The following is a 113691-nucleotide window of genomic DNA, read 5'->3' as shown; positions in this document are numbered from 1 at the left end:
GCGCTGTCGTAGTCCAGCCCGTAGCGGGCCAGCGAGCCGGACCGGAAGTTCTCCACCAGGACGTCGGCGCGGCGGATCAGCTCGCGGGCGGACTCCTGGTCCTGCGGGTCGCCGAGGTCGAGGGTGATGCTGCGCTTGCCGCGGTTGACCGACTCGAAGTAGGAGGAGCTGTGCTCGGTCCACGGTGGCCCCCAGGAACGCGTGTCGTCCCCGCCACCGGGCCGCTCCACCTTGATCACGGTCGCGCCGAGATCGGCCAACAGCATGGTCGCGTAGGGGCCCGCCAGGACCCGGCTGAAGTCCGCGACGACCACGCCATCCATCGGCAGCGTCTGCATGCACCCACCTTCCTGCCCGGCGAGTCGGGGCAGCTGAGCAACGTCCCGATCTACCAGTGGCTTGCATCACGGTGATTTTGGATCCAATATACAGTGGTGCGACCAAGGGTCAAGACGCTGGGGAGCCGTAGATGCGACGACCACCCACCACCCAGGAGTTCGTCCTCGACGAACTCCGCAAGTCCATCGTGTCCGGCGAACTGGCACCGGGTCAGCCGATCCGGCAGGACACCATCGCCCAACGCCTGGGCGTGAGCCGGGTTCCGCTGCGCGAGGCGCTGAAGACGCTGGAGGCCGAGGGGCAGGTGATCTACCAGCCGCACCGGGGCTACTCGGTGGCCGAGCTGTCGCTGAGCGATCTGCTGGAGGTCTACCGGATGCGCGAACTGCTGGAGTCGGAGGCCGCCAGGGTGGCCAACGAGCGGTTCACCGATGCCGACCTGACGAGGATCACCGACGCCCAGCTGGACGTCGAAAAGGCCGCCGACAGCGGCGATCTGGTCGCCATGATCGCGGCCAACCGGCGCTTCCACTTCGCACTGCTGGAGCCGTCCGGGATGCCGCGCCTGCTGCGCGTCGTGCGCACTCTCTGGGATGCCACCGACGCCTACCGCGCGGTCTACTACAACTCCGACGCCAACCGCGAGCGCGTCCGCCACGAACACGACTCGATCGTCGCCGCAGCCGCGGATCGCCGGGCCGACGAATTGGTCCGACTGCTCGACGAGCACCGGCAGCACGCGGTGCAGGCACTGCGCGGCACCATCGTGTCCGAAGTGGACTGATCAGGCTCGGAGCAGGATGGCCGCAGCCTTGCGCGCCTGCCGCACCGCACCGCTGATGTCGGCTGACGCCGCCACCGTCGCACCCTCGTAGAGCAGCAGGGCGCTGTCCGCGAAGTCCTCGGGGTTGGCGATCTCCGCTGCTGCGGCGAGCTTTTCGAAGTACTCGCGCATCCACCGCTTCTGCCCGATGATCACGTCGCGGGCGGGGTGCGTCGGTTCCGGTATCTCCGCCAGCGCGTTGACGAATCCGCAGCCCCGGAAGTCCTCGCGCGCCATCCACGCTTCGAGCGCGTCGAAGACCGCCAGCAGTTCCTCGCGCGGCGCGGTCGCGTGCTCGGCGACCCACCGCTTCAGCCACGCCCGCCAGCGCTGGTCCCGTTCGACCAGGTACGCCGTGACGAGCTGGTCCTTCGAACCGAAGCACGCGTACAAGGTCTTCTTGGTGACCCCGGCTTCGGCGGCGATCGCCTCGACCCCGACGGCGTGGATGCCCTGTCGGTAGAACAGGTCGGCCGCCACGTCGAGCACCCGCCGCCCAGCAGGCGTCAGCTTCTCCAGCAACTCCCCGGCTTGTGCCACGCCGTGAGTATACCGACCGGTGGGTTGACCTGAGGCCGACCTAGTGGTTCAGTTGTAACCACACCGGTCGGTATACCTCACAGGACCACGGCCGACCTCAGAACGGAGGGTTCCCAAATGCGCGCTGTGCTGCTCACCGGCTTCGGCGGACCGGAGAAGCTGGAGTACCGGGAAGACGTGCCCGAGCCGCAGGCCGGACCGGGCGAAGTCCGCATCCGGATCGCCGCGACGGCGATCAACAACACCGACATCTGGACGCGCGAGGGTGCCTACGGCTCGCCCGAGGACCCGACGGCGAGCGCGGGTTGGCGTCGGGAGCCGCTGGAGTTCCCACGCATCCAGGGCGCCGACGTGGTCGGCCGCATCGACCGGGTCGGCGCGGACGTGCCCGAATCGCGGCTGGGTGAGCGGGTGATAGTCGACCCGATGCTCTACTCCGGCGGCGAACGCGAACTGGTCGACACGGCATACCTGGGTAGCGAGCGGGACGGCGGCTTCGCCGAGTTCACGACCGTGCCCGCGCAGAACGCCCACCCGATCGACAGCGCGCTGACCGACGCGGAGCTGGCCACCTTCCCCACCGCCTACACGACCGCCATGCGCATGCTGAACCGAGCGGGGGTCCGCGATGGCGAGACAGTCGTGGTCACCGGCGCATCCGGCGGAGTCGGTTCCGCGCTGATCCAGCTCGCGACGCTGCGCGGAGCCCGCGCGGTAGCGGTCACGGCCGGGGCGAAGCGGGAGCGAGCGCTGGAACTGGGTGCGTACGCGACGGTGGATCGCAGCTCGGATGACTTGAACTCGGCGGTGCGGGCGACGGTCGGCGCCGTCGATGTCGTCGCCGATGTGGTGGCCGGTCCGAACTTCCCCGCGCTGCTGCGGATGGTGGGCCCACTCGGTCGTTACGTCGTCGCGGGTGGCATCGCCGGTCCGCTGGTGGAGACGGATCTGCGCACGGTCTACCTCCGACAGCTGCAGCTGATCGGTTCGTCGTTCGGCACCCACGAGGACTTCGCCCTGCTCCGGCAGCACATCGCGCGCGGCGAGCTGACACCGCTGCTGGCCGAGACGTATCCGCTGCACGAGCTTCCCGAAGCCCAGAAAGCCTTCGGCGCCAAGGACTTCTTCGGCAAGATCGTCATCACCCTGGCGGACCGGGCATGATCCTGGACCGACACATGATCGTCGACGCGGTCCGGCTGGCCTACCGGCACACCACCGGACGCACCGGCGAAATGCTGGTGTTCCTGCACGGCACGCCGTCGCATTCCTACATCTGGCGCGAGGTGATCGGCGCTGTCGAAGCCGCGGGCCACGGCGTGCTCGCCTACGACCTGCTCGGCTACGGCGCCTCCGAACGCCCGCCGAACCGCGACACCTCGGTCACCGCCCAAGCCGATCTGCTGGGAGAAGTGCTGGCACAGCGGGAGATCTCGCACTGCACGCTGATCGCGCACGACATCGGCGGGGCGGTGGCGCAGATCTTCGCCACCCGACACCCGGAGCGGATCGACCGCCTGATGCTGATCGACTCGGTCAGCTACGACTCCTGGCCCTCGGCCACCTGGCAGCAGATCATCCGGGACCACCTCGACGCCTACAACGCCACGCCGCAACGCGATTTCGAGGCCATGCTGACCCGCCAGCTCACCATGACGGTCGCGGATCCGACCCGGATGTCCGGCGGAACCCTCGAAGCCTACCTAGCGCCGCACCGAACGCCCCTGGGCCGAGCATCGTTCTTCGAACACCAGGTCCGCCACTACAACTCGACCCCGACGCAACGAACGGCGCCGTTGCTGAAAACCCTGACGATGCCAACCCGAATCGTCTGGGGAGCCGAAGACCGCTGGCAACCGGTCAGCTACGCGAAACGCCTGGCCGAGGACATCCCGAACGCGGAGCTGTCGATCATCCCCGATGCGGGCCACTTCCCCATGGAGGACAACCCAACCCGAGTCATCGCCGAGATCCAGACCCTGATCGGATGAAAGGTGAAGGGCACCTTTCACCAAGTAAGTTGGTAAAAGGTGCCCTTCACCCAACGCTCGAACGGGTGCGGAGCGATCAGCTGTAGGTGAAGAAGCCCTTGCCGGACTTCTTGCCCTTCTGGCCCGCTTCAAGCATTCGTTGCAGCAGTGGCGGGGCTGCGTAGGTTGGTTCCGCGTACTCCGCGTACATCGAGTCCGCGATCGCTTTCAGGGTATCCAGGCCGACCAGGTCGGCCAGGCGCAGCGGCCCCATCGGGTGGGCGCAGCCCAGGACCATGCCCTTGTCGATGTCCTCGGCGGTGGCGAAGCCGCTCTCCAGCATCCGGATCGCCGACAGCAAGTACGGCACCAGCAGCGCGTTGACCACGAAGCCCGAGCGGTCCTTGGCCAGGATGGTCTCCTTGCCCAGCTGCTCGGTTGCGAACTCCGCGGCCCGCTGCACCGTTTCTTCGGCGGTCAGCAGCGACGGCACCAGTTCGACGAGCTTGAGCACCGGGACCGGGTTGAAGAAGTGCACGCCGAGCACCTGCTTCGGGCGTTTGGTGGCAGCGGCGATCTTGGCGATCGGGATGGACGAGGTGTTCGACGCCAGGATCGCCGCCGGGTCGACCAGCTTGTCCAGCTCGGCGAACAGCTTGAGCTTCTGCTCCTCGTTCTCGGCGATCGCCTCGACGACCATTTCCCGGTCGTCGAGGTCGGCGAGCGTCGTGGTGAAGTGCAACCGGGACTGCGCCTCGTCGCGTTCGGCCTCGTTGATCTTGCCGTTCTGCACCGCGCGGTTGAGCGACTTCCACAGCTTGTTGCGACCGGCGCGGGCGACCGCGTCGTTGACCTCGCACACGATCACGTCAATACCGGCTCTGGCGCTGACTTCAGCGATGCCGCCGCCCATCTGCCCGCCACCGACGACTCCCAGGCGTTCGATCTTCGTCACCGCACCGATCCTTCCGCTCCCGGCTGCGCCACCACGCGATCATCGTCGGCCAGATCATGCCAGGGACCGCGGTTGCCGACCGGTGAACAGTGCCCCAGGACACGTCGATCACACGGCCGGGCGCGAGCGGGGCGCCGCGGCGGGGGGCCGGACTACATGCCCCCGGCCCGGCCCCGCCCGGCCGGATCCCCCGATCCGGCCCTGACCCCCGAAGCTCGTTCAGGTTACCGCACGATCCGTGCACGACCGCATGCGCTCCGCAGTCAGCCCGGCTGGCAGGTCGGGCACCACAGCGTGCTGCGCCCGCCGACGCGGGCCCGGCGCAGCGCCGTCGAGCACCGCGGGCACCGCCGGTCCGGCTCGTCGCGGTGCCCGGTCAGCCACGACGCCCCGTCCGGAATCCGGCCCGCGCGCACCGACTCCCGCAGCATCGTGCGCATTTCCCGGTGCAGCTGATCGAGTTCGTCGGCAGTCAGCTCCGTTGTGCTCCGGTGCGGTGGGATTCGCGCCCGCCAGAGGATTTCGTCGGCGCTGAGGTTGCCGAGTCCGGCGAGGACGGACTGGTCCATCAGGGCTGGTTTGAGGCGGCGGCGGGTGCGGGTGAGCCGCTTGCCGAATTCGGCCGCCTCGATCTGCTGCGCGTCCGGGCCGAGTTCGGCGAGCAGGTCATCTACCTCCTCCTGCTCCCGGGCGAGGTGGATACCGGTCAGCTTCCGCATGTCCCGGTAGCGGAGTTCGCCGGTGGCGAAGTCGAACACGACCCGGTCGTGCTGGTGCAGCTCGGCGTCGTGCGGACACCACTGGAGGCTGCCGGTCATCCCGAAGTGCAACAGCACGACCGGCAGCGCCGCCGCGGCGTTCGCAGCGCCCGTGGTCGGCATCAGCAACCACTTGCCGTGCCGTTGCGGTTCGGCGAAGTACCGGCGCCGCACCGCGCGTTGGAACGAGTCGCTGCTAATACCGCGCAACACTTGCTCGTCGTGCACGCGCACGTCGCGCACCTGGTGGTTGGTCGCCTGCCGCGCGACTCGGCGGAATCCTTCGACATCCGGTAGTTCGGGCATGTCTTCCGGCTACCCGCCGACGCCGCCGGCACTCCCCCAGCGCGGCAGGTCCCGCCTGGCTCGCCGACAATGAGCGACCATGAGCGAGATCGTTCCGCCCCTGCGCCGCCGGATGGTCGCGCGCGACCCGGCCGAGGCACACCGGGTGGCCACGCCGTTGGAGCTGCTGTTCGACCTGTGCTTCGTCGCCGCCGTCGGGCAGGCCGCGGTGCAGTTGCACCACGGGGTCTCCGAAGGGCACATCGGCGCCACCAGCATCGGTTACCTCATGGTGTTCTTCGCGATCTGGTGGGCGTGGATGAACTTCACCTGGTTCGCCTCCGCTTACGACACCGACGACGTGGCCTACCGCGCGTTGGCCTTGTTGCAGATGGCCGGGGTACTGGTGCTCGCTTCTGGGGTGCCCAGCGCGTTCCACGACTACGACTTCACCATCGTGACCGTCGGCTACGTGGTGATGCGGGTGGCGATGATCGCCCAATGGCTGCGGGCCTCGCGCGAGCACCCCGAGGGGCGGGCTCCCGCGCTGCGCTACGCGGGCGCTATCGCGGTGGTGCAGGTCGGCTGGGTGGCCCGGCTGGCGCTGCCCCATCCCTGGGCGGAGTTCGGGTTCGTGGTGCTGGTGGTGGCCGAGCTCGCGGTCCCGGCGTTCGCCGAATCCCACCGGCAGACGACCTGGCATCCGCACCACATCGCCGAGCGCTACGGGTTGTTCACGATCATCGTGCTGGGCGAGGTGGTGCTCGCGGCGACCGCCGCGATCCAGGAGGACGTCGCAGATGGCGGCGGCTGGTCGGCGCAGCTGCTGGAACTCAGCATCGGTGGATTGTTGATGATCTTCTCGATGTGGTGGCTGTACTTCAAGCACTCGGCAGTTGAGCTCCTACGCGACCTGCGCCTCCCGTTGGTTTGGGGTTACGGCCACTACCTGGTGTTCGCCGGGGTCGCGGCCGTCGGTGCGGGACTGGAAGTCGCAATCGACAGCAACGCGCACAAGGCGCACCTGGGCACCGTCGGAGCGGCCCTCGCCGTCGCGATTCCGCTGGTCGTCTACCTGTTGACGACCGGCCTCCTGCACTCCCGGATGGCCGATGCGGGCGTCGGGACCACGATGGCGACGGTCGCGGGCTCCGTGCTGCTGGTACTGACCGCGCTGCTGGCGGATCTGCTCACCATCTCCTTCACCGTGCTGGTGATGGGAATTCTGATGGCACTGCTGCTGACCACCGGACTCGTCATCCAGCACGCAGGCCGCCGACCCGCCGAGCACTTGCCGTCCTGATGTCCGGATTTCCCCCTGCTGGCGGGGAATCCGGATCAGTGCACCGGTGTGAGAGCCGACTGCGCGGCGTCGGTGAGCTCCTGCCGAGCCTTGGCGTAGCCGAGGGAACTGGGTTGGCTGGAAAGCAGCGCCATCACGAAGCGCTGCGCCTGCTGGTCCGTGATCCCCGCGCTGTGCAACGTGATTTTGCCCTGCTGGCAGCACATCCAGCCGGACTTCACCGCACCGGACGGAAAAACCCGCAGCCCGAACGCCTGGTCGAAACCGTCGGTCGCCCGAGCCGGTGCGGCGGCGAGGCTCGCCACGATGAAATCCCGGTCCTCCGCGGACAACTCCGTCAGCACGTAGTCGTAGAGCCGGACGATGTCGCGTGCGGACACCAGGGTTTCGCCCCACCGCGAGGAGTTCCGCGGCGTGCGGGTGTCCTCAAGTCCGACCACCCTCGCGACCCTGGTCACCGCGCCCGGACCGTCGAACATGCTCCACAGCGCGTTCATCGCCTCGTCGTCGCTCGGTCCGAGCGCCCGCCGGAGCCAGCCCCGGACCTGGTCGTTCACCCGGAGTCCGGTGTGCGCCCGCTGCAACACGTCCACCGCGACGATGAGCTTGGAAAGCGAGGCGGAGTACAGCGGCTTCGACGCCTCCCGACCGAGGGAGAGCTCCCCGGTAGCCCGGTCGAGCACAGCGACACCGATCGTCGTTCCACTGTGGTCATCCGCCCATTGCTCGACCGCGGAAACCATCGCCGCCGCCTGTCCGGTCGGCTCCGGCTTCGGAACCGGTGCCGCGGCCGCGGTCGCGGTCGGCAACGGCGCCGCCATCGTCGAATCGGTTCGCACTGTCACGACGTCTGGTTGCGTACAACCGGCCACCACCAGCGCCAGGGCGATGACCAGCAGCGCTAATCGTCCAGCCGCCACGTGCCGACGTGGCGGGCTCGACTCCGCCTTCCGGTCGGACACCTCTACCCCGATCGCCGTGCCCGTCGACGGACTGCCCTCAGCTACCCGTGAGCGGTTGTGGTCAAACCGGTATCGGACGGCGCGGTGGTGTGCATACCCTTTGGGCCCCGAGTCCTTGGAGGAGCCAGCATGCGAGAAGGCGACACGGTGGCGGACTTCGTGCTGCCCGACCAGCACGGCACCGAACGCAAGCTGTCCGACCTGCTGTCCGACGGCCCGGTGGTGCTGTTCTTCTACCCGGCGGCGATGTCCAGCGGCTGCACCGCGGAAGCCTGCCACTTCCGCGACCTGTCCGCCGAGTTCGCCGAGCTCGGCGCCCAGCCGGTCGGCATCAGCGCGGACCCGGTGGCCAAGCAGGGGAAGTTCGCCGGATCGCACGACTTCTCCTTCCCTCTGCTGTCCGACTTCGAAGGCATGGTCGCACGCCAGTTCGGTGTCAAACGGCGTTTTGGTCCGATTCCGGTGAAACGACACACGTTCGTCATCGACCAGCAGTGCCGAGTGCTCGCGGTGATCCGCAACGAGTTCCGGATGGCAGTACACGCCGACACCGCGTTGAGCGTGCTCAGAGAACGCGCGGACTGACTTGCGCTGCGGTGCGGTGGAGTCAGCAGGTGGCCGGGTGCACGAGCTCAAAGACGAGCTCATAAGAGGGCACGCGAATTGGGCAGCCAGGGTGGTCGTCAGGCAAGCGGCGTGAGCCGCTTCCTCCCACCCTCGCAGCTGGCACCGCCGCGGGTTCTCAGGGGCTTTCTCGCGGAAGACAGCCCCGACGTGGTCGGACATACATGATGTCGGGGATCCTGGAGACGAGAAAGCCTCTGAGGTTCCGCCACGCAAGACGAGCCGCGCACCCTCTAAGCAGAACTCATAGCGCGACTCCCCCACGAGCCAGCGGGGCCCGCCAGCCGTAGCGCAGGGCTAGCAGCCGGACGACGATCGCGAGCAGTGCCGCGAGCGCGCTCGTGATCGGCGTCAGCACGCCCGCCACCGCCATGATCGAGACCAGCGCGCTGCCGAGCAGCGCGGGCACCGCGTAGATCTCGCTCTTCGGGTGCAGCAGCGCCGGGATCTCACCGGCCAGCAAGTCCCGGATCGCGCCACCGCCGATCGCGGTCGCCGCACCGAGCGCCACGGCCGGTAGCGGGTGCATCCCGAAGTTGAGCGCCTTGATGCTGCCCGCCACGCAGAACACGCCCAGCCCGACCGCGTCGAAGACCAGCACGAACCGCCGGATGCGGGCCAGCCGGGGATGCCAGAAGAACACCACCGCCGCGGCGATGAGCGGGGTGATGAAGTACGCGATGTTGGTGAACGCCACCGGCGGCACCGCGCCGATCACCAGGTCCCGGAACAGCCCACCGCCCAGCGCGGTCGCCTCGGCCAGCACGGCGATGCCGACCGCGTCGAAGCGCTTGCGAACGGCGAGCAGCGCACCGGAGAGCGCGAAGGCGAAGATCCCGATGAGATCCAGGACCTCCTGCACGAGCGGATTCACGATTGCGGTTACCACCGCTGCATTCTCGTGAGTGCACGACCGGGCTCCAACCCGGCTACGCACTCACCACCCCATTCAGGTGAGAGGTGAGGGGCACCCTTAACCAAGTAACTTGGTTAAGGGTGCCCCTCACTCCATTCCTCCGCGGGTCAGGCGGGTGGGTTTTCGCAGCTTGGGTTGAGCAGCTTCTGCACCTCGGGGCTGTCCACGTTGTCCCTGGTGATCAGCAGTGAGCCGGTGTCCGGGTTGGGCATCGGTTCGTTCGAACCGCGGATCTTGGTCACCGCCGCGTTGACCGCGGCGAAGCCCATCTTGAACGGGTTCTGCGCGATCAACCCCGTGATCACCCCGTCGCGCAGCCCCTGGATCTCGCCGTCCGAGGTGTCCCAGCCGATGATCTTCACCTGACCGGCCTTGCCAGCCTGCCGCACCGCCTCGGCCGCGCCGAGCACGCTCGGCTCGTTGGCCGCGTAGATGCCGTTGAGGTCCGGGTTGGCGGTCAGGATGTCCTGGGTGACCTGCAGGGCCCGGTTGTAGTCGCTGTTGCTGGACTGCTGCGCGACGAGCTGCAGTCCGGGGTGCTTGGCCATGCCCCGTTTGAAGCCCTCCGCGCGGGTCTCGTTGGTGCTGGTGCCCGGCTGGAACTCGATGAACGCCACCTTGCCCTGGCCGCCGAGCTGCTGTGCGAGCGCGTCGGTGGCCTGTTCGGCGGCGGCGACGTTGTTCGTCGCGAACACCGGCACGTCCGGCGGCTGCGGGTTGGTGCCGGAGTCCATGTTGACCACCGTGGTGCCCTGGGCTTGGGCCGACTTGGTGATGTCGGCCAGCGCCCTGGCATCCGTCGCGGCGTACACCAGACCGCCGATGTCCCCCTGCGACAGCAGGTTCTGCAACAGGCTCTGCTGACCGCTGACATCGCTTTCGGCGGTCACCCCGTCCCAGTGGATGGTCACGCCCTGCTGCTTGGAACCGGCGCATTCGGCGCCGACCCGCACCTGCTCCCAGAAGTCGAACCCGATCGCCTTCGGCACCACGGCGAGCCTGATCGGCCCACCCTGCTGGCCACCGCCGCCGGTCTGTTCGCGCACCCCGACACTGCACCCGGCAGCGACCACCGAAAGCAGCACGCAGGTAGCGGTAAGTACCCTCTTCATCGCCGAGCTCCCTTGCTCATCGCGGGTTTGCTATCCGGCGTCGCCGCCGAGCTTGCGCCGTTGGTAGCGGTCCCACCAGACCGCCAACCAGATGATCACGCCGATCAGCACGTTCTGGTAGAAGTCGTTGATGTTGAGCTGCACGGCGCCGTTGCGGATGACCGCGACCAGGAAGGCTCCGATCAGCGAACCCCACACGGTGCCGCGACCGCCGAACAGGCTCGCGCCGCCGATGACCACCGCGGCGATCACGTCCAGTTCCAGCCCCTCGCCGAAGTTGGGCTGCCCGGAGTAGATCCGGGACGACGCGATCATGCCGCCGAGCCCGGCCAGGGCGCCGGAGAGCACGTAGACCGCCGTGGTGTAGCGCCGAACCGGCACACCGGAGAGCCGAGCGGCCTCCATGTTGGACCCCATCACGTACGCGTAGCGGCCGAGCCGGGTCCGGGTGAGCACCACGTGCCCGGCCACCGCGACGACGGCGATCAGCAGCACCGGGATCGGGATCGCCCCGATGACGCCCTGGCCGAGCAGTCGGAACGACTCGGGTGCGCCGAACACCGCGACCGCGCCGGTGACGATCAGCACCAGGCCCCTGGCGACGCTGAGCATGCCGAGGGTGGCGATGAACGGCGGTAGTCCGACCACCGACACCAGCAGCCCGTTGACCAGCCCGGCCACCGCGCCGATCACGATGCCGCCGAGGATGCCGACCAGCGGGTTGAAGCCGTACTGGGCCATCAGGATCACGCCGAGCACCCCGGAGAGCGCTGCCACCGAACCGACCGACAGGTCGATGCCGCCGGTGATGATCACCAGCGTCACGCCGACCGCCATCACCGCGTTCACCGAGGTCTGCGAGCCCAGGTTGAACAGGTTGTCCGCGGTGAGGAACGACGGCGCGACGATCGACAGCACGATGAAGACCACGATCAGCGCACCGGCCGCGGCGACCTGCGAGATCGCGCCGGACAGCCGGTCCCCCAACCTGCCCAGCAGGCCGCGGTCCCCATTGGACGGTGCCTTGAGCTGTTCAGCCATTGTTGCCCTTCGCTCCGGTCGCGAGCGCGACGACGCGTTCCTCGGAGAAGTCCGCGCGCTGGACCTCGCCGGTGATCCGGCCGCCGCGCATGACCAGGATCCGATCGCACATGTTCAGCAGTTCCGGCAGGTAGCTGGAGATGAGCACCACGGCTTTGCCCTGCGCGGCCAGGGAATCCATCTGCTGGAACATCTCCGACTTGGCCCCGACGTCCATGCCGCGGCCGGGTTCGTCGAAGAACAGGACCTCCGCGCCGGTCTCCAGCCACCGCGCCAGGATCACCTTCTGCTGGTTGCCGCCGGAGAGCATGCGCACCGGCCGCCCCACCCACGGCACCCGGATCCGCAGGCTGTCGCGCTCCCGTTCGGCAACCCGCCGCTCGGTGACCAGGTCGATCAGCCCGGCGCGCATCGGCAGCTTGGCGAGCGTGATGTTCTTGTCCACCCCCAGTGGCAGGGCAAGACCATCGGTTTTCCGGCTCTCGGTCAGGTATCCGATGCCAGCCGCGATCGCATCGGCGGGGCTGCGGATGCGCAACCGCTTGCCGTCCAAGGTGATCGTGCCCGCATCGGGCAGCTCCGCGCCGAACACCGCGCGCGCCAGCTCGGTGCGCCCGGCCCCCACCAGTCCGGCCAGCCCGACGATTTCCCCCGCGCGGACCTCGAAGGACACGTCGCGCACCGCGTCGCCGCGGCTGATCCCCTCGATCCGCAACCGCACCGCACCGGGCTCGCTGTGGGTGCGCGGATAGAGGTTGGCCACGTCGCGGCCGACCATGAGCTGCACCAGCTGCGCCTCGTCGAGCTCGGTCACCGGCCGGGTGGCGACCACGGCGCCGTCGCGCATCACGGTCACCCGGTCGCCGATCTCGAAGATCTCGTCCAACCGGTGCGAGATGTAGAGCACCGCGATGCCCTTGCCGGTCAGCTCGCGGACGATGCCGAACAGCTCCTGGGCCTCCCGCTCGGTCAGGCTTGCCGTGGGCTCGTCCAGGATGAGCACTTTCGCCCGCACCGCCAGTGCTTTCGCCAGCTCAACGCGCTGCTGCTCCGCAGTGGACAGCAGCGCAACCCGCCGCCCCGGATCGATGTCCAGGCCGACGTTGCCGAGCAGCTCCCGCGCGGCGCGGCGCTCCTCGGCTCGGGAGATCCACCCGCCGCGGCCGGGTTCGTGCCCGATGAACAGGTTCTCGGCCACCGAGAGGTCCGGTGCCAGCGCGAACTCCTGGTGCACCATCGAAACGCCGAGCCGACGGGCCGCGCCCGGACCCTGGTAGCTGACCGGGACGCCGTCCAGCTCGACGGTTCCGCTGCTGACCTGCTCGATCTGCGCGATCAGCTTCATCAGCGTCGATTTGCCCGCGCCGTTCTCCCCGGCGAACACGTGCACCTCGCCGGGCGGGATGGCCAGCGTGACGTCGGAGACCGCGACGACGCCCGGAAACCGCTTGCCGACGCCGTGCAGCGCCACTGCGGGATGGGTCTGGTCGGTGGACGTCACGCAGTGCCTCCCCTCCAGTGATCGCTCCTCCGGCTGGCAGTGCGCCGGATCATACCCACTACACCCATCCCGAGAAAGGGTTGGAACGAAGCCAAGTATTCGATTACCAGCGGCTGGCACCCCGCAGTAGGACGAGGTGACCGCTCGCGGTGCGGGACAGCCGAACCCCGAGGTCCTCGCCCGGACCTGGCGGGGCGGCGGCGTCGAGGGTTCCGTGACCCGAACCACTGCCTGAAAATGTCCCCGCGCCGCTGGTCGGCTGCGGAGAACCGGCACGCGCCGGGCGGCAGGTACGTAAGCTCGGTGGGGATCACGACCGCGATCTCCAGGAGGCTGAGGCTCCGTGCAGCCGTTGTTGGGCAGCGACCCGCACCGGGTCGGCGACTACCGGTTGCTCGCCCGGCTGGGCCGTGGCGCGATGGGCGGCGTCTACCTCGGTCGCTCGCGCGGTGGGCGGGTGGTGGCGGTCAAGGTCATCCGGCCCGACCTCGCCGAGGATCCGGAGTTCCGGGAGCGGTTCCGCCGCGAAGCGCTGGCGGCCCGATCGGTGGGCGGGTTCTGGACCGCGGCGGTGGTGCACGCGGACCCGGATGCCGAACAACCCTGGCTCGCGACCGAATACGTGCCCGGCCCGACGCTGCACCAGGCGGTGGTGGACTACGGCCCGCTGCCGGAGGCCACGGTGCGCAGCCTGGCCGCCGGACTTGCGGAGGCGCTGGGCGCGATCCACCGCGCCAACCTGGTGCACCGCGATCTGAAACCGGCCAACGTGCTGCTCGGCCCGGACGGTCCGCGGGTCATCGACTTCGGCATCTCGCGCGCGATGACCGGCAAGTCCCTGACCGCGACCGGCATGTTCCTGGGCACGCCCGGCTTCTTCTCCCCCGAGCAGACCCTCGGCGGCGAGATCGGTCCGCCCAGCGACGTCTTCTCGCTCGGCGCGGTGCTGGTCTTCGCGGCGACCGGGTGCGGGCCGTTCGGCGAGGAGAGCACGGCCGCCCTGCTCTACCGGGTGGCGCACGCCGAGCCCGATCTGTCCCGAGTGCCCGCCGGGTTGCAGCCGTTGCTGGCGGCCTGCCTGGCGAAGGACCCGGCCACCCGGCCCACCACCAGCGCGATGCTGGACCAGCTCGGCGAATCCAGCCCGCAGGGCAACCAGTGGCTGCCGCCAGCCATCACCGACGTGATCGCCCAGCACGCCACGCAGTTGCAGCAGACGGCGAACGCACCGCTGCCCGACACCCCGCCGCCGCAACCGGTGGCGGCGCAGCCGAAGCCGGTGACCCGCGCCTACACCCAGGCGCAGCCCGCGCCGCCTGCGCCGCCCGCACCCGCCGCGCCGACCCGCGACAAGATCGTCCCCGCGCGTCCGAAGCAGACCGCGCAGCAGCAGATGGCCCTGGCGCGGGTGCGCAAGGACGGTCCTGGCCCGGTGTTCGCCACCGGTGGGCGGACCCGGGCCGCGCTGTCGGCGATCATCTGCCTGCTGATCGTCTTCGGCGCCAACCGGTTGTACGAGACCCAGGGCCTCGGCGGTCGCGTGTCGGCGGACATGATCGCCATCTTCCGACTGGGCCTGCTGCTGTTGACCATCAGCGCGATCTGGTCGGCTGGGAAGGCGTTGTTGCCGAGCCTACGGTTGAAGATCAACAGTGATGGACTGCTGGTGTCGCGGATGGGGCTGACCCACGAGATCCCGTGGAGCCAGATCCAACGGGTCGGCGTGGTCGGCAGCGGCAAGCGCACCTCGGTGGCGGTGTGGCTCGCCGACGGCAGCGCGCCCAACTCCCGGCTCTGGCACCGAGCCCGCCGCTACCACGGCGGAGCCCGGATCTTCCCGATCGGTGCGACCGGCGGCTGGCTCACCCGCCGCCAAGAAACCAGACGCGTCAGAACGGCCCTCGCCCAGTACTCCACCGGCCGCTACGACGCCCGCATCCTGTGAACCCGAGCTCCCGAATTTCCCCAAATTAGAGGGTGCGCGGATTGGGCGTGGCGTGGGCTCGTCAAGCAAGCGGCGGTAGCCGCTTCCGGTGGTAGACCGCCGCCGCGACACCCAACGGACGCACGCACCTGGGCCGTCGCAAGCGGCGAAGCCGCTTAGCCCACCCATGCAACTTGCACCGCCGCGGGCAAGACGAGCCGCACACTCTCTTATTTGGGGATCACACCGCGGGGAGGATGCAGACCGGGGTTGGCGTTGGGACCGGGTCGCGCAGCGGGGTCAGGGCTCCGTTGTCGGCGATGTCGAAGGACTGCACGTCGTTGCTGCGCTGACCAGCCGCGAACAGCACCCGACCGTCCGGCGACAGCGCGATGTGGCGGGGTTCGGCCACCAGCGCCGGGCGGATGTCGACCAGCCGGAACTCGCCGTCGCTGAAATCGGCCCGGAACACGGCGATGCTGTCGTGCCCCCGGTTCGAGCCGAACACGAACCGGCCGTCCGGCGTCACCACGATCTCGGCCGCCAGGTTCGGTTGCCCGTAGTCCGGCGGCAGCGTGGAAAGGGTGCGCCCCGGCTCCAGCACCCCGGATTCCGGGTCGTAGCCGAACTCGGTGATCGAGGACGCCAGTTCGTTGATCAGGTAGGCCCGTTCGCCGTCCGGGTGGAACGCCAGGTGCCGCGGCCCGGCACCGGCGCGCAGCGGAACTTCGTGCTTGAGCATCAGATGACCGCTGTCCGCATCGAAGTCGTAGACGTACACCGAGTCGGTCCCCAGATCCACCGCGAGCACGTACCGGCCGGACGGGTCGGGCAGCACCTGGTGCGCGTGCGGCCCCTCCTGGCGTTGCGGGTTCGGGCCGTTGCCGCTGTGCTGCACCACGTGGCACGGCTCGCGGAGCACACCGCCGACGTCGATCGGGTGCACCACCACGTTCCCGGACCCGTAGTTCGCGGTCAGCAGGTACTTCCCGGACTGGTGCACGCTGAGGTGGCACGGCGCCGAACCCAGCGTCGGTTGCGAATTGATCTCCTTGAGCGTGCCGTCCGCATGCACCGCGAAGGCGATGACCCGGCCCTGCCGCAGCTCGCTGACCGCGAACAGCGTCGCCCCATCGGGTGCTATCGCGAGGAAAGAAGGATCGAATGCCTCGGCAACGCTTTCGGTGCACCGCAGCGCCCCGTGGGCGTCGACGATGGCGAGCCGGATCCCGTCGGCCGCCGATTCCGTTCCCGTGTACGCGCCCAGGTACACCCGGTACGCACCGTTGTCCGGCATCCCTGCCTCGCCCTCCCAGTCCGCGCAGCTCTTACCCGATACATGATGTCAAGAGGCGGCCAATCTTCCCCGATGAGACAACGAAGCTCCAAGACCGCTGGTCAGCACGCAATGAATCGACACTGCAAGCAACAGCTCGCGGCTGAAATCTACGCAGCAGGCGACATAACCTTATGCCCATGACTGTCGTCCCGTCGCACCTCGAAGCCTCCTCGCGAGCCGCCTCCTACCGCGCGCTCGACGAGCAGTACAGCGCGCACAACTACCACCCGCTGCCGGTCGTGATCGCCGAGGCGTCCGGTTCCTGGATGACCGATGTGGACGGACGGCACTACCTGGATTTCTTGGCCGGGTATTCGGCGCTGAACTTCGGCCACCGCCACCCGGACCTGGTCGCCGCGGCCACCGAACAGCTCGGCCGCGTCACGCTCACCAGCAGGGCGTTCCACCACGACCAGTTCGGCCCGTTCTGCCGCGAACTGGCCGAACTCACCGGCACCGACCGGGTGCTGCTGATGAACTCCGGGGCGGAAGCCGTCGAGTCCGCCATCAAGATCGCCCGCAAGTGGGCGTACCAGGTCAAGGGCGTGCCGGAGAACCGGGCCGAGATCATCGTGGCCGGGTCCAACTTCCACGGCCGCACGACGACCATCGTGTCGTTCTCCACCGATCCGCTCGCGCACGATGAATTCGGTCCGTACACGCCGGGCTTCGTCATCACCGAATACGGCGACGCCGCCGCGGTCGAGGCCGCGATCAACGAACGCACCGCAGCGGTCCTGGTCGAACCCATCCAGGGCGAAGCGGGCGTCATCGTGCCGCCCGCCGACTACCTGCCCCGGCTGCGTCAGCTCTGCGACGACCACGGCGCGCTGCTGATCGCCGACGAGATCCAGTCCGGGCTCGCCCGCACCGGCGAGCTGCTGGCCAGCGCGCACGACGGCGTCCGAGCCGACCTCTACACGCTCGGCAAGGCGCTGGGTGGCGGGATCCTGCCGGTATCCGCAGTGGTCGGTCGCGACGACGTCATCGGCGTGCTGCGCCCCGGCCAGCACGGCTCGACCTTCGGCGGGAACCCGTTGGCGTGCACGGTGGGACGAGCCGTGGTGCGCCTGTTGCGCACCGGCGAGTTCCAGGAGCGCTCCCGCGAGTTGGGAGCGCACCTGCACGCGCGACTCCGCGAGCTCGTCGGCCGCGGAGCGGTCGAGGTGCGCGGGCGCGGCCTGTGGGCCGGGGTGGAGCTCGCCGCAGGCGGGCTGACCGGCCGCCAGGCCAGCGAGGCGCTAGCCGAGCGTGGCGTGCTGTGCAAGGAAACGCAGGACACGACGTTGCGCGTCGCGCCGCCGCTGGTGATCACCCGCGACGAGCTCGACACCGGACTCGACGCCATCGCCGAAGTGCTCACCCGGTGACGTTCAGGACTTGGCGAGGTCTCGGGACAGCGCCGTGAGGCGGCTGATCGCGCGCAGGTACTTCTTGCGGTAGCCGCCGCCCAGCATCTCGTCGGTGAACATCGCCGCCAACGGTTCGCCGGAGGCCCGCACCGGGATCGCCCGGTCGTAGAGCCGGTCGGCCAGCGCGACCAGTCGCAGCGCGACGTCCTGGTCCGGCGCCGCGTGCACGCCGCTGAGGTGCACCGCGCTGATCCCGTCGACCAGGCGGCCGTACTTCGACGCGTGCAGCCCGGCCAGGAACTCGCACAACTCGTCGAAGTCGTCGAGCGTCGCGCCGTCCGTGGCCTCCGCGAGCCGGGTCAGCTCGTCGTCGGCCATCGGCGGCGGTGCGTCCGGCAGGCCGCGGTGCCGGTAGTCCGGGCCGTCGACCCGCACCACGCTGAACCGCGCGGACATCGCGTGGATCTCGCGGAGGAAGTCCGCCGCCGCGAAGCGGCCCTCGCCCAGCTTGTCGGGCAGCGTGTTGGAAGTGGCCGCGATGTGCACGCCCGCGTCGGTGAGCTTCGCGATCAGCTGGGTGACCAGCATCGTGTCGCCGGGATCGTCCAGTTCGAACTCGTCGATCGCCAGCAGCCGCTGCTCGGAGAGGCGCTGGACCGTCTCCGCGAAGCCGAGTGCCCCCACCAGATTGGTCACCTCGACGAACGTGCCGTAGGACTTCGGCCCGTTCGTGGCGTGCCACATCGACGCGAGCAGGTGCGTTTTGCCGACCCCGAAGCCGCCGTCGAGGTAGAGGCCCCGCTTGCCGTCGCCGGACTTCTTGCGGCCGAACACCCCGCGCAGCCACGACCCGCTCCCGCCATCGGCGTTGATCCGCTCGGTGAACGCCGAGCAGTCCCGCACCGCCTGCGCCTGGCTGGGCTCTTCCGGATTGGGGAGGTAGGTGTCGAAACGCACCGCGTCGAACCGGGGTGGCGGCGTCATCGCCTCGACCAGCTCGTCCGGAGTGATCTCGGGATGGCGGCCGACCAGACGGGGCGAATTCATGCGCCGACTCTATAACCGGACATAGTCCCTCCGGCCGTGCTGTCGCGTGCTCCTGCTCACCCGGGTGCGCGCGTGGTGGGATTGGCGCGTGGTGGACAGGCTTTGGCCGGTGGACGGCGCGGAACAGGTGGACGACCGGCTGGAGGAGTACTACGCCTACCCGGAGGCGCCGCAACGGCCGTGGGTGCGCGTGAACTTCATCTCCAGCCTCGATGGCGCGGTGACCGTCGAAGGCAGTTCGCGCGGCCTTTCCGCACCGATCGACCAGCGGGTCCTCGGGTTGATCCGGGACCTCTCCGACGTCGTGCTGGTCGGGGTCCGCACCGCGGTGGTCGAGGGCTACCGGGGGGTCAAGCGCACCGAGGTCCGCGCCGCGCGGCGGCAACGGCTGGGCCGCTCCGAGGTGCCGCCGATCGCGCTGGTCACCGCCAGGGCGTCACTACCACTGGACTCGCCGCTGCTCACCGACACCCTGGTGCCGCCGATCGTGTTCACCGCCGAAGCGGCGCCAAAGCAGCGTCGCGCCGCGCTCGCCGATGCGGGCGCCGATGTCGTGGTCGCCGGTGACGAAACAGTGGATCTGCGAACGGCGTTGCGCGAGCTGGCGGCGCGAGGGCTGCGCCGCATCGGTTGCGAAGGCGGTCCGACGCTGTTCGGTCACCTCGTCGACGCCGATCTCGTCGACGAACTGTGCCTGACCCTGTCACCGATGCTGACCAGCGGAAACGCCGGTCGGATCGGGGCCGGGGCCGGTGGTGTGCCGCCTCGGCGCATGCGGTTGCAGTCGGTACTGCACGCGGAATCGCTGCTCCTGCTGCGTTACGCGAGAATGCGCGAGTGACGGTTGGGGCCGCTGGGAATTCGACGGCGTGAGCGCCTTGGCGAGGCATGGTGCGGCGTCAGGGCACCGCGCCCCGGATGGCGTCACAATGAGTGATGTGGCACACAGCGACGCCGAGCCCTAGCGGCATCGGCGGTACCGGGAAGGAGCTGGAGTTGATGGCCCAGAACAGCGGGGCCCAAGGCAGCGGGACGCAGGCCGGTGGGACGCCGCAGAACGCACGAACGACTGCCGATCGCAACGCGGAGCACCGGCGCATCCCGGAAAGCCGCGCCGAGAGCGCACCGACTCGGCTGGCCGACGAGACGTCCCTGGGCAAGACGACCATCGCCGCGTCCGTGGTGCAGAAGATCGCGGGCATCGCTGCCCGCGAGATTGCCGGGGTGTACGCGATGGGCGGCGGTGTCTCCCGCGCCTTCGGCGCGATCCGGGACCGGATTCCGGGCGGTGGCGGCACTTCCTCCACCTCCGGGGTGCAAGTGGAGGTCGGCGAGAAGCAGGCCGCGGTGGACCTGGACATCGTCGTCGAGTACGGCGCGTCCATCGTGGACCTCGCGCGGGCGGTGCGGCGCAACGTGATCACCGCGGTCGAGCGGATGACCGGACTGGAGGTCATCGAGGTCAACATCGCGGTCAACGACATCCACCTGCCCAGCGATGACGAGGAAACCGGGCCGCCCGCCACATCCCGCGTCGAATGACCCAGCGCAGCTTGGAGGACGACCCCGACATGCCGGAGCACGTTTCCGCCAGCGAGCTGGCCGACCGGGTGCTCGCCCACCCCTCGGTGATGCGGCTGCACGGCGGGCAGTTCGGCGAGATCGCCTCGTACCTGCCCGGCCGCAAGGTCGTCGGAGTGCGGTTGCCCGACGAGGGCGCCGTGGAGGTCGCGGTGGTGCTGCGGCTGGACCGGCCGCTGCCGGACGTCGTCGCCGAACTCCGCAGCCGACTCGCCGAGCTGCTCGGCGACGCCCCGGTGGACATCACCGTCGCCGACGTGATCACCGCCGACGAGTCGGCGGAAAGCGCATGATGGCTGGCGTGCAGCACGATCCGGCCGCCACGCGCGCTGCGATCCGCGCGTTCGTCCGGGCCAACCATCCGGATGTCGGAGGTGACCCGGCGGTCTTCGCCGCCGGGCTCGCCGCGCTGCGAGCGGCGCAGCGCGGCGAACCCCGGCCGCGGGACCGCTACGACGCACCGATCGAGGTGGTGGATCGGCCACGCGGGGTCCGCGGACTGCTGCACCGCGTCCGCGCTTGGCGGGCGCGGCGCAACCGCTGCCCGCGCGTCCGGTGAGAATCCGAGATGATCCGCACGGTCCGCCCGAGTTCCCTGGCAGGAGGGTTTGCCCCATGAATGCGACACAGACCGGTTTGCTCGCCGGACTCATCCTCGGCACCGCTGGCGCGGTCGGCGGCTTCACCGGTTTCCTGATCGCGCTGCTGGTCGGCGCGGTGGGTCTGGTGATCGGCCGGATCCTGGACGGCGAGCTGGAGATCGGCGACATCCTGGGCCGAGGTCGGGACAAATGACCGCCGCCGCAGAGAACGTCGAGGCTCGGGAAGCCGAGCGGACGGATCCGGGCGAGCGGGGTCGGTTGCGGATCAGCCGCACCGTGCTGCGCAAGATCGCCGAGCACGCGGCCGACCAGGATCCCGGCAGTGCCCGGACGCGCCGCCGAATCGCCGGGGTCGGGCTCGGCGAGCACGGCGCGAGCGCGCAGCTGTCCGGCCCGGACGACGCGCTGCGGGTCCGGCTGGACGTCGCGCTGCGCTACCCGGCGCCAGTCCGCGAAACCGTTGCGTCCGTGCGAAAACGAGTCGGTGCGGAGTTGCGGCGCATCGCCGACTTCCGGGTCCGGGCCATCGACGTGACCGTGTCCGCCCTGGTTCCGGCGGACCCGCCAGCGCGGGTGGAGTGAGCCATGCGCCTGTTGGTACGCCTGATCACCACGCTGCTGGGGCTGGCCATCGCGGCGGCCGGAGTGCTGCTGGCGATCGAGGTGGTCTGGGCGCTGCTGCGGCCGAACACCGGCGGCCTGATCGTCGGCTGGCGCAGCATCTACTCCGGACTGAACGCGCTGTCCTGGAGCGCCCTGCCGGTCCGCGTGACCGCGGCGGTCATCGCGGTGGTGGGCCTGCTCCTGCTGCTGATCGCGCTCAACGCCGGCCGCAAGGACATCCGGCTGCACGACCCGGCCCCGGAAGTCACCGTGACCACCGACCCGCGCTCGCTGGCCCGCCTGGTCGGCCACCAGGTCCGCGGCCAGGACGGCGTCGCGGCGGCAGCGGTCACCGCGAGCGCCAAGCAGGTCCAGGTGAAGGCCACCGCGCAGTTCCGCGAATCCGGTGATCTGCGCACCCGGCTGACCGACACCGCCGAGCACGCCGTGCGCGATCTCCCGCTGCGCGCCGCACCGAAGGTGCTGGTGTCCGTGGCCACGCCCAAGGAGCGGCCATGACCGAGATCAAGCCGAGCACCACCCCGATCGGTCGCGAGCCGGGCTTCGAACGCGGCGTAGTCGTCGTGCTCGGGGTGCTCGCGCTGCTCGGCGGCATCTTCGTGCTCCTGGTCGGCAGCGGTGCGCTGGGTGTCTTCCGAGCGCAGCGACCGCTGGCGGACCCGATCCTGGTGCAGTGGCTGCGGGATCACGCGCAGGTGGCGATCCCGGTCGCGGTAGCGCTCGGGATCGTGCTTTTCGTGCTGGGTCTGTGGTGGGTGGTCCGCGCGTTGCAGCCGGAGTCCCGACCGGACGTGCGGTTGGAGCGCGGCGGCGAGGGAGACCTGACGGTGACCTCCGCAGCGCTGGCCGAAGCGGTGCGCACCGACGCCGAACGGGTCCCCGGCGTCAACCGGGCGCGGGTGCGGATGGCGGGCAGCCAGCAGCACCCGTCGCTGCGCCTGACGCTGTCGCTGCAAGAAGGCACCAACGTGCGCCACGTCTGGGAAGAGCTCGACGGGAAGGTGCTCTCCCGAGCTCGCGAATCGCTCGGCACGGAAACACTGCCCACGGCCATCCGCCTGCAACTGGACCGCGCACCACGACAGCGCGTCCGCTGACCTGCGGCGCTTTTCGACCTTCGACCGACTAACCTGGGCAAACGTGGTGCGGCGAGGGGTCGTGAGTGCGAAACCGGGCTCCAGCCCGGTTGGGCACTCACGAGGGAGGAGGGTCCGGTGCTGCCACTGCAACCGCCGGTGAAACCGATGCTGGCCAGTCCGGTCGACGGCATTTCCCGGCAGGGCGGGCTGCTGTTCGAGCCGAAGTGGGACGGCTTCCGGTGCCTGGTGTTCGTCGACCCGCAGGCCGAGCAGCCGGTGCTGCTGCAGTCGCGCACCGGTCGGCCGCTGGACCGGTACTTCCCGGAAGTCCTGCGGACCATCGCCGAGCACCTCCACCGCCCCGCCGTGCTGGACGGTGAGCTCGTGGTGATCCGCCGCGACGCCGCCGGGGACCGGCTGGACTGGGACGCGCTGGGCGAGCGCATCCACCCGGCCGCCAGCCGCGTCCGGATGCTCGCCGAGCAGACACCGGCCACCTTCATCGCCTTCGACCTGCTCGCGCTGGACGACCGCGACCTCACCAGCGCCGTGCAGACCGAGCGGCGCGAACTGCTGGCCGGTCTCGGGCTGGACCACACCGGACTGCGCACCACACCGGTCACCGACGATCCGGACACCGCCGCAGCGTGGTTCGAAGTGTTCGAGGGCGCCGGGCTGGACGGGGTGATCGCCAAGCCCACCGACGGCCACTACGCGCCGGGCAAGCGGACCATGTTCAAGATCAAGCACTCGCGAACCGCGGACTGCGTGGTCGCCGGGCTGCGCTGGCACGCCAAGACGGAACCCGGCACCGCAGTCGGTTCGCTGCAACTCGGGCTCTACGACGAGAGCGGTGTGCTGCACCACGTCGGCGTCGTCGGTGCCTTCCCCGCAGCCCAGCGGCGGGCGCTCGCCACCGAACTCGCCGAGCTGATCACCGACGGCGCGCACCCGTGGCTGGGGCCGGATGCCGCGGACGGGCGGCGGCTGCCCGGTTCGGTCAACCGCTGGAACAGCTCCGAGCAGCCGTGGGTGCCGCTGCGTCCGGAGCGGGTCGTCGAGGTCTCCTACGACCACACCGAGGGCGCTCATCCGGGTCGGTTCCGGCACACCACGCAGTTCGTCCGGTGGCGCCCGGACCGCGATCCCGAGTCGTGCCGCTACGACCAGCTCGACGAGCCGACGCGTTACGACCTCGACGCAGTGCTGTTCGGTGACGTAAACCGGGGCGCCCGCGTCGGCGAGTAGGCTCGGCATCCGTGGCACAGCAACGTATCGCGGTAATCGGTTCGGGCGGCATCGGCGGAGTTCTCGCGGAGGCGGCGCACGCCGCGGGGCACCTCGTGACGATGTGCGTGCGGACCTCGTTCGACCGGTTGACGCTGGAAACTCCCGACGGCACAGCGGAAATCCCGGTTTCGGTGGCCACCGATCCGGGCGGGCTCGGCGAGGTCGACTGGATCCTGCTGACCACCAAGGTCCAGGACGTCCCGAGCACCGCAGGCTGGCTGCAGAAGCTGGACAACGGGCGTGCCCCGGTCGTGGTGGTGCAGAACGGCGTCGAGCACCGCGAATCGGTGGCCGGGATGGGGCTGCAGGCCCCGGTGCTGCCCGCGTTGATCTACGTGCCTGCCGAGCGGGTGCGGTACGGGCACGTGGTGCGCAGGGCACCCGCCACCATGCAGGTCGAGGCCGGGGAGCTGGGCACCCGGTTCGTCGAGCTGATCTCCGACGCCAAGCTGACGGTCCGGACCACGAACGACTTCCACACCGCGGCGTGGCGGAAGATGCTGACGAACCTCGCACCGAACCCGATCACCGCGCTGACCCTGCGACGCCTGGACGTGCTCCGCGAGCCGGACATCCAGGAACTCAGCGAGGGCGTGCTCACCGAGGCCGTCGAGGTCGCTCGCGCCGAGGGCGCCCGGTTGACCCTCGAGGACGCCAAGCGGGTGCTCGCCGACTACGTCGAGAAGTTCCCGCCGACCAACGGCACGTCCATGCTCTACGACCGGGTGGCGGGCCTGACCACCGAGCACGAGCACATCACCGGCCCGCTGGTGCGAGCGGCGGAGCGGCACAACATCCCGGTCCCGCTCAACAGAACGCTCCTGGCCCTGATGCGAGCCCTCCGCCCCACACCTCTCCCAGCCCCCTGACCCAGTCGCCGCAGCCCGTGCGGGCGAAGAGTGAAGGGCACCTTCGACCGACTATGCCGGTCAAAGGTGCCCTTCACTCCTTGTACGAGCTCAGTTGGCGCCGGTGTCCTTCGGGTACTGGGTGTCGTTTGTGGGTTTGTGGCGCGGGCTCTTGGTGGTGCCTACCGAGCCGACCGAGGCTACGACGACGCAGGCGATGGCCACCCACTGCCAGGCGCCCAGCGCCTCGCCCAGCACCAGGAGCCCGGCCAGCGCCGCGACCGCGGGCTCCAGGCTCATCAGCACGCCGAACACCCTCGGCGGCATCCGGCGCAACGCCTCCAGCTCCAGGGAGTACGGCACCACCGAGGACATCAGGGCCACCACCAGCCCGGCGATCAGCACCGCCGGGTGCAGCAGCGCCGTCCCGGCCTCGGCGATGCCCAACGGAGCCGCCACCAGCGCACCGAAGGCCATGCCCAGCGCCAGCCCGGACCCGCCGCTGGTCCGGCTCCCCAGCTTGGCGCTGATCAGGATGTAACTCGCCCACAGCGCACCCGCCATCAGCGCGAAGGCGACCCCGACCCAGTCCAGGCCGCCTTCGACGCGCGCCAGCAGCACAACTCCGGTGCCCGCCAGCACTGCCCAGAGCACGTCGAGCTTGCGGCGCGAGCCGATCACGGCCACCGCCAGCGGCCCGAGGAACTCGATGGTGACCGCCGCACCGAGCGGAATCCGCTCGAACGACTGGTAGATGCAGACGTTCATGCACGCCAGCACCGCGCCATAACCGGCCACCACTGCCAGCGTCTTGCGGTCCATCCGCAGCGACGGGCGCCAGACCGCGAGCAGGATCAGGGCGGCGAACAGCAGCCGGAGGGCGACCACCCCGGACGCTCCGGCGATGGTGAACAGTTGCTTCGCGAACGCGGCGCCGACCTGCAGGCTGATCACGCCAACCAGCACGAGCATCGGCGGCGGGATCATCCCGACTGCCCGCGCGGAGACGTTCTCCACGCTGAACGGTCGCCTGCTCGACGACGCCCCCGGGCCGATCTGCGCGACGTGCACGATACTCCGCTACCTCCGATGCTCGCGGCGGACGCGATGACCGCCCACCCGCCGCACGTTATCGCGCCAGCTGAGCTGGCCGTACCGAATTGTCAGGCCCCTCACCGGGGTCTCACCTGGATCATGCGATGCTGGCCGGGTCCAGCGACCATCGCGCTTCCCGACGAGGAGTACCCGTGCGGCGCACCACTCACCGGGTCGGGGCCGTGCTACTGCCGTTGCTGCTGCTGGTGGTCGCCGCCTGCTCGGCCGGGCCATCGGAGCGGCCCGCGGTCGCCTACCACGACGGTGCGCAGCAGGTCGTCCCCGCACCGCAGCCGCCGAAACCGGCCCCCGTCCCGCCGCTGGGTTCACCCGGTGAGGACTCGCTGAGCTGGGCGGACTGCACCGAGCAGACCCGCGCCGAGCTGGGCGGTCTGCCGCCCGGCATGACCTTCTCCTGCGCACGGCTGCTCAGCACCCTGGACGCCCCGGACTCCCCGACGCGCGGCACCGCCCGAAACGAGCTGATCAGGGCGGGCTCCGGGCGAGTACCGCTGGTCGTGCTGGGCGACGTCGGCGGCGAGCCGGGCACGACCTTCGCCGCCCGGCTGGCCACCCAGCTGCCGCCCGAGCTGCTGAGCACCTTCGACATCATCGGGATGGACCGGCGCGGCACCGGCGAATCCGATCCGGCCGACTGCGTGCCGCCCGCGCAGCGCGAGTCGATCGTCGGTTTCGACCCGCGCGCCACCGACCGCGCCGAGCTGGACCGGCTGCTGGAATCGGTGTTGGACGCCAGCCAGGAATGCCTGCTCAACCTCGACGAGCGGTTGCAGGCGTACGACACCTGGCGAACCGCGGGGGATCTGGAGGAACTCCGCCTGCAGTTGGGCGTGCCGAAGTTGCACGCGATCGGGCGCGGAGAGGCGGCCCGGCTGCTGACGACCTTCGCCGAACGCTTCCCCGGATCGGTGGGCCGGATGGTGCTCGATGGTGCGCCCGACCCGACCCGCGACGCGATCGGCCAGGCGGAATCCCAGGCGCAGAGCGCGGAGCAGACCTTCGACGTGTTCGCCGCTGACTGCGTCAGCCGCGGCTGCCCGCTCGGCTCCGATCCGCGCAAGGTGGTCAGCGATCTCGTGGAGCGCACCCGGACCACGCCGCTACCCGCGCCGGGCACCGCGGTCAGCGGTGGCCGGGTGGTGCAGGCGATGCTGCTGGGTCTGTCCGATCGGGCCTCCTGGCCGGGCTTGGCCGATGCGCTGGCCGCGGCGGACCGGGGCGACGGAGCCGCTCTCGCGGCGATCAGCGCGCCGCTGGTCACCGCGCAAGGCGTCAATCCGCCGTGGATCGACGGCGACATGATCACCAGCTGCAACGACACGACGCTGCGCGTGCCGCCGCAACGCAGCGGCGAGCTCGCAGCGGACTGGGTGAACCGATTCCCGCTGTTCGGCGGTGCCGCCGTGCAGCGGGTGGTTTGGTGCGGGTCGTGGCCGGTCCCCCAGCAGCCGCTGCCCGCGCCGCGCCGCCTGGACCTGCCGCCGATCCCGGTGATCAGCACCGCGAACGATCCGCAGCTGCCGGGTCTGGGCAGCGATCACATGGCCGAGCAGTTGCCGACCGGGGTGCTGCTGCGCTGGCAGGGCTCCGGGCACGGTGCGCTCGGCAGGTCGCCGTGCATCACCGAGGCCGTCAGCCGATTCCTGGTGCAGGGCGCCGTGCCGACCGATGGCATGGCCTGCCCGGGGTGATCCCGCAAACACCCCGGGCAGGCCCTACTGCTCAGCCGCAGCTTGAGCAGCAGCCACAGGAAGGACCAGTGCAGCTGCTGCAACAGCTGCAGCCACCCTGGGCTTGAGGAGCGCGCTCGGCTTCGGTGCGGACCATAACGGCCTCCCGCTTCGTGGCGAATACCAGCAGTTGCGATGGTGCTCGCTACCGGAGCAATCCGAACACCGCTGGCCGAGCGAAACGCTGTCGTCCGACGTGCTGAACAGGGCACATGAACGCATTGCGATCTGTAACCGGATGCAAAATGTGTGCGACAACAGGGCCAACCGGGTGAGAAGATCGACTCCTTCGAATCGAGGAGAGGCATGTTCGGCGAAGGCAACCGGGCCATCGTGCTGATCACCGGCATCCAGGCCGCAGGCAAGTCGACCATCGCGCAGGGCGTCGCCGAGCGGCTACCGCGTTCGGTGCACGTGCGCGGCGACATCTTCCGCCGCATGGTGGTCAGCGGTCGCGAGGAGATGTCCGCCGCGCCGTCGGACGAAGCGTTGCGCCAACTGCGGCTGCGACACCGGTTGACCGCGCAGACCGCAGACGCGTATTTCGCCGAAGGGTTCACCGTCGTCGCCCAGGACGTGGTGCTGGGCGAACACCTGGCCGAGCTGACCGGTCAGATCCGCAGCCGCCCGCTGCTGGTCGTCGTGCTCGCCCCGGCTCCGGAGGCGATCGCGGCGCGCGAGGCAGGACGCGGCAAGACCGCCTACGACAGCTGGGCGATCACCGAACTCGACGAGGTGCTGCGCGAGCAGACGCCGCGCCTGGGCCTGTGGTTGGACACTTCCGAGCAAACCCCGGAGCAGACCGTCGAGGAGATCCTCCGCCGCGCCTGGTCGGAAGCCGTGGTGTGACGGGTCAGCGGCCGTAGTCGTATTCGTGCTGGTACTCGTAACCGGGCTTGGTGAGCGACTGCACGACGCCGTTGCTGACCAGACCGATCGCCCCGAGCACGATGAACGCGATCAGCAGGATCCGCCCGCCCTTGGACATCACCAGTGGGCGCGTGCCGGGCGACTGGCGCGGCGGGTTCTCCTCCGCGTGCGAGTCGCCGAACAGCTTCCTGGGATACGCGCCGGTCAGCAGGTAGAAGTAGGCGTTCGTGCGGTAGCTGTAGCGCAGCACGGCGGCGGAGGCGTCGAAGATCGGTCGCGGGTTGCGGCCCATGACCAGCACGATCAGCCAGATGAAGAACGCCAGCACGCACCAGCCCTGCGCGACGACCGCACTCACGATCGCCGCCGGGATCACCAGGATGAGGCGGAAGAACACCGCCCACCGGTTGAGCCTGCCGGACCGGACGTCCACCTGGACCGGGTAGCCCGGCTGGCCGACCACGAACGGCGGGTACCAGTCGACCAGCAGCATGTTCGACGCGGCCACCCGTGTCTGGTAGCCGACGAACAGGATCAGGAACCCGGAGATCCACTCCGGCAAGCGTCCCAGGAACAGCGCGGCGAACCAGCCGATGATCAGCACCACCCCGGCCGCGATGGACACCAACCACAGCACGATGAAGTGCGGGATCAGCAACAGCAGTCGCAGCAGGACGGTCCAGCGCCGCTGCCGCTCCGGGGGCGTGACCTCCAACTCGGGCCGGAACAGGCCGTTGGTTTCCGTTGGCTGCTCGCTCATCGACGCCTCCCAGGTCCCGAATGGAGTGCGGCGAATGTATCCATCGGCACTGGGCCGAACCGGAATTCTCCGGACGGCGCGCGGCGGCGGTCGATCAATCCGGTGAACCCCGCTCGCGCCGCCGCGCGACTTCGGACAATCCGGTTGAGACCGACATCCTTCGCGGCGATTGCCAGGCGCTACGGTGGTGCGATGGAGCGAGGCGATCCGGACGAGACCGGCCGCTTGAGCGACGACCTGGACGGGCTCGACCCGGAGGATCCCGAGGTCCAGGCATTCGCGGCGCACCGCGACCGGATGCAGCGGCCGAACTCGGAGGCCACCGTGGAGGGCATGCTGCGCGGCGTGGACGACTTCGCGCAGAGCGTGAACCGCGCCGACGGCCACCGCCGGTTGGTGGCCGTCGGGGTCGTCGTGCTGATCCTGCTCGGCGTGCTGTTCACGATCTGGAACGCGGTCGCGTTCATGTTCACCACCTTCCTCGGCTGACTTGTCGGGGTGCCAGGGCATTCTTGGCCCTCCGCCACCGAATCGAGGTGTGATGATCGAGATCGATCGGGACCGCGTCCTGGCCTACCGGTACGCGGTCCAGCAACTGGACCGCTCCGCCGCCGCAATCGACGAACTCGCCGTGCTGCCGCTCGGCGTGCCGGACAGCCCTGCTGGATCGGCGGTGCAATCGGTACGCACGCGGATGCCCGGAGCCGAAATCCCGGACGCGCTGGCTCTCGCCTGGTCGGTGCGCGGCAGTGCCCACCTCCACCGCGTCGCCGACCTCCCGAGGTTGGCCGACCAGCTCTACCCGTTGTCGGATGCCGATGTGCTGGCCCGCATGCCCATCATGAAATCCGTCGGCGCTCCGCTGGCGGTGTTCGGCAAGACCGTCACGGCGATGCGCGAGTATTCGCTCGAACCGACGGATCGAGGCTCGCTGAGCGCTGCCGTCACCCGCGAGGTCCCCGAAGCCTCGGCGTGGTGCCGGGCGTGCGAGTCGACCCACGTCTTCTACTCGCTGTACTTGCAGGCCGGGTTGGCGGCTGGCATCCGACTGGTCCGCGAATCCGGGCGGCTGCGCATCACAGCAGCTCCGAACTGGCACGTGCCGCACCAGACCGCCCGCCTAGACGAGCTGATCCGGGACTGCCTGCGGGTGCTCGGTCCGAGCTCGATCGCCGACCTGGCCGCGTTCCTCGGCACCAACGCCAACGTGCTGCGACCGGTCTGGTCGACCGATCTCGTCGAGATCTCCGTCGACGGCAAGCGCTCGTGGTTCGCACCGGAAGCCACCACTGCGCTCAGTTCGCCGCCGACACCGCGCGGCGTTCGGCTGTTGCCGACCGGCGATCCGTATCTTCAGGCACGGGACCGCACGCAGTTGCTGCCCGACCCGACGCACCGAAAGGCCCTCTGGCGGGCGGTCGCCTCGCCTGGGGCGCTGCTAGTCGATGGCGAGATCGTCGGGACCTGGCGGGCCAAGAAAGCGGGCCACCAACTACAGGTCGACGTGACGGCCTTCCGCACCTTGCGCTCCACCACTCGCGCCGAGGTGGCAGTCGAGGCCGAGCAGCTGGCCACCACCCGAGGAGCGAAGTCGGCCGCAGTGGGGTTCGACTCGATCTGAAACCGCATCTGTGCAGTTGATCTCCGCACGGATTAGCTTGGAAGCATGGATCAGGTCGCAGGCAAGCCGAAGGTCACCAAAACCGAGCAGGAGTGGCAGGAGCAGCTCAGCCCGAACGAGTACGCGGTGCTGCGCCAAGCCGCCACCGAACCGGCCTGGCAGGGCGAGTACGTCGACACCAAGACGGTCGGGGTGTACGAGTGCCGGGGCTGCGGTGCCGAGTTGTTCCGCAGCGACACCAAGTTCGAGTCGCACTGCGGCTGGCCGTCGTTCTACGACCCGGCCGACAGCGACGCGCTGATCCTCCGCGAGGACCGGTCGCTGGGCATGGCCCGCACGGAGGTGCTGTGCGCCGCCTGCCACGGCCACCTCGGCCACGTCTTCGAGGGCGAGGGCTACCCCACCCCCACCGACCAGCGCTACTGCATCAACTCAATCGCCGTCCGCCTAATCCCGGCGGAATGACCGGTCATCCGACGACTTCGACCTTGCACGGAAGTTTCGGAGCGCGAGAAAGTTTCGCGTCGGCCGTCAGCAGCGGGACGTCCAAGCTCGCCGCCAGTGCGACGTACAAGGCGTCGTAGAAGGTGATCGCGCCGCGCAATTCCCACGCGGTGTCGACGAGTGCCGCGTGGGCGTAGCGTCGATCCACGAGGCTCCGCGTCGCGCGGATCACCGAGGCGGCGGTCTCCTCATCGACGATTCCCTGCCTGAGATTCCGCCTCATCATGTTTCCGACCTCGGCGTCCACGAGATGCGGCGCGTGACACTCAGCCCCGGCCAGGCGGGTCGCGAGCTCATCAGCCGCTGGACTCGGGTCGGCCAGTGCGAACACCGCGGCCGATGCATCCACGACGGCGAGTTCGTTCACCGGCGATCCTCGTCCCGCGCAGCCAAGATCGATTCAACGGTGATACCGGTTCCCGTGTTCCGCTCCGCGATCCGCCGCATTTCGCTGATCACAGCAGCCTTTCGCGCACGGCGGGCACGCTCGATCGCCGCCTCGCGCATGTACGCCTGGAGGGACTTCCCTTCCGCCCGCGCGTCCATGCGCAGCGTCTCGTAGTCCTCGTCTGGGATGTCCCGAATCTGAATGGTGGCCATAGCGCCATTTTAGCGCAAAAGCGCTGAAGTAGCGCTACTGGCCTCTCCTCAGGGCAGGCGGGTGACGAGGTCTGCGACGTCGACTCGGTGGCCGGTGTAGAACGGGACCTCTTCGCGGACGTGCAGGCGGGCTTCGGTGCCGCGCAGGTGCCGCATCAGGTCCACGATCCGGTGCAGTTCGTCGGCCTCGAAGGCCAGGATCCACTCGTAGTCGCCGAGGGCGAACGACGCCACCGTGTTCGCCCGGACGTCCGGGTAGTCGCGGGCTTCCTTGCCGTGGTCGGCCAGCATGGTACGGCGCTCGTCGTCCGGCAGCAGGTACCACTCGTAGGAGCGGACGAACGGGTAGACGCAGAGGTACTTGCGCGGTTCCTCACCGGCCAGGAAGGCCGGGATGTGGCTCTTGTTGAACTCCGCCGGGCGGTGCAGCGCGACGTTGCTCCACACCGGCTCGGACGCCTGCCCCAGTGCGGTTTCCCGGCGGAATCCGGTGTAGGCGGCCTGCACGTCCTCGATTCGCTCCGCGTGCCACCAGATCATGAAGTCGGCGTCCGCCCGCAACCCGGAGACGTCGTAGACACCGCGGACCACAACGCCGGATTCGGCCAGCGAGACCAGGTACTCCTGGGTCTGCTGCGCGGCCTTGGCCCGGTCCTCGGGCAAGGTGCCCTGCTCGATCCGGAAGACCGACCACATGGTGTAGCGGATGGAGTCGTTGAGCTCGTTGTAGTTCAGCCGCGCCATGGGTTCATCGTCCCACCTCGCGGCGGCCAACCTGCAGGAGGTCCCGAGTGACTTCGGTCGCGGCTGCGGTCCCGGTCGCGATGCACGCCGGGACACCGACGCCGTGCAGCGCGGCACCCGCGACGGCCAACCCCGGTACTTCTGCGACGGCTCGTTCGACGTCGGCGACGAGATCGAGGTGTCCCACGCCGTACTGCGGCACGCCACCGCCCCAACGCACCGCCACGGAGTCCACCGGCGCCGCGGAAATCCCGGTCAGCTCCGCGAAGTCCGCGCGGACCCGGCGCAACACCTCGGCGTCGTCCAACTGCAGGTCGGCGGTCTCGCCGAACCTGCCGACCGAGCCGCGCACCAGCAACTCCCCGCCGGTGCCGCGCAAGTGCGGCCACTTGTTGCTGGAGAAGGTGAACGCCTTGGCGGTGAACGGAGTTCCGTCCGCGTGGCGCTCACCGCGAGCGATGAGCACACCCGAGGCGTCGGGCAGCTGCGCGTCCGATGGCAGCGCCAGCCCGACCACGATCATGGATGCCAGCTGCACCTCGCTCAGCTTCGCTGCCGCCACCGGGACGACGTCGGCGAGCAGCCGCCGAGCAGCCGGAGCGGGCACCGCCAGCACCACGGCATCGGCGTCCAGGAACTCCGGGCTCGGCGCGGCGCCGATCTCCAGCCGCCAACCGGATCCGGTCCGAACCAGCGCCCGCACCGGCAAACCCAGCCGAGGCCGGACATCCGCGGCGATCAGCAACCGGTCGATCAGCTCCCGGTAGCCGAGGCGGAACGCGCCGAACACCGGCTGCGGCGCGGCGGCCGGTTTCGGAGCGGGCAGCACCGAAGCCGCCGCAGAGGTGATCGACTCCGCACCGGCGTCCAACGCCGCGGCCAGTGCCGGAATCGTCGCCCGCAGGCCGAGCATGTCGGCATTGCCCGCGTAAACCCCGCCCAGCAGCGGCTCGACGAGCCGATCGACGACCTCATCGCCGACCCGACCGCGCAGCAGCTCGCCGACCGAGGCGTCCGCCCCGTCGAGCCGCACCGGTGGCAGGTCGGCCTCCGCGCGGACCGCCGCCACACTGGCCGGGGACAGCACGTCTTGCACCGCCTCGGCGGAGGCGGGCACACCCATCACCGTTCCGCCTGGCAACCGGCAGGTGCGGCCACCGGCGCGCACCGTCGCGGACGCCTTGCCGGGGTGGACGATCTCCTCGGTGATCCCGAGTTCCTCGGCGAGCTGCCGGACTTCCGGTCGCCGGGCCAGGAACGCCTCCGACCCGACGTCGTAGCGGATACCGGCCAGCTCGACCGTGCGCAGCTTGCCGCCGAGGCGATCGCTCTGCTCGACCAGCACGATCTCGGCGTCCGGCCCCAGTTCCACGCGAAGCCGGTGGGCGGCGGCCAAGCCTGCGATCCCACCGCCGACGACCACGATCCGGTTCGACATCACTGCTGCTCGCTCGCGGTGTGCACCAGCTCGACGATCCCGGTGAGCACCTCCGGTTCGGTGGTCGGCAGCACCCCGTGGCCGAGGTTGAAGATGTGCCCGCCAGCGGCCTTGCCCTCGCCGAGGATCCGGCGCACCTCGCGCTCCACCGCGTCCCACCCGGCGAACAGCACCGCCGGGTCGAGGTTGCCCTGCACCACCGGTGCGCCCCAGCTGGGTTCCGCGGCGTGCAGCCGGGCTGCGGCTTCGTCCAGCGGCACCCGCCAGTCGACGCCGACCACGTCCGCACCGGCCGCGCGCATCGCGCCGAGCAGTTCCCCGGTGCCCACCCCGAAGTGGATCTTCGGCAGGTCCGACATCTCGGCGACACCGGTGAAGATCCGTTGGCTGTGCGGCAGCACGAACTCGCGGTAGTCGCGCTGCGAGAGCGCCCCGGCCCAGGAGTCGAAGAGCTGGATCGCATCGACTCCGGCCGCCACCTGCAACCGCAGGAACTCCAGCGTGGTGCTCGCAAGCTTGTCCAGCAGCGCGTGCCAGGTCCGCGGGTCCGAGTGCATCAGCGCTTTGGTGCGCTCGTGGTTGCGGCTCGGACCGCCCTCCACCAGGTAGGACGCCAGGGTGAACGGCGCCCCGGCGAAGCCGATCAGCGGCGTCCGCCCCAGCTCGTGAACCAGCAGCCCGACCGCGTCGGCGACCGGGCTGACCTGAGCCGGATCCAGCGACGGCAATGTGGCGACGTCCGCGGCGGTGCGCACCGGGTTCGACACGACCGGCCCGGTTCCCGGCACGATGTCCAGGCCGATTCCCGCCGCGTACAGCGGCAGCACGATGTCGCTGAACAGGATCGCGGCGTCCACGCCGTGGCGTCGCACCGGCTGCAGGGTGATCTCGCTGATCAACTCCGGGGTCAGGCACGCCTGCAACATCGGCACGCCTTCGCGGAGTTGGCGGTACTCGGGCAGCGAACGACCCGCCTGCCGCATGAACCAGACCGGGGTGTGCCGCGGTGTACCCCCGCGGGCGGCGACCAGCAGTGGAGCGTCGGCGAGGTCCCGACGGGCCGAGACCGGTGCGGATTTCGTCATCGAGATCGCTGTCCGTAAGTCAGATCGGTGTCCCAGGAGGTGCCCGCACGGCGGCTCACCGGGCTTGCATCCGCAATCTTCGCATGGCGCGCTGCGGTGCCCGCGCGAAGCGTCGGCGTCCCTCGTTCGGCGTGCCTCCGCCACCGCCCGCGCTCAGCCGCCTACAGTCAGCGGTGTGACGGAGATGTCGGCGGCGCCCGAAGTTTTCCGGCAGGCTGTTGCCGCGTTGACGTCGTCCCGCCCGCGCGCGGAGATCGAACTGACCGAGGTTGGTCCGCCCAAGCGCCTGGCGCCTTGGGCGCACGCGCTCGCCGCGGAGGCGAACGGACCGGCTGGCGAGTTGGCGACCGCCCGTCTGGTCCTGCTGTACGACCCGGAGGGCCAGGAGGCGTGGGACGGCGTGTTGCGGCTCGTGGTGTACCTGCGGGCCGAACTGGACCCGGAGCTGGCCACCGATCCGCTGCTGCCAGCGGTGGGCTGGTCGTGGCTGACCGACGCGTTGGAGGACTCCGGCGCGTCGTGGACCGCCCTGGGCGGCACGGTCACGCTGACCTCGTCGGCGCGCTTCGGCGACATCGCGGGCCCGACTCGCAGCCACGACCTGGAGCTGCGCGGTTCGTGGACGGCGACAGACGCTGCGCTCGGACCGCACGCGACCGCGTTCCACGAGCTGATGGCGAGCGCGGCGGGACTGCCGCCGGAAGGCGTTTCGATGCTCGGCGGACGCCTGAACAACGCAGTTCGCCAGGACTGAGGTCTCGTCGGCAAAGGCGGTTGCTCGAAACGGGTGCGGGTTGCCCAAACGTCGCCCGATCACCGGCTGTGCTGACCGACTCCAGCGCGTAAGGTTCAGCGCCAACCGCTCCCCTGCTGCCACGGAGTGCGACACGCCGAAGCGCGATTTCCTTTCGCGAAGTTCACATGCGCGACCGGAGCAACCGGTCACGCCAATCATTCACGATACGCGTTCATATTAGGTCGCTTGGCCACTCTCCGACGTTACCGGGATCGGTCACAGTCACCCGAAAGAGCGATGAGATCATGTCCCGGTAACAACTCGATCGGGATAGATACCCGATTGATCGTCCCGCTGACCCGCTTGGGCGGTTACGCTGCCCCCGACGACACCACTTTCGGTCGATCAGTGGCGCGGCTGATTGGTCGAGAGTCCCGGTGCCGGTCGGGGGGCACGACCGACTCCAGGGAGGTAGTGACGTGGCTGCCGTCGGCTTAGGTCAGGCCGCTCGAACCACGCCTGCTGGCGCGTTGCCAGCCAACATGGTCCCGCACCCGCGGGAAGAGCTGTTCACGGTGCTCGTGGTGGACGACCATCCGCTGCTCCGGGAGGCAATCGCCGCCCGGTTGCTGCAGATGGGCGCTGGCACGGTGCACGAGGCCGCATCCATGGCCGAAGCCAGAGCTCGCGCTCTGGCGACCGGTCCCTGCGACCTCGCAATCCTCGATCTCGGACTCCCGGATGGGACCGGCATCGAACTGGTGACGGAACTCCGGAGCCAGGGCTGGCCGCGGATCGTGGTGCTCGCTTCGTCCGATGACCCCTATGCGGTCCGGGCCGCCTTCCAGGCAGGTGCGCAGGCGTACCTGCTGAAGTCGGCCTCCCCGATGGTGGTCACCGACGGGGTGCGCCGCGTGCTCGACGGCGGCGTGTACGCCGATCCCAGCGTGGCACCGGTGCTTGCCGCCGGTACCCGCGTGCCGGGAACCGACAACACGCCTCGCGAGCTGTCCGGGCGAGAAGTCGAAGTGCTCCAGTTGGTGGCCGACGGCCGATCCAACAAGGAGATCGGCGAGGCCCTGAACCTGTCCGCGCTCACGGTGAAGAGCCACCTGTCGCGGATCGGGCGCAAGCTGGGCACTGGCGATCGGGCACAGATGGTCGCGCTGGCCATGCGCGCTGGCGTGATCAGGTGACTGGACGCTGACACACCTGCACCGGTGCGGTCGCCCCGACGAGCTCGGGTGGAGTAGCCCCACGGCACGGGCCGAAGCACGTAAGGTCTGGTAGCCGTGGAAGCTGCAAGCCCCGAGACCGTCGGGTCCGACCGCCCGGAGCCGGTGTTGTTGACCGAACCCACCGACGGCGTGCCGCCGGTGGTGGACACACCGGATGCCATGCGCGCCGCCGCGACCGCGTTGGCCGCGGGCACCGGACCGGTCGCCGTCGACACCGAACGTGCCTCGGGTTATCGCTACTCGCAACGCGCCTACCTGGTGCAACTGCGCCGGGAAGGTGCGGGCACCGTGCTGGTGGACCCAGTTGCGCTGGATGGTGCACTCGATCCGCTGGTACCGGCATTGGCCGACAGCGAGTGGGTGCTGCACGCGGCGTCGCAGGACCTGCCGTGCCTGGCCGAGCTCGATCTGCGCCCGACGCGGTTGTTCGACACCGAACTGGCCGGTCGGCTGGCCGGATTCGAGCGGGTCTCGCTCGGTGCGCTCGTGGAGCGCATGCTCGGCTACCGGTTGGAGAAGGGGCACAGCGCCGCGGACTGGTCCCGTCGGCCGTTGCCACAGGACTGGCTGGTGTACGCGGCCCTCGACGTGGAACTGCTGACCGCGCTGCGCGACGCGATGCACGACGAGTTGCAGCGGCAGGGCAAGCTGGATTGGGCGCACGAGGAGTTCGAGGCGGTTCGCACCGCCGAGCCAGCCCCGCCGCGCGCCGAACCCTGGCGCCGCACGTCCGGAATTCACCGGGTGCGCAATCCTCGACAGCTCGCCGCGGTTCGAGCGCTGTGGCAGACGCGGGACAGCTTCGCGCGGGACCGCGATCTCGCGCCCGGCCGGGTGCTGCCCGATTCCTCGATCGTGCAAGCCGCGCAGGCCAACCCGAAGACCGAGGCCGAGCTGGTCGCGCTGCCGGTGTTCGGCGGTCGGCAGCAGCGGCGCCGGGCCGCGATCTGGCTGCAGGCGTTGCGGGCGGCGCGTCGGCTCAACAACGACGAACTCCCAGCTCCGGCGTCACCGCACGAAGGCCCGCCCCCGACCAACCGGTGGGCCGACCGGGATCCCGAGGCGGCGGCCCGATTGTCCGCGGTGCGCGCCGCGCTGTCGGAGATCGCCGAACGCCACAACTTGCCGGTGGAGAACCTGCTGCTGCCAGACCTGGTGCGCCGCACCTGCTGGACCCCACCCGAGGACCGCAGCGCTACCGGCGTCAGCGATGTCCTGCGCGAGAAAGGCGCCCGGGAGTGGCAGATCGGCCTCACGGCTGACGCCATGAGTACCGCACTCCACGCGACAGCGCCGCCCGCCGAGTAGCGACGCCGATTCATTCCAAGTTCAGGGCAATTCGGAACCCGGCCGCTGGGTCGCGGGGCCAGGGCACCCGTTCTCCACGGGTCGCCAGTGCGGCGGGATCGGGTGCCGCGCAGGATGATCGTGGCGCCGGAGGTCGGGCAGCTGGCCTGTGAGGCACCCGACAGGGGCGGGCGTGTGGTTACCGGCCGGTAATAAGCGCTAGAGTTGTGGTTACCGGCCGGTAAGGGCGTCCGCGCGATCCGGCCGCGCACCAACCACCAAGCCAGTGAGGAGCACGCCGTGGCCGCACCTGCGTCGGCACCCGCCGACAGCCGCAGCCGCCCAGCGGTTCGGGACGTGGTCTTCGTCGACGGCGTACGCACGCCGTTCGGCAAGGCCGGTTCCAAGGGCCTGTACGCCGAGACCCGCGCCGACGACATGGTCGTCAAGGTCATCCGGGAGCTGCTGCGGCGGCATCCGGAACTCCCGGCGGAGCGCATCGACGAGGTCGCCATCGCCGCGACCACCCAGATCGGCGACCAGGGCCTGACCATCGGGCGCAGCGCCGCGTTGCTGGCCGGGCTGCCCAAATCGGTACCCGGTTTCGCCATCGACCGGATGTGCGCTGGCGCGATGACGGCGGTGACCACCGTCTCCAGCGGCATCGCCTTCGGCGCCTACGACGTGGTGATCGCCGGTGGCGTCGAACACATGGGCAGGCACCCGATGGGCGAGGGCGTCGACCCGAACCCGCGCTACGTGTCCGACAAGATCGTCGACCCGTCAGCGCTGATCATGGGCTCCACCGCGGAGAACCTGCACGACCGCTTCCCGACGCTGACCAAGCAGCGCACCGACTCCTACGCCGCGTTGAGCCAGCAGCGCTACGACGAGGCGTTGCGGGCCGGGAAGATCACCCCGGACCTGGTGCCGGTGTCCACCCGCTCCGCGGCGGGCTGGGGCCTGGCCAGCACTGACGAGCCGCCGCGGCCAGGCACCACCGTCGAAGCGCTGGCCGGGCTCAAGACGCCGTTCCGGCCGCACGGCCGGGTCACGCCGGGCAACGCCGCAGGACTCAACGACGGCGCCACCGGCTGCCTGCTGGCCGACGCGGACACCGCGGCGGAGCTCGGCTTGCCGGTCCGGATGCGGCTGGTCGGCTACGCCTTCGCCGGTGTGGAGCCGGAAGTGATGGGCGTCGGACCGGTGCCAGCCACCGAGAAGGCTCTGCAGCGCACCGGGCTGAGCATCGACGACATCGGCCTGTTCGAGATCAACGAGGCGTTCGCCGTGCAGGTGCTGGCTTTCCTGGAGCACTTCGGCATCGCCGACGACGACCCGCGGGTCAACCCGTGGGGCGGCGCGATCTCCTGCGGCCACCCGCTGGCGTCCTCCGGCGTGCGGCTGATGACGCAACTAGCCCGGCACTTCGCCGAGCACCCCGAGGTGCGCTACGGCATCACCACCATGTGCATCGGCTTCGGCATGGGCGGGACGGTCATCTGGGAGAACCCGAACTACGACGCAGGAGGCGCCCGATGAACGCCGAATTCGCGGCGCTCTTCCCCGACGAGGTGGTGACCGAGGCGTTCACCCGGCTCGTCGACGTGCCCGGCCTGGCGGGCAAGCTCGCGCTGATCACCATCGACAACGGGCACGACCACACCCGGCCGTCCACCTTCGGACCTGGCGGGCTGGCCAGCCTGAACGCCGCGCTGGACGAGGCTTTCGCGGCCGAACCCGCAGCCATCGCGGTCACCGGCAAGCCGTTCGTGTTCGCCGTCGGCGCGGACCTGTCCGGCATCGGGCGGATCACCGAGCGGGCGCACGCCCACCAGATCGCCCAGACCGGGCACGACGTGTTCCGGCGGCTCACCGAGTCGAAGATCCCGACCTTCGCCTTCGTCAACGGCGCGGCGCTCGGCGGCGGTCTGGAGCTGGCGCTGTCCTGCCACTACCGGACGGTGTCGGCTTCGGCTGGCGCGATCGCGTTCCCGGAGTGCTTCCTGGGCCTGTTCCCCGGCTGGGGCGGTACCCAGCTGCTGCCGAACCTGATCGGCCCGGATGCCGCAGTGACGGTGATCATCGAGAACGCGCTCAGCCAGAACCGGATGCTCAACCCGAAGAAGGCTCGGCAACTGGGCATCTTCGACGAACTGCTGGACAGCCCGGACTTCCTGGAGGAGTCGATCCGCTGGGCGGTGCGGGTGGTCGGTGGCGAGCAGGCCGTGACCCGCCCGGAGATCGACCGCGGCAAGGCATGGGACGACGCCATCGCCCGCGCCGAGGACATCGTCGAGTCGCGCACCCACGCCGCTTCCCCGGCGGTGACCAAGGCCGTGGAGCTGATCGGACTCGCACGCGACAACGACCTCGACTCCGGTTACGCCGCCGAGACCGAGGCGTTGGCCGACGCCTTGATGACCGATGAGCTGCGCGCTGGGCTCTACTCCTTCGACCTGACCCAGAAGCGCGCCAAGCGGCCTGCTGGGGCGCCGGACAAGTCCCTGGCGCGAGAGGTCACCAAGGTCGGCGTGGTCGGGGCCGGGTTGATGGCCGGACAGCTGGCGTTGCTGTTCGTGCGCCGCCTGGAAGTGCCGGTGGTGATCACCGACATCGACCAGGAGCGCATCGACCGGGGCGTGAGCTACATCCACGGCGAGATCGACAAGCTCGCGGCCAAGGGGCGACTTTCGCCGGACGCGGTGAACCGGCTCAAGGGCCTGGTCACCGGCTCGCTGGACAAGAAGAGCTTCGCCGACGCCGATTTCGTCATCGAAGCCGTCTTCGAGGAGATGTCGGTCAAGCAGCAGGTGTTCGCCGAACTGGAGGAACACGTCTCGCCCGAGGCCATCCTGGCCACCAACACCTCGTCGCTGTCCATCAGCGAGATGGGCTCGAAGCTGAAGAACCCGGAGCGGGTGGTCGGCTTCCACTTCTTCAACCCGGTCGCGGTGCTGCCGCTGCTGGAAGTGGTGCGCGGCGAGCAGACCGACGACGCCGCGCTGGCCACCGCGTTCAAGGTCGGCAAGCAGCTCAAGAAGTCCTGCGTGCTGGTCAAGGACGCCCCGGCGTTCGTGGTCAACCGGCTGCTCACCCGGTTCATGGGCGAGATCATCGCCGCCGTCGACGAGGGCACGCCGTTCGAGGTCGCCGACAACGCGCTGACACCGCTCGGGCTGCCGATGAGTCCGATGGTGCTGCTCCAACTGGTCGGCCCGGCGGTCGCCCAGCACGTCAACGGCACCATGCACGCGGCCTACCCGGACCGCTTCGGACTCAGCGACAACATGCAGCGGTTCGTGGACGCGGGCAAGACCGCGGTGTGGATCGCGGACGAGTCCGGCGCGCAGGTCGTCGATCCCGAGGTGGCGGCGCTCTGGCGGCAGGGCGACGAGCCATCGACGTCCGAGCAGGTGCGCGAGCGGGCGCTGAACGCGCTGGCCGAGGAGATCCGGACCATGCTCGACGAGGACGTGGTCGCCGAGGCGCAGGACATCGACCTGTGCATGATCCTCGGCGCGGGCTGGCCGTTCTGGCTGGGCGGCATCACGCCGTTCCTGGACCGGGCGGGCATCGCGGAGCAGGTCAACGGCAAGCGCTTCCTCGACCCGGGCGTGGCGTCGGTCCCGGCCTGATCATCGGCTCGCGAGACGGGGTCGGGGCTGGTGCCCCGATCCCGTTTTTCGTACCCGCACGAACTTTTCGGGCGATACCCGCGGAACGGGTCCATCGGTATGCCAGGCTGGCGGAGCAGATCGAGTGAACGGGCCAGCGCCGGAATCTGACGGCGATGTCGAGAACCCGCGGCTGGCTCCGTCCCCGCGGTGAATGCGACCAGAATGGGTCGCACCAGCACCGAGGAGAAACACGATGGCCAAGTACTTGCTGCTCAAGCACTACCGAGGCGCTCCGGCTCCGGTCAACGACGTGCCCATGGACCAGTGGACGCCGGAGGAGATCTCGGCGCACGTGCAGTACATGAACGACTTCGCTGCCCGGCTTGAGAGGACCGGCGAGTTCGTCGACAGTCAGGCGCTCGCTCCCGAAGGGACGTTCGTCCGGTACGACGGTGCGGGGCGCCCGCCGGTCACCGACGGCCCATTCGCCGAGACAAAGGACCTCATCGCTGGCTGGATGGTGATCGACGTCGACAGCTACGAACGCGCCATCGAGCTGGCCGGGGAACTGTCGGCGGCCCCTGGGGCGGGCGGGAAGCCGATCCACGAGTGGCTGGAGCTGCGGCCATTCTACGGCGTGTCGCCCACCATCACGGAGTGACCACTCAGATGAACGAGGCCCTGCTCCGGAGCCTCACGCCGAGCGTGCTCGGGATCCTCGTCCGCCGCGGAGCCGACTTCGCGGGGGCCGAGGACGCCGTGCAGGACGCGCTGGTCGAGGCGGTCCGCGTCTGGCCAGCCGACCCGCCGCGGGACCCGAAGGGCTGGCTGGTCACCGTGGCCTGGCGCCGGTTCCTCGACGCGACCCGGGCGGACGCCGCCCGCCGCCGCCGTGAGGACCTCATCGACGAGCAGCCGTCGCTCGGGCCCGTGCCCGCGGTGGACGACACGCTCCAGCTCTACTTCCTGTGCGCCCACCCGTCGCTGACGCCGTCGTCCGCGGTCGCGCTCACGCTGCGCGCCGTCGGCGGCCTGACCACCCGCCAGATCGCCCAGGCATACCTGGTGCCCGAGGCGACCATGGCGCAGCGCATCAGCCGTGCCAAGCGCACCGTCTCCGGCGTGCGGTTCGACCAGCCCGGCGACGTCGCCACCGTGCTGCGAGTCCTCTACTTGGTCTTCAACGAGGGCTACTCCGGCGACGTCGACCTCGCCGCCGAGGCCATCCGGCTCACCCGGCAGCTCGCGGCCGCGATCGACCACCCCGAGGTGGCGGGGCTGCTCGCCCTCATGCTGCTCCACCACGCCCGGCGCGCCACCCGGACCGCGCCCGACGGCAGCCTGGTGCCGCTCGCCGAGCAGGACCGCAGCCGGTGGGACACCGAGTCGATCGCCGAGGGCGTCGAGATCCTGCAGGCGGCCCTCGCCCGCGACCGGCTGGGCGAGTTCCAGGCCCAGGCCGCCATCGCGGCCCTCCACGCTGACGCGCCCACCGCCGAGGAGACTGACTGGGGGCAGATCGTCGAGTGGTACGACGAGCTCGTGCGCCTGACCGACAGCCCGGTCGTCCGGCTCAACCGCGCGGTGGCCGTCGGCGAGGCCGACGGACCGCGCGCCGGGCTGGCGGCGCTCGCGGCGGTGAACGACTCACTGCCCCGACACACCGCGGTGGCGGCGTACCTCCACGAGCGCGATGGCGACCTGGCGACGGCGGCACAGCTGTACGCCGAGGCGGCCCAAAAGGCGCCCAACCTCGCCGAACGCGACCACCTGACGCGCCAGGCCGCCCGGCTCAACGCCCGCCGGTGTCGCTGACAGCGCCGCTACGGCGCGACGGGGAGTCGGACGGTTACCGCGAGGCCGCCGCTTGGAACTGGGTCGGCCCAGACCCGGCCGTTGTGGGCTGCCGTTGCCGCTCGGACAATCGACAGGCCTAGACCCGCTCCGCTTCGGGCCGTTCTCTGGATCCCTGCTCGGCGGAACGGTTCGAACAGGGCTTCCACCTGGTCGGGCGGGATCCGCGGACCGGAGGACGCCACCCGCAGTGTTGTCCACTGTGGACCACTGCCGGTGGCGATCTCCACCCAGCCGCCGTCGACGTTGTGCCGCACCGCGTTTTCCAGCAGGTTGCCCGCGACCCGCTCCAGCAGCGCCGGATCGCCAACCGCGAAAGCCGGTTCCTCGCAGCACTTGACGCGCAGTCCGCGCAGCCGCGCCTCCGGCGCGATGGCCCGCATCGCGCGGCCCACGACCTCGGTGAGATCCACCGGCTCGCGCACCGCGAGCTCGACCCCTTCGGTCCGAGCCAACAACAGCAGCGCCTCCACCAGCCGTTCCGCTCGGGCGGTGGCTTCGCGGACCACATCGGCCATCCGACGCAGCTCCGCCTCATCAGCACGCGGATCCGACAGCGTGACATCCAACTCGGTGCGGATCACCGACAACGGGGTGCGCAGCTCGTGGCTGGCGTTGGCGACGAACCGGCGCTGCGAGTCGAACGCCGCTTGCAGCCGGTCCAACATCGCGTCGAAAGTGTCGGCCAGCCGGGCGACTTCGTCGCGCGGACCGCTCAACGCGATCCGCTCGTCCAGGGACTCCGCGGACAGCCGCCGGGCGGCTTCGGTCACCTCGTGCAGCGGGCGCAGGACCCGACCGGTGACCATCCAGGCCAGCAGCGCGGCGGCCAGCACCACCGCGACGAAGGCGAAGCCACCGATCAACAGGACCTGGTGCCGCGCGGAATCGCGCAATGCCTCGCCGAGCAGCTCGGCGGGTACGTCCACGCCCCGGACCCGAACCACGGTTCCGTCCGGCAGCCGGGGAACCGCGGCAACCACGTTGCCGACCAGCATCCACCCCAGCCACAGCAGCAGGCCGCTGACCGCGGCGACCAGCGCGGTCGCCAGCAGGGTCAACCGCACTCGCAGGCCGGGCCCACGGCGGGTGATCGATCGGGCGGCCGCGTTCATCGGGTCAGTCCTGGGCGTGCTCGGCGCGGCCAGCCGACGGCACCCGGTAGCCGGAGCCGACCACGGTTTCGATGATGCTCGGCTCCCCCAGCTTCTTGCGCAGCGTCATCATGGTGACCCGCACAGTCGTGGTGAACGGATCGGCGTTCTCGTCCCACACCCGTTCCAGCAGTTCCTCGGAGCTGACCACGGCGCCACCGGCCGACAGCAGCACCTCCAGGACGCCGAACTCCTTGCGGGTCAGCTCGATCTCGCCGTCCCGTCGATGCACGGTGCGCCGCGCCGAATCCAGCTCCAGCTGCCGCGCGGTGAGCAGCGGTGGCTGCGCCGGGGTGGCGCGTCGCCCCAGCGCCCGGACGCGGGCGATCAACTCGGCGAACGCGAACGGCTTGGCCAGGTAGTCGTCCGCGCCCAGGGACAGGCCAGCGACGCGGTCTTCGACCGTGCCGCTGGCGGTGAGCATGAGGACCCTGGTCAGCTCGCCCGAAGCCACCAGTTGGCGGCACAGCTCGTCACCGGACATTCCCGGCAGATCCCGATCGAGCACCAGCACGTCGTAGCGGGTGATCGACGCCTTCTCCTGGCCGCTTTCGCCGTCGTAGGCGACGTCCACGGCCATGCCTTCCCGGCGCAGCCCGCGAGCGATCGCGTCGGCCAGCGGCTTCTCATCCTCGACGACCAGGATTCGCACGTGTTCACCCTGCCACAGCGGAGGATGCGAACCGGCCGTGAGTCCGTCAGCCGTTCGCTGCTTCCGGCCGGTCGTTGTTCGCCGCGACCCGCAGCGGCGCCATCCGGGTGCCGCCGCGGTTGGCGACCCACTCGGTGATGCGGCGAGCGATGTCCTGCTCCGTGAGCCCGAGCTCCGCCAGCACCTCGTCGCGGGCGGCATGCGGCAGGAACCGGTTCGGCACCGCCACGTCGCGCAGCGGCACGTCCAGCTCCGCGTCGCGCAGCGCGGCCGCCAGCGCCCAGCCGAACCCCCCGTGCCGCCCGCCGTCCTCCAGCGTGACCACCAGCCGGTGCAGCGCGGCCAGCTCGACGATCTGCTCCGGCACCGGTACCACCCAACGCGGGTCCACCACGGTGACCCCGATGCCCTGCGCCGCGAGCCGCTCCGCCGCGGCCACCGCCAGCTGCCCGAAGGCGCCCACCGCGGCCAGCAGCACGTCGTTGGCCTCGCCTGCGGCCGGGCGGCGCAAGATGTCCACCCCACCGATGCGCTCGACGGCCGGGATCTCCTCGATGACCGAGCCCTTCGAGAACCGCACCACGGTCGGCCCGTCATCAACGGCGACCGCCTCGCGCAGTTCCTCGCGCAGCGTCACCGCGTCGCGCGGCGCGGCGACCCGGATGCCCGGGATCAACCCCAGGATCGACAGGTCCCACATGCCGTTGTGGCTGGCGCCGTCATCGCCGGTGATCCCGGAGCGGTCCAGGGTCACCGTGACCGGCTGCCGGTGCAGCGCCACGTCCATCAGCAGTTGGTCGAACGCCCGGTTCAGGAACGTCGAGTACACCGCGAAAACCGGGTGCACACCGCCCATCGCGAGCCCCGCCGCCGAGGTCATGCCGTGCTGCTCGGCGATGCCCACGTCGAAGCAGCGGTCCGGGTACGCCTCGGCGAACTTCTGCAACCCGGTCGGGCCCAGCATCGCGGCGGTGATGGCCACCACGTCCGAGCGTTGCGCGCCGATGCGCACCAGCTCGTCCGAGTAGACGTCGGTCCAGCTCTTCGGGGCGGGCTTGGTGGGCAGCCCGGTCTCCGGGTCGATCACCTTGACCTGGTGCATCTGCTCGGCCTGGTCGTTCTCGGCCGGGGCGAACCCGTTGCCCTTGCGGGTCACCGCGTGCACGATCACCGGACCACCGAAGGACTTGGCCATCTGCAGCGCGTGCTCCATGGCCCGCAGGTCGTGGCCATCGACCGGGCCCAGGTACTTGATGCCGAGGTCGGAGAACATCACCTGCGGGCTGATCGCGTCCTTTATCCCGCTCTTGGCCGCGTGCAGCCCGGTGTAGAGCGAACGCCCGACCACCGGCAGGTTGCGCAGCGTGCGCTTGCCGCTCTCCAGGGCCTTCTCGTAGCTGGGGTTCAACCGCAGGGCCGCGAGGTGCTCGGCGAGGCCGCCGATGGTCGGCGCGTAGGAGCGGCCGTTGTCGTTGACCACGATCACCACCGGCCGCTCCTGGTCGGCGGCGATGTTGTTCAGCGCCTCCCAGCACATCCCGCCGGTGAGCGCACCGTCGCCGACGACCGCCACGGCGTGCCGCGACTTGCCGCCGAGCTGGAAGGACCGGGCCAGGCCGTCGGCGTAGGACAGCGCGGTCGAGGCGTGGCTGTTCTCCACCAGGTCGTGGACGCTTTCACCGCGCGACGGATAGCCGGAGAGGCCGCCGCGCTTGCGCAGCCGGTCGAAGCCGTCCTGGCGACCAGTGATGATCTTGTGCACGTACGCCTGGTGCCCGGTGTCGAACACCACGGCGTCGTGGGGCGAGTCGAAGACCCGGTGGACGGCCAAGGTCAGCTCCACGGCTCCGAGATTCGGCCCCAGGTGCCCACCGGTGCGCGAAACCTTCTCGATCAGGAACTGCCTGATCTCCGCTGCCAGTTGCACCAGCTCAGCGTGCCTAAGTCGCTTCACGTCGGCCGGACTGTGCACGGACCCCAGCAGCGCCACCGCTCCACCTCACTCGTCGTGCCGGTCGGGTTCATTCGCATTTCGAGGCCCGGCTTGATCACCTGGCTCCGCCGCGATGCATAGCGCGCTCCAGTCTACGGAGGGCCCCGCCGACGGCCCGGTGTGGTGCGGACGGCGCCATTAGGTCCACTCGGCCGTCTGAACCGTCGCCAACTCGTACCACTCGTCGACCTGCGGTTGCTAGCGTGCGTCCAGACCAGTCAAGGAGGCCGGAATGACCAACCCCGACAGTCGAAAGGCCGAACTGGAAGCGCGCAACGCGGCCATGCGCGAGCAGGTGTCGTCCCTGCTCGAAGGGCTGCACCGGCAGACAGCTCAGCTGCAGGAGGCGCAGGCCGCGGCGATGGCGGCCACCGGCGAGGCGACCTCCGCGGACGGCCTGGCGACCGTGCGGGTGAACGCCGTTGGCATCGTCACCGACGTCCAGATCTCACCGTCGGCGTTCAAGACCAGCACCCCGGAGAAGCTCGCGCGCAGCTTCCTGCAGGCCGCCCAGGCCGCGGCGCGGGACGCGCGGGGCAAGGCCGACTCGGCGATGTCCCCGGTGACGGAGCAGGTGCCGGATCTGCCGGACCTGTTCCCCGGTGCGCCGTCGCTGAAGGATCTGATGCCGCCTCCACCGGAACCGACCACCCCACCTGCTTCGTCCAACCCGCCGGAAGACGACGACTGGGACGAATTCGACCCCCGGTCCAGCTACCGGAAGGACCAGTGGTGAGCGGCTTCGACGTACACCCCGAGGCACTGCGCGGCGCCTCCCCCAAGTTCGACGGCGCGGCGGACAAGCTGCAAGCCGCCGTGGACAAGCTCAACGGTGTGCTGCAGGCCGAGGGCAAGTGCTGGGGCGGCGACGACGCGGGCCAGGAATTCGCCAAGGACTACGAGCCAGGTTCGCAGCAGGCCCTCGACGCCTTCTCCGGGTTGACCGGCGCCCTGCACCAGATCCGCGGCGAGCTCGACAACACCGCGAACACCTGGGAATCCGACGACACCAACAACGCGAACAGCTTCCGCTGAGGAGAGCATCCAGATGGGGATCGAGATTCCAGATGCGGTGAAGTGGCTGACGCCGATCGTGGTGGGAGCCAGTTGGCCCGAGGGTGATGAGACCGCGCTGCGCCGGGTCGCCGAAGCGTGGACGGCCGCGGGCAAGGACGTCGAGGACGTCATCGGGGAGACCGAAGCAGCGGTGCAGGCCGCGCTGGGCACCATGCAGGGCCAGACGGCCGACGCCTTCGAGCAGTTCGCGAAGGAATACGTCAATGGCGACGCCGGACACCTGCCGGAGCTGAAGAAGCTCTGCGAAGCACTCGGCGAAGGTGCCGATGGTGCCGCGTTGGAGATCGAGTACACCAAGATCAGCATCATCGCGGCGTTGGTCATCCTGGCGGCGCAGATCGCCGCGATGATCGCCTCCGCGGTCGCCACCTTCGGGGCGAGCACGGCCGGGATTCCCATCGCCCAGACGGCGACCCAGTTGACCGTGCGCACGTTCTTCCAACAGCTGCTGCAGAAGATCGGGCAGCAGATCCTGCTCAACGTCGCGATCAACGTCGGCTTGGACGCCGGGATCCAGGGCTACCAGATGGCCAAGGGCGACCGGGAGAGCTGGGACTGGTCCAACACCGGCAACGCGGCGATCTCCGGTGTCGCGGCGGGCCTGGCAGGCGGGCTGGTCGACGGCGTCGCCCCCGGCATCGGCCAGCAGATCGGCAAGGACCTGGCGGGCAACGCCACCAAGAGCTTCACCGAGGCCGCCGCCTACGGCGCCGCGCGGGGTGCGCTGTCCGGGATGCTCGGCAACACGATCAACAAGGGCATGCACGGCGAGCTGCCGAGCTGGGGCGACTTCACCTCGGGCGCCATCTCCGGTGGTGTCGGCGGTGCGACCGGCGGCATGCAGGGCAGGCACGAGGGTCTGAACGCTACCTGGGAAGGCAACGGCCGGGCCGAGATCCCGGGTGGTGGCGAGTGGGTCTCCGGCTCCAACAACCAGGGCTGGCGGTTCCAGACCGACGAAGGCGCGGTCGCCGGGGCCAATGTGGACAGCCCGTACAGCAACGGGTTCAACTCCGAGACGATTGGCCAGCACGCCAACATTCCGGGCGGGCCGAACAACGTCAACGACAACGACTACGGCGAAGTCGACGACAAGCCGCAGCAGGAGCCCCGCAAGCTGGATCTACCTGACCCACCGAAGTAGGAGCAAACGGAACGGGTGCCGGTGCTGCCCGCACCGGTTCACGTCCAGGGGCGCCAGGCTGGGATCGGGGCGACGTCGGGGCGCGGGTCGCCCCAGGCCGGGCTGTGCGGCGGGAGCTGGTGCAGCTCGGCGAACTCCATCCGGCGCCGCACCCGCAGCCACGCGACGACCAGGTAGCCGCCGAGCGCCAGCAGGACGGCGCCGACGATCCACAGCCCCGGATCGGTGATCGCCCGGCCGACAGCGGTGGCCAGCAGCATCGACCCGAGCACGGCGGCCGCGAAGCCCGCCGGTCCTCGGAAGGCCGTGTACGCCTGGGTCTGCCTGGCGTCGCGGAAGGTCGTGGTGCGCGCGACGGCCCACTTGCGCAGCGCGTGCCAGGCGGTGAGGTCCTGCGGACCGGTGCGCTGCGGCCAGGCCGCAGTGGCCCGTCGGCGCACGATCGCGGCCACCAGCCGCGGATCGGCGACGTGCACCAGCCACTGCTGCGCCCCGGCGACCAGCCGCACCGCTGGCGCGCGGCGCAGTTGGACGCCGTTGCCACCGGGCAGTGGCCACCAGGCTTCGTCGGCGTCGATCTCGCCGGGCTGGGCCAGCGACAGCTCGGCCAGCGGCAGCGCGTGGTCGACATGCCCGCCACCAGCCCTGACGGTCCGCGCCAGCACCACCCGATCCCGGCCGATCCGCAACCGCCCAGTGCCCGGCGAATTCGGGACCGCGATCTCCACATCGAGCTCGGCGAGGTCCAGAGCGGGCGCGGTGTAGCGGCGGTGCGCTGCCCGCGCCAGCAGCGGCGAGACGACCAGCACCACCAGCCCGAGGAGACCGAGCGGGGCCGCGAAGATCAGGTTGGCGACCGCCTGGGGCACCGCGGCCAGCAGCGCCCAGCCGTGCCAGCGGCGCGGGGTCCGCGCGTCCAGCAGCCACCCCACCGCAGCGAGCGCGATCCACACCGCCGCCCAGACCAGGAGGAAACCGGGCGCGGCGGACAGGCCGATCAACAGCGCCAGCGCGGGCAGCAGCACCACGCCCAGCGCGGCCAGCCCCAGCGCCACCGAGCGGCGTCCGGGCACGGATTCCGGTGCGGTGCCAGGGTTTCCGGGCACAGCCCGCACCGCGGTTCCCGTCTCCGGCGGGGCCGGGAGCACCTCCGGCACGTGTTCGCGTCGTGTCATCTCGCGGATCCCAGTCCTCGAACGGTCAGCAACCACCGAAGTCGATGCGCATCGGTTCCCTCCCGCGCATGGCGACGCGGGCGCGCAGCAGCTCGGCGAACTCCGCGTCGACTGGCAGCAGCTGCGCATCGTGCCGGGTGCGGACCACCACCACGTCGCCAGGCGGCACCGACACACCGCGCCCGTCCGCGAGCCACGCCCAGGCCCGGTCCTCCGGCGTGCTCGGCCGCACGCCGACTTCCGTGATGGCCGACAGCTCGATGTCCTTGGTCGACGGTTGCTGGGCGGGTCGACCGGCGGCGGTCCGCACGGTCAGCCGCAGCCGGTCGCCGGTCAGCAGCAGGGAGTCCTGCCCGCCGCCCTGCGGGGAACGCAGCGGCAACTGCACGACGAACTCGCTGCCGCCCAGCTCGCGCAGCGGCTGCCGCAGCACCGCGCGCCGGGCCGCCGCGGTGGCCAGCACCGGGATCGCGGTCCCGACCACCAGCACCAGCACCGGCTGCCACCACGACAGCACGTCGTTGCCGACGACCGCGATCAGCGCGAGTAGCAGTCCGAGCGCTTGCAGCGGTCCGACGACGACCGGGTACAGCAGCCAGCCGTGCGGCTTGCGACGCCAGTCGATCTTGTCCACCGACCGCTTGGCCACCCACGCAGCGGCTGGCATCGGCAGCACCGCCAATACCGCGATGAAGGCGTAACCCACCAGGTCCTGGGTGCCGCGCGGCCCGGCCAGCGGCAGCGACGAACCCTTCGTCGCCAGCGCCCAGACCAGCCCGAGCAGCGACACCACCAGTTCGGCAGCACACCAGAACGCGGTCACCCGCAGTCCCCACCGGGCCCGCGACCAGCGCGCTTCGACCGCGTCCCGAGACCGCGGATCCACCTGGCCGGGCACCTCGTCAAGCCACACCGCGGCTCCTTCCCTCCAGCGCCCGCAACCCTAACCGGCCACCCCACCACAAATCCCCCACTCGAAACCGAACGCGAAGGGGTTTTTGCGGGTGCTCAGGCGGCGGGCACCAGGAGGGCGATGCATTCGATGTGGTGGGTCATCGGGAAGGCGTCGAAAGACTCCAGCTCGATCATCCGGTAGCCGCGCTCGGCGAACAGGCCGACGTCCCGAGCCAGTGCCGCCGGGTCGCAGGCGACGTGCACGATGCGTGCCGGGCGGCGGGCGGTCACCGCGTCCACCACCACGCGACCAGCGCCCTTGCGCGGCGGATCCAGCACCACGACGTCCGGTGCGGCCAGGTCCTCGTCCACGGCCACGTCCTCCACCGTGCCCGCCCGGAACGACACCTGCGGCAGGTCCCGCAGGTTCGCCACGGCGTCCTCGACCGCGCGCTTCGACGATTCGACCAGCACCACCGAACCCGCCGGGCCGACCTGCTCGGCGAGCACCGCGGCGAACAGCCCCACGCCGCCGTAGAGATCCCACGCCACGCCACCGGACGGGGTCGCCGCCAGCCGCGCGACCACCTCGGAGAACGCATCGGGCGCGGCCCGGTGCACCTGCCAGAAGCCCTGCACCGCCACGTCGAACGGCCGCCCACCAGCGGATTCGTGCGCGACCCCGCTGCCGTGCACCTGCCGGGCGACCGCGCGCCCGTGCCGCCGCTCCGGCTTTCGGTCCACCGCAGTGACGTGCACTTCGCCGCCCGCATCCGCGGCTACCGACAGCTCCGCGCCCGGCCGCCAGCGCCGCTTGGTGACGTCGTCCAGCGCGCCCTCAACCGTGATCGGGCAGTCCTCCACCGGAATCACCCGGTGGCTGCGGTGCGCGCGAAAACCCGCCCGCCCCTTGCGATCCACCGCCAGCCGCGCCCGGCTGCGCCAGCGCAGCAGGCCACCGGGCAGCTCCCGCACCCGCACCGGCCAGTCGATCCCGGCGATCCGCTGCAACTGCTCGGCGATCACCGCGGCCTTCAGCTCCCGCTGGGTCTCGCCGGAGGCGTGCTGCCAGTCGCATCCCCCGCAGCGGTCGCGGCCCAGCGCGGGGTCCGCCAGCGGGCACGGCGGGTCCACCCGCCCGGCTGCCGCGGTCAGCACCTCGACCGCATCGGCGCGGCAGAAACCTCCCCCGGCGTCCTCGGTGACCTCCGCGACCACGACCTCGCCGGGCAACGCGTGGCGGACGAACACCACCCGGCCTTCGTGCCGGGCCACGCAATGGCCGCCGTGCGCGACTGCTCCGACCTCGACCTCAAGCCGCCTACCTGTCCAATCCGGCTTTCCGGTCACTGCTCACCTTCCCGTTCGTGCCCAGTCCGCGCCGGGTCGCGCCCGGCATCGAGGTGAGCTGCTTCTGGCGGACGCGGGTGGAGGACTCCAGCTGCCACGGCACGCTGGTGACCATCACGCCCGGCTGGAACAGCAGGCGGCTCTTCAGCCGCAGCGCGCTCTGGTTGTGCAGGAGGTGCTCCCACCAGTGGCCGACGACGTATTCGGGGATGAACACGGTCACCACGTCGCGCGGGCTGTCCCGCCGAATCCGCTTGACGTACTCCAGCACCGGCCGGGTGATCTCCCGGTACGGCGATTCCAACACCTTCAACGGCATCGGCAGATTCTCCGCCTCCCAGGTCGCCGTCAGCTCGCGGGTATCCCGGTCGTCGACGTTGACCGTGACTCCTTCGAGCACGTCGGGCCGGGTGGCGCGGGCGTAGGCGATCGCCCGCATGGTCGGCAGGTGCAGCTTGGAAACCAGGACCAGCGCGTGGTTGCGCGAGGGCAGCAGCGCGTCCGCCTCGTGCTGCTTGAGCTCGTCCGCGACCCGGTCGTAGTGCCGACGGATGGCGGTCATCAGCACGTAGATCGCGGCCATCGCGGCGATGGCGATCCAGGCGCCGTGGGTGAACTTGGTGATCAGCACGATCACCAGCACGCTCGCGGTCATGAACAGGCCGAAGGAGTTGATCGCCTGCGCGCGGCGCATCCGCCGCCGGGCCTGCGGATCGGTCTCGGTGCGCAGCAGGCGGTTCCAGTGCCGGATCATGCCGCTCTGGCTGAGCACGAACGACACGAACACGCCGACGATGTAGAGCTGGATCAGCCGGGTGACCTCGGCTTCGAAGGCGAACACCAGGATGATCGCCCCGGCGGCCAGGAACAGGATGCCGTTGGAGAACGCCAGCCGGTCGCCGCGGGTGTGCAGCTGGCGCGGCAGGAACCGGTCCTGCGCCAGGATCGAACCCAGCACCGGAAAACCGTTGAACGCGGTGTTCGCGGCCAGCACCAGGATCAGACCGGTGAAGAACACCAGGTACCAGACGCCGGGCGGGAAGCCCGCGAACACCGCACCCGCCAACTGCGCGACCAAGGTCTTCTGCTCGTAACCGGGCGGCGCGCCGATCAACTGGTGCGCGGGATCCTCGGCCAGCACCGCGCCGGTGATCCGGGCGAGCATCAGCAGACCGAGGAACATCACGACCGCGAGGCCGCCCATCAGCGCCAGCGTGGTGGCCGCGTTGCGGGACTTCGGCTTGCGGAACGCGGGCACGCCGTTGCTGATCGCCTCGACACCGGTCAACGCCGCGCTACCGGAGGAAAACGCCCGCAGCACCAGGAACACGAAAGCCACCCCGGCCAGCTGGCTCTCCTCCGCCACCAGTCCGAAACCCGCGCTCTCGGCGGGCATCTGCTGACCGAGCACGAACGTGCGGAAGAAGCCCCAGGCGATCATGCCCAGCACGCCGATCACGAAGGCGTAGGTCGGAATCGCGAACATCGTGCCGGACTCCCGGACACCGCGCAGGTTCATCGCGGTCAGCAGGACGATCGCCCCGACCGCGAAGAGCACCTTGTGCTGGGCCACGAACGGGATCACCGAGCCGATGTTCGCCGCGGCCGAGGAGATCGACACCGCGACGGTCAGGATGTAGTCGACCAGCAGGGCGCTGGCCACCACCAGCCCCCACCGCGGCCCGTGGTTGACGGTGGCGACCTCGTAGTCGCCGCCGCCGGAGGTGTAGGCGCGGACGTTCTGCCGGTAGGAGGCGACCACCGTGATCATCACGATCGCCACCAAGAGCCCGATCCACGGGCTGACCGCGAAGGCGGACACCCCAGCCACGGACAGCACCAGCAGGATTTCTTCGGGCGCGTAGGCGACGCTGGACATGGCGTCGGAGGAGAACACTGGTAGCGCGATGCGTTTGGGCAGCAGGGTGTGCGCGAGGCGATCGCTGCGGAACGGACGACCGACGATCAACCGTTTCGCTGCGGTTGCGAGCTTGGACACGGCACTGAGCGTAAGCGTTCGAGGTGCGGAACCGTTGACCGCAGCCATCCGAATTCCTCTCAGGTCACATCCGACCGCCACCCCTGCCCTCGGACCCGGCTCACCCGGTACGGTGCACCCGCCTGGAATCCACGGCTGCGGACCGAACCCGGTCCGCAGCCGGCCGGGTACCGTCGGCAGACGATCGCGAGGTCGTCGCGACGAAGCACAACCCCCGCAGCGAGGAGACAAGGTCGTGCACGTGGTGATCATGGGCTGCGGGCGGGTCGGGGCTTCCCTGGCCGCGGCCCTGCAACGGCTCGATCACACCGTGGCCGTGGTGGACAAGAACCCCCAGGCGTTCCACCGCCTGGGCAAGGAGTTCCGCGGTCAGCAGATCACCGGCAACGGCTTCGACCGGGAAATCCTGGTCGAAGCGGGGATCGAACAGGCGGCCGCGTTCGCCGCGGTGTCCAACGGGGACAACTCCAACATCGTCTCGGCTCGGGTGGCCCGCGAGACCTTCGGCGTCGAACACGTCGTGGCGCGGATCTACGATCCCAAGCGCGCCGAGGTCTACCAGCGACTGGGCATCCCCACGGTGGCCACCGTGCCGTGGACGACCGACCGGTTCCTGCGCATGCTGCTGCCCGAAGGCGTCGCCACCGCGTGGCGCGAGCCCTCCGGCACCGTCGCGGTCCTCCAGCTACCGCTGCACGATGGTTGGGTCGGCCGCCGCGTCGCCGAGGTGGAGAACGCCACCGGCGCGCGGGTCGCGTTCATCATGCGGTTCGGCAACGGCGTGCTACCGGAGGCCAAGACCGTCATCCAGGCCGACGACACGGTCTACGTGGCGGCCTTGTCCGGCACTGTGACAGATGTCACGGCCGCGGCTCGCCGCACACCCGAGGAGAGCGAGTAATGCGCATCGCGATCGCGGGCGCCGGCGCGGTCGGCCAGTCCATCGCGCGGGAACTGCTCGAAGGCGACCACCAGGTCCTGCTGATCGAACGGAACGTGCAGAACTACCACCCGAAGAACATCCCCGGCGCGGAGTGGATGCTCGCCGACGCCTGCGAGCTGGCCTCGCTGGAGGAAGCCGGGCTGGAGGGCTGTGACGTGGTCATCGCGGCCACCGGTGACGACAAGGTCAACCTGGTGGTGTCGCTGCTGTCCAAGACCGAGTTCGCGGTGCGCCGGGTGGTGGCCAGGGTCAACGACCCGCTCAACGAGTGGCTGTTCACCGAGGCATGGGGTGTCGACGTCGCGGTGTCCACGCCGCGGATGCTGGCCGCGATGGTGGAAGAAGCGGTCAACGTCGGCGACCTGGTCCGACTGATGACGCTGCGCCAGGGCCAGGCCAACCTGGTCGAGGTGACGCTGCCCGAGACCACCCCGCTGGCCGGTCGCCGGGTCCGCGACCTGAAGCTGCCCGCCGACGCGGCACTGGTCACCATCCTGCGCGGCGGTCGGGTGATCGTCCCGCAGGCGGACGACCCGCTGGAAGCGGGCGACGAAATGCTGTTCGTCGTCACCTCGGACGTCGAACAGCAGATCCGCTCGATCGTCCACGACCGCGCCCCAGCGGACTGAGAACCTGTCGTCAGACTCGTTTTGCGAGGCGGTGCGAGCTGGGTCCAGCACCGCAAGCGGCTATGCCACTTGCGGCACGGACCCTAGCCCATCGACGGGTTCGAGCGGATCGCGGTGGTTTCCTGCTGGGCTTCGGCCTTCGCCTCTTCGGCGACCTTCGCCGCGCGGCGGATCGCCCAGATCGTGACGATCAGCGCCAAGCCGGTCAGCGGGTAGCCCATCACGATCCGTGCGAAGGCCAGCCAGCCGGTCTGGTCGGCGGCGTACAACCACTGCTGCACCACGTACTTCGCCGCGAACACCACCGTCCAGGCCAGCGTCGCCAGGTCGTAGCCGCGCAGCGCCCGGCGCTGCTTGCGCCAGGTGAAGCCCAGCCCGTTCAGCGCCGACCAGGCCACGCCCACCAGCGGCCAGCGAGCCAGCACCGACACCAGGAACACGCCGCCGTAGATCAGGCTCGTCCAGATGCCCAGCAGGAAGAAGCCCTTGGCATCACCGGAGCGGTAGGCGATGAACGAGCACACCGCCACGCCGAGCACCCCGGAGATGGCGGGCTGCAGCGGTTCCTTGCGCACCAGCCGGAAGATCGCGATGGCGATCGCCACCCCGATGGCCGACCAGATCGCGGGCATCAGCGAGGTCACGGAACTGACCAGCACGAAGACCACGATCGGAACCGCGGAGTAGGCCAGCCCGCTGACGCCACCCATCTGTTCGAGCAGGGTCTTCTCGGGATCGCCGGTCCGCCGCGCGGCTCGGTCCGGTTGGTGATCGGCCGCGTCCTGGGCGGGTAGCCCGGCGGCGGATGCGTCGCGTTCGCTCATGCGGTGTTCTGCAACTCGTAGTAGGGGTTGTAAAGCACCTTTCGGCCGTCGCGGACCGCGATTCGGCCACGGGCCTTGATGACGCGCCCCGGTTCGATCCCGGCGATCCGGCGGCGCCCCAACCAGACCAACGTCACGTCCTCGGTGCCGTCGTACAGCTCTGCCTCCAGCGTCGGTGCCGATGCCTTCGGGCACAGGCCCACGCTGCGCACCCGACCGAGCACCACGGCCTCCTGACCGCACTGGCACTCACTCGCGCGCTGGGCCCCACCCGCCTGCGACCGCTCCGAGAGATCGTCGGCGTCCAACTCGGCAACATCGCTGGTCAGGCGATGAACGAGACGACGCCAGTAGCCGCCTTCGGTCTTGCTCATCTAGCGCTCCTGTGCGCCTCGGGGCTCGACTCGCAGCCCGTGCACCCCCAGCGTAGCCGCCGAGGTGGGCGTAGTCGCGGGCCCAGCGGGATTAAGAACTTGACCCGCCCGATCGGCTCATTCTTGATCAACACGACCGCTCGGAGTGCCCCCTGGACGGGCTCGCGGGTTGTGCACCGCGACCTAGTTCTGGGACACCGCCAACGCCCCGCCGAGACCGATCAGCGTGGTGCCGCTGGCCACCTGCTGGCGACGCCACCAACGCGGATTCCGGGCCAACCGGGTCGACAGCGGACCCGCGAACGCGACCACCGAGAGATCGGCGGTCAAGGTGAAGAGCACGAAGATGAAGCCGAGCACCACGAAGACCAGCGTGGTCGAGCCCCGGTCGGGGTGGACGAACTGCGGCAGGAAGGCGAGGAAGAACATCGCCGTCTTCGGGTTGAACACCTCGGAGACGAAGCCCTGCAGCACCGCCGAACCGCGCTGCCGCGGCGCATCCCGCAGCTGGCCGCCGGAACCGCCGCGCAACTCCCACAAGGCGCGGACGCCGAGGTAGATGAGGTATGCCGCGCCGACGAGCTTCAGCACGGTGAACGCCACCGCGGAGGCCATCAGGACGGCCGAGAGCCCGACCGCCGCCGCCAGCACGTGCAGCGTCGCGCCCAGGCTGTTGCCGAACGCCGAGCGGACGCCTTCGCGGGAGCCACCCCGGATGCTGCGCGCCAGTACGTAGAGGATGCCGGGACCGGGCGCGAACGCGATCAGCAGCGCGGCTCCGAGGTAGACCCACCATTCAGCAGCATCAGGCACAACTCGAACCTAGCCGGTCGCTGTCCGCCCGGTCGAACCGATCCCAGCCAACGGGAAGGACGCCCCGCACAGCGACGCGGCGTCTGAGGTTCCACTACCCGCACCGCTGCTGAGGAAGTCCCTAGCCCGCTTGGCCGTTGTTGTTCTGGGCTTGGGCCTGCTGGATGTGCCGCTGGATCGCTTCCGGCAGCTGGATCGGCAGCGGCGTGCGCACCGGCAACGGGTCGGCGCCGCGGACGACGATGGTTTCGTCGAGGACCGCGTACAGCAGCTTCGCGCAGTCCTTGGCGAGTTCCGCTGGCCCGGCCGCCACGCCGCGCAGCAGCCAACGCGGGCCGTCCACCCCGACGAACCGCAGCGCGGCCTTCGGCGAGTCGGCCACCAGTTCGGTGCCCCAGTCGCCCTGCTCGGCGTGCACCCGCGCGCCGTCCTTGCGCAACTGCTCGGCGAGTTCGTCGCTGACTTCGTCCCAGAGGCCGCTGCTGCGCGGGGCCGCGAACGCGCTGACGGTCAGCCGACCGACCGGGGTGACCAGGTGCACCGCGCGCACCGGTCCGGCCGGATCGACCTCGACCTGCAGTTGGCCGCCCTCGGGTACTGGCAGCCGCACCGAACCGAGGTCGAGCCGCTCCACCTCGTCGTCGGGCGCCTCGCTCTCGTCGAACGGCCCGCCGTCCACGACGTCCAGATCCTCGGCAGCACTGCCGTGCTGTTCGTCATCGGCGGGTTCGGCCCGTCGACGGCCCCATCCGAACATCCCCTCAGACCTCCGTCCTGTGACCGGCCTCGGTCGCCGAGACCGCCAGCACCTCGTGCCCGCCGGTGGACCCGTAGCCCCCGGCACCCCGCTGCGACGCTGGCAGCTCGTCGACCTCGTGGAACACCGCGTGCTCCACCTTCTGCACGACGAGCTGGGCGATCCGGTCGCCACGCCGCAACGACAGCGGTACCGCACGATCATGATTGATCAGGCAGACCTTGATCTCACCCCGGTACCCGGAATCAACCGTGCCCGGGGCGTTGACCACGCTCAACCCCGCCCTGGCGGCCAGGCCCGAGCGCGGGTGCACGAAACCCGCGTAGCCCTCCGGCAGCGCCACGGCGATCCCGGTGCCCACCACGGCGCGTTCGCCCGGTTCGAGCACCACGTCGCTGGTGGTCACCAGATCCGCACCCGCGTCGCCGGGTTTCGCGTACGTCGGCAGCGGGACATCGGGGTCAAGTCGAGTCAGCAGGACCTTCACGTTCGACACGGGCGGCGAGACTACCCTGAACCCGTGTCGGAAAGCGTGGAAGCGGTCAGCGTCGCCGGGGACACCCCCGGTCAGGCGAACTCGAAGGGACGTCCGGTGTTCCGCGAGCGGTTGTACGCATCCTGGTGGACCTGGCCGATGCCGGTGGTCGCCGCGGTGCTGCTCGCCGCCGAGGTGCACATGGGCTATCCGGGCGTGCGGGCTTGGCTGCCCTACGTCGTGCTGGTGCCGCTGGCGATCGCGATCCCGGTGTGGCTGGGCCGCACCAAGATCGAGATCCGGGACGACGAGTTGTGGGTCGGTGACGCGCACCTGCCGCTGCGGTTCATCGACGACGTCGAGGTCGTCACCGCGGCGGAACAGCGCCGGGCGCTCGGCCCGGACCTGGATCCCGCCGCGTTCATGGTGCACCGGGCGTCGATCCACACCTCGGTGCGGATCTGGTTGAACGACGCGGACGATCCCACTCCCTATTGGGTGGTCAGCACGCGCCGCCCCGACGAACTCGTGGCGGCGCTAAAAGACCAGCGTTGACGCCCACGCGAACAGCGAAGCCCTTCGCCGGACCACCGCTCTCCCGTTAGTGCCCGTTCTTTGTTCTTGTTATTGAAGTGGCGCAGCCGCTAGGACCACCTACGCGGCTGGCACCGCCACGCAAGACGAGTTGAAGGCAGGCTCTAAACAAACTGGGCACACGCCGTCAGCGTGTGCCCAGCCACTTCCCGGTCTCGTCGACGTCGGCTGCCCGGATCAGGCGGCACAGTCGCGGCAGACCAGCTGACCGTTGCGGTTCTCGGCCAGTCGGCTGCGGTGGTGGACGAGGAAGCAGCTTGAGCAGGTGAACTCGTCTGCCTGCTTCGGGAGCACCTTGACGGTCATCTCCTCACCGGACAGGTCCGCGCCCGGCAGTTCGAAGTTCTCCGCGATCGCCCCTTCGTCCTCGTCGACGACGCCGGATTGCGCATCGTTGCGTCGCGCCTTCAGCTCCTCCAACGAGTCCTCCGCCAAGTCTTCGGACTCGCGGCGCGGAGCGTCGTAGTCGGTCGCCATCGTGATTCACCCCTGCGTTAGTGGAGACTGCAATGGTGTGCCGCTGGTAAACGTTCCAGGACCCGAATTTGTGCCCGCTGGCGCAGTGATCGTGGTCTCGCCCTGCAACGCGTTCAGTTCCCCCGTAATGAGCGACTTGCCTCATCCGGCACTCCGTGAGGCGCCGAGAGGGTAGCTCATACCAAGTCCGCACACGCACCAGGTCACCCATAGGTGTGGTGTTGGCAGCATCCGCGGGCCATCCAAGATCAATCCCCGGCACCCGTTCGGTCGCCTTCACTGGTTGCCCGGTGAAGCACTCCATGATGCGATGCCCAGGCAGTTCTTTGTTCATCATCGATTCAGCGCGCGCATCACGGGTGGCTGCGACACGACAGCGGCGTCCGGCGCCGCGGGACACCAGTTCTACGCATAGGCTGATCTAGTGACGTGCGCACGCGGGTCTAGGCATCCAGGGAGGGGCGGGACGTGTCAGCCGTGAGTGCAAGGTGGGGTCGGCGAGCCCGGTACCGGCGGCGTCGACCACTGCCCGCTCTGGTGGTGCTCGTAGGGCTCGTGGTGCTGTCCGGACTGCTGTGGACCCGGGTCTTCGACACCGTGGAGGACGTCGAGGCGGCGACCACCTGCAACCCGCCGGGCGCCCCCACGGCCGCACCGCAGGACGCTGACCATTCCGAACAGCTGCCGCTGGGGGCCATGCTGCCGCGCGACTCGCTCGATTCGACCACCCCGATCCCGCCGCAGGACGTCTCGGTGCGAGTGCTCAACGGCAACGGCGAGGCCCGGCAGGCGTCGCTGGTCAGCGACGAGCTGGCCAGCCTCGGTTTCGCGAAGGGCGGCGCGGCCAACGACCCGGTGTACGTCAACTACGACCTGAAGTGCCACGGCCAGATCCGCTTCGGCAGCGCCGGAGCTGGCGCGGCGCGGACGTTGAGCCTGATCGCGCCGTGCGCCCAACTGGTCCGCGACGAACGCCAGGACGCCAGCGTCGATTTCGCACTCGGGTCGGAATTCGACGACATCAAGACCACCACCGAGGCCAAGCAGGTGCTCCAGGAACTGGAGAACTGGGTGCCCCAACGGGATCAGCAGGACGGCGCCCAACAAGAGGTGACGCCGCCGCAGATCAGCCGCGACCTGCTCGCCAAGGCCCGCGACGTGCACTGCTGATCGCCCGCCGTCCCGGCGAACGGGCACCGTGCGTGGCAACAAGCGCGGAGCTCGCCGCCACGCACGGAGATGTCAGACCCGTCCGGCGTCGGCACGCCGGAGCGCCTCCGTCAACTCCTTGGCGATGCCCGGCGCGGCGCAGACGATCATCCCGTCGCCCAGCCCGTCCGCCGAGTCCGGCGTGGGCAGTCGCAGTTCGGCACCGGCTTCGGCGGCGACCAGCGCACCGGCCGCCCAGTCCCACCGGTTGAGGCCGACCTCGAAGACACCGTCCAGCCAGCCCGCGCCGACAGCGCACAGGTCCAGCGACGCCACCCCGGCCCGCCGGATGTCACGCACCTGGCCAAGCAGCCGACCGAGCACCTCGGCCTGCGCCGTGCGGCGTTGCACGGAGTAGGAGAAGCCGGTGCCGATCAGCGACAGGTCGAGCCGCTCAGCAGTTGAAACCCGCAGCCGACGGCCGTCCAGGAACGCGCCGTGCCCGGCCGCCGCGCTCCACACCCGGCCGGACACCGGCTCCACCACCGCACCGGCCACCGAGCGCCCGTCGATCTGCGCGGCCAGCGAAACCGAGTACCAGGGGAAGCCGTACAGGTAGTTCACGGTGCCGTCGATCGGATCGACGACCCAGCGCAACCCGTCCAGCGCGCCTTCGCCACCTTCCTCCTCGCCGAGCACCGACTCGCCGGGCCGCAACTGGGCCAAGCGCTCCCGCACGAGCCGTTCCACGGCCCGGTCGCCCGCCGTGACGACATCGGTCTCGGTGCTCTTCGTGTCCACCGCACCGTCCGCGATCGCGTCGTCACGCACCGCGCGGGCCAATTCCGCGGCCTCACGCGCGATCCGCACAGCGACCTCGCACAAGGTTTCCGGGTCTACCTCTTTTGCCAATCCCACGTACACATCGCAACACAACCCGGTTAAGGTCTGCACACCTTCGTCTGAATCGAATAGGAAGGATCAGTCATGGCGACTGCCCGCGGTTTCGGCGTGGATATCGGCGGGTCGGGCATCAAGGGGTGTCCGGTCGACATCGACGGCGGCGTGCTGGCCGAGGAGCGGATGCGCATCCCCACCCCGCAACCCTCGACCCCGGCCGCGGTGGCGGACGCCGTGGCGGAGATCGTCGAGAAGTTCGCCTGGACCGGCCCGGTCGGCATCACGCTGCCCTGCGTCATCAAGGACGGCACCGCGCTCACCGCGGCCAACGTCGACAAGGGATGGATCGGTACGGACGCCCAGACGCTGTTCGCCGAACGACTCGGCCGAACCCGGGAAGACGTGCTGGTGCTCAACGATGCCGACGCCGCCGGGATCGCCGAGATGCGCACCGGTGCCGGTGCCGGGCACCGAGGGCTGGTCGTGGTGCTGACCTTCGGGACCGGGATCGGCAGCGCCATGTTCATCGACGGCAAGCTGGTGCCCAACACCGAGTTCGGCCACATCGAGGTGGACGGCCACGATGCGGAATCGCGCGCCGCCGCCTCGATCAAGGACGAGCAGGACCTCTCCTACGAACAGTGGGCGCCTCGGGTCAGCCACTACATCGAGAGCCTGGAGAAGTTCCTCTGGCCGGACCTGATCATCGCCGGTGGCGGGGTCAGCAAAAAGGGTCACAAATGGATTCCACTGCTGCAGACCCGCACTCCGGTCGTCGCCGCGGCGCTGCGCAACGACGCTGGCATCGTCGGAGCGGCGACAGCCGCCGCGACCAGGGACGATGCGTGACCGACCGGTCGCCTAGCACATGACGGGACGCGCGGACTCCGCCTTGCGGCGGAACCGCACTCCTGCATCGCAGTTACAATGGAACGCAGCCCGCTTGATTCGAAGTGCTCATCGAGGAAAACACCTGGTGGTTCCTTGACAGGCACTGGGCTGGATCCAGTGGGTCGTCCCCCACCTTTGGCGGCCGAGGTTTCGCGCCCTCCGGCCAGCCCTCATCGACCGTCGCGAAAGGGCGTACGTGGCAGCCGCAGAAACAGCAACCCGACGCTCCAGCTCCGCCGCTACCGGCGGTGCCCAGACCAAGTCGGGCCAGTCCCAGGACACCCCAGCTTCGGAGGCGGCCGCCTCGTCTGACGCCGAGCAGACGACCCCCAGCGCCGCGCGCAAGACCACCGCCAAGAGTTCGACGGGTGCGAAGTCGACGGCCCGCAAGCCCGCCACGACGAAGTCGGCGGCCAGCAAGAAGGGCGCCAAGGCTCCGGCGAAGAAGTCGTCGTCGACCAAGTCTGCCCCCGCCAAGAGCAGCGGCGAGGGCATGGAGATCGACGAACCGATCGAGGCCGACCTGACTTCCCCGGACGTCGGCGATCTCGCCGATGTCGAGGTGGACATTCCGGAGGAGCCCGTTCCGGAGGAGGAAGGCAAGGAGTCCGGCGACTTCGTCTGGGACGAAGAGGAGTCCGAAGCCCTCCGGCAGGCCCGCAAGGACGCCGAGCTGACCGCCTCCGCCGACTCGGTGCGCGCCTACCTGAAGCAGATCGGCAAGGTCGCACTGCTCAACGCCGAGGAAGAGGTGGAGCTGGCCAAGCGCATCGAGGCCGGGCTCTACGGCGCGGAGCGGTTGCGACAGGTCGAGGAGACCGGCGAGCAGCTGACCACCCAGATGCGCCGCGACCTGCGCTGGATCGTGCGGGACGGCGAGCGGGCGAAGAACCATCTGTTGGAGGCCAACCTCCGCCTGGTCGTCAGCCTCGCCAAGCGCTACACCGGCCGCGGCATGGCGTTCCTGGACCTGATCCAGGAGGGCAACCTCGGCCTGATCCGCGCGGTGGAGAAGTTCGACTACACCAAGGGTTACAAGTTCTCCACCTACGCGACCTGGTGGATCCGGCAGGCCATCACCCGCGCCATGGCCGACCAGGCCCGCACCATCCGCATCCCGGTGCACATGGTCGAGGTGATCAACAAGCTCGGCCGCATACAGCGCGAGCTGCTGCAGGACCTCGGTCGCGAGCCCACGCCGGAAGAGCTCGCCAAGGAAATGGACATCACCCCGGAGAAGGTGCTGGAGATCCAGCAGTACGCCCGGGAACCCATCTCCCTGGACCAGACCATCGGCGACGAGGGCGACAGCCAACTCGGCGACTTCATCGAGGACTCCGAGGCCGTCGTCGCGGTCGACGCGGTGTCGTTCACGCTGCTGCAGGACCAGCTGCAGTCGGTGCTGGCGACGCTATCGGAGCGGGAGGCAGGTGTGGTTCGGCTGCGGTTCGGGCTCACCGACGGCCAGCCGAGGACGCTGGACGAGATCGGCCAGGTCTACGGAGTGACGCGAGAGCGGATCCGCCAGATCGAGTCCAAGACGATGTCCAAACTCCGCCACCCGTCCCGCTCCCAGGTCCTCCGCGACTACCTGGACTGAGACGAACCAACAGATGCCCCTGACCTGCGATCTTGCGGGTCAGGGGCATCTGCTTTGACCACCTCGGCGCACACTGCGGGTGTCCGGAGCTCCGCTGGCACGTGCCGCACCGCGGCGACGGGGCAGTCGAGCGGTCTCGTCGAGGACCGCTGGTGAGGTCGGTTTTTGATCATGTTGGGCATTCTGCTGTGGGTGGCGCCTGCGCGCGCTCGCGTTGCTCTCGCACCGGGAGGTGCTGCGTGAGGAACGTGGCTGACGTGCTGCGGCGCGATGCGGTCGGTGGGTTCCTGCTCATCGGGGCGGCGTTGGTCGCCGTGCTGTGGGCCAACTCCCCGTGGGCCGGGGGTTACGAGAGCCTGCGGTCCTTCTCGTTCGGTCCCGAGGCGCTGCACCTGGACCTTTCGGTGCAGGCATGGGCAGCCGATGGACTGCTGACGTTGTTCTTCTTCATCGTCGGCAACGAGCTCAAGCAGGAATTCGTGCACGGCGAGTTGCGCCATCCCCGGCGAGCGCTGCTGCCGATCGTGGCCGCCCTGTGTGGCGTCGTGCTCCCCGCTGCGATCTTCGCGGCGATCAACCTGGGCCAGGGCGACGCGGCTCGCGGGTGGGGAATCCCGATGGCCACCGACGCCGCCTTCGCCGTGGCGGTGCTGGCGGTGGTCGGGCGACACCTACCCCGGGCGTTGCGCCCGTTCCTGCTCACCCTGGCCATCGTCGACGATCTGGCGGCCATCGTGGTCATCGCCGGGTTCCACACCGAGGGCCTGTCGTGGGGGCCGCTGGTGGGCGCGCTCGTTCTGCTCGCGGTGTTCGGGCTGCTCCAGCGCGAGAGTGGACTCGCGGGATGGGTGCGCCGTTCTCCGGTGCCGAACTGGGTAGTTTTCGTGCCGCTGGCTGTCGTGAGCTGGGCGCTGATGCATGCCAGCGGAGTGCACGCCACCATCGCCGGGGCGGCGATGGGCCTGCTCATGCGGACCCGGGCGCTCCGCGGCGAGACCACCGCTCCCAACCACCGCGTCGAACGCTTGCTACGCCCGTGGGTGATGGGCCTGGCGCTTCCGCTGTTCGCCCTGTTCTCCGCCGGAGTCGTCTTCGGAGACCTGGGCAGCACCCTGACCGACACCGTCTCGCTGGGTATCCTCGCCGGACTCCTGGGTGGCAAATCGATCGGCATCGCCGGAGGCTCGTGGTTAGCTACCAAGCTCACCCCTGCCGAGCTCAAACCCACGTTGCGCTGGATCGACATCGTGGGCATCTCCCACCTCGCCGGGATCGGCTTCACCGTCTCACTGCTGATCAGCGAACTGTCCTACTCGGACGCGGTCGTGCTCGACCACGCGAAGTCCGCGATCCTGATCGCATCAGCACTGGCCACCGCGCTCGCTGCGGTCATCCTCGGCCTGCGCAGTGCCCACTACCGAAGGCGAGCCACCGCCGCGCCACCCGCGAAGAACGGCTGACCAGGCTCCCGGTCAGCCCGGTCAATCCCCGGCGCCGAAGCCCGCACCTGGTCAGTGCGGGTCTCCGCTCCCGGCACATGGGGACTGTCCAAAGTGGTCGAATTCGGCGACCGCGTGCTTACGCATCAGTCACGGCGGTGACGGCGTGACTGATCGCATCAGCTATCCGGTCAGGCTCCGTGAGCATCGCCAAGTGGTCCGCGTTCTCCCGATGCACCCGCCAGCCTCGGCGTTCGGCCTCCTCCGCCGCTCCGTCGTACGCCTCGCTCAGACGGACGTAGGCGCAACGGCTGGCGGGCTGATCGGGCACGTCCGGTGCCGGTTCTTCGAAGCAGGCCAGCGGCAGCTTCGGAAGCTCGGCGATGAACCGTTCTCGCAGACCCGCATCGGGCAACAGCGTGTCGACCACTTCCGACGGAAACCACTCGTTCCACGGGGGAAGTCGCCCAGCACGAGCCATACCGGCCAACTGCTCGCGCAGCTGCTCTGGTGCGGTGTCGAACCAACTACTGCCGGGGTGCGGGAGAATCGCATCCACGAAGACAGCGCCGCGCGCATCGTCTCCGACTACCCCAGCAACGGCTGGCAGCAGCGCCCCAGCGCCACTGTGACCGACCAACACCACCGGACCATTGCTTCCGGCGACTTCCAAGGCGCGGGCCGCAGCCGCAGCGAAATTCCGGTAGTACGGCGGACCGTCGTCAGCGACCGCCGCAAGCGACGGCACGACGACGCGCTGGCCACCGTGCCGCAGACTCGTCGCCTCCAAGTCCCAGGTCAGCGGACCAACGAGCGGACTGTGCACGAGCAGGAGCGTGATCGGTTCGACCATGAACCGATTCTGCACCGGATGAGCAGTCCCCCGAATGCCAACCAGGGGAAGCAGGAGAGCCCCTGGCCAGCGGTGGCGCCAGCCAGGGGCTCTCCTGGTGTGATCAGCAGGCGTCAGCCGTCGGACTCCGCCGACGGGATGGCGGCGCCCGGCACCTGGTCCGGCGCGAAGATCTTGTCCTCACCCGGATAGGGCTGCGTCCACCCGTGCGTCTGGTACCACGTGAAGTGGTTCATCTGCGCGGGGTTGGCGTAGTCGGCCGTGGCGTTCGGACCGGTCAGGCGCTGGTTCGTCTGCCAATCCGCCCACTGCGCCGCCACCTGCTGCTTGTCCGCTGGCACCGTGGCCGACGGTACGGCCGCGGCGTTGGCGTTCTGCGGTGCGGGGGTGTCCTCACCACAGGCAGGCGGGGTCGCCAGACCGGCGGTCAACGAGGTCCGATTCGGCACCGCCGTGAACGGTGTGAAATCGGGCTTGTCGGTGAACGCCGCAGCCATCGGGGTGGCCGCGCTGTCCTTCTGGTTCATCGGGTGGATCCCGAGGATCTGCTCGATGGTCCGGATCATCGTGATCTGCGAGTAGTAGTGGCTGTCGACGGTGCCGTGCTGGGCCCAGGGGCTGATGATCTGGATCGGGGCGCGGTGGCCGTCGACGTGGTCGAGACCGGCCTGGGAGTCGTCCTCGACGACGAAGATCGCCGAGTCCTTCCAGTACGGGCTGTGCGAGATCTCGTCAACGATCTTGCCAGCCGCGAGGTCGTTGTCCGCGACCTGGGCGGCCGAGTTCGGCGGACCACCGGTGTGGTCGCTGGACAGCCAGAACATGTTCAGGTTCGCTGGCCCGTTCTTCTCGAAGTCGCGCTTCCAGATCTCGTACCGGTAGATGTCCGGGACGCTGGTGTCGAACTTCGGGAAGCCGTGCACCGACACGTCATTGAGCGACGGGATCGGTGAGGACGAGACCAGGGGGTAGGCGGTGTCCTGCCCGGTCGCCTGCATGTTCTTGGTGTCGCAGTACAGGTTCTGCCAGCTCGCACCGGACGGCTTGGTCAGGAACTGCTGGAACTCACCGAAGTCCCGCACGGTCTTCCCGGCGGCCTGGGCACCGGTCCAGATGAAGCCGGTCCGCTGGTGGCCGAGCGCGTCGTCCTCGGTGTCATAGCTGCGCAGGTACTCACCGGCCGAGGATTCGGTGTACTCCGGGTCGTCGGCCTGCATCAGCCAGTTGTGGCCCTCAGCGGAGTTCGTGCCGATGTCGTACGTGTTGTCGTACAGCCCGAACTGCTGGGTCATCGCGTGCTGGTTCGGCGTCACGTTCTCGCCGAACTGCGCCAGGGACGGGTCGCCGTTGCCCTGCGGGATGTCACCGAAGACCTGGTCGTAGGTCCGGTTCTCCTTGACGATCATGAAGACGTGCTTGATCGTCGAGGGGTCGCCGAGGCGCTGCGGAACCGGCACCTCCGTCGGCTTGTTTCCGTTGGCCATTTCGACCGAGTTGGCGGTCCAGCCGTTCTGCTTGAAGACCGTGTCCGTGTAGCCCTTGATCGCCTTGTCGTCCGGCAGCTTGAACCGCTGCAGGCTCGACGTCGTGTCGTGGGTACCGTGCCCGGCGCTGTTGGTGGGGCGGAGAGCGTCGATACCGCGGGTGTTGGAGACCAGCACGTCGTTGCCGACGGTGGTGATCTCCGCGGGGAAGTAGTCCGTCGGGAGCAGGCCGACGTAGCTGACCGGCTCCAGCGGGCTCGTGTACCGGTAGACGGCGACCGCGTTGGCACGGCCGAGCGTCACCAGCAGGTGGCCGTCGTCGGTGAGCGTCACCGCGTCGGGCTCGTAGCCGACCGTCGCCTCCGGCCACGGCTGGGTGGCGATGGTCTGCACGACTTTGTTGTTGGCGGTGTCGATGACCGACACGTCGTTGGTGGCGGTGTTGGTGACGAACAGCGCCCCGTTCTTGGCGTACAGGGCGGTCGGGTGCAGACCGACATCGATGCTCGTAGCAGCGGCGGTCGGGTTCGCCAGGTCGATGACGCTGACCGTGCCGGTGGTGGTAGCAGCGGTCACCGGGTCGGCCGGGACCTGGGTGTTGTACGAGTTGATGGTGGGCTCGCCGGGCTTCGCGGGACGCCCACCCTCGTTGCTCACGTAGAGCTTGTTGCCGACCTCGACCATGTCACGCGGGGCGTTGCCCACGGGCCAGCTCTGCTCGATGGCCCCGGTCGCCGCGTTGATGGCGACCACGCGGTTCTGGCCGTTGACGGCGGAGTACACCGTCTTTCCATCGGGCGAGAACACCGGCTCGGCCACCAGCGCGTGCTTGGGCCCGTCCGCCGGGATCGCGACGAAGGTCGGGTTCGCGAGGTTGCCGTCCGGGTTCACGGTGAACTTGGTGTAGCCGTCGGTCTGACCCAGCCACAGCTGCGAACCGTCGGGCGAGTACGTGGGGCCTTCCTGGCCCACGTCGTTGCCGCTGATGCGCAGGTTCGCCGACGCGGAGTTGCCGACGAGCTGCTGCACCTTCCAATTCTTCAGATCCACAATGGACAGTGCCATTCCGCCGTCCGTGATCGAGGCGGCGAGGTGGGTGCCGTCCGGACTGACCGAGGACGACATGATCTTGCCGTTGTTGATGACGAGTCGGTCACCGATCGGCTTGATGTACTGGTCGCTGGAGACGACCTGCCCCTGATCGGTGGTCTGACCGACCTGGTCGGTGCCGAACTGGTCCGTCGCGGCGAGACCGATGCCGGTGCCAGCAGTGACGAGGGCGACCGTGGTGGTACCGACCGTTGCGAAGCGTAACCGGCCGCTGCGTCGGCCGAGAAGTCCAAAGTGGACTTTCTCGACACGCCGACGATGGCGCGTTACTCGCATTGAATTATCCCTTCGGTGTGGTTCGCAGCAGTTCGACATTCCCGTCGAACTGCCACAGCGGGTTGGGTTGGTCCCCGGCTGGGGTCCGCACCTGGAAGTAACCGTTCACTTCCTTCGGCCCGTCGCCGTCGGCGACGAACCGCCCGTCTGAGGTGACGTCGAGCTGGTAGATGGCCGTCCCCACGGCCTCGACGTCGGGGAGATGCCACGAGACGACGCAACGCCAGTCGTTGCCTGGCCCCTCATCTGCTACCAAGTCGCCGCCCTTGTCGCACGCCGCCGTGGCTGCCAGCTGCGCCTCGGTGACGGCGGGACGGTTCAACTGCTCGGTCTGCAGGCGGTAGAGGTGGGCGAACGCCGTGGCGAGCGACCGCTGCACCTTGTCCTGCTCGATCCCGGAACCCAGCGAGGGGGTCGCGACGGCGATGATCGCGAACGCGAGTACGACGAGCCCGACCAGCGGCAGGGCTCCGACGGTGATCGCACGGCGCCCTACGGCGTCGGAGGTGAGGTTGGTGAAGTCGCGCCGCAGGAAGAGCAGGTAGGCCAGCGCTGTCGCGGTGACGGCCCACACCAGGCTGACCACGATGCTGATCAGCAGCGGGCCGAACTGAACCGGACTGGTGAACAGGCCGTTCCACGCGACGAAGGTGTAGCTGGGCAGGGCGAGGCGGACGGCGACGGGTAGCGGCAGCAGCTGGGCGAGCGCCATCGCGATGGCGACGACGGCGGGCAGCAGCAGACCCATCGGCGACCGTCCCAATGCGACGGACCCGAGCAGCCCGATCGCGGCGAGGGCCAGCGTCGGGGCGAGCACGCTGGCCCACGCGAGCAGGACCTGTACGGCGGCGCCCCCGGGCGCCAGCAGGTGGCCGTCGAGACCGACCAGCGGCCGGTTGCCGACCGCCACGACTCCGCCGACCGCGCTGGACACAGCCATCCCGGCCACCAGCACCAGGATGACGGTGAGGCTGGCCAGTGCCTTCGCCACGAAGATCTGCCGGTACGACCGGACTGCCACCAGCAGGTGGCGCCAGGTGCCGAGTCGGTCCTCGGAAGCGAACACGTCACCGGCGACCACCGAGGTCAGCAGTGGAAGCGCGTAGGTGCCCGCGAAACCGAGCATCACCAGCGATCCGGCCCAACCGGTGGCGTTCATCAGACGACCGAAGACGGTGTCGGTGGGCAGCGAACTCTGCAGGCTCACCGCTGCGACGAACAACGCCGGTGCGATCCAGCAGGCGAGGACCAGCAGGCGCACACGCCATTGCGAGAGCAGCTTGACCAGCTCGAAGCGGTAGCCACGCCGCACCGAGGCGGGGCGGACAGCGGGAGCTTCGGGCTCGGCGACGGTCGCGGTCATCGGTTGGACTCCTGCTGCTCGGTGAGGGCGAGGAACGCGGCCTCCAGCGGCGACACAACGGGTGCCAGCTCGCGCAGCGCGATGCCCGCGTGCACGAGCCCCGCCACCAGTTCGTCAAGGGCTGGCACCAGCCCGCGCACCACTAGGCCACCGGCATCCTGCCGCGCGACGGCATCGTTGACGATGCCGAGTCCGGGCATTTCGAGAATCAGGCGGCGGGCGGCCTCCGGGTCGGCGGTGCGGACCCGGTAGTCGAGTTCGGTGTTCTCAGTGGACAGCTTGCTCAGCGGGCCGGAGAAGACGACCCGTCCGGTCGCGAGGATGGTGACCTCGGAGCACAGTGCCTCGACGTCATCCATCCGGTGGCTGGAGAGCAATACCGTGGTCCCGTCCGCCGCGAGCCGGGTGAGGACACCGTTCACGTGCTTCGCACCGGCTGGGTCGAGACCGTTTGCAGGCTCGTCGAGCACCAGTAGCCGCGGCTTCGTGAGCAGGGCGGCGGCGAGCCCGAGCCGCTGACGCATGCCGAGGGAGAAGCCCCGGACCCGGTCGTCGGCGACATCGGTGAGCCCGACCTGCTCAAGCACGTCGTCGATTTCCCCGGTTCGCGCGTCGCTGCGCAGGGCGGCCAGTGCGGAGAGGTTCTGCCTGGCGGTGAGCGAGGGGTACAGGCCGGGCCCGTCCACGAAGCCTGCGACACCGTCGGGAGCAGCTAGCGCCCGCCCGACCGCCGCACCCAGAATCTCAAGGCGGCCCTCGTCGGCGACGGCCAGGCCCAGCAGCAGGCCGAGCAACGTCGTCTTCCCCGCGCCGTTCGGGCCGACCAGCCCGTGGATCTGCCCCTGTGCCACATCCAGATCGATGCAGTCGAGCGCGACGACATCACCGAAACATTTGGTGATACCGCGAGCTCGGACCGCTAGGGGTGCGTCCATGGGTCCCTTTCTTTCGCTAAATAAGCTTTCGGGAATTTAGGCGCAGCAGATGACGCAGCCGAGGACGGCTGGTTGAACATTCCTGGAACGGGAAACGACCGGCCTCCCCCGCACGAGACTTGGGAAACGCGTGGACGCACGACTCGCATTCGGTGCGCGACCAGCGCAAAACGCGCGCCCGCGGCCGGGTTTCGGCACTGAGAAGACCGCCTAATTCGGTTGGTTCGGCACGCTTGCGCGGATAGCGTTGAAGTTAAGGCTTTATGTATTTTGTCCGATGTGGATGGATAGCCGCGCAGCCGACAGGAGGGACCACTCCGGCCCCTCCGCATGGCCGGGTGAACCGCGAAGATCAGGGCTTCAGGTTCACGAGTAGGCCGTACACGGCTGTGATGGCCAGGGCCAGCGCCAGGAGGGCTGGTGCTAGGCCGATCGCGCCCAGTGCTGGATTCGATGCCCGTTTGGAGGGCGAAGGCCGCGGTGCTCAGGGCGACGGCACAACGCCTGGGACGGTTGTCACCTCTTGTCCGATCTTCCGGGTTCGCGGGAAACGTTGGTGTCGCAGTCCGACCCCTGGCCCAGCGATCGGTGGTTCGGAGGAACGCGCACGCGAGCACGATCTGCACCGCTGCGGTGATCGCGTATGCCCATCGCCAGTGCATGCCGGTGTTCAGGGCGATCGTGACGATGGCTGGGCCGATGACCGCACCCATGCCGTAGCTGGCGTGCATCCAAGTGATGCGGCGGGCACCGAAATGATTTGCGGCGTAGGCGTTCATTCCGGAGTCGACCGCGCCGTTGGCAAGTCCGATGAGGACACTCGCCGCCACCAACACCCAAAACGCCGGGGCGAGGCTGTGCCCCAGCAGGCCGAGTGCGGACAGGAAGGTGCTGCCGGAGAGCAGCCAACCGACATGCGCGCGGACGAGAACGCGCCCGACCATGACGCTCGACAGCACCGCGGCGGCGACGCCGAAGGCCAGGAGCAACCCCAACGCCCCCAGGGGCTGGTGGAAGTCCGCACTCATCGAAGACCAGGAGATGCCGAGCATGCTCTCGGGCAGCGACATGCTCACGAAGGCCAAGCAGGCGAGAACGACAAGAGGCACGGCAGGATAGCCCTTCGGACCGCAGGCACGAGTCACCCGCATTCGATGCGGGGTGCTGACTCAGCGAAATCAGGAAGTCACGCGACGTCGCCAAGGACGTCGACTCGCCGTGCCGCGGAACCGAGCAGCACGCGACGACAGGTCACCTTCGAACCATGTCAACGCGTGCGACGTTGCCCGGGTACTCCTTCACCACCCATGCCAATACCTCCGGCGGACACCGTACCGGCGAGCCGCCAGCCGTCAGTCCGATTTTTCGATTCGCACGCTCTCGCACGAACCCGCGGAAGGCGCCGAAGCGGCCGGGACCCGACCTCCGGGCGGCCATTCGGCGGCAAAAACCGTCCGACCAGTGGGATTCGTTGTTCGCTTCCAGCGGAACTGACCCCGCGAATCGCCGTCCGATCTGTGATCTGAAACACCGAATGTCGGGGTTGTGTTCACCGACCGGACACCTTCGGTGACCACGCCGGATCGACATTTTCCCATGTCGCAAGCGTTTTCAGCGTGTTGATCACGCTCCGCTAACACCGCTGCTACAACCGGGTACTTCATAGTGACGACCGTCGCGACCCGGCGCGGGAACACTGACTCCGGCCAAAGCGTCTGGAAGAGTGGAGCCACGAGCACCGACCCCGCAGCCAGTGGGCCACCGGTGGTCGTAGCAGGATCGAGGGCGTCGGGTTAGTCCGACGCCGGGACGGAGGGAGATCACGATGCCGGGAACGCTCACCCGCCCCGAGCTGACCGCCGCCGACCGCTGCGACCGCTGCGGGGCCGCTGCGAAGCTTCGCGCCGTATTGCCATCCGGTGGCGAGCTTCTGTTCTGCGGGCACCACGCCCGTGCGTACGAGGCCGGGCTGCGCGAAGTGCAGGCCGACCTCCAGCAGGACGAGCAGTAACACCCGTCAGACCAAGACCGTGCCCCCGCAGGTGCTGCGGGGGCACGGTCTTTGTCGTGAGTGCGAAAGCGCGCTGGAGCACGCTTTCGCACTCACGAGCTGAGCTCACCCAAGGCGTCGAGCAGCCGTTCGACTTCCGCCCGGTTGGTGTAGTGCGACAGGCTCGCCCGCACGCCGCCCTTCGGGCCAATGCCGAGGGCGTGCACCACTTCCCAGGCATAGGAATGCCCGTGGGAGACGTTGAGACCGCGCTCAGCCAGCTGCTCCGCGACGTCCGCGGGTTCCTTGCCCGGAAGCCCGAAGAACGCCGTAGGAGTGCACGGGCCCTGCGGGGCGCCGTACCGCACCACGCCATCCAGCGCGGCCAGCCCTTCGAAGAGCGTCTTGGCCAGCTCGTCTTCGTGGGCCTGCACGCCGCGGCGGGACACCGCCAGCCGCTCGGCCCGGGTGCCGCTGGCCTCGGGATCCAGTCCGGCCAGGTGGTCCACTGCGGCCACCACCCCGGCCAGCGCGGCGAACGGGTTGGTGCCGAGCTCGAACCGGTCCGGCACGGTGTCCGGCGACGGCGTGAGCTTGTCCGGGTGCAGGTTCTCCAGCGACCACGGATCGGCAGCGACCACCGCGGCGAGATGCGGTCCGGCCCACTTGTAGGCGCTGGTCGCGTAGAAATCCGCGCCCAGCTCAGCTAGCCGCACGTGGGCGTGCGGGCAGTGCTGGACACCGTCGGCGTAGGAGAGGGCACCGACCTGCCGGGCCCGATCGGTGATCGCCCGGAGCTCGGGCATCGTGCCCAGCACGTTCGAGGCCGCCGTGACGGCGACCAGCTTGGTGCGCTCGCCGATGAGGTCGGTGACGTGGTCGACGGGCAGCTCGCCGGTCTCGGGGTCCAGCTCCGCCATCCGCACCGCCGCGCCCGCGCGCTGCGCGTGCTGCACCCAGGGACGCACGTTGGCGTCGTGGTCCAGCTGGGTCACCACGATCTCGTCACCGGGCCGCCAACCCCCGGCCAGCACCGCCGCGAAGCGGTAGGTCAGGGCGGTCATGCTCGGGCCGAACACCACGCCCGTCGGATCGGGGGCGCCGACCAGGTCCGCAACCGCCGCGCGAGCCTCAGCGACGATCCCGGAAGCGCGGCGGCTGGACTCGTACGGCCCGCCCACGTTGGACATCCCAACCCGGTAGGCGTCGCTGACCGCGTCGATCACCGACTGCGGCACCTGGGTGCCCGCCGCGCCGTCCAACCACGCCCGACCATCCGCCAACGCCGGGTACTGCTCCCGAGTCTTCTCCACGTCAAAAGCCATGACCAGACCCTATGAGACCAACCACAGCGGCCGAACACCGAAAGGGGCATGCGACCGTTTTGCGTGGTCAACGGCGCATTGTCAGCTTGGCGTGCCAGGCGTGGCGCTCACCAGGAGCGGAGCGTGGCGATGCGTTCTTCGAGTTGCTCGATGCTGGCCATCGCGGTGGGGGGTCCACCGCAGGTCTTCTGCAGCTCGTTGTAGATCTTGCCGTGCGGTTTGCGGGTGCGGTGGTGGTGCAGCGAGACGAGGGTGTTGAGCTCCTTGCGGAGCTTCTGCAGCCGCTCCTGCACGCTCTGCGGTCGCGCGCGCTGCTCGGCCTGCTCGGCGGCCTTCGCCGCCTTCGCCTCGGCCTCGCGCTTGCCGACGCCCTCCAGCTGCTGTTCCTGGCGCTGCCGCAGCAGCGCCCGCACCTGGTCGGGTTCCAGCAGGCCCGGCAGGCCCAGGTAGTCCTGCTCTTCCTCGGTGGTGCTGAAGGCGGCCGTGCCGAACGACGATCCGTCGTAGATCACCTGGTCCAGCTCGGCCTCGGCGCCCAGCGAGGTGAACGCCTTCTCCTCCTCGCCGGGCTCGTCGCGTTGGCGGTTGGCCTCGACCAGCAGTTCGTCGTCCCAGCCGTCCTTCTCCCGGTGCGGCTTGCCGAGCACGTGGTCCCGCTGCGCCTCCAGCTGGCTGGCGAGCTCCAGCAGCACCGGCACGCTGGGCAGGAAGATGCTCGCCGTCTCGCCCGGCCGCCGGGACCGCACGAACCGACCCACGGCCTGGGCGAAGTACAACGGCGTCGAGGCGCTGGTGGCGTACACACCGACGGCCAGCCGCGGCACGTCGACGCCTTCGCTGACCATCCGGACCGCGACCATCCAGCGCTCGTCGGACTCGGCGAATTCGGCGATCCGCCCGGACGCCTGCGGGTCGTCGGAGAGCACCACGACCGGTTCGTCGCCGGTGAGCCGTTGCAGGGTCTTGGCGTATGCCTTCGCGGTGACGTGGTCGGAGGCGATCACCAGGCCACCGGCGTCCGGGATGCCGCCGCTCCGCAGCTGCGCCAGGCGGGTGTCCGCGGCCTGCAGCACGGTCGGGATCCACTCCCCCGCCGGATCCAGGGCGGTGCGCCAGGCGCGCGCGGTCTGCTCGGCGGTCAGCGGCTCGCCGAGGCGGGCGCTGAACTCGTCACCCGCGTTGGTGCGCCACCGGGCCTCGCCGGAGTAGGCCAGGAAGAGCACGGGGCGGACGACGCCGTCGTTGAGGGCGTCGGAGTAGCCGTAGGAGTGGTCCGCGCGGCTGCGCAGCGAGCCGTCGGCGTCCGGCTCGTAGCCGATGAACGGGATCGGCGAGTCGTCGCTGCGGAACGGGGTACCGGTCAGCGACAGCCGTCGCACGGCCGGGGTGAACGCCTCCCGGATCGCATCGCCCCAGGACTTCGCGTCGCCCGCGTGGTGCACCTCGTCGAGGATCACCAGCGTCTTGCGGCGCTCGGTGCGGACCCGGTGCAGCGTCGGATGTGCCGCCACCTGCGCATACGTCACAACGACACCGCGGTAGTCGGCTGCGGTGACCCCGTCACCGTTCCGGAAGTTGGAGTCCAGCGGAATGCCCGCGCCACCGGCGGCCAGCGCCCACTGGTGCTTGAGGTGCTCGGTGGGCGCCACCACGGTCACCGCCTCGACCGTCCGGTCGGCGAGCAGCTCGGCGGCGACCCGCAGCCCGAAAGTCGTCTTGCCCGCGCCGGGCGTGGCCACCGCCAGGAAGTCCTGCGGTCGGCTCGACAGGTACTTGGTGAGGGCTCGCCGCTGCCAGGCGCGCAGTGGTCGGGATGGGGCCTGGGAGGGGTCGCTGAGCACGGACCGAACGGAATAGTCGAGTTGGGCCTCGGACACGCCAGCTCGCCACTCCTTCCTCGTTCTCCCGAACCGGTGAGGGCGCACCTTTGCACAACCCCGCGACTGCCCGCACACACCAACGGCGTCGATCAACTCGAAGCAGGCCGCCGTGCAGCTTACCTTTCAAACCCCACCAGTACGGGCACGGCCGCGGGAGTGGTGTCCGACACTCCGAGTTCCCGCGGGTTTTCCCGGGCCGACGCTCACGGCGGCGGCGGATGAAGCATCCTTATGGGTGCCATGGGTCCTCCGAATCCACCAGACCGCCGGGGACGCAGTGCGACGGTCGCACCACCGCGAGCCCCGGTGCGACGCGGGCCGCTGCGCCTGGTGTTGCGCACGCTCGACAAGGCGTGGTGGGACAACATCTTCTCGGAATCGGCCGCCGCCGCGTTCTGGCAGACGTTGTCCATGCCGCCGCTGCTGCTCGGCCTGCTGGGCAGCCTGGGCTTCGTCGGGGACTGGTTCGGCCCCGAAGTCGTCGACGCCGTGCACGACAAGATCCTGGCCTTCTCCCGCACGGTGTTCACCGCGAACGTGGTCGACCAGATCATCGGGCCCACCGTCGCCGACATCCTGACCAAGGGGCGCAGCGAGATCGTCTCGGTCGGTTTCCTGCTGTCGCTGTGGGCGGGTTCCTCGGCGCTCGCGTCGCTGGTCGACTCGATCACCCTCGCCTACAACCAGTACCTGGTGCGCAACAGCGTGTGGCAACGGATCTTCGCGCTGCTGCTGTACCTGGTCGCGTTGATCCTCGCGGTGGTCGGGCTGCCGGTGGTGGCGCTCGGACCGGACTGGCTGCCGACGATCTTCCCGCAGGACTTCCAGGACGACATCGCCTGGCTGATCCAGGCGTTCTACTACCCGGCGACCGGCATCGGGCTCGTGGTCGCGCTGGCGACGCTCTACAAGGTGTCGCTGCCCCGGAAGTTGCCGTGGCATCGCGGCCTGCCCGGTGCGCTGCTGGCGATGGTGATCTTCCTGTGCGCCAGCATCGGTCTGCGGCTCTACATCACCTGGGTGACCAGCACCGGCTACACCTACGGCGCGCTGGCCACCCCGATCGCGTTCCTGCTGTTCGCGTTCTTCATCGGGCTGGCCATCATCATGGGCGCGCAGTTCAACAACGCCATCCAGGAGATGTGGCCCGCGAAGATGACCCGCCGGGAGCGCCGGAAGTGGCGGCGGCTGGAGATGAAGCGCCTCGCGCAGCGGATGCACACCGAGGAGGGCTACCGCGCGTGGCGCAACGGCCAGTCCGACGGCGACCAGTCGAGCGCCCAGGAACTACCGCGCAACGGGATCCCACTGCCGAAGCGGCCGGCCGACCGGCAGGCGGAACCGCACGGCGGCTGAGCGCTGCTCGAACACCGCGCAGGACCGGCCGGGCGTCCTCAGTCCTTGCCGCCGGGCGGTAGGGACTCGAAGATCTCCTTGCAGTCCGGGCAAACCGGCGAGCCCGGCTTCGGCGACTTGGTGACGGGGAAGACCTCACCGCACAGCGCCACCACGTAGGTGCCCATGACCGCGCTCTCGGCGATCTTGTCCTTCTGCACGTAGTGGAACATCTCCGGACGGTCATCACTGGTCTGATCAGTGGTCTCGGTCCGGGTGTCGGTCTCCGGCATCGTCATCGTGCTCATACCCCCATGATGCCGCACGAAATCCCCGCCTGTCGGCAACCCGCCGGGTTTGCCCGCTCAGAGGCTGTCCTTCGGACTCGTTTTGCGTGCCGGTGCCGGTGGCGGAACCTCAGAAGCCTTCTCCGTCCGGGATCCCCGACATCATGTATGCCAAATACACCACGTCGAGGCTGTCCTCCCGAGATAGCTCGGGGTGCGGGGTGTCCCCGCATGGACCGCTGAGAACCCGCAGCGTGCAAGTGCCGTACGTGGGCTAAGCGGCTTCGCCGCTTCAAAAACAAGATCAAAGACAGGAACTCAGGCACCCTCGATGACCTGGTGGCTGCTGGATTCCAGCGCGCGGTGCGAGCGGCGGAACCAGTGCACCTTCTCGCGCTTCTTCGCCGGGCGGTCGTTGGCGATGAGCACCGCCATCCACGGCAGCGGAATGGAGATCGCCAGGATGATCAGCGCCAACCACCACAGCTGCCAGAGCTGGAAAACCAGTGCGGCGGCGACCAGGCACGGGATCCGGCTGGCCATCATGATCGCGTATCTGCGGCGACGCGTCGCCTGCTGATCGTCGTACGACGGCTGGGCCTCGGTGATCAGCACCGGGGTGTCGTCACGATGTGAACTGTTCACGGCGCTACCTCCGAACCCCATGCTCCCACCCGTCCGCGTTCGCCGATACCCCGGTCGGGCTACCGGCCGAACTTCGAGTTTGACCGGTAGGACGCAGCGCCGAAACCTCGCCGGGTTAGATTCCATCCGGATCAACGGCGCGCAGGAGGGCGAATGCTGTACGCGGTGAGCAAACAGGTCATGGGCGCGGTGGGGCGGACGATCTACCGGCCGACCGTCGTCGACGCGGACAAGGTTCCCGCGACCGGCCCGGTGATCCTGGCGCCGAACCACCTCGCGGTCCTGGACAGCTTCATCGTGCCGCTGGTGCTGCCCCGTCCGGTGGCGTTCCTGGCCAAGGCCGAGTACTTCCAGGGCACCGGCGCCAAGGGCGCGCTGACCAAGTGGTTGCTCAGCTCGTTGGGCGCGATCCCGGTGGAGCGCGGGCGCGGGCGCGCGGCCAAGGAAGCACTGGACGCCGCCGAGCAGGTGTTGCGGCAGGGCGGTGCTTTCGGCATCCACCCGGAGGGCACCCGCTCGCCCGACGGTCGGCTGTACCGGGGCCGGACCGGGGTGGCCCGGTTGGCGCTGAGCACCGGTGCGCCGGTGGTGCCGGTCGCGCTGACCGGCACGGACAAGCTCCAGCCGCGCGGCAAGAAGATCCCCCGTCCGCACCCGGTGACCGTCCGGTTCGGCGATCCGCTGGACTTCAACCGCTACTCCGGCATGGAGAGCTCGCTGCCGGTGCTGCGGTCCATCACCGACGAGATCATGTACGCCATCGCCGAACTCTCCGACCAGGAGTACGTCGACCGGTACCAGCGCCCCGGAGCAGCGGCCGCCTGACCGGCTGCGGGGCGCTACGGCGTCCCGAGCAACTTCTCCCCCGCCCTGCGGACCTCGCACAGCCGGTCGTCGCTGACACCGGCTGCGCGCAGGGCAGCGTCCGCGCCCGCGGCGGCGAACGCGACGGGGTCCAGCCCCGTTTCCTCGCGCCGGATCAGAATCACGCTTTCCACCACGCCGAAGACGAAATCCGCCCGCCCGGTGGCTTGCGGACCAGCGAGGGCTTCGACCAGCACCCGGTAGGCATCCTTGAGTTCGGCGCGTTGCCGCCGGAACTCCGCGAACCGCGGCCCGGCGACCTCCGGGAGCAGGTACAGCGCGCCGAGGTTGTGCTCGCCGCCAGCGAGCAGCTCGATGTCGGCCCGGCACAGCGCCCACAGCCGCACCGCCGGATCCTCTGCGCGACCCAGCAGAGCTGAGGCGAGTTCCGCGGACGGCCGCACGGTGCGTTCGAGCAGCGCGGCGAGGATGTCCTCTTTGGTCTCGAAGTAGTGGTACAGGGCCGCCTGCCGCAAACCGGCTCGCTCCGCCAACGCCCGCGTCGACGTGGCAGCGAAGCCGCGCTCGGTGAACAGCGCGGCCCCAGCTGCCAGCAGGTCCTCCCGTGAATCGCCGGTACCGGCCGAACCGGCCCTGGGTCGCCCCACTCGTCCCTGTGTTCCCACCTGGTCATCATGGCCAATCAGCGAACTCACCGCGCCGCCGTGGTCCGTGGTGAGGTTTCGGAAACACATTGCTCACAATTGCTTACCGCTTGGTGACCGCGCTGGCACTCCGACGTCTTCGCGGCTCCCTAATTTCTGTCGCACGACAAAAACTCCACCGGGAGGTCGTGTGACGACTACTGCCGAACCTGATGAGCTCGCGGCCTTCGGTTACCGCCAGGAACTGCGCCGCACGCTCGGCTCCTTCAGCGCCTTCGCCGCCGGTTTTTCCTTCGTCTCGATCCTGACCACCGTGTTCCAGCTGTTCGGACTCGGCTATTCCTTCGGCGGCACGATGTTCTTCTGGACCTGGCCGGTGGTGATCGTCGGCCAGCTGTTCGTGGCGTTGAACTTCGCCGAACTCGCCGCCCGCTACCCGCTGGCCGGGTCGGTCTACCAGTGGGCCAAGCACCTCTCGCGCGGTTTTCCGGGTTGGCTGGCGGGTTGGATGATGCTGCTCGGCTGCACGGTGGCGTTGGCCGCGGCGGCGATCGCACTGCAGGTGGTGCTGCCGTCGGTGTGGAGCGGTTTCCAGTTGGTCGGCGGAGATCCGTCGATCACCTCGGCGACCGGTGCCACCAATGCGGTTCTGCTGGGCAGCGTCCTGATCGTGTGCACCACGGCCGCCAACGCTGCCGGGGTGCGCGTGATGGCCAGGATCAACGACCTCGGCGTCGCGGCCGAACTGGTCGGCGTGGTGGTGCTGATCGTCGGTCTGGCGCTGTTCGCGGTGCGTGGGCCGCAGGTGGTCGCCGCACCGATGTCCGGCGGTGCCGCCGGTGCAGGGGTGCTGGCCTCCGCACTGATGGCGGCGTATGTGCTCTACGGGTTCGACACCGCCGCGTCGGTCGCCGAGGAGACCGTGGACGCTCGCCGGTCCGCGCCGCGTGCGGTGCTGCGGGCGCTGCTGATCTCCGGAATCGGCGGACTAGCGGTGATCCTGGTGGCACTGATGGCCGCGCCGAGCCTGACCGACGGGCGATTGGCCTCGGAAGGTCTGCCGTACGTGATCAGCGCGGTCTTCGGGGACGCCCTGGGGCGGATCTTCCTGGCCGATGTCGCGGTCGCGGTGGTGGTCTGCACGCTGACGATCCAGACCGGCACCATCCGGATCTGCTACGCGATGGCACGCGACGGTGTGCTGCCGGGTGCGGCCCGGTTGGCGAAGGTGCACCCGCGCACCGGCACGCCGGTGCTGCCCGCGCTGGTCTCCGGCGCGGTGGCCATCGGCCTGCTGCTGTTGAACCTGGGCAACTCGACGATCTTCAGCGCCATCACCGGGACCTCGGTGGTGGTCGTCTACCTGTCCTACCTGCTGGTGACGCTCCCGCTGCTCAAGTCCCGGCTGCGCGGCGGTTTCGCCGCCCAGCCGGGGTTGTTCTCGCTGGGGCGTTGGGGTTTGCCGATCAACGTCGCCGCTGTGCTGTGGGGGCTGGTGATGATCATCAACATCGCTTGGCCGCGCCCGGAGGTTTACGACACCGCAGGAACCGGCTCGCTGTGGGCATTGCTGTTCCCGCTGGAATTCCTCGCCATCGCAACGCTCGTGGGCTGGCTCTGCTGGCGCACCGTCGGCTCCCGCACCGAAGTGGGGGGGGGGGGGGGGGGAGCGGGGGGGGGGGGGGGGGGGGGGGGCCCCCCCCCCCCCCCCCCCCGCGCGCGGCCCCCCCCCCCCCCCCCCGCCCCGGGCCCCCCCCCCCCCCCCCCCCCCCCGCCCGGCCGGGGGGGGGGGGCGGGGCGGCGGCCCCGCGCCCCCCCCCCCCCTGTTGCGTTTCTCCCCCCCCGGGGGCGGGGGCGCCCCCCCCCCCCCCCCCCCACCCCGAGACGCCCGAGGAGGCGAACCTGTGAACACTGCAACCACCTATGGAGCGCGTGACCACGCGCGGGCGCAGGAAGGTGCCACCGCGGAGGCCATGCCGGTACTCCCGGCGTCGCGGTGGCCGGACCCGCCCGAAGGCGTCGCGCCGGAGTCGATGGTGTGGGCCGAGACCGTGGCCGGAGGTGGTTACACGCACAAGGTGCTGGCCCGCGGCACCCACGTGCGGCTGACCGACCTGCACGGCGACGCATGTGCGCATCTGTTGCTGCACAACACCTTCGAGCCGTGCGAGCGGCTGAACGTCGCCGACACGGTCAAGGTGCAGTGGAACGCCTACTTGAAGTCCGGGAACCTGCTGTTGTCCGACCAGGCACGAGTGCTGGCGTCGATCGTCGCGGACTCCTCCGGCAACCACGACGCCCTGTGCTCAACGTCCACATTGGCCGCCAACACCGAGCGCTACGGCGCCGGTGCTCCGCACAGCGACTCGCCCGCCGGGCGCGAGCTGTTCAAGCTGGCCCTGGCCAAGCACGGCCTCGACGCGCGGGACGTCGCACCGAGTCTCGCGCTGTTCAAGGGGGTTCGCGTCAACACCAACGGCGACCTGGAGTTCACCGGTGGGGCGGGCGGCGCGGTCACGTTGCGCATCGAGATGCCGGTGATCATGTCCATCGCCAACACCGCGCACCCGCTGGACCCACGACCCGCGTTCACCTGCTCGACCCTGGAAGTGCTCGCCTGGCGTGACGCCGCCACCAGTCCCGAAGATCCACTGTGGATGGCGTCGCCGGAAGGCCGACGTGCCTTCGCCAACACCGCCGACTACCTGACCGCGAGGGGGATCGCATGAGCAGCCCCGTGTCAACCCCAGCCCTCCTCAACCGCACCCCAGGGGACCGTGACGCAAGCCAGCCACAAGAAACCGCGAAACGCGAGATCGAGCCGGACGCAACCACCACTGCAAATCGCGGAGAGGCGGTTGAGTCATGAGCACCGTGCTCGACCAGGTCGTGCAACCACGCGCACCCTTCTCCGCCGTCGTCGAGCGCGGGCACGTGCTGCACATCATCGACCTGCACGGCAACCAGGCGGTGGACTTCCTGGCCTTCGACGCCGCCGACACGACCCGCCGCTACAGCGCGGGCAACACCATCGCCAAGCAGGGCAACATCTTCCTGACCACTGGCAGCGTGCTGCGCAGCCACGAGGACGACGCGTTGATGACGGTCGTCGAAGACACCTGCGGGCGCCACGACACCATCGGCGGCGCGTGCAGCAAGGAGTCCAACACGCTGCGCTACGGCCATCACACGTACCACCAGCACGGCTGCGCCGAGAACTTCCTGATCGAAGGTTCCCGCTGGGGGCTGGGCAAGCGCGATCTCGTCGGCAACGTCAACTGGTACATGAACGTCCCGGTCGAGGCCGACGGCACGCTGGGCATCGTCGACGGAATCTCCGCACCCGGCCTCCGGGTGGCGCTGCGCGCCGAGCTCGACGTGCTGGTGCTGGTGTCGAACTGCCCGCAGATCAACAACCCCTGCAACGGGTTCAAGCCGACCGAGGTCCGCATGGTCGTCACCGACGGCGAAGGCGAGGTGCCGCGTGGTTGACAAGCTGCTGGTCGCCAACCGGGGCGAGATCGCGGTTCGGATCCTGCGCACCGCGCGGGAGTTGGGCATCGCGACAGTGGCGGTGTACTCCGAGGCTGATCGGTGCGCGCCGCACGTCCGCCTGGCCGACGAGGCCGTGCTCCTCGGGCCCGCACCAGCCGCCGAGAGCTACCTGTCCGCGGATCGCATCCTTGACGCCGCGAAGCGCACCGGCGCGGATGCGATCCATCCCGGCTACGGTTTCCTCTCCGAGGATGCGGACTTCGCGCACCGCGTGGCGACTGCCGGGCTGAGCTTCATCGGGCCGACACCGCGACAGCTGGAATTGTTCGGCAGCAAGCACACCGCGCGCGAACAGGCCATCGCCGCTGGCGTTGCACTGCTGCCCGGAACCGGACTCCTATCCACTGTGGATGATGGTCTCGCGGCGGCCGACGACATCGGGTACCCGGTGATGCTCAAGGCCGTCGGCGGTGGTGGCGGCATCGGGATGCGAGCCTGCCGGACACCGGACGAGCTGCGCGCGGCGTGGGATTCCGTGCAGGGCGTCGCCGCGAAGAGCTTCGCCACCTCCGGGCTCTTCCTGGAGCGTCTGGTCGACCGCGCCCGGCACGTCGAGGTCCAGGTGTTCGGCGACGGCCACGGCCGCGTCCTCGCGCTGGGCGACCGGGACTGCACGTTGCAGCGCCGCAACCAGAAAGTCATCGAAGAATGCCCGGCGCCGGACCTACCCGAGCGGGTCCGCGAGCACATCACGGGCGCAGCGCTGACGTTGTGCTCCTCGGTGTACTACCGGTCGGCGGGCACCGTCGAGTTCGTCTACCACGTCGACCGGGGCGAGGCGGCGTTCCTGGAGGTGAACACCCGCCTGCAGGTCGAGCACACCGTGACCGAGGAGGTCTTCGGCATCGACCTCGTCTCGTGGATGCTGCGTTTGGCCGATGGCGACACCGCCATGTTCGACGAACCGCCGCAGCCTCGCGGCCACGCGGTCGAGCTGCGGGTCTGCGCCGAAGACCCGGCCCGCGAATACCGCCCCAGCGCGGGTCTGCTCACCCGCGCCGAGTTCCCGCCGGACGTCCGGATCGACACCTGGGTCGAGACCGGCACCGATGTGACAGCGCATTACGACTCACTGCTGGCGAAGGTCGTCGTGTCCGGGTCTGATCGTGCAGCGGCCCTGGCAGCGGCCAGCGATGCGCTGTACGACACCCGGCTGGACGGGATCCGCACCAATCTCAGCTTCCTGCGCGCGGCTCTCGACGATCCGCGATTCCACTCCGCCATACATGACACGAAAACGCTGTCCGCAGTGGTGGATTACGAGCCGACGATCGAGGTGCTGCGGGCAGGCACCATGACGACCGTGCAGGACTGGCCGGGGCGGCGCGGGTACTGGCACGTCGGCGTACCGCCGTGCGGGCCGATGGACGACCTGTCCTTCCGGCTGGGCAACACCGCCCTCGGAAATCCCGAGGGCGCACCAGGTCTCGAATGCACCCTCGACGGCCCGGCGCTGCGATTCACGCATGCCACAACGGTGTGCGTGACCGGTGCCCCGGCGCGCGTCAGCATTGACGGCGAACCCGTCTCGATGTGGGAACCAGTCGTGATTCCGGCCAACGGCGTGCTCGACATCGGCGCCACCGAATCCGCGGGTCTGCGCACCTATCTGCTCATCGCTGGCGGCTTCGACGTGCCGGAATTCCTCGGCAGTGCAAGCACCTTCACACTCGGGAAGTTCGGCGGGCACGGCGGCCGGGCACTGCGTGTCGGCGATGTCCTGCAGCCAGGTGCGGTCATCGGCGCCCCGGTCGGACCGGTGCCCGTCGAGCAGCGTCCGCGGTTGACCAACTCCTGGGTCGTCGGCGCGCTCGAAGGTCCGCACGCAGCACCGGAGTTCTTCACCCCGGAAGACATCGAGGTCTTCTACGACACCGACTGGCAGGTGCACTTCAACTCGGCCCGCACCGGGGTGCGGCTGGTCGGCCCCCGGCCGACGTGGGCGCGCAGCAACGGCGGCGAGGCCGGGCTGCACCCGTCGAACATCCACGACACGCCCTATTCGGTGGCCGCTGTTGACTACACCGGCGACCTGCCGATCCTGCTCGGCCCGGACGGACCCAGCCTCGGCGGTTTCGTCTGCCCGGCCACCGTCGCCACCGGCGAGCGCTGGAAGCTCGGCCAGTTCCGCCCCGGCGACACCGTCCGCTTCGCACCGATCAGCGTCGACCAGGCCGCCGAACTGCGCCGATCGCCCGGACGCACACCCAGCGCCACTCGGCGCGCGGTCGAGGACGGCGGGGTGCTCGGCAGCTCGGACGCCACCGAATCCGGGCCGACGGTGACCTATCGGCGCAACGGCGATGACAACCTGCTCGTCGAGTACGGGCCGATGAAACTCGACCTCGCGTTGCGCATGCGGGTGCACGCACTCGCGGAAACGCTGCGCGCGCAGGAGCTCACCGGCATCGTCGACCTCACGCCCGGCATCCGGTCGCTGCAACTGCACGTCGACCCGGACGAGATGTCCCTGGAGAAGGCGCTGGGCCTGGTGCGGGAACTGGAGGCCGATCTGCCGCCGACCAGCGAACTCCGCGTCCCCAGCCGAACCGTGCACCTGCCGCTGTCCTGGGACGACCCGGCGACCCGGGAAGCCATCGCCCGCTACATGGCCGGGGTGCGCGACGACGCGCCGTGGTGCCCGTGGAACATCGAGTTCATCCGGCGGGCGAACGGTCTGTCCAGTGTGGACGACGTGTATCGGACCGTGTTCGACGCCGAGTACCTGGTGCTGGGCTTGGGGGACGTCTACCTCGGCGCACCTGTCGCCACCCCGCTGGACCCCCGGCACCGGCTGATCACCACCAAGTACAACCCGGCCCGCACCTGGACCGCGGAGAACTCCGTCGGCATCGGCGGCGCGTACCTGTGCATCTACGGCATGGAAGGCCCCGGCGGGTACCAGTTCGTCGGCCGCACGGTGCAGGTGTGGAGCGGCTGGCAGCAGCGCGGCTCCTTCGAACCCGGTTCGCCGTGGTTGCTGCGGTTCTTCGACCGCATCAAGTGGTACCCGGTATCGGCCGAGGAACTGCTCGACATGCGCGCCGACTGCGCCGCCGGGCGGTTGCGGCTGGACATCACCGAGGGCGAGTTCGTACTCGCCGAGCACGAACGCTTCCTGGCGGACAACGCCACCAGCATCGCCGAGTTCCGCACCAAGCAGGCCGTGGCCTTCGAGGCCGAACGCCAGGCATGGGAGGCGGCAGGCGAGTTCGACCCCAAGCCCGAACCTGAGCTCCCGGTGTCATCGACGACCACTGTGGACATTCCCGCTGGCGGCCGGGTGGTGGAGGCACCGTTCGTGGCGACCGTTTGGCGCGTCGACGTGCGGCCGGGGCAACGCATCGAAGCGGACCAACAACTGCTCGCCTTGGAGGCGATGAAGACCGAGGCGGCCATCATCGCCCCCACTGCCGCGACGGTGGCAGAAATCCTGGTCTCACCCGGTGACCAGGTAGGCCCCGGCATGCCACTGGTCACCCTCGCCCCATGAGCCGACGGCGACTGCGGCACGGAACATCGACGTCCGCGCAGCGTTACTGCCGCGGCGAAACCAAGGGAGCTCCACTGATGTCGGAAGAACTGTTGCGCGAGCGAGTCCGCCGCGCTTACCGGCGCATCGCCGAGGTCGATCGCCCCGAGGTGTGGATCGACCTGCGGCCGGAAGCCGAACTCCTCACCGAGGCCGCTTCGCTGGCCGATCGGGTCCGTTCCGGTGAGGCCCTGCCGCTGGCCGGGGTGCTCGTCGCGGTCAAGGGAAACATCGACGTCGCAGGGCTCCCGACCACTGCGGGCTGCGCCGCCTACGCCCACCTGCCCGACCAAGACGCACCCGCGGTCGCCCGGCTGCGGGCGGCTGGTGCGCTGATCCTCGGAACCACCAACCTCGACCAGTTCGCCACCGGCCTGGTCGGCACCCGCTCCCCCTACGGCGCGGTGCGCAACGCGATCGATCCCGAGCGCATCTCCGGCGGCTCCAGCTCCGGCTCCGCCGTCGCCGTCGCGCTCGGCATCGCCGATCTCGCGCTGGGCACCGATACCGCTGGATCCGGCCGGGTGCCCGCCGCGTTCAACGGCATCGTCGGCCTCAAACCGACTCGGGGGCTGATCTCCACCGAGGGCGTCGTACCCGCCTGCCGCAGCATCGACTGCGTAACGGTGTTCGCCCGCACCGTCGCCGAAGCCCACCGGGGGCTGGACGTGCTGGCCGACGCCGTACCGACGACCACGCTGGCTGCGCCGTACCGCATCGGTGTGCCCGATCTCGCGGAGCTCGGCGAACTCGCGCCCGGCTGGGCATCGGCGTTCGCCGACACCGCCGAACGCTTCGCCGCTGCGGGTGCCGACCTGGTGCCGATCCAGCTGACCCCCTTCCGGCAAGCGGCAGACCTGCTTTACCAGGGCGCGTTCGTCGCCGAGCGCTACACCGCGGTCGGCGAGTTCATCGATGCCCACCCCGACGAAATCGACCCCACGGTCGCCAAAATCATCTCCGCTTCCGCTGGCATCGCCGCGCACCAGTTGTTCGCCGACCAAGCACAGCTCGCCGAACTCGCGGCGCAGGCCGCCGAGCAGCTGAACGGCATCGACGCGCTCCTGCTGCCGACCACGACGGAGCACCCGACGCTCGCGGCGGTCGAAGCCGATCCGGTGGGCGTCAACAGCCGACTCGGCAGGTTCACCAACTTCGCGAACCTGCTGAACATGTCCGCGCTCGCCATCCCGGCTGGTCGTGTCAACGGCCTGCCGTTCGGTGTGATGCTCGTCGGCGCGGCGTTCCAGGACTGCGCGCTGGCGCGGCTCGCGGGACTGCTCGACGACGACAACGCACCAGTGCAACTGGCGGTCGTGGGCGCCCACCTCACCGAACAGCCGCTCAACCACCAGCTCACCGACCGCAACGCCAGGTTCGTCCGCAGCACCACCACCGCACCGACCTACCGACTGCACGCACTGGACACGGTGCCCCCGAAGCCGGGACTGGTGCGGGCGGATTCGGGCGCGGCCATCGAGGTCGAGGTGTGGGAGATGAGCACGGCCGCGTTCGGCTCATTCGTCGCCGCCGTGCCCGCCCCGATGACCATCGGCACGGTCGAACTCGCAGACGGCAGCACGGTCGGCGGTTTCCTCTGCGAACCGTCCGCACTGGACGGCGCCGAGGACATCACCGCGCACCGCGGCTGGCGTGCCTACCTCGCGTCCGGCTGAGACGTCGTGGTGGATGGTGGCGACTCGGATGTGGTCGGCGAACCCGTTCGCGTCGCCGTCGGCGGCGAACTGGTCGGCGGTTGGCTCGTCGGCGGCGAGGGAGTCGAGGTAACCGTTGGGCTCGGCGTTTCGTCACCTGTCGAATCCACCGGCGGATCCGGGTAGTCGCTCGTCGCACCGGCTGGCGGGTCCGAATAGCCGTAGCACTGCTGGGCGGTCAACCCAGCACACGGATCGGTGCTGGTCGACGGGTCCAGCAGCGGCGCTGCCTCGGGCTGGTCGGCAAGCCGCTGGTCCCGCGAGCGCACACTGCCGTACGCACCGGGGCCGACCGCGTCGCGCGGACGCTCACCCGCTGGCGAGACCGCCGGTACGCGTGCGGCCATCTTGGCTGGCAACGGCATCACCGACGATGCGACGCGCGGCGGCAGCAGCTTCGGCGGTGCTGGAGCGCCGCACGCTCCGACCGCGAGCGTCAGGCCCGACAAGACGGCGACAACGGCACAACGACTCATACCCATCCCCCAGTGCAGAGGGCTCGTGCAGTGCCACAAGCCCGCGCATTGGGTTCCGCGTTGACATTGCCGCGCGTTATCCGACTACCGTCGGTAATTCCCGTTGCGGAGCGGAGTCCGGCCGGACGTTCAGTCCTTGAAGTAATGGCCTTCGTCGAGGTCCGGGATGAGCGCGGGCCGCACGGGATGCCAATCCAGCTGTTTCTGGGTCAGGGCGCTTGAGGCCGGGATGTCCAGCGAGACCACGGAGCCGAGGAAGCCGAAATGGCTGTCTGCTTCCGCTGCTGCGCTCAGCCACCCAGGCCGCGGCGCGCACCCGGGCCGCCGCCGAGCCCAGCCGAATCACCATCGGCTACACCACGAACATCATCGTCACCCCGGCAGTGCGCGAGCTGCGCCACCGACACCCAGACGCCGACGTGCACGCCCTGTACCTGGAGTGGAACGACCGGCGCGCGGCCCTGCTCGATCACCGAGTGGACGCGGTGGTGACCCGGCTGCCGCTCCCGACCGACAAACTGCACGTGACGGTCCTCCACGAGGAGCCCCGGGTGCTGCTGGTGCCCCTCGACCACCCCTTGGCGGGCAAGGAATCCGTCACCCTCGACGACATCGCCGACGAACCCCTACCGCGAGTGCCCGACCCGGCCTGGAACGCCTTCTGGCGCATCGACCCCCGCCCCGACGGAAGCCCGGCACCCGACGGTCCCCTCGCCGAAGCCATCGAGGACAAATTCGAATTCGTCGCCGCCGGGGAAGCGGTGGCCATCGTCCCGGACGACGGCCGCATCAACAGCCTGCGCCCCGACCTGACCACAGTGCCTCTGCACGGCATCGAGCCGAGCCACGTCGTGCTGGCGACCCGCGCCGACGACCACAACCGCCTGCTCGCAGCAGTCCGCAAATCCCTGCAAGCCCACCTGACAGGCCCCGTCCCTGCCGAACCAGCGAGCGCCCCCGCGGGTCTGCTGGTCGACGACGTCAGCGAAGGAAAACGGTGAGGCTCTACTTCGCCGCTGCCTTGGTGGCCTTTTTGAAGGCTCGGACCTCAGCGAGGGTTTCCGGACTGGTGACATCCGCGATGGAGCGACGCGAGCCTTCCTCGCCGTAGGCACCTGCGGCTTCCCGCCAACCGGAGGGCTGCACACCGAGTTGCTTGCCGAGCAACGCGAGGAAGATCTTCGCCTTCTGCTCCCCGTAACCGGGCAGCGCCTTCAGGCGCTTCAGCACTTCCTTCCCGTCGGGATTCCCCTCCGTCCAGATGCGCTCGGTCTCGCCGTCGTAGTCCTCAACGATGTACTGGGCTAGCGCATGCACGCGGCGGGCCATCGACCCGCCATAGCGATGGATCGCCGGCTTCTGCACGCAGAGCTCGACGAACTCGTCGAGGTCGGACTCAGCGATCTTCACCACGTCGAAGCCGTCCATCCGGTCGGCGATCTTCTTCGGCCCGGCGAACGCGATCTCCATCGAAATCTGTTGATCAAGCAACATCCCGCTGAGCAGCGCAAACGGATCTTCGCTGAGCAGCCTGTCAGCGTCGGCGTCGCCGGTGAGGTTTAGCTTCTTCGGCATAACGCCATCCTGGCACGCACGGCCTGTTCGCCTCCGTTGAGCAGGCCGACGACGAGAGCGCCAGGGCGATCTTCGAGACCGACTTCTTCGCCGTGCTCACCGTGCTGCGGGCGGCGCTGCCCGCGCTGCGCGAGTCCGGCGGCCGGATCGTGCATATCTCGTCGTTCTTCGGACAGGCCGTCTGGCCTGGTTCCGACCTGTACTCGGCGACCAATAGTGCGTTGGAATTGCTCTCCGACACGCTGGCAGTCGAGCTCGCGCCGATCGGTGTCCGGGAGTACTTGTCCGACAGCAGACCGACAGCGCAGTGGGCTCCACGGCATGCCGTACGCCTGGCCGTGGGGCCGAGCTCGTCCTCGACGGTACGTCCTGTCAGGGGCCACCCCGCCGATGCGGTGCCCGCCAACGTTCGCCGGGACGTCGTCCCAAGCGCTGAGCTCCTGCCAGCGGGGCTTGGCGGCTCGTTGGTAGTGGCACCGCTCCGGTCTACGCGATGAGTTTCTCGATGGTGATCGGCAGGTCGCGAACGCGTTTTCCGGTGGCGTGGTACACCGCGTTGGCGATCGCCGCGGGCACGCCCACGAGTCCGACCTCACCGACGCCCTTGATCCCGAGGGGGTTGAACCGGTCCGGCTCGCCGACGAAGACGACGTCGAGGTCAGGTACGTCCGCGTTGACGGGGATCAGGTAGTCGCCGAACGTGGCATTGGTGATGCGGCCGTTGTCGGCGTCGAAGGTCGTCTCCTCCAGGTGCGCCATGCCGATGCCCATGACGACTGCTCCGGCGACCTGGCTACGGGCGGTCTTCTCATTGAGAAGCCGACCCGCGTCGACCGCCGACACAAGCCGGGCCACGCGCAGGATTCCGAGGTCCTCGTGAACCCTGACCTCGGCGAACTGGGCGGCGAAGGCACCGGCGGGCACCATGGTCGTGCCGTCTGCCTGCGGGTTGGGGGTCTTTTCCCCGACCACGGCGAGCTCGTCCAGATCGTGGCGTGCCAGGATGCCGGCGTAGGTCTCGCCGACCGTGGGGTCGCCCGCCAGGTGGATGCGGCCGTTCGTCGCGGTGATCTCGCTGGACTGCCGTCCGTGCAGGGGTGACCGGTCGTCACCGCGGACGAGCGCGGAAAAAGCCTGCACAAGCTTGGCGGCGCCGTCCTCGATGGCACCGGTCAGCGACACTGCCAGGCCGGAGCCGCCTGACTGCGGGGCCGGGGGCAGGTCACTGTCGCCGAGTTCGACGTGCACCCGGTCCACGTCCAGGCCGAGCAGTTCCGCGGCGAGCTGCGCCGTGATCGTGTAGGTACCGGTTCCGATGTCGGTGCTCGCGCTGCGCACCCGGGCGGTTCCGTCCTGTCCGATGGACAGCCTCGCCTGGCAGGGTGTCGCGTACCAGCCGAAGGTCACGCCGGCCACGCCGTAGCCGATCAGCCATTCACCCTCGCGCAGGGACCGGGGCCGCGGGTTGCGGCTGTTCCAGCCGATCCGTTCGGCGCCCATCCGGTAGCACTCGCGCAGGGCGTTGCTCGACCAGGGCAGTCCGGTCGGCGGGTGCACGTCGGCGTGGTTGCGCAATCGAAGTTCCAGGGGGTCGATCCCCAGGTGGTAGGACAGCTCGTCCATCGCCGATTCGATCGCGAAGTTGCCCTGGACATGGCCCGGACCGCGCATCGGGCCTGGGTTGGGGATGTTGAGGTGGACGAGCCGGTCACGCGTGGCCACGTTCGGGCAGGCATACCCGGCGGGGGTCGCCATGGTGATCGGTTCGAGGTTCGTTTCCTCGGCCCCGCAGGTCGACGTGCCCTCGTGATCGATGGCCACCAGACGGCCTTCGCGGGTGGCGCCGATCCGGACGCGCTGGACGGACTCCGGCCGGTGCCCGATGGAGGTGAACATCTGGGCCCGGGTCAAGACCAGTTTGACCGGGCGCTCCAGGACGCGGGCGGCGAGCGCGGTCAGGATCACGTGCGGCCAGGTCCGCAGTCCGGCCCCGAAACCGCCGCCGAGATACGGCACGAGCACGCGCACGTCCGCCTCCGGCAGCGAGAAGACTGCGGCGAGGCTCCGCCGAGCCAACACGGGCCACTGGGACGAATCGTGCACCAACAGCCTGCCGCCGTCCCAGCGGGCGACCGTGGCGAACAGTCCGATCGGGTTGTTGGTCTCCGGCGCCATGCGGAACGTTTCGTCGTAGACGACGTCGGCTGAGGCCAGCGCCCCGGCGACATCGCCGCGTTCGGCGTCCATGCCAAACGGGTTCGTCGTGACCGTCGCCTCGGGGTTGCCGATGCCCAGGACGGCAGCGGTCTGCTCGTAGTCGACCCGCACGAGCCGGGCAGCCGCCCTCGCCTGCTCAGGAGTCTGCGCCACCACGACAGCCACGTGCTGCCCGTGGTGAACGATGCGATCGTCCTTGAGCGGGAACCGCGGCGAGGGCCCCAGCGGCGTCATCGGCGCATCTGCGAGTGGCGGAACGTTCTCGTGGGTGATCACCGTCAGGATCCCGGGGGCGGCCAGGGCCTCCGCGGTGTCGATGGCGCGGATCGAGCCCGCCGCGATGGTGGACTGGACCAGGACGGCATGGGCCATGTCCGGGTAGCCGACATCCGAAGGATAGGGAGCGGCGCCGGTGACCTTGAGGCGTCCGTCGATCCGGTCGACGGGCTCGCCGAGGACCTTGTTGGCAGGGACAGAGGTCATGACTGCACTCCCGATACGTTCTGCAGGATCCGGACGATGGTGCGCCGGGCGAGCTCCACCTTGAACTCGGTACCGGGGACCGTGTAGGGGTCCCGAAGGACGGCCTCGGCCGCGGCACGGAACGTCCGGTTGTTCGCTGGCGCGCCCTCAAGCACCTCTTCCGCCTCCCTCGCACGCCAGGGAACAGTTCCCACGCCCCCCAGGGCGAGACGCGCGTCCGCGATGACGCCGTCCTCGATCACCAGTGCCGCCGCCGCCGAGATGAGGGCGAACTCGTACGAGGCCCGATCGCGGACTTTCAGGTACTCCGACCGAATGCCGGCCGTAGGCAGCGGCACGTCCACGTGCGTGATCAGCTCGCCGTGGCGCAGCACGTTCTCGACATCGGGGCTGTTCCCGGGCAGGACGTAGAACTCGGTGAGGGCAACGCTGCGCTGCCCATCGGGTCCCTGGATGCCAACCTTCGCGTCCAGTGCCACCAAGGCCACACAGAGGTCGGATGCATGCAGGGCGATGCAGTTCCGGTCCGCACCGAGAATCGCGTGCATCCGCGCCGGCCCGTGCACTGCTGCGCAGCCCGAGCCTGGGCTGCGCTTGTTGCAGGACGGCACCAACCGGTCACGGAAGTAACGGCAACGGGTGCGCTGCAGGAGATTGCCGCCGATCGTGGCCATGTTCCGCAGTTGCGGCGAGGCACCCGCCAGCAAGGCGTCCCGCACCAGGGAAAGGCGCTGGTCCACCACGACGGGGTCGGCGGCCAGCTCCGCCATTGTCGTAAGCGCTCCGATGCGGAGTGTGTCGCCGAGAATCTCAGTGCCGCGAAGCGGAAGATGACCGATGTCGACCAGCGTGCCCGCCTCGACCACGCCGTCTTTCAGCATCAGGTCGAGTTGCGTCGTACCGCCCGCGAGATAGGCCGCGTCCGGGTCCGCACTCACGAGTGCGATGGCCTCGGTCACGTCTCCGGCTCGTAGGTATTCCACGGTGCTCATCGCAGCTCACCGTCCTGCCGTGCTGTTTCCCGGATCGCCGCGACGATGTTCGGGTACGCGCCGCAGCGGCAGAGGTTGCCGCTCATGAACTCGCCGATTTCCGCGTCGGAACCCGCTCGCTTCTCGTCGAGCAACGCCACCGCGGACATGATCTGGCCGGCCGTGCAGAACCCGCACTGAAAGCCGTCATGCCGGATGAATGCCTCCTGCAGCGGGTGCAGTTCACCCTCCGGTGCCAGGCCTTCAATGGTGGTCACCTGCTTGCCGTCACACTGCGCGGCCAGGATCAGGCAGGACACCACCCGCTTGCCGTCGAGCAGGACCGTGCAGGCACCGCAGGCACCTTGGTCACAACCCTTCTTCGTGCCCGGCAGGCCGAGATGGTCGCGCAGCATGTCGAGCAACGTGACCTGGCCGTCGAGCTCCAGACGCCGTGTCTGGCCGTTGACATGCACGTCCACCGTGGTCGTGGCGGTGAAACGTATGTTTTCCATCGACTGTTCCTTAACTCCTGGACGATTGAATCGGATCGGCCCGTGAACGGGCCGGCCGGGCGTGACCCGGCACGCCTCATCCCGGAGAGCGGGAGGGCGCTGTCGCCGCACCCCCGCACATCCGGCAGCGGATCCCGGTCGACGATCTACTCGGTCGGCTTCTCGATGGCGACGGGAGGTCGCGAACACGTTTCCCGGTGGCGTTGCAGACGGCGTTGCCCACAGCGGCGGCCACAACCGACGATGGCGATCTCACCGACGCCATGGACACCGGTCGGGTTGTGGATGATGTTGGGGTGGGCCGCGGAAGCCCACGTCCACGGACGATTGGCATGGTGAATCTCCAGTGGGCTGAAGGGAAGGAGGGGATCGCCGTCCGTCGTCTCCCCTTCAGCAAACCTCGGGATTCGTCGTCGCCCTAGACCGATCGGCGCGATACCTTGCACGATCCGCTCAATCACACGCAGATCGCACTTGACGTGGAACTGGCCGCCGTATTCCATGCGGGGATGGCAAGCATCGATGAGCTGCGCATCCTGATCGCCCGCCTCGCCGCCCGGGACAGCCTGCCGTCGTCGCGGACCAAGGGCATGACGGTGTTCTCGACGGGACAGGTGACCGAGCCGCTCGGCACCATGGCCGAACCAGCCTTCGCGCTGGTGGCCCAAGGAGCCAAACGCACGGTCCTCGGCGACCGCATCTACGAGTACCACGCAGGCCAGTACCTGGTCACGGCCGTCGATCTGCCGCTGACCGCGCAGATCACGGCCGCCAGCCCGGCGGAACCGTTCCTCGCCTTCGGCCTGCCCCTCCGGCCGTCGGTCATCGCCCAACTGCTGCTCGATGCCGGTCCGATGGCCGAGCAGGCCGACGCGGGGTCCGGCATCGTGACCAGCGACGCGAATGATGCCCTGCTGGACGCCGTCGTCCGGCTGCTGCGCCTCGTCGATCGCCCGCAGGACTTCGCGGTGCTCGCCCAGGCCCACGAACGGGAGATCCACTGGCGCCTCATGACCGGCCCCCAGGGAACCGCCGTGCGGCAACTCGGGCTCGCCGACAGCCGCCTGTCCCTCGTCAGCCACGCGATCCGCTGGCTCCAGGCGCGCTACGACCAAGTCATCCGCATCGACGAACTGGCCCACGACATCGGTACTAGCGTGTCGTCCCTCAACAGGCACTTCCGCGCCGTCACGGCCATGAGCCCCCTGCAGTACCAGAAGCGGATCCGCTTGCAGAAGGCCCGCATCCAGCTGATCGCCAACCCAACAGACATCGCGGCAATCGGTTACAACGTCGGATACGACAGCCCGTCCCAGTTCAGCCGCGAGTACCGGCGCATGTTCGGCGCACCGCCCGTCCAGGACGCGGCAAGACTCCAGACACTCACGACATACGAGATCTGAGCCCGTCGTTCATACAGCCCGGGAGACCGCCCAGGATAAGCGGATCGTGAAAAGTTTGCGTGTATTGGTCGACGTGGACCCGGACGTGCCGTGATTCGCTCGAGAAACGACCCCGGAACGGGAACTCCCGCTCCCGGGTCACCTCACAGCAGCTACGGACGGAGTCGAGCACATCACGTGCCTGAGCAGCCCACCGCGGTCCCGGTCCTCATTCCGCGGCTGGCCAATACCGCTTGCAGTTGGTGCTGTCGGATACGGCGGGTGAGGGCTCGGGCGAGGCGAGAGCCGATGCCGATCAGCTGTGGCAATCACGGAGCCAGTCGTCGATCAGGTCGACGATTCGTCCGGCAGCGGCTCCGTTCTTGATCAGCGCGCTCATCCGGTGGGCCTCCGCGGCGGTCGGCAAGAAGCCCATCAACAGGGCTGGGAGCAGTAGACGGCGGGCCAGCAGCTCGTTCGCCGAAGTCATCTGCGGTCGGCGAACGACCGAGACGTTGACGCGGATCGCATGTTCGTTGCCCAGCGGCACACCCGGCCGGTCGATTTCGACGGCGGCGTACCGGAAGCCGTGGGCTCGATCGCACGTCGCGCAGCCCATCGGGCCGCTGCCGAGCCGATTCGCGCAATCACCGCAGGTCAGCCGGTCCATGGCGGCGTCAACAACCCGCCAGTCGTGCTGGTCCGGCTCCGCGACTACGAGCCGGGCGACCTCGGCCTCCGACTCCCCTGCCCATTCTCCGACGTGCCAGAAGCGCTGCCATTCCGCTTCGACGATGCCGTCCGCCAACTCCTGGCACCGAACGCAGCCAGGTGCGCCGCCGTACTCGTAACCGCCGCACGCACCGCAGCGGTGCAGGGCCGCGCCGACCTCTGGTCTCATCCCGCCATCGTCGCGTGGACGCGGCGAGAGGCGCGAGCGATTTGGCAGTTCTCCGTCCGATGCCCGTGCGGGGTGCAGCCGCCCTTCCCGCCATGTGCGCCGGATGCGCGTTGCGGTGGCCGTGTGAGGATCGGGGGTGTGATTCCAGATCTGTCCCAGGACCGCGTCGACCGACTTCGGGACGCTTTCCGAGCCGCTGGCTACCACGCCGACGGAGTCGTCGAACTCCTCGGCGCCGAGGCGCACGCCGCGTTGGGTCGCGGCGAGCCAGTTCCCGCCCTGCGCGCGACCACTGACGCCGGGGCTCTCGGCACCCTGGTCCGACTGTTCCTGCTGGGCCAAGCAGAGTCGCACGCGGCCGTCGAGGCGGCGCTGGACCCGCTACCGGTGTCCGAGGCGACCGCCGCCGGGCTCCTCGACGCCGACGGCGACCAACTGCGCGCCGGGCTCGACGTTCGCCCGCACGGCGTCGGCGACGAATCGTGGTGGGTGATCTCGGACCTGGACTCGGATCTGCGCGGCGGCCGACCAGTGGAAGTCGATCACGTGCTCGGCGTCGGTCACGCGTCGTTGAGCCTGGTCCGCGCCACCTCGCGGCGTCCAGTGGGCTCGGTGCTCGACCTGGGCACCGGCTGCGGTGTGCAGGCACTGCACGCGAGCACGCATGCGCAGCGGATCACCGCGACCGATGTGTCCAAGCGGGCGCTGGCGCTGGCCGAGGCGACGTTCCGGCTCAACCGCATCGACGTCGAACTCGCCGAAGGCGAGTGGTTCGACCCGGTGCGGGGCCGCAAGTTCGACCTCGTGGTGTGCAACCCGCCGTTCGTGGTCGGACCGCCGCGCACCGACTTCACCTACCGCGACTCGGGGCTGGCCGGTGACGACGCGAGCGCCCTTGTCGTGCGCCAACTGCCCGGCTTCCTGACCGAGGGCGGCACCGGGCAGTTGTTGGCGTCGTGGGTGCACCGGGACGGCGAGGACTGGCAGAACCGGGTGTCCCGGTGGCTGCCGCCCGGCGCTGGAGTGGACGCCTGGTTCGTGCAGCGCGACGTCGCCGACCCGGCCCTGTACGTGGGCACCTGGCTGCGCGACGCCGGTTACGACCCGCGCAGCCCGGAAGGTCTGCGCAAGGCTGCCGAGTGGCTGGACTGGTTCGAGGCCAACGACGTGCTCGGCATCGGCTTCGGTTTCGTCACCCTGCGCCGCACCGACGCCCGCGGCGAGGTCGTGTGCGAGGACCTCCGACACGCCTTCGACGACCCGCTCGGCCCGGAATCCGACCAGTGGCTGCGCCGGATCGACTGGCTGCGCGCGCACGACTCCGCCGCGCAACTGCTGGCCGCCCGACTGATCACCGCGGACAGCACCGTGCTGGAAGAGGTCTCCGAGCCCGGTGACGAAGGCTGGCAGCCGCTCGTGCACCGGCTGCACCGGACCAACGGACCGGGCTGGCAGCACGAGATCGACGAGCTTGGGGTGCGGCTGCTCGCCGGTTGCCGTGGCGCGCTGCCGCTCGGCGAACTCCTCGAACTGCTCGCTGTGGGCTACGGCGAGGACGCCGGGGAACTGACCAGCGCGGCGATCCCGATGGTGCGCGAACTCGTGCGGCACGGAATGGTGCTGCCGGTTGAATGGGTGGGCGGTCAGCAATGAGAGCAATCGTCACCCGAGTCACTCGCGCCTCGGTAACTGTTGACGGTGTCGTCACCGGCAAGATCGAAGAACCCGGTCTGTTGGTGCTATTGGGTGTGACGCATTCCGATGGGCCGGAAGAAGTCACCAAAATGGCGCGCAAACTGCACGAGATTCGGGCGCTGCGCGATGAGGAGTCCTGCGCCACCACCGGAGCACCGCTGCTGATCATCAGCCAGTTCACGCTCTACGGTTCGACGAAGAAGGGACGTCGCCCGTCCTGGACCGAAGCGGCCCGGCCGGAACAGGCCGAACCGCTGGTGGACGGGGTCGTGGCGGCGCTGCGCGAGCGGGGTGCGCGGGTGGCCACCGGGGTGTTCGGCGCGATGATGTCGGTGGAGAGCGTCAACGACGGCCCATTCACACTTTTGGTTGAGGTCTAAAAGTAACGACAGCTCTCAGCAAATCCTCAGACTCGCGGCGCAACGGATGTGACCGCCATGACGTCTTCCAGGCGAGAACTTCGGGAACGAATTCGGCACTCCGGTCGTTTTCCAGGTAACGAAGCTTCGACGGCCATGCCGACAGCGTGCGGATGCACCGATCGACAACACCGTAGAAGACGTCGACGCGGAAGCCCGTAAGACCGAGCGTACGCGTCCTCCACACCGCGCAACGGTGCGCAGGTGTGATTTGCGCCCGCCAAGCCAGCCCGCCAGGGAGGGAGCTCATGACCGTCCCGCAGACCACCAAGCCAGACGTCACCGTCGCCGAGGACCTCGACACCCAAGGCCCATCGGCAGACCTGGTGCGCGTCTACCTCAACGGCATCGGGCGCACCGCGCTGCTCACCGCACAGGAAGAGGTCGACCTCGCCAAGCGGATCGAGGCCGGGGTTTTCGCCATGCACCTGCTGGAGACCAGCAAGAACCTCTCCCCCGAGCGACGCGCCGACCTCAGCGCCGTGGTCCGGGACGGCAGCCGAGCGAAGAACCACCTCATGGAGGCCAACCTCCGCCTGGTCGTCAGCCTCGCCAAGCGCTACACCGGCCGCGGCATGCCGCTGCTGGACCTGATCCAGGAGGGCAACCTCGGCCTGATCCGCGCGGTGGAGAAGTTCGACTACACCAAGGGCTTCAAGTTCTCCACCTACGCGACCTGGTGGATCCGGCAGGCCATCACCCGCGGCATGGCCGACCAGAGCCGGACCATCCGGCTGCCCGTCCACCTGGTCGAACAGGTGAACAAGCTGGCTCGGATCAAGCGCGACCTGCACCAGAAGCTCGGCCGGGAAGCCACCGACGAGGAGCTCTCCGAAGAGGCCGGTATCCCGGTGGAGAAGATCCTCGACCTGATGGACCACTCGCGCGACCCGGTCAGCCTGGACATGCCGGTGGGGGCCGAGGAGGACGCGCCGCTCGGCGACTTCATCGAGGACTCCGAGTCCGCCGATGCCGAGAACGCGGTGATCTCCGGGTTCCTGCAGGACGACCTGCGCCGGGTGCTGGCCACCCTGGAGGAGCGCGAGCAGGCGGTCATCCGGATGCGCTACGGCCTCGACGACGGCCAGCCGCGCACGTTGGACCAGATCGGGAAGTCGTTCGGGCTGTCCCGCGAGCGGGTCCGCCAGATCGAGCGCGAGGTCATGGCCAAGCTCCGCCAGGGCGACCGAGCCGACCGGCTGCGGGCTTACGCGAGCTGACCGGAGGGGTGGGTGGAGTGTGTCTGCAGAACGCGCAGACCATTCCGCCTCCTCGATGATTTCGCGGGGCCGAGCCCCCGCAGGCCCCGCACGGTGCGGCGGTTTTCCTCGCGGTCTTGAGTGTTCCCAGCCTGCTGACTGACCAGCCTTGAGGCCCAGACCTTCGAGCCGGTGCGCAGGTACACCCGGTTGGCCCTTTGATCAGTTGGGGTTGCGGAGTCAACATCTCTTCTTGCGTCTTTCCGCGTTGGCTTTCGCGGCGGGTTTCCGCCGCTTTCTCCGGGAGGCCGGGCTCGCCGTCTGGGCGGGTCCGACCTCCCGACCTTTATCTGCACCAGCGCCTGGACGTAAACGCTGACCAGCCAGAATTCACGCCGGAGTTGACGGCGACGCCAAGAACTTCTGGTGCCAACGCTGCAGTTCTTCGTCCGTGGCCCCGTGTGAGCGCAGCCAGCCCGAGGCTCCATCTTCATGGGCCGCGAACGTGGTCAGGACGCTCTCGATCGCTTCGGTCGGCGTTGACATGAGGTCCTGGACGTCCTCTTCGGCCACGCCCGGCGGCAGCACCGGGGCCGCGTCCAGTCGTCGCAGCACCCGGAACATGTTGCGGTCGGTTCGCACGTAGTCGGCCACGATGGCGTCGGGGCGCACCCCGACCGCGCTCAGCAGCAGCGCGGAGACCACGCCGGTTCGGTCCTTGCCCGCTGCGCAGTGGACCAGCACCGGGCCGTTCGCGGCCAGCCGATGCGGAACACCTCGACCAGCTTCTTCGGAGCTCCGGTGAGGATCGACTGGTAGAGCACTGTCAACCCGTGAGCGCTTCCGTCGTCTTCCGGATCGGTGTCCTGGAGGTCTTCCAGCAGAGCCACGTTGTGCACCGCCGCGACCGCCGCGAACGGGTGCTCCTGGTCGCCGACCTCCGCCGAATCGCGCAGATCCACTACGACTTTCGGCGGCCATCCGGGCAGGTGCTCCGGCGCCCGGTCGTCGATGTGCGGAGCATCACTGCGGTACACCACGCCCGCTCTCGTCACCACACCGTTGCCGGTGGGTTGCCCGCCCAGGTCGCGCAGGTTCACCAGCACATCGATCGGATCCGTTGTCGGCAAGACGACCTCCGCGACTCGGGCACCACTGCTGAGGTGCGATGACAAGTCCGGCCGCCAGCCTCGCAGCTGCGGTCCCGAGCTGCCAAGGCTCCGTTGGGCGGGATCCAGGTTGGCGATCGGTCACACCTGGGCCACCCCCGTGGACGCACTGATCCAACACGCGGTTTTATGGGTCATCGCGTAACCCGAACGCGCGCAAAGGAGCCGCGACGTGACCACCACCTTCGATTTCACCGAGGTGCTCCCCCTCGGCCCCGACGACACCGACTACCGCCTGGTGACCGAAGAAGGCGTCCGGGTCGTCGAGGCGGCCGGGCGGCGATTCCTCGAAGTCGAGCCGACGACGCTCACCGCCCTGGCCACCGAGGCGATCAAGGACATCCAGCACCTGCTGCGCCCGTCGCACCTGGCGCAGCTGCGCGCGATCGTCGACGACCCCGAGGCCAGCGCGAACGATCGGTTCGTGGCGACCGACCTGCTGCGCAACGCCTGCGTGGCCGCGGGCGGGGTGCTGCCGATGTGCCAGGACACCGGCACCGCGATCGTCATCGGCAAGCGCACCGAAACCGTGCTCACCGGCGGTAACGACGAAGAAGCGCTGGCCCGCGGCATCTTCGACGCCTACCAGGACCTCAACCTGCGGTACTCGCAGATGGCGCCGCTGAACTTCTGGGACGAGCGCAACACCGGCAGCAACCTGCCCGCGCAGATCGAGCTGTTCCACAAGCACGGCACCGACCCGAACTACGAGCTCCTGTTCCTGGCCAAGGGCGGCGGCAGCGCGAACAAGACGTTCCTGTACCAGGAGACCAAGGCGCTGCTGAACCCGACGCGGCTGGGCCGGTTCCTGGAGGAGAAGCTGCGCTCGCTGGGCACCGCCGCGTGCCCGCCATACCACCTGGCCATCGTGGTCGGCGGCATGTCCGCCGAGTTCAACCTCAAGGTCGCCAAACTGGCCTCCGCCCGCTACCTCGACGAGCTCCCGCGCACCGGCTCGGCCGCCGGGCACGCGCTGCGCGACGTCGAGATGGAACAGCAGGTGCTGGAGATGACACGGCAGTTCGGCATCGGCGCCCAGTTCGGCGGCAAGTACTTCTGCCACGACGTCCGGGTGATCCGGCTGCCCCGGCACGGCGCGTCGCTGCCGGTCGGTGTCGCGGTGTCTTGCTCGGCGGACCGCCAGGCCAAGGCGAAGATCACCCCGGAAGGCGTGTTCCTGGAGCAGCTGGAGCGCGACCCGGCCCGCTACCTGCCGGACGTGGTCGACGAGCAGCTCTCCGACGAGGTCGTCCAGATCGACCTGAACCGGCCGATGGCGGAGATCCGCGCGGAGCTGTCCAAGCTGCCGGTCAAGACTCGGGTGTCGCTGACCGGGCCGCTGGTGGTGGCGCGCGACATCGCGCACGCCAAGATCGCCGAGCGGCTGGACGCCGGTGAACCGATGCCCGACTACCTGCGCGACCACCCGGTGTACTACGCGGGCCCGGCCAAGACCCCGGAGGGCTACGCCTCCGGTTCGTTCGGCCCCACCACCGCGGGTCGCATGGACGCCTACGTCGAGCAGTTCCAGGCCGCCGGTGGCTCCCTGGTGATGCTGGCCAAGGGCAACCGCTCGGCCAAGGTGACCGAGTCCTGCCACACCCACGGCGGCTTCTACCTCGGTTCCATCGGCGGGCCCGCCGCTCGGCTGGCTCAGGACTGCATCCGCAAGGTCGACGTGCTGGAGTACCCCGAACTCGGCATGGAAGCGGTGTGGCGCATCGAGGTCGAGGACTTCCCCGCCTTCGTGGTGGTCGACGACAAGGGCAACGACTTCTTCGCCAACTCCACCAAGCCGACCCTGCAAATCTCCTTCGGCCGCTGAAATGCCGTGTCTACCGCAGGAGCCCCACCTCCTGCGGTAGACACGGTGTTCGCGGTATAGCCTTTGTTTCCTTATTTGACTCGTTTTGCGTAGCGGTGCGGGTGGCGGAACCTCAGACGCCGTCTCGTTCCGGGATCCCCGACATCATGTATGCCATCGCCTGTCGCGGATCTCGTTTGGCGAATTGATCCGGTAGCGGAATCTCAGACGTTGCCTCGATTTCTATATCCCCGGCTCCTCCGATGCATTGCGTCGGGGCTGTAGCCATGAGGACGACTTCTGAGAAGCCGCAACACGAGAGTTGCGTGCGTGGCGGAACGCGGCTGTTACCGATTTCCGAGCGCGAACTCGCGGTGGCAGGCCGGATCTGGCAATCCGCGCACCCTCTGCTGTTACCGAGGGATCTTCACGTCTCTTTGTTCCAGCACGACCTTGCGGGCATCCAGCGGCGCGTTGAGCTGCACCGCCAGCGGCGGGTAGCGCAGGTCCATCGTGCAGATCCCCGGCGGTTCCGGAGTTTCCTCGACGAACACGATCTTGATGTGGTCGGCGGCCTGCTCGGTGAGTTCGGCGTGCACCTTGCTGCAGCCACCTTCCTGGCCGGTGGCCACGACGACCATTCCGTTGTCCTGGGTCCAGACCTTCTTCGGATAACCCTTGGGCAGTAACGTCGCATCGATCGCGCTTTCCGCGACCGGGGTACGTTCCTGCTCCGGTTTCGGTTGCACCGGCACTTGTTGCACTGGGCCCGGCGGAGGCGCCGGTGGCTGACCTCCGAAGCCCACCTCGTTGGATGGCTGTTGCGCGCAGGCTGCCAACGCTATGAGCAGAACCCCTGCGCCCACTGTGGTTTGTAGGCGTCTCATGCCCTCTAGACGGATCGGGCGCTGGGCGCGGTTGCGTGAAAACCGCAACGGATCAGTACACACCTTTCCCACATTTCGGAACTGCTGGTGCTCGATGAGTCGCGCGTGGTTTCGTCAACGCGATCCGATTCACGCCTGGGAGGGAGAAATGTCCACCACCGCCACATCTGCCCCACCAGTTGCTGCGCCCCCGGAAGCACCACAGGGCAAGCCGCAGTGGGTTTCGCTGGTCGTCGGCTTGATCGCGGCCGTAGCGCTCGTGATCGCCGCAGCCGTCGTGGTCGGGGTGAAATCGGCCGTGCTGGCCGCGCTCGGCCTGGCGCTCGGGCTGACGTTGTTCCACTCCCGCTTCGGATTCACCTCAGCCTGGCGGCAACTCGTCTCGGTAGGACAGACCTCGGGACTGCGGGCTCACCTGCTGATGCTCGGCACCGCGTCAATCCTGTTCGCCCCGATCCTGGCTGGCGGCGTGACGTTCTTCGGCGCGCAGCCGGAAGGAAACGTGGAACCGCTCGGGCTCGGGCTGGTCGTCGGCGCGGTCCTGTTCGGCATCGGCATGCAGCTCGGTGGCGCCTGCGCATCGGGCACCCTGTTCGCCGTCGGCGGCGGGAACACCCTGATGGTGGTGACGCTCTTCTTCTTCATCTGCGGATCGGTGCTGGGCGCCCTGCACCTTCCACTGTGGACTTCGGACGCCATCACGCTCGGTTCCTTCTCCCTGGCCGAGGACACCGGCCTCGGCTACTTCGGCGCGTTGGTCGTGCAGCTCGCCGTGCTGGGCGCGATCGGCCTCGTCGCGACGCGATGGGCCCGGCGGCACAACGCTCCCCCCGCCGGTCGGCCACCAACATCACGCGGGTTGTGGCGGATCCTGCGCGGTGCGTGGCCGCTGTGGGTCGGCGCGATCGCGCTGGCGGTGTTGAACGCCGTGGTGCTGCTCACTCGCGGCACTCCCTGGGGCATCACATCGGCGTTCGTGCTGTGGGGTTCGAAGGCGCTGCAAGCCGTCGGGGTCGATGTGGCGAGCTGGCCGTACTGGCAGGGCGAGCGGGCCGCCGCCCTGACGAGTCCGGTGCTGGCCGACTCGACCTCGGTACTGGACTTCGGAATCATCGTCGGCGCGTTGGTGGCATCGGCCGCGTCCGGTGCTTTCGTGCTGGCCAAGCGCCTGCCGGTGAAGGTCGTGTTGGCAGCAGTGATCGGCGGGCTGCTGATGGGTTACGGAGCACGGCTGGCGTACGGCTGCAACATCGGCGCCTACTTCTCGGGAATCGCCTCGTTCTCCCTGCACGGCTGGGCGTGGGGCCTGCTCGCCCTCGTCGGCACCTGGGTCGGTCTGAAGCTGCGGCCGATGTTCGGCCTCGACGTCCCCAAGCCGACCGACTCGGTCTGCTGAGCTGCGCTACGTCCGCACCGAGGTGTCGGCAACGGCGGCGATCCAGTCCCGGACCCAGCGGGACAGTTCGCCACCGTTGCGCACCCAGCTGAAGTGGCCAAGGTCGGTCGCTCCTGAAGCCGCCCGCGTGTAGTGCTTGGCAGTGCGCGGTGCTCGCTCGACCTTGCCCGCCAGATGGTCCACTGCGGACTGCGGGGCCAGCCGGTCGCCCGCGACGCTGATCGTCAACAGCGGCTGCCGCACGTCTCGCAATGCCGCCTCGTAATCGGTCGTGGAGCCGTTCAGCTGGTACCGGCCGGTGCGGGACTGCCTGGCCCAGTCCTGCATCAGATCGACTGCTTGGCGGCCACCGAAGCCGAACCGCTGGCCGGGCCAGTAGCCGAGCAGCGTGGCGAGCACCGCGACCAGCTGGGATCCGAGCAGCGTGCGGATCTTGTACATGCCGGGGAAGCTCCGGAACCACACCGAGCCGGATGCCACCAGCGCCACCCCATGCGCCCGGCCAGGGCGACGCGCCGCGTGCAGGAGCGCGATCTGACCGCCCAGGCTGTGCCCCAGCACGAACCGCGGTGCTTGCGGGAACACCGCCTCGACCAGGTCGACAACGGCATCCAGGTCGTCGATCAGGCTCAGGTAACCGAACCGCACGCCACGAGCCGCCGGAGGCTGGCTCTCGCCCTGACCGCGCAGGTCGAAGGTCACCACCGTGAGGCCCTGGCTGTGCAGGTCGGCGACGAACGGCCGGTAGTACCTGGCTGGCACACCCATGGCCGGGAGCAGGACGACCACCGGGCTGCTGGGATCGTCCTGCCGCGCGGCGCGCACCTTGAGTCGATGGGCGTCGGCCGGGACCAGCCCGAGCACGACGGAAGCCGGGGCTGGCCCGGCTGAGGCGCTGGGCTCGGAGATGTTCTCGGCGGTTTCCTCGTCCACGCCGCAAAGATTAACGGAACCGACCAGTTTCGAACAGCGGATCAGCTGAGCCGACGCGGCCCGGCGTCCAGCGCCGCAGGCGACGCTCTGATCGCCATCGTGGCCCCGGCCACCAGGACTCCTGCCGGGGAGGCGAGCACCGGTTGCAGCGCCAGGTCGCGCACCTCCGGCAGATCCTCGGCCAGCGTCGCGACGCGCAGCACCAAGTCCTCCAACGCCGCGAGATCGGCCGGTTCGGCGCCCCGGTACCCGGCCAGCAGCGGCGCGGCCCGCGGCTCGCGCACCAGCGCGGAAACGTCCACATCGGACAGCGGGAGTGCGCGATACGCCTTGTCGCCCAGCAGTTCGCTGGCCACTCCGGACAGCCCGAACGAGACCAGCGTGCCGAACGACGGGTCGTCGAGCAGATCGATGACGCAGGAAGTGCCCCGAGTCGCCATCCGCTGCACGTACACCTCGTCGAGCCCGGACACCTCGCGCACATCCGCGTACGCGGACCGCACGGCCTCGGCACTGCCCAGGTCGAGGCGGACACCCACCAGGTCCGTACGGTGCCGCAGCTGATCGCTCACCGACTTCAGCACAACCGGATAGCCCAACTCCTCGGCCGCAGCGACCGCCGCGGCCGACCCGGTGGCCAGCCGGAACGGCACCACGTCGATGCCGTAGCAGCCGAGCAACCGCACCGCCCGATCGTCGCTGAGCTCGGTGACGCCCGCGGCCAGCCAGCCGTCGACCAGCGAACGTGCCCGGTCCTCGTCGATCTCCGCTGGCCGCACGAAATGCCCCTGCGGCGCGGCGCGCCACTTCGCGTACCGGGTGACTCGCGCGAGCGCCAACACCGACCGCTCCGGACTCGGGTAGGAGGGCACCGATCCTTTGCCAGCCGTGCCGTCCGGCCCCGGCACAGCGAGCTCGTCGGGCACACCTTCGGCGGCCAGGAACGTGGTCACCACCGGCTTGGAGCGAGCGACGTCGCCCTCCTGCAATGCCTCGCGCAGGGCGCGCGCGTACGCGGTGCCGGGCACCGCTACCGGCGGCGCGAATACCGTCACCAGCGCGTCAACGTCCTCGCGCAGGGCGGCGTCGCGGACCGCCGCAGCGAATTCGTCCGGCCCAGCCGACGCACCCACATCGACCGGATCGCCTGCCAGCTGCAACTGCTGCGCCTGCGCCACATCCGCGGCAATCATGCCCAAGGCGGCGGAATTGCCCACGATCGCGACCCGATCGCCCCGCGGCAACGGCTGGTGCGCCAGCAGCAGAGCGGTATCGAAAAGCTGCGCCACCGACTCGACCCGGATGACGCCGGACTGCTCGAACAACGCCTGCACGCTGGTCTCGTCGATCTGCGCCGAGGTGGCGGCCAGGCCGGGGCGCACCGCGTTGCGGCCCGACTTCACCGCCACGATCGGCTTGCTGCGGGCCAACCGGCGCGCCAGCCGCCCGAACTTGCGCGGATTGCCGAAGGACTCCAGGTAGAGCAGCACGACATCGGTGGCCGGGTCGGTCTGCCAGTACTGCAACAGGTCGTTGCCGGACACATCGGCGCGGTTGCCCGCTGAGACGAACGTCGACAATCCCAACCCACGCTCGGTGGCAGTGGCCAGGATCGCCACCCCGAGCGCGCCGGACTGGCAGAAGAAGCCGGTGCGGCCCCGACCGGGCAACTGCGGCGCCAGGCTCGCGTTCAACCTGAACTCCGGATCGGTGTTGACCACGCCCAGCGCGTTGGGGCCGACCACCCGCATGCCGTGGGCACGCGCGGCCCGCACCATCTCGCGTTCCACCGCACGGCCCTCCGGACCGATCTCGCTGAACCCGGAGCTGACGATGACCAGGGTCTTCACCCCCTTGGCCAGGCAGTCGTCGAGCACTCCGGTCACGCTGGCGGCCGGGATCGCCACCACCGCCAGGTCAACTTCGTCGGGGATGTCGAGCACGGAGGCGTAGGCGCGCACCCCGCGGACCGAGCGGTGCTCCGGGTTCACCGGGTAGACCGGTCCGGCGAAGTCCGCGGTGAGCAGGTTGGTCAGCACCGCGTGCCCGATCTTGCGGTGATCGGTGGACGCACCGATCACCGCGACCGACCGCGGTCGCAGCAGGTTGTGCACGCTGCGGGCCTCGGCGGCCTGCTCGCGGGCGCGCGCCACCGCCACCGACTCCTCGGTCGGGTCGATGTCGAACTCCAGGTGCACCACGCCCTCTTCCATGGCGCGGCTCACCTGGTAACCGGCGTCCCGGAACACCCGCACCATCGTCGAGTTCTCGGCCAGTACCTCCGCCACGAAACGCCGCAGTCCGCGTTCCCGCGCCGCCGCGGCCAGGTGCTCCAGCAGGATCGAGCCCACGCCGCGCCCCTGGTGCTGGTCCTCCACCACGAACGCGACCTCGGCCGATTTCTGCTCGCCCAGCCGGTCGTAGCGGCCCACCGCCACGATGTCGTCGCCCAGCAACGCGACCAGCGCCACCCGGTTCACGTAATCGACGCGGGTGAACCGCTCCACATCGCGCTGCGGCATCCGCGGGTACGGGCCGAAGTAGCGGTAGTACCGGGTCCGATCGCTGAGCCGCCCGTGGAAGGCGACCAGTTTCTCGGCGTCCGCGGCGGTGATCGGCCGCAGGTGCATGGTGCCGCCGTCGGAGAGCACCACGTCGGCTTCCCACGGGCGGGGGTAATCCACCGCCGGGCGGACCTTCCCCTCGCCCCGCACCAGTCCGTCCACTTCGGACTCCTCAGTCGCGGCTGTCGGCCGGATCGAGACCGTGCAACGGGAACACCGCGTGCCGGGTGTCGCGAATCGCGGTGTCCACCGCGGACGTGGTGACACCCGTCCACGGCTGGAACGCCGGGTCGGCCCCGTCGGTCATCGAAGTCGGCAGCGGCACGTTGTGCGCGACCCGCACCGCGTGCGCCATCCAGTCACCGGGGATGGTCGCCCCCGGTTCGAGGTCGCGGTTCAGCAGCGTCGCCAAGAGGTGCGTCCAGGCACGCGGCACCACGCGGAACAGCGAGTAGCCACCGCCGCCCAGCGCCAGCCACTTGCCACCCGCGTAGTTCTCGGCCAACTCCCGCAGGTTCTGGTAGGTCGCGCGCTGCCCGTCGACGGTCACCGACAGTTCCGCGAGCGGATCCTCCCGATGCGCGTCGGCGCCGCACTGCGTCACCAACACCTGCGGCTGGAACGCCTCCAGCACCGACGGCACCACCGCGTGGAACGCGCGTCGCCAGTCGGCGTCGCCGGTCCCCGGCGGCAGCGGGATGTTGACCGCGGTGCCGTCGGCCGCGCCCGAGCCGGTCTCGGTGGAGAACCCGGTGCCCGGCCAAAGCGTGAGCGGGTGCTGGTGCAGCGAGATGGTCAGCACGCGCGGGTCGTCGTAGAACGCTGCCTGCACGCCATCCCCGTGGTGCACGTCGATGTCGAGGTAGGCGATGCGCTCCACGCCCTGCTCCAGCATCCAGGCGATGGCCACCGAGCAGTCGTTGTAGATGCAGAACCCCGACGCGTAGTCCGCCATCGCGTGGTGCAGCCCACCCGCGATGTTGACCGCCCGGTCGGCCTTGCCGGACACGATCTGCTCGGCCGCCCGGATCGAAGCGCCCGCGATCAACGCCGCCGCGTCGTGCATTCCGTCGAAGATCGGATTGTCGCCGGTGCCCAAGCCGTGGCCGATCTCCCAGCCCGCCAGCGGCGCTTCGCGCACCGCCGCGAGGTACTCGGGCTTGTGCACCCGCTCCAAGTCCTCGTCGGAGGCCGGTTCGGGCTTGATCATCTCGACGCCGTCGAGGACACCTAACGAGCGGGCCAACCGCATGGTCAGCTCCAGCCGGATCGGATGCAGAGGGTGGTGTCCACCCAGGTCGTAGTCGAGCACCGACTCGTCCCACACCACCGCGCACTGAGAACCCATGCCCTGGGACGCTACCCGGCCTGTGGCAACCAACACAGTGCGATCGCCCACAGGGCGGGCGCACTCAGATCGTTCATCCGGCCTCCGATCCGGTCGCGGCCGGTCGGTTCGGATCAGCCGACCAGTTCGACCACGACCCCGCGTACAACACCGCCGGTCGCGACGGGTCGGTCACACCCGCGTGTTCCAGCGCGAGCACGACCGAGCAGGCGGTCACGCCCGAGCCGCAGTACGCCCCGACCGGACCGGTGCCCTCGACTCCGAGGTCGGCGAAGTGCTTGGCCAGCTCCGCCGCGGAGCGCCACCGGCCGGACTCCGCGACGTGCGCGGCGAACGGCGCGTTCAGCGCCCCCGGAATGTGCCCGGCCCGCGGATCCATCGGTTCGACGTCACCCCGATAGCGTTCCGGTGCGCGGGCATCCAGCAGGGCGCCCTCGCGGGCGAGCCGCACGGCTTCATCCGCGTCCACGACCGGCATCGAGCCCGGCCGAACCTGGAAGTTCCCCAGTGCTGGCTGCGGTCGGTCCGGGGGGGGGGGGGGGGGGGGGGGGGCCCCCCCCCCCCCCCGGCCCCCCCCCCCCCCCCCCCCCCCCCCCCGGGGCCCCCCCGCCGGGGACCCGCGCTGGCTTGCGCCTGTGGCCTGGCGGCCGACCGCGCCCGCGCACCCCGGCGACCACCGTAC

General features: G+C 69.4%; 110 protein-coding genes and 2 pseudogenes (1 of these 112 only partly in view). 56 read left to right on the top strand and 56 right to left on the bottom strand.

Annotated features, from left to right (window positions below; genetic code table 11):
- Positions 1 to 338: the start of a CaiB/BaiF CoA transferase family protein gene (locus MOQ72_RS20915; protein WP_242185662.1), read on the bottom strand. Its footprint begins 841 nt before the window's first position; 338 of the gene's 1179 nt are visible here — the first part of the coding sequence; its start codon is at positions 336 to 338; the stop codon falls past the left edge of the window.
- A gap of 131 nt (positions 339 to 469) precedes the next feature.
- On the opposite strand from MOQ72_RS20915, the gene MOQ72_RS20910 reads away from it, so the two are divergent.
- Entirely contained in the window at positions 470 to 1123 is a 654-nt protein-coding gene (locus MOQ72_RS20910) for a GntR family transcriptional regulator (RefSeq protein ID WP_242185659.1), read from the top strand.
- On the opposite strand, the gene MOQ72_RS20905 is transcribed toward MOQ72_RS20910, so the two are convergent.
- Complete coding sequence (locus MOQ72_RS20905; RefSeq protein ID WP_242185658.1) at positions 1124 to 1702, bottom strand: TetR/AcrR family transcriptional regulator; 579 nt, start codon at positions 1700 to 1702, stop codon at positions 1124 to 1126.
- A gap of 117 nt (positions 1703 to 1819) precedes the next feature.
- On the opposite strand from MOQ72_RS20905, the gene MOQ72_RS20900 reads away from it, so the two are divergent.
- On the top strand, positions 1820 to 2866 hold the full coding sequence (locus tag MOQ72_RS20900; RefSeq protein ID WP_242185656.1) for an alcohol dehydrogenase family protein: 1047 nt from the start codon (positions 1820 to 1822) through the stop codon (positions 2864 to 2866).
- On the top strand, positions 2863 to 3693 hold the full coding sequence (locus tag MOQ72_RS20895) for an alpha/beta fold hydrolase (RefSeq protein ID WP_242185654.1): 831 nt from the start codon (positions 2863 to 2865) through the stop codon (positions 3691 to 3693). The genes MOQ72_RS20900 and MOQ72_RS20895 overlap by 4 nt, the downstream gene beginning before the upstream one ends.
- A gap of 76 nt (positions 3694 to 3769) precedes the next feature.
- Here MOQ72_RS20895 and MOQ72_RS20890 read toward each other — a convergent pair whose 3' ends face one another.
- Both MOQ72_RS20890 and MOQ72_RS20885 read right to left on the bottom strand, forming a co-directional pair.
- On the bottom strand, positions 3770 to 4627 hold the full coding sequence (locus MOQ72_RS20890; protein WP_308197921.1) for a 3-hydroxybutyryl-CoA dehydrogenase: 858 nt from the start codon (positions 4625 to 4627) through the stop codon (positions 3770 to 3772).
- Positions 4628 to 4890: 263 nt separating this feature from the next.
- Complete coding sequence (locus MOQ72_RS20885) at positions 4891 to 5691, bottom strand: Fpg/Nei family DNA glycosylase (protein ID WP_242185653.1); 801 nt, start codon at positions 5689 to 5691, stop codon at positions 4891 to 4893.
- A 79-nt stretch (positions 5692 to 5770) separates the two neighbouring features.
- On the opposite strand from MOQ72_RS20885, the gene MOQ72_RS20880 reads away from it, so the two are divergent.
- Complete coding sequence (locus tag MOQ72_RS20880) at positions 5771 to 6973, top strand: low temperature requirement protein A (RefSeq protein WP_242185651.1); 1203 nt, start codon at positions 5771 to 5773, stop codon at positions 6971 to 6973.
- Positions 6974 to 7008: 35 nt separating this feature from the next.
- On the opposite strand, the gene MOQ72_RS20875 is transcribed toward MOQ72_RS20880, so the two are convergent.
- Positions 7009 to 7935 (bottom strand): serine hydrolase, encoded by a 927-nt coding sequence (locus MOQ72_RS20875; protein ID WP_242185648.1) that lies wholly within the window; start codon positions 7933 to 7935, stop codon positions 7009 to 7011.
- 129 nt (positions 7936 to 8064) lie between these two features.
- Here MOQ72_RS20875 and MOQ72_RS20870 point away from each other — a divergent pair, with 129 nt between their 5' ends.
- Positions 8065 to 8520, top strand: a complete 456-nt coding sequence (locus MOQ72_RS20870; protein WP_242185647.1) for a peroxiredoxin — start codon at positions 8065 to 8067, stop codon at positions 8518 to 8520.
- A 283-nt stretch (positions 8521 to 8803) separates the two neighbouring features.
- On the opposite strand, the gene MOQ72_RS20865 is transcribed toward MOQ72_RS20870, so the two are convergent.
- The 4 genes from MOQ72_RS20865 to MOQ72_RS20850 form a co-directional block, all read right to left on the bottom strand.
- Positions 8804 to 9448 carry a trimeric intracellular cation channel family protein gene (locus MOQ72_RS20865; protein ID WP_242185646.1) on the bottom strand — a complete coding sequence of 215 codons (645 nt, stop codon included), beginning with the start codon at positions 9446 to 9448 and terminating at the stop codon, positions 8804 to 8806.
- A 134-nt stretch (positions 9449 to 9582) separates the two neighbouring features.
- Positions 9583 to 10587 (bottom strand): substrate-binding domain-containing protein, encoded by a 1005-nt coding sequence (locus MOQ72_RS20860; RefSeq protein WP_242185645.1) that lies wholly within the window; start codon positions 10585 to 10587, stop codon positions 9583 to 9585.
- A gap of 30 nt (positions 10588 to 10617) precedes the next feature.
- Entirely contained in the window at positions 10618 to 11628 is a 1011-nt protein-coding gene (locus MOQ72_RS20855) for an ABC transporter permease (RefSeq protein WP_242185644.1), read from the bottom strand.
- Positions 11621 to 13129, bottom strand: coding sequence for a sugar ABC transporter ATP-binding protein (locus MOQ72_RS20850; RefSeq protein WP_242185643.1), 1509 nt, complete (start codon positions 13127 to 13129; stop codon positions 11621 to 11623). Before MOQ72_RS20850 ends, MOQ72_RS20855 begins: the two co-directional genes overlap by 8 nt.
- A gap of 343 nt (positions 13130 to 13472) precedes the next feature.
- Here MOQ72_RS20850 and MOQ72_RS20845 point away from each other — a divergent pair, with 343 nt between their 5' ends.
- Positions 13473 to 15074: a serine/threonine-protein kinase gene (locus tag MOQ72_RS20845; RefSeq protein WP_242185642.1), complete on the top strand. Its 1602-nt coding sequence runs from the start codon at positions 13473 to 13475 to the stop codon at positions 15072 to 15074.
- Between the two features lie 220 nt (positions 15075 to 15294).
- On the opposite strand, the gene MOQ72_RS20840 is transcribed toward MOQ72_RS20845, so the two are convergent.
- Positions 15295 to 16350 carry a lactonase family protein gene (locus MOQ72_RS20840; protein WP_242185641.1) on the bottom strand — a complete coding sequence of 352 codons (1056 nt, stop codon included), beginning with the start codon at positions 16348 to 16350 and terminating at the stop codon, positions 15295 to 15297.
- Between the two features lie 179 nt (positions 16351 to 16529).
- Here MOQ72_RS20840 and rocD point away from each other — a divergent pair, with 179 nt between their 5' ends.
- Complete coding sequence (gene rocD, locus MOQ72_RS20835; RefSeq protein WP_242185640.1) at positions 16530 to 17762, top strand: ornithine--oxo-acid transaminase; 1233 nt, start codon at positions 16530 to 16532, stop codon at positions 17760 to 17762.
- A 3-nt stretch (positions 17763 to 17765) separates the two neighbouring features.
- Here rocD and zapE read toward each other — a convergent pair whose 3' ends face one another.
- Entirely contained in the window at positions 17766 to 18791 is a 1026-nt protein-coding gene (zapE, locus tag MOQ72_RS20830; RefSeq protein ID WP_242185638.1) for a cell division protein ZapE, read from the bottom strand.
- An 88-nt stretch (positions 18792 to 18879) separates the two neighbouring features.
- Between zapE and MOQ72_RS20825 the strand changes: the two genes are divergently transcribed.
- The 10 genes from MOQ72_RS20825 (at position 18880) to MOQ72_RS20780 (ending at position 24836) form a co-directional block, all read left to right on the top strand.
- The gene (locus MOQ72_RS20825) at positions 18880 to 19632 is read left to right on the top strand and encodes a pyrimidine reductase family protein (protein ID WP_242185635.1); all 753 of its coding nucleotides are present in this window, start codon (positions 18880 to 18882) and stop codon (positions 19630 to 19632) included.
- A gap of 158 nt (positions 19633 to 19790) precedes the next feature.
- Complete coding sequence (locus MOQ72_RS20820; RefSeq protein WP_242185634.1) at positions 19791 to 20333, top strand: Asp23/Gls24 family envelope stress response protein; 543 nt, start codon at positions 19791 to 19793, stop codon at positions 20331 to 20333.
- A complete protein-coding gene (locus MOQ72_RS20815; RefSeq protein WP_242185632.1) occupies positions 20330 to 20665 on the top strand; it encodes a hypothetical protein in 336 nt (111 codons plus the stop codon). Before MOQ72_RS20820 ends, MOQ72_RS20815 begins: the two co-directional genes overlap by 4 nt.
- Entirely contained in the window at positions 20665 to 20931 is a 267-nt protein-coding gene (locus MOQ72_RS20810; RefSeq protein WP_242185630.1) for a hypothetical protein, read from the top strand. Before MOQ72_RS20815 ends, MOQ72_RS20810 begins: the two co-directional genes overlap by 1 nt.
- Positions 20932 to 20987: 56 nt before the next feature.
- A complete protein-coding gene (locus MOQ72_RS20805; RefSeq protein WP_242185613.1) occupies positions 20988 to 21167 on the top strand; it encodes a hypothetical protein in 180 nt (59 codons plus the stop codon).
- Positions 21164 to 21556, top strand: a complete 393-nt coding sequence (locus tag MOQ72_RS20800) for an Asp23/Gls24 family envelope stress response protein (protein ID WP_242185612.1) — start codon at positions 21164 to 21166, stop codon at positions 21554 to 21556. Before MOQ72_RS20805 ends, MOQ72_RS20800 begins: the two co-directional genes overlap by 4 nt.
- Positions 21557 to 21559: 3 nt before the next feature.
- Positions 21560 to 22096, top strand: a complete 537-nt coding sequence (locus MOQ72_RS20795; protein ID WP_242185610.1) for a DUF6286 domain-containing protein — start codon at positions 21560 to 21562, stop codon at positions 22094 to 22096.
- Positions 22093 to 22695 (top strand): alkaline shock response membrane anchor protein AmaP, encoded by a 603-nt coding sequence (gene amaP / locus MOQ72_RS20790; RefSeq protein ID WP_242185609.1) that lies wholly within the window; start codon positions 22093 to 22095, stop codon positions 22693 to 22695. Before MOQ72_RS20795 ends, amaP begins: the two co-directional genes overlap by 4 nt.
- A gap of 117 nt (positions 22696 to 22812) precedes the next feature.
- Positions 22813 to 23925, top strand: coding sequence for an ATP-dependent DNA ligase (locus tag MOQ72_RS20785; RefSeq protein ID WP_242185605.1), 1113 nt, complete (start codon positions 22813 to 22815; stop codon positions 23923 to 23925).
- 11 nt (positions 23926 to 23936) lie between these two features.
- Entirely contained in the window at positions 23937 to 24836 is a 900-nt protein-coding gene (locus MOQ72_RS20780; protein ID WP_242185604.1) for a 2-dehydropantoate 2-reductase, read from the top strand.
- 90 nt (positions 24837 to 24926) lie between these two features.
- On the opposite strand, the gene MOQ72_RS20775 is transcribed toward MOQ72_RS20780, so the two are convergent.
- On the bottom strand, positions 24927 to 25886 hold the full coding sequence (locus tag MOQ72_RS20775; protein ID WP_242185603.1) for an EamA family transporter: 960 nt from the start codon (positions 25884 to 25886) through the stop codon (positions 24927 to 24929).
- 176 nt (positions 25887 to 26062) lie between these two features.
- Here MOQ72_RS20775 and MOQ72_RS20770 point away from each other — a divergent pair, with 176 nt between their 5' ends.
- Together MOQ72_RS20770 and MOQ72_RS20765 are read left to right on the top strand one after the other, a co-directional pair.
- Positions 26063 to 27622 (top strand): alpha/beta hydrolase, encoded by a 1560-nt coding sequence (locus tag MOQ72_RS20770; protein ID WP_242185602.1) that lies wholly within the window; start codon positions 26063 to 26065, stop codon positions 27620 to 27622.
- A gap of 345 nt (positions 27623 to 27967) precedes the next feature.
- Positions 27968 to 28510 carry an AAA family ATPase gene (locus MOQ72_RS20765; protein ID WP_242185601.1) on the top strand — a complete coding sequence of 181 codons (543 nt, stop codon included), beginning with the start codon at positions 27968 to 27970 and terminating at the stop codon, positions 28508 to 28510.
- Positions 28511 to 28514: 4 nt separating this feature from the next.
- On the opposite strand, the gene MOQ72_RS20760 is transcribed toward MOQ72_RS20765, so the two are convergent.
- The gene (locus MOQ72_RS20760) at positions 28515 to 29291 is read right to left on the bottom strand and encodes a DUF4389 domain-containing protein (protein WP_242185600.1); all 777 of its coding nucleotides are present in this window, start codon (positions 29289 to 29291) and stop codon (positions 28515 to 28517) included.
- A gap of 192 nt (positions 29292 to 29483) precedes the next feature.
- Here MOQ72_RS20760 and MOQ72_RS20755 point away from each other — a divergent pair, with 192 nt between their 5' ends.
- The 3 genes from MOQ72_RS20755 to msrB are packed head-to-tail and all read left to right on the top strand — an operon-like array spanning position 29484 to position 31377.
- Entirely contained in the window at positions 29484 to 29780 is a 297-nt protein-coding gene (locus MOQ72_RS20755; protein ID WP_242185599.1) for a hypothetical protein, read from the top strand.
- A 52-nt stretch (positions 29781 to 29832) separates the two neighbouring features.
- Entirely contained in the window at positions 29833 to 30912 is a 1080-nt protein-coding gene (locus MOQ72_RS20750; RefSeq protein ID WP_242185598.1) for a DNA glycosylase AlkZ-like family protein, read from the top strand.
- A 45-nt stretch (positions 30913 to 30957) separates the two neighbouring features.
- Positions 30958 to 31377 (top strand): peptide-methionine (R)-S-oxide reductase MsrB, encoded by a 420-nt coding sequence (gene msrB, locus MOQ72_RS20745; protein ID WP_242185596.1) that lies wholly within the window; start codon positions 30958 to 30960, stop codon positions 31375 to 31377.
- 4 nt (positions 31378 to 31381) lie between these two features.
- On the opposite strand, the gene MOQ72_RS20740 is transcribed toward msrB, so the two are convergent.
- From MOQ72_RS20740 to hemE, 5 genes are read right to left on the bottom strand one after another with little or no spacing between them, the layout of a single operon-like run.
- Positions 31382 to 31783 carry a type II toxin-antitoxin system VapC family toxin gene (locus tag MOQ72_RS20740; RefSeq protein ID WP_242185595.1) on the bottom strand — a complete coding sequence of 134 codons (402 nt, stop codon included), beginning with the start codon at positions 31781 to 31783 and terminating at the stop codon, positions 31382 to 31384.
- Positions 31780 to 32016: a FitA-like ribbon-helix-helix domain-containing protein gene (locus MOQ72_RS20735; protein WP_242185594.1), complete on the bottom strand. Its 237-nt coding sequence runs from the start codon at positions 32014 to 32016 to the stop codon at positions 31780 to 31782. Before MOQ72_RS20735 ends, MOQ72_RS20740 begins: the two co-directional genes overlap by 4 nt.
- A 48-nt stretch (positions 32017 to 32064) precedes the next feature.
- Positions 32065 to 32760, bottom strand: a complete 696-nt coding sequence (hemQ, locus tag MOQ72_RS20730) for a hydrogen peroxide-dependent heme synthase (RefSeq protein WP_242185593.1) — start codon at positions 32758 to 32760, stop codon at positions 32065 to 32067.
- A gap of 4 nt (positions 32761 to 32764) precedes the next feature.
- A complete protein-coding gene (gene hemG / locus MOQ72_RS20725; RefSeq protein WP_242185592.1) occupies positions 32765 to 34198 on the bottom strand; it encodes a protoporphyrinogen oxidase in 1434 nt (477 codons plus the stop codon).
- Entirely contained in the window at positions 34198 to 35283 is a 1086-nt protein-coding gene (hemE, locus tag MOQ72_RS20720; protein WP_242185591.1) for a uroporphyrinogen decarboxylase, read from the bottom strand. The genes hemG and hemE overlap by 1 nt, the downstream gene beginning before the upstream one ends.
- Positions 35284 to 35458: 175 nt before the next feature.
- Here hemE and MOQ72_RS20715 point away from each other — a divergent pair, with 175 nt between their 5' ends.
- From MOQ72_RS20715 to MOQ72_RS20685, 7 genes are all read left to right on the top strand, one after another.
- Positions 35459 to 36037, top strand: a complete 579-nt coding sequence (locus MOQ72_RS20715) for a DUF3000 domain-containing protein (RefSeq protein ID WP_242185590.1) — start codon at positions 35459 to 35461, stop codon at positions 36035 to 36037.
- A 461-nt stretch (positions 36038 to 36498) separates the two neighbouring features.
- Positions 36499 to 37215 (top strand): response regulator, encoded by a 717-nt coding sequence (locus MOQ72_RS20710; RefSeq protein ID WP_093264979.1) that lies wholly within the window; start codon positions 36499 to 36501, stop codon positions 37213 to 37215.
- 96 nt (positions 37216 to 37311) lie between these two features.
- A complete protein-coding gene (locus MOQ72_RS20705) occupies positions 37312 to 38565 on the top strand; it encodes a ribonuclease D (RefSeq protein WP_242185589.1) in 1254 nt (417 codons plus the stop codon).
- Between the two features lie 279 nt (positions 38566 to 38844).
- Positions 38845 to 40086, top strand: a complete 1242-nt coding sequence (locus MOQ72_RS20700) for a thiolase family protein (RefSeq protein ID WP_242185588.1) — start codon at positions 38845 to 38847, stop codon at positions 40084 to 40086.
- Positions 40083 to 42182 carry a 3-hydroxyacyl-CoA dehydrogenase NAD-binding domain-containing protein gene (locus MOQ72_RS20695; protein WP_242185587.1) on the top strand — a complete coding sequence of 700 codons (2100 nt, stop codon included), beginning with the start codon at positions 40083 to 40085 and terminating at the stop codon, positions 42180 to 42182. Before MOQ72_RS20700 ends, MOQ72_RS20695 begins: the two co-directional genes overlap by 4 nt.
- 235 nt (positions 42183 to 42417) lie before the next feature.
- On the top strand, positions 42418 to 42825 hold the full coding sequence (locus tag MOQ72_RS20690) for a YciI family protein (RefSeq protein WP_242185586.1): 408 nt from the start codon (positions 42418 to 42420) through the stop codon (positions 42823 to 42825).
- 8 nt (positions 42826 to 42833) lie between these two features.
- On the top strand, positions 42834 to 43979 hold the full coding sequence (locus MOQ72_RS20685; protein ID WP_242185667.1) for an RNA polymerase sigma factor: 1146 nt from the start codon (positions 42834 to 42836) through the stop codon (positions 43977 to 43979).
- 8 nt (positions 43980 to 43987) lie between these two features.
- On the opposite strand, the gene MOQ72_RS20680 is transcribed toward MOQ72_RS20685, so the two are convergent.
- The 3 genes from MOQ72_RS20680 to dxs are packed head-to-tail and all read right to left on the bottom strand — an operon-like array spanning position 43988 to position 47814.
- Entirely contained in the window at positions 43988 to 45133 is a 1146-nt protein-coding gene (locus tag MOQ72_RS20680) for a sensor histidine kinase (protein WP_242185585.1), read from the bottom strand.
- A gap of 4 nt (positions 45134 to 45137) precedes the next feature.
- Positions 45138 to 45824 carry a response regulator transcription factor gene (locus tag MOQ72_RS20675; RefSeq protein ID WP_242185584.1) on the bottom strand — a complete coding sequence of 229 codons (687 nt, stop codon included), beginning with the start codon at positions 45822 to 45824 and terminating at the stop codon, positions 45138 to 45140.
- A gap of 46 nt (positions 45825 to 45870) precedes the next feature.
- On the bottom strand, positions 45871 to 47814 hold the full coding sequence (gene dxs / locus MOQ72_RS20670) for a 1-deoxy-D-xylulose-5-phosphate synthase (protein ID WP_242185583.1): 1944 nt from the start codon (positions 47812 to 47814) through the stop codon (positions 45871 to 45873).
- Positions 47815 to 48049: 235 nt separating this feature from the next.
- Between dxs and MOQ72_RS20665 the strand changes: the two genes are divergently transcribed.
- The 3 genes from MOQ72_RS20665 to MOQ72_RS20655 are packed head-to-tail and all read left to right on the top strand — an operon-like array spanning position 48050 to position 50038.
- A complete protein-coding gene (locus MOQ72_RS20665) occupies positions 48050 to 48553 on the top strand; it encodes a YbaB/EbfC family nucleoid-associated protein (protein ID WP_242185582.1) in 504 nt (167 codons plus the stop codon).
- A complete protein-coding gene (locus MOQ72_RS20660; RefSeq protein WP_242185581.1) occupies positions 48550 to 48852 on the top strand; it encodes a WXG100 family type VII secretion target in 303 nt (100 codons plus the stop codon). Before MOQ72_RS20665 ends, MOQ72_RS20660 begins: the two co-directional genes overlap by 4 nt.
- Before the next feature lie 13 nt (positions 48853 to 48865).
- The gene (locus MOQ72_RS20655; RefSeq protein ID WP_242185580.1) at positions 48866 to 50038 is read left to right on the top strand and encodes a WXG100-like domain-containing protein; all 1173 of its coding nucleotides are present in this window, start codon (positions 48866 to 48868) and stop codon (positions 50036 to 50038) included.
- Between the two features lie 38 nt (positions 50039 to 50076).
- On the opposite strand, the gene MOQ72_RS20650 is transcribed toward MOQ72_RS20655, so the two are convergent.
- The 4 genes from MOQ72_RS20650 to MOQ72_RS20635 form a co-directional block, all read right to left on the bottom strand.
- Positions 50077 to 51213 carry a hypothetical protein gene (locus tag MOQ72_RS20650; RefSeq protein WP_242185578.1) on the bottom strand — a complete coding sequence of 379 codons (1137 nt, stop codon included), beginning with the start codon at positions 51211 to 51213 and terminating at the stop codon, positions 50077 to 50079.
- A 25-nt stretch (positions 51214 to 51238) separates the two neighbouring features.
- Positions 51239 to 52126 (bottom strand): hypothetical protein, encoded by an 888-nt coding sequence (locus tag MOQ72_RS20645; RefSeq protein ID WP_242185576.1) that lies wholly within the window; start codon positions 52124 to 52126, stop codon positions 51239 to 51241.
- A 95-nt stretch (positions 52127 to 52221) separates the two neighbouring features.
- A complete protein-coding gene (locus MOQ72_RS20640) occupies positions 52222 to 53457 on the bottom strand; it encodes a class I SAM-dependent RNA methyltransferase (protein WP_242185574.1) in 1236 nt (411 codons plus the stop codon).
- The gene (locus MOQ72_RS20635) at positions 53429 to 55456 is read right to left on the bottom strand and encodes an APC family permease (protein ID WP_242185572.1); all 2028 of its coding nucleotides are present in this window, start codon (positions 55454 to 55456) and stop codon (positions 53429 to 53431) included. The genes MOQ72_RS20640 and MOQ72_RS20635 overlap by 29 nt, the downstream gene beginning before the upstream one ends.
- Positions 55457 to 55691: 235 nt before the next feature.
- On the opposite strand from MOQ72_RS20635, the gene MOQ72_RS20630 reads away from it, so the two are divergent.
- Together MOQ72_RS20630 and MOQ72_RS20625 are read left to right on the top strand one after the other, a co-directional pair.
- The gene (locus MOQ72_RS20630) at positions 55692 to 56357 is read left to right on the top strand and encodes a potassium channel family protein (RefSeq protein ID WP_242185569.1); all 666 of its coding nucleotides are present in this window, start codon (positions 55692 to 55694) and stop codon (positions 56355 to 56357) included.
- Positions 56357 to 57028, top strand: coding sequence for a potassium channel family protein (locus MOQ72_RS20625; RefSeq protein ID WP_242185568.1), 672 nt, complete (start codon positions 56357 to 56359; stop codon positions 57026 to 57028). Before MOQ72_RS20630 ends, MOQ72_RS20625 begins: the two co-directional genes overlap by 1 nt.
- An 83-nt stretch (positions 57029 to 57111) precedes the next feature.
- Here MOQ72_RS20625 and MOQ72_RS20620 read toward each other — a convergent pair whose 3' ends face one another.
- The 5 genes from MOQ72_RS20620 to dut form a co-directional block, all read right to left on the bottom strand.
- Positions 57112 to 57852: a DUF3159 domain-containing protein gene (locus MOQ72_RS20620; RefSeq protein WP_242185561.1), complete on the bottom strand. Its 741-nt coding sequence runs from the start codon at positions 57850 to 57852 to the stop codon at positions 57112 to 57114.
- Complete coding sequence (locus tag MOQ72_RS20615; protein ID WP_242185553.1) at positions 57849 to 58226, bottom strand: OB-fold nucleic acid binding domain-containing protein; 378 nt, start codon at positions 58224 to 58226, stop codon at positions 57849 to 57851. Before MOQ72_RS20615 ends, MOQ72_RS20620 begins: the two co-directional genes overlap by 4 nt.
- A 183-nt stretch (positions 58227 to 58409) precedes the next feature.
- The gene (locus MOQ72_RS20610; protein ID WP_242185552.1) at positions 58410 to 59039 is read right to left on the bottom strand and encodes a LysE family translocator; all 630 of its coding nucleotides are present in this window, start codon (positions 59037 to 59039) and stop codon (positions 58410 to 58412) included.
- Positions 59040 to 59160: 121 nt separating this feature from the next.
- Complete coding sequence (locus MOQ72_RS20605; RefSeq protein WP_242185551.1) at positions 59161 to 59796, bottom strand: DUF3710 domain-containing protein; 636 nt, start codon at positions 59794 to 59796, stop codon at positions 59161 to 59163.
- A 4-nt stretch (positions 59797 to 59800) separates the two neighbouring features.
- Positions 59801 to 60292: a dUTP diphosphatase gene (dut, locus tag MOQ72_RS20600; RefSeq protein ID WP_242185550.1), complete on the bottom strand. Its 492-nt coding sequence runs from the start codon at positions 60290 to 60292 to the stop codon at positions 59801 to 59803.
- A gap of 24 nt (positions 60293 to 60316) precedes the next feature.
- Between dut and MOQ72_RS20595 the strand changes: the two genes are divergently transcribed.
- Entirely contained in the window at positions 60317 to 60826 is a 510-nt protein-coding gene (locus MOQ72_RS20595; protein ID WP_242185549.1) for a DUF3093 domain-containing protein, read from the top strand.
- A 216-nt stretch (positions 60827 to 61042) separates the two neighbouring features.
- On the opposite strand, the gene MOQ72_RS20590 is transcribed toward MOQ72_RS20595, so the two are convergent.
- Positions 61043 to 61342 (bottom strand): DUF4193 domain-containing protein, encoded by a 300-nt coding sequence (locus tag MOQ72_RS20590; protein WP_242185548.1) that lies wholly within the window; start codon positions 61340 to 61342, stop codon positions 61043 to 61045.
- Between the two features lie 477 nt (positions 61343 to 61819).
- On the opposite strand from MOQ72_RS20590, the gene cei reads away from it, so the two are divergent.
- Positions 61820 to 62512 (top strand): envelope integrity protein Cei, encoded by a 693-nt coding sequence (cei, locus tag MOQ72_RS20585; protein ID WP_242185547.1) that lies wholly within the window; start codon positions 61820 to 61822, stop codon positions 62510 to 62512.
- A 72-nt stretch (positions 62513 to 62584) separates the two neighbouring features.
- Here the strand turns inward: cei and MOQ72_RS20580 are convergent, their stop codons facing one another.
- Positions 62585 to 63415 (bottom strand): inositol monophosphatase family protein, encoded by an 831-nt coding sequence (locus MOQ72_RS20580; RefSeq protein ID WP_308197920.1) that lies wholly within the window; start codon positions 63413 to 63415, stop codon positions 62585 to 62587.
- 63 nt (positions 63416 to 63478) lie between these two features.
- Here MOQ72_RS20580 and ppgK point away from each other — a divergent pair, with 63 nt between their 5' ends.
- The 3 genes from ppgK to nhaA all read left to right on the top strand — a co-directional run bounded on the left by ppgK (position 63479) and on the right by nhaA (position 67342).
- Positions 63479 to 64240, top strand: a complete 762-nt coding sequence (ppgK, locus tag MOQ72_RS20575; protein WP_242185545.1) for a polyphosphate--glucose phosphotransferase — start codon at positions 63479 to 63481, stop codon at positions 64238 to 64240.
- Positions 64241 to 64478: 238 nt separating this feature from the next.
- Positions 64479 to 65882, top strand: a complete 1404-nt coding sequence (locus MOQ72_RS20570) for an RNA polymerase sigma factor (protein WP_242185544.1) — start codon at positions 64479 to 64481, stop codon at positions 65880 to 65882.
- Between the two features lie 239 nt (positions 65883 to 66121).
- A complete protein-coding gene (nhaA, locus tag MOQ72_RS20565; RefSeq protein WP_242185543.1) occupies positions 66122 to 67342 on the top strand; it encodes a Na+/H+ antiporter NhaA in 1221 nt (406 codons plus the stop codon).
- A 118-nt stretch (positions 67343 to 67460) separates the two neighbouring features.
- Here the strand turns inward: nhaA and MOQ72_RS20560 are convergent, their stop codons facing one another.
- The 5 genes from MOQ72_RS20560 to MOQ72_RS45670 all read right to left on the bottom strand — a co-directional run bounded on the left by MOQ72_RS20560 (position 67461) and on the right by MOQ72_RS45670 (position 74370).
- Complete coding sequence (locus MOQ72_RS20560; RefSeq protein ID WP_242185542.1) at positions 67461 to 68174, bottom strand: alpha/beta fold hydrolase; 714 nt, start codon at positions 68172 to 68174, stop codon at positions 67461 to 67463.
- A 113-nt stretch (positions 68175 to 68287) separates the two neighbouring features.
- The gene (locus tag MOQ72_RS20555; RefSeq protein ID WP_242185541.1) at positions 68288 to 71044 is read right to left on the bottom strand and encodes a bifunctional YncE/alkaline phosphatase family protein; all 2757 of its coding nucleotides are present in this window, start codon (positions 71042 to 71044) and stop codon (positions 68288 to 68290) included.
- A gap of 4 nt (positions 71045 to 71048) precedes the next feature.
- Complete coding sequence (locus MOQ72_RS20550) at positions 71049 to 72407, bottom strand: ABC transporter permease (protein WP_242185538.1); 1359 nt, start codon at positions 72405 to 72407, stop codon at positions 71049 to 71051.
- Entirely contained in the window at positions 72404 to 73342 is a 939-nt protein-coding gene (locus MOQ72_RS20545) for an ABC transporter ATP-binding protein (RefSeq protein WP_242185537.1), read from the bottom strand. The genes MOQ72_RS20550 and MOQ72_RS20545 overlap by 4 nt, the downstream gene beginning before the upstream one ends.
- Entirely contained in the window at positions 73327 to 74370 is a 1044-nt protein-coding gene (locus MOQ72_RS45670; protein WP_372495495.1) for an MFS transporter, read from the bottom strand. Before MOQ72_RS45670 ends, MOQ72_RS20545 begins: the two co-directional genes overlap by 16 nt.
- Here MOQ72_RS45670 and MOQ72_RS20540 point away from each other — a divergent pair.
- Both MOQ72_RS20540 and MOQ72_RS20535 read left to right on the top strand, forming a co-directional pair.
- The gene (locus MOQ72_RS20540) at positions 74285 to 74461 is read left to right on the top strand and encodes a hypothetical protein (protein WP_242185535.1); all 177 of its coding nucleotides are present in this window, start codon (positions 74285 to 74287) and stop codon (positions 74459 to 74461) included. The two genes, MOQ72_RS45670 and MOQ72_RS20540, sit on opposite strands and share 86 nt — an antisense overlap.
- 706 nt (positions 74462 to 75167) lie before the next feature.
- Entirely contained in the window at positions 75168 to 75353 is a 186-nt protein-coding gene (locus MOQ72_RS20535; protein WP_085982109.1) for a DUF7455 domain-containing protein, read from the top strand.
- 92 nt (positions 75354 to 75445) lie between these two features.
- Here MOQ72_RS20535 and MOQ72_RS20530 read toward each other — a convergent pair whose 3' ends face one another.
- Positions 75446 to 76657, bottom strand: coding sequence for a cysteine desulfurase-like protein (locus MOQ72_RS20530; protein ID WP_242185533.1), 1212 nt, complete (start codon positions 76655 to 76657; stop codon positions 75446 to 75448).
- Between the two features lie 107 nt (positions 76658 to 76764).
- Complete coding sequence (locus MOQ72_RS20525) at positions 76765 to 78534, bottom strand: DEAD/DEAH box helicase (protein ID WP_372495493.1); 1770 nt, start codon at positions 78532 to 78534, stop codon at positions 76765 to 76767.
- A gap of 309 nt (positions 78535 to 78843) precedes the next feature.
- On the opposite strand from MOQ72_RS20525, the gene MOQ72_RS20520 reads away from it, so the two are divergent.
- Positions 78844 to 79893 (top strand): YihY/virulence factor BrkB family protein, encoded by a 1050-nt coding sequence (locus MOQ72_RS20520; RefSeq protein WP_242185531.1) that lies wholly within the window; start codon positions 78844 to 78846, stop codon positions 79891 to 79893.
- A gap of 38 nt (positions 79894 to 79931) precedes the next feature.
- On the opposite strand, the gene MOQ72_RS20515 is transcribed toward MOQ72_RS20520, so the two are convergent.
- The gene (locus tag MOQ72_RS20515; RefSeq protein WP_242185529.1) at positions 79932 to 80180 is read right to left on the bottom strand and encodes a DUF3039 domain-containing protein; all 249 of its coding nucleotides are present in this window, start codon (positions 80178 to 80180) and stop codon (positions 79932 to 79934) included.
- Positions 80181 to 80477: 297 nt separating this feature from the next.
- Entirely contained in the window at positions 80478 to 80825 is a 348-nt protein-coding gene (locus MOQ72_RS20510) for a DUF3099 domain-containing protein (protein ID WP_242185526.1), read from the bottom strand.
- 132 nt (positions 80826 to 80957) lie between these two features.
- On the opposite strand from MOQ72_RS20510, the gene MOQ72_RS20505 reads away from it, so the two are divergent.
- Positions 80958 to 81629 carry a lysophospholipid acyltransferase family protein gene (locus tag MOQ72_RS20505; protein WP_242185524.1) on the top strand — a complete coding sequence of 224 codons (672 nt, stop codon included), beginning with the start codon at positions 80958 to 80960 and terminating at the stop codon, positions 81627 to 81629.
- 14 nt (positions 81630 to 81643) lie between these two features.
- On the opposite strand, the gene MOQ72_RS20500 is transcribed toward MOQ72_RS20505, so the two are convergent.
- Positions 81644 to 82294: a TetR/AcrR family transcriptional regulator gene (locus tag MOQ72_RS20500; protein ID WP_242185523.1), complete on the bottom strand. Its 651-nt coding sequence runs from the start codon at positions 82292 to 82294 to the stop codon at positions 81644 to 81646.
- 169 nt (positions 82295 to 82463) lie between these two features.
- On the opposite strand from MOQ72_RS20500, the pseudogene MOQ72_RS20495 reads away from it, so the two are divergent.
- From MOQ72_RS20495 to atzF, 5 genes and pseudogenes are all read left to right on the top strand, one after another.
- Positions 82464 to 83900, top strand: a pseudogene (locus MOQ72_RS20495) (amino acid permease); the annotation flags it as partial.
- A 277-nt stretch (positions 83901 to 84177) separates the two neighbouring features.
- A complete protein-coding gene (locus tag MOQ72_RS20490; RefSeq protein ID WP_242185521.1) occupies positions 84178 to 85002 on the top strand; it encodes an urea amidolyase associated protein UAAP1 in 825 nt (274 codons plus the stop codon).
- Between the two features lie 136 nt (positions 85003 to 85138).
- Entirely contained in the window at positions 85139 to 85765 is a 627-nt protein-coding gene (locus MOQ72_RS20485) for an urea amidolyase associated protein UAAP2 (RefSeq protein ID WP_242185520.1), read from the top strand.
- Positions 85758 to 89321: an urea carboxylase gene (uca, locus tag MOQ72_RS20480; protein WP_242185519.1), complete on the top strand. Its 3564-nt coding sequence runs from the start codon at positions 85758 to 85760 to the stop codon at positions 89319 to 89321. Before MOQ72_RS20485 ends, uca begins: the two co-directional genes overlap by 8 nt.
- A gap of 77 nt (positions 89322 to 89398) precedes the next feature.
- Positions 89399 to 91036: an allophanate hydrolase gene (gene atzF, locus MOQ72_RS20475; RefSeq protein ID WP_242185517.1), complete on the top strand. Its 1638-nt coding sequence runs from the start codon at positions 89399 to 89401 to the stop codon at positions 91034 to 91036.
- Here the strand turns inward: atzF and MOQ72_RS20470 are convergent.
- Complete coding sequence (locus MOQ72_RS20470) at positions 91018 to 91551, bottom strand: hypothetical protein (RefSeq protein ID WP_242185516.1); 534 nt, start codon at positions 91549 to 91551, stop codon at positions 91018 to 91020. The two genes, atzF and MOQ72_RS20470, sit on opposite strands and share 19 nt — an antisense overlap.
- Before the next feature lie 218 nt (positions 91552 to 91769).
- Here MOQ72_RS20470 and MOQ72_RS20465 point away from each other — a divergent pair, with 218 nt between their 5' ends.
- Complete coding sequence (locus MOQ72_RS20465) at positions 91770 to 92552, top strand: LysR family substrate-binding domain-containing protein (protein ID WP_372495491.1); 783 nt, start codon at positions 91770 to 91772, stop codon at positions 92550 to 92552.
- 4 nt (positions 92553 to 92556) lie between these two features.
- On the opposite strand, the gene MOQ72_RS20460 is transcribed toward MOQ72_RS20465, so the two are convergent.
- Positions 92557 to 93126: an HhH-GPD-type base excision DNA repair protein gene (locus MOQ72_RS20460; protein WP_242185514.1), complete on the bottom strand. Its 570-nt coding sequence runs from the start codon at positions 93124 to 93126 to the stop codon at positions 92557 to 92559.
- A gap of 23 nt (positions 93127 to 93149) precedes the next feature.
- Here MOQ72_RS20460 and MOQ72_RS20455 point away from each other — a divergent pair, with 23 nt between their 5' ends.
- The gene (locus MOQ72_RS20455; RefSeq protein ID WP_277954403.1) at positions 93150 to 93623 is read left to right on the top strand and encodes an SDR family NAD(P)-dependent oxidoreductase; all 474 of its coding nucleotides are present in this window, start codon (positions 93150 to 93152) and stop codon (positions 93621 to 93623) included.
- Here the strand turns inward: MOQ72_RS20455 and MOQ72_RS20450 are convergent.
- The 4 genes from MOQ72_RS20450 to MOQ72_RS20435 form a co-directional block, all read right to left on the bottom strand.
- Positions 93613 to 95826: a xanthine dehydrogenase family protein molybdopterin-binding subunit gene (locus tag MOQ72_RS20450; protein WP_242185513.1), complete on the bottom strand. Its 2214-nt coding sequence runs from the start codon at positions 95824 to 95826 to the stop codon at positions 93613 to 93615. The genes MOQ72_RS20455 and MOQ72_RS20450 overlap by 11 nt on opposite strands.
- Positions 95823 to 96818: an FAD binding domain-containing protein gene (locus MOQ72_RS20445; protein ID WP_242185512.1), complete on the bottom strand. Its 996-nt coding sequence runs from the start codon at positions 96816 to 96818 to the stop codon at positions 95823 to 95825. Before MOQ72_RS20445 ends, MOQ72_RS20450 begins: the two co-directional genes overlap by 4 nt.
- Positions 96815 to 97279, bottom strand: a complete 465-nt coding sequence (locus tag MOQ72_RS20440) for a (2Fe-2S)-binding protein (RefSeq protein WP_242185511.1) — start codon at positions 97277 to 97279, stop codon at positions 96815 to 96817. The genes MOQ72_RS20445 and MOQ72_RS20440 overlap by 4 nt, the downstream gene beginning before the upstream one ends.
- 179 nt (positions 97280 to 97458) lie before the next feature.
- The gene (locus MOQ72_RS20435) at positions 97459 to 97815 is read right to left on the bottom strand and encodes a hypothetical protein (RefSeq protein ID WP_242185510.1); all 357 of its coding nucleotides are present in this window, start codon (positions 97813 to 97815) and stop codon (positions 97459 to 97461) included.
- Here MOQ72_RS20435 and MOQ72_RS20430 point away from each other — a divergent pair.
- The gene (locus MOQ72_RS20430; protein WP_242185508.1) at positions 97792 to 98715 is read left to right on the top strand and encodes an AraC family transcriptional regulator; all 924 of its coding nucleotides are present in this window, start codon (positions 97792 to 97794) and stop codon (positions 98713 to 98715) included. The genes MOQ72_RS20435 and MOQ72_RS20430 overlap by 24 nt on opposite strands.
- A gap of 295 nt (positions 98716 to 99010) precedes the next feature.
- On the opposite strand, the gene MOQ72_RS20425 is transcribed toward MOQ72_RS20430, so the two are convergent.
- Positions 99011 to 99595, bottom strand: coding sequence for a hypothetical protein (locus MOQ72_RS20425; RefSeq protein ID WP_242185507.1), 585 nt, complete (start codon positions 99593 to 99595; stop codon positions 99011 to 99013).
- A 138-nt stretch (positions 99596 to 99733) separates the two neighbouring features.
- Here MOQ72_RS20425 and MOQ72_RS20420 point away from each other — a divergent pair, with 138 nt between their 5' ends.
- The 3 genes from MOQ72_RS20420 to MOQ72_RS20410 all read left to right on the top strand — a co-directional run bounded on the left by MOQ72_RS20420 (position 99734) and on the right by MOQ72_RS20410 (position 102929).
- Complete coding sequence (locus tag MOQ72_RS20420) at positions 99734 to 101248, top strand: N5-glutamine methyltransferase family protein (protein ID WP_242185506.1); 1515 nt, start codon at positions 99734 to 99736, stop codon at positions 101246 to 101248.
- A complete protein-coding gene (gene dtd, locus MOQ72_RS20415; protein ID WP_242185505.1) occupies positions 101245 to 101670 on the top strand; it encodes a D-aminoacyl-tRNA deacylase in 426 nt (141 codons plus the stop codon). Before MOQ72_RS20420 ends, dtd begins: the two co-directional genes overlap by 4 nt.
- 287 nt (positions 101671 to 101957) lie before the next feature.
- Positions 101958 to 102929 (top strand): sigma-70 family RNA polymerase sigma factor, encoded by a 972-nt coding sequence (locus tag MOQ72_RS20410; protein ID WP_242185504.1) that lies wholly within the window; start codon positions 101958 to 101960, stop codon positions 102927 to 102929.
- Between the two features lie 369 nt (positions 102930 to 103298).
- Here the strand turns inward: MOQ72_RS20410 and MOQ72_RS44595 are convergent, their stop codons facing one another.
- A complete protein-coding gene (locus tag MOQ72_RS44595; protein ID WP_308197918.1) occupies positions 103299 to 103652 on the bottom strand; it encodes a tyrosine-protein phosphatase in 354 nt (117 codons plus the stop codon).
- Positions 103592 to 104038 (bottom strand): tyrosine-protein phosphatase, encoded by a 447-nt coding sequence (locus MOQ72_RS44590; protein WP_277954391.1) that lies wholly within the window; start codon positions 104036 to 104038, stop codon positions 103592 to 103594. Before MOQ72_RS44590 ends, MOQ72_RS44595 begins: the two co-directional genes overlap by 61 nt.
- 211 nt (positions 104039 to 104249) lie before the next feature.
- Here MOQ72_RS44590 and MOQ72_RS20400 point away from each other — a divergent pair, with 211 nt between their 5' ends.
- Positions 104250 to 105902 (top strand): fumarate hydratase, encoded by a 1653-nt coding sequence (locus MOQ72_RS20400; RefSeq protein ID WP_242185503.1) that lies wholly within the window; start codon positions 104250 to 104252, stop codon positions 105900 to 105902.
- 392 nt (positions 105903 to 106294) lie between these two features.
- On the opposite strand, the gene MOQ72_RS20395 is transcribed toward MOQ72_RS20400, so the two are convergent.
- Entirely contained in the window at positions 106295 to 106630 is a 336-nt protein-coding gene (locus tag MOQ72_RS20395; RefSeq protein ID WP_242185502.1) for a hypothetical protein, read from the bottom strand.
- A 286-nt stretch (positions 106631 to 106916) separates the two neighbouring features.
- Here MOQ72_RS20395 and MOQ72_RS20390 point away from each other — a divergent pair, with 286 nt between their 5' ends.
- Positions 106917 to 108164 carry a YeeE/YedE family protein gene (locus MOQ72_RS20390; protein ID WP_242185501.1) on the top strand — a complete coding sequence of 416 codons (1248 nt, stop codon included), beginning with the start codon at positions 106917 to 106919 and terminating at the stop codon, positions 108162 to 108164.
- Positions 108165 to 108170: 6 nt separating this feature from the next.
- Here the strand turns inward: MOQ72_RS20390 and MOQ72_RS20385 are convergent, their stop codons facing one another.
- The 4 genes and pseudogenes from MOQ72_RS20385 to MOQ72_RS20370 form a co-directional block, all read right to left on the bottom strand.
- Complete coding sequence (locus MOQ72_RS20385; RefSeq protein ID WP_242185499.1) at positions 108171 to 109097, bottom strand: alpha/beta hydrolase family protein; 927 nt, start codon at positions 109095 to 109097, stop codon at positions 108171 to 108173.
- Positions 109098 to 109138: 41 nt separating this feature from the next.
- Entirely contained in the window at positions 109139 to 111823 is a 2685-nt protein-coding gene (locus MOQ72_RS20380; protein WP_242185497.1) for a bifunctional acetate--CoA ligase family protein/GNAT family N-acetyltransferase, read from the bottom strand.
- A gap of 10 nt (positions 111824 to 111833) precedes the next feature.
- A complete protein-coding gene (locus MOQ72_RS20375) occupies positions 111834 to 113009 on the bottom strand; it encodes an acetoin utilization protein AcuC (protein WP_242185495.1) in 1176 nt (391 codons plus the stop codon).
- Between the two features lie 73 nt (positions 113010 to 113082).
- Positions 113083 to 113535: pseudogene (locus tag MOQ72_RS20370) on the bottom strand (sulfurtransferase); the annotation flags it as partial.
- Positions 113536 to 113691 lie beyond the last annotated feature (156 nt).

Origin of the sequence: Saccharopolyspora soli (assembly GCF_022678645.1) — a bacterium.
Classification (GTDB): Bacteria; Actinomycetota; Actinomycetes; order Mycobacteriales; family Pseudonocardiaceae; genus Saccharopolyspora; species Saccharopolyspora soli.
Note: the sequence above shows the minus strand (reverse complement) of the source record. Positions and strands in the feature narration are given on the sequence as shown.

Excerpts from the sequence above, each read along its gene's own strand:
- MOQ72_RS20910 (WP_242185659.1), top strand. The coding sequence starts at position 470 with ATGCGACGACCACCCACCACCCAGGAGTTCGTCCTCGACGAACTCCGC.
- MOQ72_RS20900 (WP_242185656.1), top strand. The coding sequence starts at position 1,820 with ATGCGCGCTGTGCTGCTCACCGGCTTCGGCGGACCGGAGAAGCTGGAG.
- MOQ72_RS20895 (WP_242185654.1), top strand. The coding sequence starts at position 2,863 with ATGATCCTGGACCGACACATGATCGTCGACGCGGTCCGGCTGGCCTAC.
- MOQ72_RS20885 (WP_242185653.1), bottom strand. The coding sequence starts at position 5,691 with ATGCCCGAACTACCGGATGTCGAAGGATTCCGCCGAGTCGCGCGGCAG.
- MOQ72_RS20880 (WP_242185651.1), top strand. The coding sequence starts at position 5,771 with ATGAGCGAGATCGTTCCGCCCCTGCGCCGCCGGATGGTCGCGCGCGAC.
- MOQ72_RS20870 (WP_242185647.1), top strand. The coding sequence starts at position 8,065 with ATGCGAGAAGGCGACACGGTGGCGGACTTCGTGCTGCCCGACCAGCAC.
- MOQ72_RS20860 (WP_242185645.1), bottom strand. The coding sequence starts at position 10,587 with ATGAAGAGGGTACTTACCGCTACCTGCGTGCTGCTTTCGGTGGTCGCT.
- MOQ72_RS20855 (WP_242185644.1), bottom strand. The coding sequence starts at position 11,628 with ATGGCTGAACAGCTCAAGGCACCGTCCAATGGGGACCGCGGCCTGCTG.
- MOQ72_RS20840 (WP_242185641.1), bottom strand. The coding sequence starts at position 16,350 with ATGCCGGACAACGGTGCGTACCGGGTGTACCTGGGCGCGTACACGGGA.
- rocD (WP_242185640.1), top strand. The coding sequence starts at position 16,530 with ATGACTGTCGTCCCGTCGCACCTCGAAGCCTCCTCGCGAGCCGCCTCC.
- zapE (WP_242185638.1), bottom strand. The coding sequence starts at position 18,791 with ATGAATTCGCCCCGTCTGGTCGGCCGCCATCCCGAGATCACTCCGGAC.
- MOQ72_RS20820 (WP_242185634.1), top strand. The coding sequence starts at position 19,791 with ATGGCCCAGAACAGCGGGGCCCAAGGCAGCGGGACGCAGGCCGGTGGG.
- MOQ72_RS20815 (WP_242185632.1), top strand. The coding sequence starts at position 20,330 with ATGACCCAGCGCAGCTTGGAGGACGACCCCGACATGCCGGAGCACGTT.
- MOQ72_RS20810 (WP_242185630.1), top strand. The coding sequence starts at position 20,665 with ATGGCTGGCGTGCAGCACGATCCGGCCGCCACGCGCGCTGCGATCCGC.
- MOQ72_RS20805 (WP_242185613.1), top strand. The coding sequence starts at position 20,988 with ATGAATGCGACACAGACCGGTTTGCTCGCCGGACTCATCCTCGGCACC.
- MOQ72_RS20800 (WP_242185612.1), top strand. The coding sequence starts at position 21,164 with ATGACCGCCGCCGCAGAGAACGTCGAGGCTCGGGAAGCCGAGCGGACG.
- MOQ72_RS20795 (WP_242185610.1), top strand. The coding sequence starts at position 21,560 with ATGCGCCTGTTGGTACGCCTGATCACCACGCTGCTGGGGCTGGCCATC.
- amaP (WP_242185609.1), top strand. The coding sequence starts at position 22,093 with ATGACCGAGATCAAGCCGAGCACCACCCCGATCGGTCGCGAGCCGGGC.
- MOQ72_RS20765 (WP_242185601.1), top strand. The coding sequence starts at position 27,968 with ATGTTCGGCGAAGGCAACCGGGCCATCGTGCTGATCACCGGCATCCAG.
- MOQ72_RS20760 (WP_242185600.1), bottom strand. The coding sequence starts at position 29,291 with ATGAGCGAGCAGCCAACGGAAACCAACGGCCTGTTCCGGCCCGAGTTG.
- MOQ72_RS20755 (WP_242185599.1), top strand. The coding sequence starts at position 29,484 with ATGGAGCGAGGCGATCCGGACGAGACCGGCCGCTTGAGCGACGACCTG.
- MOQ72_RS20750 (WP_242185598.1), top strand. The coding sequence starts at position 29,833 with ATGATCGAGATCGATCGGGACCGCGTCCTGGCCTACCGGTACGCGGTC.
- msrB (WP_242185596.1), top strand. The coding sequence starts at position 30,958 with ATGGATCAGGTCGCAGGCAAGCCGAAGGTCACCAAAACCGAGCAGGAG.
- MOQ72_RS20735 (WP_242185594.1), bottom strand. The coding sequence starts at position 32,016 with ATGGCCACCATTCAGATTCGGGACATCCCAGACGAGGACTACGAGACG.
- hemQ (WP_242185593.1), bottom strand. The coding sequence starts at position 32,760 with ATGGCGCGGCTGAACTACAACGAGCTCAACGACTCCATCCGCTACACC.
- hemG (WP_242185592.1), bottom strand. The coding sequence starts at position 34,198 with ATGTCGAACCGGATCGTGGTCGTCGGCGGTGGGATCGCAGGCTTGGCC.
- hemE (WP_242185591.1), bottom strand. The coding sequence starts at position 35,283 with ATGACGAAATCCGCACCGGTCTCGGCCCGTCGGGACCTCGCCGACGCT.
- MOQ72_RS20695 (WP_242185587.1), top strand. The coding sequence starts at position 40,083 with ATGAACGCCGAATTCGCGGCGCTCTTCCCCGACGAGGTGGTGACCGAG.
- MOQ72_RS20690 (WP_242185586.1), top strand. The coding sequence starts at position 42,418 with ATGGCCAAGTACTTGCTGCTCAAGCACTACCGAGGCGCTCCGGCTCCG.
- MOQ72_RS20685 (WP_242185667.1), top strand. The coding sequence starts at position 42,834 with ATGAACGAGGCCCTGCTCCGGAGCCTCACGCCGAGCGTGCTCGGGATC.
- MOQ72_RS20680 (WP_242185585.1), bottom strand. The coding sequence starts at position 45,133 with ATGAACGCGGCCGCCCGATCGATCACCCGCCGTGGGCCCGGCCTGCGA.
- MOQ72_RS20665 (WP_242185582.1), top strand. The coding sequence starts at position 48,050 with ATGACCAACCCCGACAGTCGAAAGGCCGAACTGGAAGCGCGCAACGCG.
- MOQ72_RS20655 (WP_242185580.1), top strand. The coding sequence starts at position 48,866 with ATGGGGATCGAGATTCCAGATGCGGTGAAGTGGCTGACGCCGATCGTG.
- MOQ72_RS20650 (WP_242185578.1), bottom strand. The coding sequence starts at position 51,213 with ATGACACGACGCGAACACGTGCCGGAGGTGCTCCCGGCCCCGCCGGAG.
- MOQ72_RS20625 (WP_242185568.1), top strand. The coding sequence starts at position 56,357 with ATGCGCATCGCGATCGCGGGCGCCGGCGCGGTCGGCCAGTCCATCGCG.
- MOQ72_RS20620 (WP_242185561.1), bottom strand. The coding sequence starts at position 57,852 with ATGAGCGAACGCGACGCATCCGCCGCCGGGCTACCCGCCCAGGACGCG.
- MOQ72_RS20615 (WP_242185553.1), bottom strand. The coding sequence starts at position 58,226 with ATGAGCAAGACCGAAGGCGGCTACTGGCGTCGTCTCGTTCATCGCCTG.
- MOQ72_RS20605 (WP_242185551.1), bottom strand. The coding sequence starts at position 59,796 with ATGTTCGGATGGGGCCGTCGACGGGCCGAACCCGCCGATGACGAACAG.
- MOQ72_RS20590 (WP_242185548.1), bottom strand. The coding sequence starts at position 61,342 with ATGGCGACCGACTACGACGCTCCGCGCCGCGAGTCCGAAGACTTGGCG.
- ppgK (WP_242185545.1), top strand. The coding sequence starts at position 63,479 with ATGGCGACTGCCCGCGGTTTCGGCGTGGATATCGGCGGGTCGGGCATC.
- MOQ72_RS20560 (WP_242185542.1), bottom strand. The coding sequence starts at position 68,174 with ATGGTCGAACCGATCACGCTCCTGCTCGTGCACAGTCCGCTCGTTGGT.
- MOQ72_RS20555 (WP_242185541.1), bottom strand. The coding sequence starts at position 71,044 with ATGCGAGTAACGCGCCATCGTCGGCGTGTCGAGAAAGTCCACTTTGGA.
- MOQ72_RS20550 (WP_242185538.1), bottom strand. The coding sequence starts at position 72,407 with ATGACCGCGACCGTCGCCGAGCCCGAAGCTCCCGCTGTCCGCCCCGCC.
- MOQ72_RS20545 (WP_242185537.1), bottom strand. The coding sequence starts at position 73,342 with ATGGACGCACCCCTAGCGGTCCGAGCTCGCGGTATCACCAAATGTTTC.
- MOQ72_RS20540 (WP_242185535.1), top strand. The coding sequence starts at position 74,285 with ATGACGCTCGACAGCACCGCGGCGGCGACGCCGAAGGCCAGGAGCAAC.
- MOQ72_RS45670 (WP_372495495.1), bottom strand. The coding sequence starts at position 74,370 with ATGAGTGCGGACTTCCACCAGCCCCTGGGGGCGTTGGGGTTGCTCCTG.
- MOQ72_RS20535 (WP_085982109.1), top strand. The coding sequence starts at position 75,168 with ATGCCGGGAACGCTCACCCGCCCCGAGCTGACCGCCGCCGACCGCTGC.
- MOQ72_RS20530 (WP_242185533.1), bottom strand. The coding sequence starts at position 76,657 with ATGGCTTTTGACGTGGAGAAGACTCGGGAGCAGTACCCGGCGTTGGCG.
- MOQ72_RS20515 (WP_242185529.1), bottom strand. The coding sequence starts at position 80,180 with ATGAGCACGATGACGATGCCGGAGACCGACACCCGGACCGAGACCACT.
- MOQ72_RS20510 (WP_242185526.1), bottom strand. The coding sequence starts at position 80,825 with ATGGGGTTCGGAGGTAGCGCCGTGAACAGTTCACATCGTGACGACACC.
- MOQ72_RS20505 (WP_242185524.1), top strand. The coding sequence starts at position 80,958 with ATGCTGTACGCGGTGAGCAAACAGGTCATGGGCGCGGTGGGGCGGACG.
- MOQ72_RS20485 (WP_242185520.1), top strand. The coding sequence starts at position 85,139 with ATGAGCACCGTGCTCGACCAGGTCGTGCAACCACGCGCACCCTTCTCC.
- atzF (WP_242185517.1), top strand. The coding sequence starts at position 89,399 with ATGTCGGAAGAACTGTTGCGCGAGCGAGTCCGCCGCGCTTACCGGCGC.
- MOQ72_RS20470 (WP_242185516.1), bottom strand. The coding sequence starts at position 91,551 with ATGAGTCGTTGTGCCGTTGTCGCCGTCTTGTCGGGCCTGACGCTCGCG.
- MOQ72_RS20460 (WP_242185514.1), bottom strand. The coding sequence starts at position 93,126 with ATGCCGAAGAAGCTAAACCTCACCGGCGACGCCGACGCTGACAGGCTG.
- MOQ72_RS20450 (WP_242185513.1), bottom strand. The coding sequence starts at position 95,826 with ATGACCTCTGTCCCTGCCAACAAGGTCCTCGGCGAGCCCGTCGACCGG.
- MOQ72_RS20445 (WP_242185512.1), bottom strand. The coding sequence starts at position 96,818 with ATGAGCACCGTGGAATACCTACGAGCCGGAGACGTGACCGAGGCCATC.
- MOQ72_RS20435 (WP_242185510.1), bottom strand. The coding sequence starts at position 97,815 with ATGGAATACGGCGGCCAGTTCCACGTCAAGTGCGATCTGCGTGTGATT.
- MOQ72_RS20425 (WP_242185507.1), bottom strand. The coding sequence starts at position 99,595 with ATGAGACCAGAGGTCGGCGCGGCCCTGCACCGCTGCGGTGCGTGCGGC.
- dtd (WP_242185505.1), top strand. The coding sequence starts at position 101,245 with ATGAGAGCAATCGTCACCCGAGTCACTCGCGCCTCGGTAACTGTTGAC.
- MOQ72_RS20410 (WP_242185504.1), top strand. The coding sequence starts at position 101,958 with ATGACCGTCCCGCAGACCACCAAGCCAGACGTCACCGTCGCCGAGGAC.
- MOQ72_RS20390 (WP_242185501.1), top strand. The coding sequence starts at position 106,917 with ATGTCCACCACCGCCACATCTGCCCCACCAGTTGCTGCGCCCCCGGAA.
- MOQ72_RS20375 (WP_242185495.1), bottom strand. The coding sequence starts at position 113,009 with ATGGGTTCTCAGTGCGCGGTGGTGTGGGACGAGTCGGTGCTCGACTAC.